Raw genomic sequence first — 115343 nt, 5'->3', positions numbered from 1 at the left:
GGAAGATTCGAACCATCAATTTCGAACTCATGAATAATGAGTGAGCGGGGTTCAAGCTTCACTTCCTTATTCTTTCTGGCTTTTTTATATGCCCTTTCCCCTCCTACTTTAATTGCAGAATGAGCTGGTGGAATTTGCTCGATAGGTCCGGTTAATTTTTTCCTGGCCCCTTCTAACATTTCTTGGTTTACAGAAGTCCAGTCTTTCTCACTATCGAACTCAGTTTCCAAATCATATGAAGGTGTTGTTTTACCTAATTCAATGATACCCTCATAGGTTTTATCTAACCCTTGAAGCTCATTTAGCTTCTTGGTAAACTTTCCTGTACCTATAATTAATAAGCCCGTGGCTAGTGGATCCAAGGTTCCTGCATGGCCAATCTTCTTTACTTTAAGTGCATATCGAAGCTTTTTAACCACATCGAAAGAAGACCAATCAACTGGTTTGTTGATTAATAGCAAACGGCCTTCTTCGTAGCTATTTTCCATATTATGCTGCTATGATCGCAATTAAACCCACAATAAAGCAATAGATGGCAAAGTAGGTAAGCTTACCCCTTCTTACAATCTTAATCATCCATTTGCATGCGATAAATCCTGATATAAAAGAAGCTAAAAAACCAATGATGAGGCTTAACGAGCTAATTGAGTGAGCAGACGAATTTTCCGCATAATCCAGTATTTCCAACAAGCTTGCACCAAGGATAGGTATCAAAACCATTAAAAATGAGAATCTTGCAGCTTTCGATCGTTCAACCCCTAAAAGAAGAGCTGTTGCTATGGTAGATCCTGATCTGGAAATACCCGGAAGTACTGCAAATGCTTGAGCAATACCAATGATTATGGCTCCTACAAAACCAACAGATTGAGTGCCATCCTTTTTGAAATGAGCAAAAAGTAATAATGCGCCAGTTATCAGAAGCATCGATCCAACCAACACTAAATTTCCAATGAACAATGCTTCAATTTGATCTTTGAAAAAGACAGCCACCACAAATACAGGTATCATTGATACCATAATTTTAGAGGCAAATCGTGTGGATTCGTTCCACTCGAATTTAAAAATATCCTTAAGTAGAATTAGAATATCATTTTTAAAAACAGCAATTGTGGCAAGTGCTGTAGCTAAGTGGACAGTGACTGCAAATAGCAAATTGTCTGAACTCTGAGCATCCAATAAGACAGAACCGATCTCAAGATGGCCACTACTACTGACTGGCAAAAATTCCGTAAGTCCCTGAATAATGCCCAGAATGAGGGCTTCAATCCAACTCATTCAGAATCAGAGTTTGTCTTTGGCTTATAAAATATTGCTACAAACTGGATAATAAAACCAAGCATAACAACAATGGGTCCTAGCGTTAGTCCAAGAAAACCAAACCCATAAGGTTCGGTATCCATTGTCATGATAATGAATCCCAATGCGAGGATTACAACTCCGATAATCATTATTACATAGTTAGCTTTAGCAAAAGCAAGTTTTCTTTTCTCTGACATTTTTAATAGAGTTCGTCTAATGACATTTTTAAATATTTCTTAATTGCTCTCAATGAGCTCAGATATCCTACGATAATTCCCATAGTAAGGATGAAAATAAATAGCATTAGGAAACCATTCACATCCTGCAGTTCCTCCAACCCTTCAATAATGCTATTCATATATTCTGTAAAACCATAGATTATTCCACAAGCTAAAACACCGGCAAAAAAACCATAAATCATGGATCTATATAAAAAAGGACGCTGAATGAAAGAGCTGGTGGCTCCTACAAGCTGCATACTTCTTATTAAAAAACGTTGTGAAAATAGTGCCAGTTTAATTGTATTGTTGATCAAGATTATTACAACGATCATTGCAAAAATGGCTACACCCAATAAAATAAATCCGATTTTAGTTAAATTCTGATTAATGCTCTCTATGAGACTCTCTTCATATTCCACCTCAAAAACTCCGCGCATTCTTTCTATCTCGGATTTAATGATGTTAAGACTATCCAGTGACTGATATTCACCTTTGATTTTCATTGTGAATAAATCTCTAAGAGGGTTGTCACCCAGGAATTCTTTAAAATCCTCACCTGTAGCTTCAACAAATTGTTGGGCTGCTTCCTCTTTCGTAATTAAAGTGATTTGAGCTCCATCTTTAACCAAAATATATGGTTTTGCAGCAATCGTAGTTCTAATCTTTGTTATATCAGATTGAGATATATTCTTATTTAGATAAACCTGTACCTCTATGTTTTCCTGAATACGAGTTCCAAGTCTGGTGCTATGCAGCAATAGCCAACCAAAAAGCCCTAAAACCAACAATGCCACTGTGATACTAAAGACCACACTGGCAAAGGGATAACTACCAAGTTTTCGTTTTTTTCTGGTTTTCTTATCTTCCATTAAGCCACGAATTTAGGCAAAATGGAGATGCTTTGGAACATTACTTGTTTTCTCTGATCAGCTTTAGTTCTTTAATGACATCCTGATCTTTTACAGCAGGCAATTCTATCAATTTATCAGTGGTTCCAACTTGATAATATGTTCCTAAGTAGTAGACATAAATTCTTCTACCAGATGCACTGTTGATCTCCAGTATTTCATAAGGTGCTTTATCAAAATCACCGTTCAAGAAAAGCTTACCATCAAAGTATTTGTATTTAATGATATTGCTTCTGCTATTTTGAGTTTCGACATCAATCGGCTCTTCCGATTCGGCCGTTTCAACAGTCTCTGGTAATTCATCAAGATTTGAAGCTTTGAATTTTGTTTCTTCTTCTATGTCATCAACCTGAGGTGCATCTACTGATGGCTTGAAGACATCACCATTTTCCTTGGCAACCTGAACTTCTTCCTGATCAGGACTTGAAACTTCAACTAATTGCGTATTATCTATATTTTTACTATCCGTTGTTTGAGGTTTCAGTTCAGGCTTTTCTAGTGAATTTTCAGCATTGACAGCCTCATCCTGTCCAAGTTCCCATACATATTCTTCAGATGCGGGTGTGGGTGCTGAAATCTCAATTGGGTTTGAATTGGTGATCGATTCATCTCGTTCGCCAAGAAAGTAAATACCTGTCCCAATTACTGAAGCTACGATGACACCCCCCATTGATTTCATCAATGCGGATTGACCAATAAATTCGACCCAGGTAGGCCCAACATTGATTGCATCCATTCTGGATTTAAGCTCAAGCTTTCGGTGCCCTTTCAGCCCATTTATAATATCAGCCTGGAGGTCACTTTCTGCCTTAAGGGAGGGATCAGAATTTAATTGCTTCTCAAAGCTTGCCAATTCGGACTCACTCATTTGTCCTAAATGGTACTTTTCTATTTGCTCTTGTAGGTTTGTCATGTCTAATCAAAAAAGTCTTCAGTGGTGTATTTGCTCTTTATTAAACTATCTAATTTCTTTTTACACTTATATTTCTTCGTTTTTGCCGTATCTGTATTGGCAAAACTCATTTTTTCTGCGATTTCTGGCATTCCCATCCCATCAAAATAGTGATAGGTTAACACTTTTTTACATACATCTCCTAACTGAGCGATGCACTCCATCACAATTTTTAGACGCTCTTTCTCGTCATGCGTTTGAAACTCCTCTCTATCAACTTCCTCAGAACTCAAACGGCTCTTTCTATCCAATTCCTTTCTCCACTGATTAAGACAAATGCTATACAGATAGGTGCTGATTTTGGATGTCAAAACCAACTTCCCACTGGCAGCTTTCTGCCAAAAAGCGAGTAAGGCCTCTTGGTATACGTCTTTCGCCTCATCCTCCGTCCCATTATTGCTAAGCACAATCTTGGTCATCATTCTATAATATTTCTTATAGAGATGATCAAGCATACGCTCATCACCGAGACTTATTTTTTCCAGTATCTCACTGTCCTTCATACACCAAGTCAGTTTTTAATACGATTTATTCTCATTAAGTAACCCCTCCATTAACATAAAGGGCTTTATATAGCTGTAAAATACGATAAAACTCACGTTAATTCAATTACCTGACCTTCTGCAATTCCATATACCTTGTCGGTCTTCTTTGGGCGTATTTTCTTAATGCCTGTAAATTGGCCAAAGGCAGGTAAAAAGGCATGATCATGCGTGAAACAAAAGCAGGGTAATGTGATACTTTGTCTTGCTCTCCCACGGATAGAAACTCCAGGATGAATGTGCCCTGAAAGGTTATAAAATTTGGTAGCATCTTTTATGTGAGTGAATGAAAATGGATCTAAATCCAATTGTCTTGTAATACCTAAAGAAGGCGGATATTCAGATAAGATATCATGGTTCCCTTCCACCAGTGTAAATTCAACAAAATCATAAACCCTTAAGAAGTTTAAAAAATCATTCCACTCATTATTCTCAAGACTGTGAAATAAATCACCCAGCAAAAGCACTTTCTTTGGTTGAAGACTCTTGATAAGTGATTCCAATATTTGTAAATCATTCAGGTGAACCTTTCTTGATACTGGTATTCCATGCTTACGAAAATGGCCAGCTTTGCCAAGGTGAAGATCAGAGAGAATTAACATTTCCTTTTTATGCCAGAAAATGGCTCTTTCTGGAAGTAGTGTAAGAATCTCACCTACTATTTCGATCTGCATATTAGTCTTCTGTATAAGGGAGCCAGGTTTGAGTTCGATAGAAAAACAACAAGTACCCTCTTACCTTAAGTGTCCCATCTTCTATCCATAGTTTGCAATCATAAATATTGCCATTCTCTGGATCAAGTATTTCTCCTTTACGGTATTCATTGTCACCCTTATCATATTTCATATCAGATATGATCTCCATACCAATGATTTTCTCTCCCTTTCTATCATCTTCACATTCTTCACAAATTGGATCAGGATCTTCTCCTGGATCTCTGAATAGCTGTATTATCTTGCCATAAAACCTTCCATTGTTCTCATAAATCTCAACTACAGATCTTGGTTTACCAGTTTCGTCATCGATGGTTTTCCACTTCCCTACTATTGAGGATTGAGCATCGACACAAAAGGCAATTAATATGAATACTATTGTTAGAATATTTTTCACGTTCTTCTTGATTTAATTATTAGTCGTTCGTAAAAGTAAAGCTAATTGAAGGCTCGCTCAAGCTCCATCTGCATTTTCAAAATTCGATCAGTTACTTCTTCGTTGCTCAACTTTTGCCTACGAATCAAACTTACCAAAATCGGAAAAGCGAAAGGAGTCGGTTTCTGAACATTTTTTAAAACAATTTTCTGCTTACTTATTCTTCTCATTGCTTCCATAAACCTCGATTGATCCAACTGAAGGTTCATAACTTCATCAATGGATTGTTTAATCAACAGATTATTTTCATCGTACGTGGCAAAAACTTTGTAAAGAATACCAGATGATGCTTGTAAATGTCTTGCCCTAATTGTTTTTCCCGGGTATCCCTGAAAAATCAAACCTGCTATGGTAGCAACATCTCTGAAAGTTCGCTGCGCCATTTCTGTCATATTGATGGAGTGATTCAAGTCCTCAAATAGATTCTCCTCAGAAAATAAATCCAACTCCAAGGCTTCTTCGATCGCTACTTCCTGATCTGAAAGAAGCTCGAATCCGTAATCATTCATCGAGATAGAAAAAGTGATTTTTTGATTTTTACTCAAACGGTAGGCAATCAATCCACCCAATACTTCATGAACAAACATTCCTTCGAAGGTGAAAAAGAATAAATGGTGCCCATATTCAGTCTCTACTCTTTCAATAAGCAGCGTATCAATTCCAGGAATAATTGACATTTTACTTTGTAAGTCAAGAATAGGTTTAATTTTCAACAACTCATCAGACTCATACTTATTCTCTATTGCAGCTTGTAGCTTGATCCTTATCTGATCAGATAACAATGAAGATAATGGCAACCTACCTCCACCCCAAGCAGGCGTCTTTCCAGACTTCTTTTTGGACTTTTTCACCAATACTGACATGTCCTTGATTCTTATGAATTCAAGATTCTGTCCGGCAAACCAGAAAGCATCTCCGGGATTTAATTTAGATGCAAAACTTTCCTCAACGGTACCGAGGTGTCCTCCGGTTAAAAACTTCACATTCATTGCAGGATCACCTACAATTGTTCCAATCGATAATTTATGTCGAAGAGCCGCTTTATTATTGATTATTCTAAATACACCATCATCATTATAGACTCGAGCAAACTCATCATATTCTCCAAGTGAACTACCACCGGTTGTTATGAATTCAATTGTCCAATTCCACTCATCACCAGATAGATGCCTGAAACAATAGGTTTGTTTTACTTCTTCAAGAATCTCCAATGATTTAAATCCACCGCCAACAGCTAGTGTAACCAGGTATTGAACCAATACATCCATGCACTTTTCAAGCGGCTTACGTTGTTCAAATTTTCCTTCTTTTACAGCGTCTCGAAGTGCCGCCCCTTCAATCAACTCTAATGAATGTGTAGGTACAAAATAGATTCTGCTGATCTCCCCTGGGCCATGCCCACTCCTACCTGCTCTTTGCTGAAACCTAGAAACTCCCTTGGGGCTGCCTATCTGTATTACTGTATCCACTGGACGAAAATCTACTCCAAGATCCAGGCTAGAAGTGCACACAACCAATTTTAACTTTCCCTCATGTAGCGCATCTTCAACCCATCCTCGAATGTTTAGATCCATCGATCCGTGATGCATTGCAATAATTCCTGCAAGATCAGGGGCTTCCTTCAAGATGGCTTGATACCACAACTCGGTTTGTGATCGAGTGTTGGTAAAAAGTAATGTGGTTTTGCTCTCACGAATGATAGGAATGACTTTATCAAGCAGCCTGGTTCCTAAATATCCGGACCAGGGAAATCTTTCAACCTCATCTGGTAGAATAGATTCAACAATGATTTCCTTCTCAATATCTGATTTAATGGTTACGGCCTCCCTCTTTAGATCTTCACCCAGCAAAACACGCTTTGCTTGTGGTAGATTGCCAATGGTGGCAGAAATTCCCCAAACCTTGAGTTGGTTAGCAGATATCTTTTTTAATCTGGAAATAGCCAGCTCTGTTGCTACACCCCGCTTTGTACCTATAAGTTCATGCCATTCATCTACGATTATGCTTCTTACATTTTTGAGATAATTTGGATAATCACTTTGCGACAATAAGACATGAAGACTTTCAGGAGTTATTACCAAAGCTTGTGGAGCTTTTTTCTTTTGCTTCTGCCTTTCAGATGTAGTGGTATCTCCTGTTCGTAAACCAACTGTCCAACGAATATCCAAATCATCACAAAAAGCTTGCATGGCATTTTGAATATCTTTTGCCAATGCCCGAAGAGGGGTAACCCAAAGCACCTGTAGCTCCGGGCGGACATCATGTTTTTCCTGATGTCTCAAGAACTCCAGGACACACGGTATCCATAGGGCATATGTTTTACCTGATCCTGTAGGTGCATTTAAAAGGCCGCTTTTGCCATCTAAAAATGCTTTCCATGCCTTTCGTTGAAATTCAAACGAATTCCATTCTTTGGACGAAAACCACTCCTCAGCAATTTGAAATAGCTCTTTATCTGACACAGTCCGAAGTTAAGTAAAGGCACAAAAAAACCCTGTCTTTATAAAGACAGGGTTCAAAATATTGTTTTGAAGTTTAGTTACTTCATTGCATCTATCTGCTCCATCACAGATGCTTTCGCACCTACTAGCGTGTCAACTTTTGTGATTACCTCACCGTTCTCGATAATTGTATAGTTAACAATTGCCTGCACCTGACCATCTTCCAAAGAGGTCATTTCAACTTTGAACTCTTTGCTTACATCAGCTGACATCTCCATATTGCCATTTTTCGTCTCAATTTCTTTAACGAATTGATTACCATCCTTATCAACCTTAACAATTACGTTCGCTTCTTCAGTATTGCCATGGCTTCCTGATCCATATACTTCACCTAAGATAGGAGCGATAACAAGACCAACAAGACATGTCAATTTGATCAAGATGTTCATGGACGGACCAGAAGTATCTTTGAATGGATCTCCTACTGTATCACCAGTAACTGCAGCTTTATGAGCTTCAGAGCCTTTATAGGTCATTTCACCATCTATCATTACACCTGCTTCAAATGATTTTTTCGCATTGTCCCATGCACCACCTGCATTGTTTTGGAAGATTGCCCAAAGCACACCTGATACTGCAACACCTGCCATGTAGCTACCCAGTGCCTCCGGTCCCATCAAGAAACCAATAAGGATTGGCGCAATAATCGTAATTGCACCCGGAAGCATCATTTCTCTCAAAGCCGCTTGGGTAGAAATATCTACACATTTGCCATACTCAGGCTTGCCAGTTCCTTCCATAATACCTGGAATTTCTTTGAACTGACGTCTTACTTCTTTCACCATTTCCATGGCTGCCTTACCTACCGATCTCATTGCAAGCGCGGAGAATACAACCGGAACCATACCTCCGATAAATAGAGCAGCAAGTACATCTGCTTTGAAGATGTTGATACCATCAATACCAGTGAAGGTTACATATGCAGCGAAAAGTGCCAAAGCGGTTAACGCAGCAGACGCAATCGCAAATCCTTTACCGATTGCAGCAGTAGTGTTACCTACTGAGTCAAGAATGTCAGTTTTTTCTCTTACATCATCAGGAAGCTCACTCATTTCAGCAATACCACCAGCATTGTCAGCAATTGGGCCAAAAGCGTCAATAGCTAATTGCATTGCTGTGGTAGCCATCATAGCGGACGCTGCAATTCCAACACCATAGAATCCAGCTAGCTCATACGCTCCCCAGATCGCTCCAGCAAAAAGAAGGATTGGAGCGAATGTTGAAATCATCCCAGTAGAAAGACCAGCAATGATATTAGTTGCCGCACCTGTAGCTGAGTTTTGTACGATATCCAAAACAGGTTTTTTACCAAGACCTGTATAATATTCTGTAAAATAAGAGATGAGACCTCCTACTGCTAAACCTACCAATACAGCACCAAAGACATTGTCTGATGTTACAGTCAGTTTACCTTCCCCGAAAAAAACCATGGTCATTTCTGCTGGAAGAATTAGATCAATCAAGAAATAACAAGCCACAGCGGTAAGAACGATAGATCCCCAATTTCCTTTATTCAGCGCTGCTTGAACCTGAGATTCTTTAGCGTCATTACTTGATACTTTGATAAGCATCATTCCAAAAATAGAAAATACAATTCCAAAACCTGCTATTACCAACGGAAGAAGGATTGGTCCGATACCACTAAACTCATCTGTGATAGAACCACCCATGTCACGAATGACATAGTTTCCAAGAACCATTGAAGCCAATACAGTTGCTACGTATGAACCGAAAAGATCGGCTCCCATTCCTGCTACATCACCTACATTATCTCCTACATTGTCAGCAATTGTAGCTGGATTTCTAGGGTCGTCTTCAGGGATACCTGCTTCAACTTTACCTACCAGATCAGCTCCAACGTCAGCAGCTTTCGTATAGATACCTCCTCCTACTCTTGCGAAAAGTGCAATTGACTCAGCACCAAGTGAGAAACCTGCCAGTGCTTCAAGCACAACGGTCATATCGTTTACTCCATTAGCAGTCCATTCACCACCCATGAAGAATTGAAATAAAAAGATGAAAAGAACACTTAGTCCAAATACTGCTAGACCTGCAACACCAAGACCCATTACTGTACCACCAGTAAATGAAACTTTCAATGCCTGTGGAAGGCTAGTCCTTGCAGCTTGAGTTGTTCTTACATTGGCAGCAGTTGCAATTCGCATACCTATATTACCTGCCCACGCTGAGAAGAACGCTCCTATTACAAATGCCACAATGATGAACCAGTGTGTGGTCTCAACCATCATTGAAATAACACCAAGAAGAATTCCCGCGATTACGACGAAAATGGCAAGTATTCTGTATTCAGCACTAAGAAATGCCAATGCCCCCTCTCTGATGTAGTTTGCAAGTGTTTGCATCTTCTCATCACCAGCATCCTGCTTGTATACCCAGCGGGATTTAATGATCATCACAAGAAGCCCCAGAAGCCCAAGGGCAGGCACTAAATAGATTAATTTATCCATGATTTTTTATATGGTTTTCAAAAACAGTGCGCAAAGATATGTCAACTAGTTTTTATACGAAACCATTCATGGAACTTTAGGGAGTAGAAAGGCTAGTCCTAATCTTTAGTATTGGAATTGACGTAATTCAAAAACTCTGTTTTGATATTCTGATCCTTGAATTTACCAGTGAAATAAGCCGTTCCAGTCTGACTGTTGGTATCGTTTACTCCTCTTGATGAAACACACATATGTGATGCGTCCATAACAACTGCGATATCTTCAGTGTGTAGGATTGATTTCATCTCATTACCAATCTGTACCGTAAGACGCTCTTGAACTTGTGGTCGTTTTGCATAATACTGTACTATCCGATTGATCTTGGAAAGACCAATAACTTTTCCGTTCGGAAAATAGGCCACATGAGCTTTTCCATAAATAGGAACAAAATGATGCTCACAATGAGAATAGAAAGTAATGTCTTTTTCAACCAACATTTGGTCGTACTTATATTTATTCTCAAAAAGACGAACTTTAGGTTTGTTTTTTGGATTCAGACCAGAAAATACCTCCTGTACATACATTTTCGCCACTCTTCTTGGAGTTCCAGAAAGACTATCGTCCTCCAAGTCCAATCCTAAGACATGCATGATCTCTTTAAAATGCTTGGATATAAGTTCAATCTTTAATTCATCGTCCTGTTCAAACGCATCTGGTCGTAGTGGAGTATCGTAAGATGTTCCTACATGTTGTTCCGCGATATCATCATGCTCTTCAGCCTGGGTATTCGACGTAGTTTCTTTCTGTTTCATAAAGGGTAATTTTCATCTCGTACTCATCTTCTATCTCAGGCCGAAGCAAGTCATAGATTACTTTGACGATGTTTTCTGCTGTTGGGTTCAATTGCTTGAATTCAGTTACATCCAAATTCAAGTTTTTATGATCAAATCGGTTAAGCACTTGCTTTTTAACAAGATTGCTCAACTTTTTCATATCATATACATATCCTGTCTCAGGGTCAGGCTCGCCGGTTAGGCTTACAATCACCTCATAATTATGGCCATGCCAATTGGGATTATTGCATTTCCCAAATATGTCCTCATTCTTATCATCAGACCATTCAGGATTATAAAGTCTGTGAGCAGCATTGAAATGTTCTTTTCTATTAACAGTTACTCTTGGCATGGTGCAAAATTACTGGAACTGACAACAACAGCTTTTACAAAGATGTTTCGTGATGTTTGAATTTATTTTTTAGTGGGTTTGTTTTGCCACAAATTCATTCTATGGAAATTCATCTTATTCGAGAAAAAATTGAGGGATATCTACAAGACGGGAAAAAGCTTTTCACAACGTCTTCCTTTCAAACTCACAGTATCCCAATGCTTCACATTATCAGTGAAATAGACCGCTCAATTCCTGTTTATTTCATTAATACAGGATATTTATTTCCGGAAACTATCTCTTTTCGTGATGAAGTTGCAGATCGATTAGGGCTAAAAATCGTAGATCTCAAACCAAATACGCCCAAGTATATGCAACGAGAGTCAAATGGTAAATTACTGTTTACTACTGATCCTGATCATTGCTGCTATTTAAATAAAACACAGCCCATGGAGTCTGTTTTGGCGAGTCATGATGTTTGGATTAATGGAGTGAGAGGTGATCAAAGCGCTATCAGACAAGCTATGAAGATCGAACAGCCAGCTCCATTTGATTCCATTCGATTTCACCCTATGTTGGATTGGGATAAGCGAAGAATATTTTCGTATATCAAGGAGCATGATCTTCCTAAACATCCACTAGATGCACAGGGATATATCAGTATCGGATGTGAGCCATGTACCCGCAAAATGGATTTGGAAATGCAGGAAAGAGAAGCCCGATGGTTTGGCTTAAATAAAGTAGAGTGTGGATTACACACAGATTTAGTAAAGTAAAATAGACAACAGTCGATAGCTAATAAGTCGACATTGGACTTTAATCAAATGAAAGTACTCATCACCGGAGGAGCCGGATACATTGGAACGAAGCTTGTAAAGCATCTTGTTTCTCTACCAGAAATTAAAAGCATTACGATCTACGATAACTTAAGTAAGGGTCATCACAACTTTTTTTTAGGTGAAGAATTTAGGAGTAAGGAGAAAATTCACTCGGTGCGTGGAGATATCCTTGATACTCGGCAGCTAAAAAAGCTAATGCAAGAAACTGATGTGGTTGTTCACTTGGCGGCTATTGTAACTACTCCCTTTGCAAATACAGACCCTCATTTCTACGAGCAAGTCAACCATTGGGGAACAGCTGAAGTGGTGTATTGCGCAGAAGAATCGCCTATTTCAAAGTTTATTTACCTAAGTAGTACGTCTGTTTACGGAGCAAGTGATCTTATTGCAGATGAAACAACAAATCCAGCTCCATCAACTTTTTATGGTATATCTAAGCTTCGAGGTGAAGAGCATGTCAACCGACTGGCTGAAAAGAAGAATGCAATAAATATAAGAGGTGGAAATGTCTATGGCTACAGCAAATCCATGCGTTTCGATGCGGTGATCAATCGATTCATGTTTGATGCAAACTTTACCAATCGCATTCAAATAAATGGCAATGGAAAACAATCCAGAGCCTTTATTCATGTAGATGCATTAGCTGATAGTCTTGCTCAAACTGTGATAAAAGAAGTAGCAAATGGCACTTATAACTTAGTGGATAAGAATCTCCAGATTTTGGATATCGTGGATGTTTTAAAAGAAATATATCCGTCACTTGAGTTTCTTTTCACCAATCAACACATGAATTTGAGGGAGTTGAAAATCAACCCACAAAGCAGGTTATTTGACTTCATCGATCGGTTTGAGACGAAGGATTTAAAAGAAGAATTAGTGGAGTTTAAAAGTAGATTTGCTTTTTGAAACTATTTAGGCAATTTTACGTTACATTAAATGTAATTTTACATTAATGAATAAAGAGTATAGAATAGAAGCGACTGATTCAGCCATAGTGAAAGAAGCTGCCGTTGATTATGGTTTTTCCAGAGATGAAATGGCAGGTATGCTGGGTGTTTCTGAAAAAACCTATTACAACATGATGCAAAAAAACCACCTCGATCCTGAAAGATCCGATCGTTTTCATTTTATACGGCAGATTCTGGTATCCGGAGAAGAAGCATTCGGCTCAAAAGCCAATCTTTTAAAATGGCTTAAAACATCTCAATCAACATTAGACGGATACACGCCTTTGAGTATGATGTCTACCATCACAGGTGCGAACCGTGTTTTACATGTACTTGGTAGAATCAAACACGGAATTACCAGTTGATTGTATTTAGGCTTACACTTCCTAAATATTCCAATGACCTAAGTGGTATGGGAGCAGCGCTCTATGGAGGCCGATGGAACTCGATCGGAAGTTTTGTTCTCTACACTTCACAAACGAGTTCATTAAGTATTTTGGAACACCTGGTACACATTACCGGAGCTGATTCTATAAAATATCTGCTCACTGAAATAGAAGTTACAGGTGGTACAAGTGAAATAAGGGTGGATGACTTACCTGACAAATGGCAAGAAAATGAAAAAATAACTAGCAGAATAGGCGATGAGTGGACAAAGAAGATGTCAATACCCTTACTGAAAGTACCATCGGTGATAAATCCATTAGAGTGCAACTACCTCATCAACCCCAATCACCCGAATTTGAAGATGGAAATCATGAACCAGGAGTGGTTCATTTACGATCGAAGGTTGGTTAAAAACTACTGATGTCAGACTTAAATGGAATTTCACTTAAAAACCTCCCCCTACCCCCTCCAAAGGGGGAATTGTCCCCTTGAGGGGACTATAGGGGTGTTTTTGAGAATTCTGAAAAGCCTATCGATACGTGATTTAAAAGCCTATTTTTCTCGGATTAAGAATTTAGTCAGATTACACTAGTTAAAAACAGCTAAACTTTTAAGTTTTTCAATAGGCGGACTATACTCTCCCAATTCGAGTGAAAATAGGAAAATCAACCTGAAGGATTGTTCCGTCCCATACTCCTTTCAAATCAGAATGAAGCATATCCATTGGTGAGTGACCATTCTTTTTGATGTAATGCTGAACAGCTGACCAGGTACTGATATACCCTATCAACTCATCTAACATCAATGCCTTATTCATCTTAAATGGAGGAGTGTCCTTGATTTCAATATAAGGAAATGGAATTGTCTGATAAGCAGCCTCGATATGGTCTCGTTCAGGATCCCAATAAGGGTGTGTTACGTTCCAGTAAAAGTCTCTGATGATCTCGCCAACTTGACCATCGATTTCAACTAACCCGTATCCAATCAAAGCGATAACTCCCCCAGGTTTGAGCAAACGTTTCACTTCTTGATTAAATCGAGCGTGATCAAACCAGTGAGCTGCCTGTGCCACCGTGATGAGATCAAAGTGGTGAGCAGGGAAATTGGTTTCTTCTGCAGGTTGTTTGGAATAAAAAACATTAGATCGCTGAGTAGCATTACTTAACTGCTTGTCGCTAATATCTGTAGCGTAGACTTTCGAAAAGTGCTCAGCTAGTTTTATAGCTAATTGACCATTCCCTGTCCCACAGTCCCAGCAATTTTTCAAATTCATCGTCATAGAAATGAGATAATCAATCAGCTCTTGAGGATAAACCGGACGAAACCTGGCATAGTCAGCGGATTGGGTGGAGAAGTTGTCTTTCATCTTTAGTCAAACAGTTAAGAATCGACAGTCGACTGATAGTCTGTTGACTAATCAACCCATCATCAAAACCTTCCAGGCTGTATCCACTTCTCCATCATTCAATAGGTCTGCGGCAAGTTTATGAAGCTCTAATTGGATATTTTCATCATCATCAAATGAATCCAGAATTGAGCGAACTTCGGGTTCATTTGCAAAGTCTTTTACTTCGTCTTCTGTTGGAAGTGATTCCACATTTCCAAGCATGCCTAAGTGATTTCCTGTAAGTACAGTACTGGTTCGTATTTGGTCAGGTATTTGGTCTACTCCTATGCCCATGGTTGTCAGAGGTTTGGCTACTTCAAATATAGCATCTCCGCTCGCTCTGGCATACCAATTACCACCCATTCTTGACACCAAATCAATTTTATTTGGGTGGATCTTGCCATTTTCATCCAAAATTTTGTCTGAGATATGCATCAATAAAACCTCACAGATCACAAGCTGCCCGGCTCCACCCTGCTCTCCCAGCGACTTTACTTCAGTCACTTTACATTCAAAAGAAACTGGAGATTCCATTACTCTCGGTGGTTTTACTCTTATAGATTTTACTTCTGTAAAACCCGCTTTTGTAAATTCATTTACACCCTTTTCATACTCAGTACTACTCAGCGACATCTGTTGCACCATATCGTAAGACACCACATTTATTACTACCTCCGTATGCTCTTTCACATTTTCCAATGTGTGTTTGGTTGTATTATCCCTACCCCTTCTTGCAGGTGAGAAAATCATTACCGGTGGATTGGCACTAAATACATTGAAAAAGCTAAATGGACTCAAGTTTACATGGCCATCTTTATCTACTGTGCTTGCAAATGCGATAGGACGAGGTGCTACAGCACTGAGCAAGTGTCCGTGAAGTTCAGGTACAGGTAATTCTTTAGGATCGATTGTCATAGTTTATTATTTAACTACTTCCTCCCCCTACCCCCTCCAAACGGGGATAGTTGAGATTTTTATTTAGCTGGCAAAACCTTTGTACTCACTTCACCAAATCCGATTCGCACACCACCTTTCTCAGCATGCCCCCGCATGATCACCGTGTCTCCATCTTGAATGAACTTTCGTTCTGATCCATCAGGCATTTTGACTGGCTTAGTGCCTTTCCAGGAAATTTCCAGCATCGAGCCATATTGATGATCTTCCGGTCCTGAAATGGTTCCACTACCATACATATCACCTGTTCGAATATTGCATCCATTTACCGTATGATGGGCAAGTTGCTGAGCCATATTCCAATACATGTATTTAAAATTAGATTTTCCTACCACCTTTTCTTCCCCTCCATCTGGCTGGATTGCAACTTCTAAATCAATATTGAAATGTTTATTTCCCTCATACTCAAGATATGGCAGTACGGGTGGATCTTGTGTTGGACCAGAAATTCTAAATGGCTCCAGTGCATCCAATGTCACGATCCATGGTGAAATAGAAGATGCAAAATTTTTGGCTAGGAACGGGCCTAGCGGAACATACTCCCATTTTTGAATATCACGTGCGGACCAGTCATTGAAAAGTACCACACCAAAAATGTAATCTTCTGCTTGATCGGTAGAAATGGATTCTCCAAGTTCATTGCCACCACAGGTGATAAATGCAGTTTCCAATTCAAAATCCAACAGCTTGCAAGGCCCGAAAACCGGTGGTTCATCATCATTAGGTTTTTGCTGACCTTTTGGACGATGGATAGGAACACCAGACTCGATAATGGAGGAAGCCCTACCGTGATATCCAACAGGAATGTGTTTCCAGTTTGGCATCAAAGCATTATCAGGGTCACGAAACATACAACCCACATTAAAAGCGTGTTGCTCGCTGGAGTAAAAATCGGTATAATCGCCAATCTGAACAGGTAAACACATCTTTACTTTGTCTTGATCCACAAGCATTGACCCAACACCATAGTGGCTTTTTAATTCTTCATTACCATCCTGAAGCAATTCAGAGATTCTATTTCTCACAATTCGACCGGTAGGTTTACCTAATAATAAAAAGTCATTCAAATAATCCTTATTAAAAATTCCATCAGGTAACCCAAGGCCATCAAATAATCCATGTGTCTGAACGCCAGCAAGATCGAGTACTTTGTCTCCTATTGCCACAGCGACACGTTTCATTCCCTCTCTTTTTATAATTCCAAAAGGTAAATTTTGAATAGGGAAATCAGAATTTTCTGGTACTTCTACCCACGATTTAAGACTTGGATTATTTGCTGCTATTTCCATTTTTAGATTTTTTATTCTTCTCTGCAAATATGCACGGCATAATTGCTTCTCACAAAGGCGCAAAGAAGAGATAGAGCTACTAACTTTGCGGCTTCAATTTTTTAATAAGACGAAAGCGCACCCAATGAGCATTTCTGCACAATATGACCCAACCAAGGTAGAGGATAAATGGTATCAGTATTGGATGGATCAAAAATTCTTCCATGCCACTCCTAAAACCGGAAAAGAGGCTTACACCATCGTGATTCCCCCTCCCAACGTCACAGGAGTTTTACATATGGGGCATATGCTCAATAACACCATTCAAGATGTTTTGATTCGAAAAGCACGAATGGAAGGAAAAGAAGCCTGTTGGGTACCAGGCACTGATCATGCTTCAATCGCAACCGAAGCTAAAGTGGTGAAGATGCTTCGTGAAAAAGGCATTAAAAAGTCAGACCTCTCCAGAGAGGATTTCCTCAAGCATGCCTACGAATGGAAAGAAAAGTATGGAGGCATCATCCTGGAACAGTTGAAAAAATTAGGTGCATCATGCGACTGGGATCGTACTGCTTTTACCATGGATAAAAATTATCATGACGCGGTTATCAAACAGTTCGTAGATCTTTTCAACAAAGGTTATATCTATCGTGGTTTGCGAATGGTCAATTGGGATACTGAAGCACAAACAACCATCTCCAATGAAGAAGTGATCTACAATGAAGATGGCGAGAAAGCGATTCTCTATCATGTCAATTATCAGATCAAAGATTCCGACGAATTTGTAACAATCGCAACACAAAGACCGGAAACCATAATGGGTGATACGGGCATTGCTGTTAATCCAAAGGATGCTCGTTTCAAACATTTAATTGGAAAAAAAGCGTTGGTTCCATTCATCAATCGTGAAATTCCAATCATTGGAGATGACTATGTGGAATTAGATTTTGGAACCGGATGTTTGAAAGTGACACCTGCCCATGATCCCAATGATTATGAAATTGGTCAGCGACATAACCTTGAAATTATAGATACTATCAACCTAGATGGTACGCTAAATGAAAAGTGTGAGATTGACAAATATGTTGGTCAGGATCGCTTCAAAGTGAGAAAGATGATCGTGAAAGACTTGAAAGAAGCGGGCATCTTAACCAAAGAAGAAGAGTTTGTAACTAAAATTGGTCGCTCCGAGCGAACTAATTCTGTTGTAGAGCCGAAGCTTTCACTTCAGTGGTTCATAAAGATGAAAGAAATCTCCAAACAAGCTCATAATGCTGTGATGGATGATGAAATTCAGCTTTTTCCTCCAAAATTTAAGAATACTTACAATCATTGGATGGAGAATGTACGCGACTGGTGTATTTCCCGTCAGCTGTGGTGGGGTCAGCGTATTCCAGCATATTATTATGGTGAAGGAGAAAATGATTTTGTGGTTGCGGAGACAATAGAGCAAGCGGTAGATGAAGCTAAAAAGACAACTGGCAATAACAGCCTCACGGCTGATGATTTAACTCAGGATGAGGATGTGTTGGATACCTGGGCATCATCTAACCTATGGCCAATCGCTGTATTTGATGGTTTCAATGACAAATGCTTTGATAAGGTTACCGGTAAAATCGACAAGAGCAAAAACGCAGAACTAAACTTCTTCTATCCGACCAATACATTGGTAACTGCTCCAGAAATTTTGTTTTTCTGGGTTGCTCGGATGGTCATTGCCGGGTATGAATACCTGGATGAAAAGCCGTTTGAAAATGTGTACCTAACAGGTATTGTACGTGACAAGCAGAGACGGAAGATGTCCAAGTCGTTGGGTAACTCCCCTGACCCTCTGGATCTGATAAAGCAGTTTGGTGCTGATGGTGTAAGAACCGGTATGTTATTTAGCTCACCAGCAGGCAATGACTTACTTTTTGATGAAAAGCTTTGTGAGCAAGGACGAAACTTCTCTAACAAGATTTGGAATGCATTCCGACTGGTAAGTGGATGGGAAACAACCGATGAAACTCAACCAGAAGTAAATAAGCAGGCCATTACCTGGTTTGAAAGTAAGCTCAACAAAGCGCTGACGGAGCTTGAAGATCATTTCTCTAAGTTTCGTATGTCAGATGCACTGATGACAGCCTACAAACTGGTATGGAACGACTTCTGCAGCTGGTATCTGGAATGGATCAAACCGGAATATGGCAAACCGATTGATGCAGCCACGAAAGCGGACACCATCGAGTTATTTGAGAAAGTGCTGAAGCTATTGCATCCATTTATGCCATTCATTACAGAAGAATTGTGGCATGAATTAAAAGTTCGAAAAAACGGTGAGGCAATCATTGTCTCCGAATGGCCAAAAGCTGCAGGTTTTGATGAGAATATCCTAAAAGAGGCTGATTTACTTTTTGAGATCACTTCGGCAGTTAGAAACATTCGTAGTTCGAAAGGCATTTCTCCAAAGGAAGCTTTTGAACTGACGACCAATGCTAAATCAGTTGGCTCTATTAGTAATGCACTGAAAAAGTTGGCAAACCTTTCAGAAATCAAATCAGGAGAAAAACCAGAAAACTCATTCAGTTTTGTTGTAGGATCAGATGAGTTTTTTGTTCCGGCTTCTGATAATATTGATATCGAAGCAGAGAAAAAGAAAATTGAGGAAGAGCTCAACTATACTAAAGGTTTCATGAAATCTGTAGAGAAGAAACTTTCTAATGAGCGTTTTGTAAACAATGCTCCTGATCAAGTAGTGGCAATGGAACGTAAGAAGTTAGCTGATGCGGAGGCAAAAGTGAAGACCTTGGAGGAGAGTTTAGCTTCTTTATAAACATATATCCCGGCCCTGTGCCGGGATCTTTCAGACATCCCTCCTCCCATTTCGCTCTACCTCCAAATGAGGAATACTACTCAACCTGCGACTGTGTTTTCACTGAAATTTGTAACGCTTTGAGTTTAGAGAATTACCTCTGTAGCATCGGGCACTCATTAAGCGCTTAAGAATCAGAAATCAAATCCTTTTTCAGTACGCCAGTAGAAACGATGGACTCTTTGCGCTTGATTTTAAATCTTCCGGTCTTATCCATCAGGTCATCGGCAATATTGGAAATCGTAATGGATAATGTATGATAATCATCCATGATATCTGATACATGTTTTGCTGAAGTTGCTGCCTGCTCTGCACCTGCTGCTGTTTCTTCAGAAATCACCACGATCTGCTCGATCAGCGAAACGATGTTACGAACATCTTCCGTCTGTTTTTGAGTTGAGTTTACAATGGTATTAGAAATATCAAAGGTTTGATTATAGCTATTCAGTATCTCATTGAATGAATCTTGTGCTTCTTTCACAGAAGTTTCTCCTTCTTTGACTACACCATCCATTTTATTAATAAAAGAGCTAGTCTCACTTGCTGAATGCTGAACATTTGCCACAAGATTTTCTATCTCTTTAACCGAATTCTGGGATTGCTCGGCAAGCTTTCTGATCTCTTGCGCAATTACAGAAAAACCTTTTCCGGCATCTCCGGCCTGTGCAGCTTCAATGGCTGCATTTAAAGCCAATAAGTTGGTCTGTGAGGCAATGCTTTGAATGATATTCAGTATGCCAGATATTTCGGATGAATATTTGGACAGATCATTGATGGATTGAGTGCTTCTCTCAAAGAACTCCAAAATATCATGGATGCTTTCTCCTACCTTGGTGATATCTTTTACCCCGTTTTTACTCTTTTCTACCCCAACAGAAGAAGCTGAATTGATCTCATTGGCTTGTACACTGATACCGCTCGATGCTTTCATAATATTTTCAACCAAAGACGAGGTTTCATTCACTTGCATTACCTGATTTCCGGCACCACTACTAATTTCTGAGATAGCCTGAGACATTTCATTTATCTGCAATTGTACTTTTTCACTATTCTCGTTACTGACATGGGCAATGCTTCGAATGCGTTCTGATTGATCAATTATGTCTGCGATTACCTCCGATACATTATCCAGTGCTATATTCAGATTGTTCGCCAACTCCATTACCTCACCTCTACCATCTTTATTGTATCGTTCTTTTAAATCTCCTTTAGATAGATGCCCCACAATGCGGTCTATCTCCGCAAATGGTACCAAAAGAGAATCAAACAAATCATTGATGGATTCTCCAAGTTTTTTCCATTCACCACTTTGAGAAGAAGTCTCCATTCGGATGCTATAATTCCCTGATTCCACCACATGGGTGATAACTTCCTGAGTTTCAGTAATCGCGTTGATCAAGTTCACCTGCTCCTGCTCCAACGCCTGTCGCTGGGCATCTGACTCTGCATTCTTTATTTCCAAAGCTTGTTTTTGATCAAGGATGTTGCGTTCAAATTTCAAATTGACCGAGACCAATAGATAGAGTTCAAAAATGATAATGAATGAAGTAGCAGTAGTGGCAATGTTATACTTCAATAAAGAGGGATCTTTAAATGGCAAATCTGATACGGGAAGTCCAAGTAGTGATTGGATTTGATCAAAAAACAAATAGCTCAAGAATAAACCAATCGCTGTAATATTGAAAAAAACTCGTTCGCGTTTAAAATCAAAAATGATTGCGGTTCCAATTATAACAGGCCACAAGTGGAGTTTTGTGGTGGGCAAACGCATCATCCCTGGGTCAATTCCTTTTGCAATGAACTGTAAGTTGAAGTAATAGAAAGACAAAATAAGATAGAGCGCAACACCGAAAAGTAGAAACAATCTTCCATACTGATGAAGACCATAACGGATGAGTAAAAAACTAATAACAAGGACTGGAATCAATGATAAAGTTTCAATCGAGGCTTCTGGAACACCCGAAAATATTTGCACCAAACTCAAAGCTGCCAATAAGGGAAACAGGAATATAATCAGGCAATTAGCATAGAAAATGCGGTTCCTAATAATGTCCTCCATTGCATCGTTAGTGCCAGCATAGAGAATTTCTCTTTTAAAAAAGTTCATAGCGTTGTTCTTAATGATAAGCTGTAAGGAGATAAAAAAAACGAAAGTTTAGTGATTCTCCTAAAATTCAATGGAAATTAAACCATTATTTAGAAAACTTTTTTAATTTTTAAATTCTGGCAGCCATAAACAGGCTAATATCCTTGAAAGCCAAATTGAATCTTTTGGCTAAAGCAAGATTTGTAAGGGTTCCTTTGTAAGAATACACTCCTTTTTGTAACCATGGATGCGTATAGATCATTTCATCAAAACCACCACAATCTCCCGCTTCTAATAGAATTGGAGTGAAGATATTGGAAATAGCCAAAGAGGCGGTCCTTGCAACTCTTGAAGCTATGTTTGGAACACAATAGTGAGTGACATCATGCTTTACATAGACTGGTTTCTTGTGATTTGTTAATTCTGAAGTTTCGATACATCCACCTTGATCAATGCTGACATCAATAATAACGGAACCTGGTTTCATACTCATCACCATATCTTCAGTTACCAGCATCTTGGTTCTTCCTTTCTCAAAACGAACAGCTCCAATTAAAACGTCTGCTTCTTTCACTTCCTTATCGAGTAGTGCCTCATCGTAGGTTGAGGTAAATATCTCCTGGCCTAATGAGTGCTTTAGTCGACGCATTTTATAGATCTGATTGTCAAATACGCGAACTTCAGCTCCATGTCCCAGAGCGGCGCGTGCTGCAAATTCTGCAACTGTACCGGCACCTATGATCACAACTCTTGTAGGTGGTACACCTGTAATTCCTCCTAGAATTATTCCACGACCATTATTTGAGCTACTTAAATATTCAGCTGCTATGATCATTACGTTACTGCCTGCTATTTCGCTCATTGCTCTTACCAGTGGCAATCCTCCCACTTTGTCCTGAATGAATTCATAGCCGATTGCAATGAGTTTTTTCTTATTGATGGCCTCTAAATAGGCAGAATTTTGTTTCCCTGCCTGAAATGCGGAAATAAGTGTACTTCCGGGCTTCATCAATTCAATCTCTTTTATAGTAGGCGGCTCTACTTTTAGAATGATGTGAGATTCAAAAACTTCTTTGGCGCTATATGCAATTTTTGCTCCTGCTTCGCTGTACTCTTGATCAGAGAAATTGGCTGATTCCCCTGCACCCGATTCTATTAAAACTTCATGACCATTAGCTACCAAAACCCCTACAGATGATGGTTTAATAGGCATTCGCTTTTCCTGATCTGCTATTTCTTGAGGTACACCAATCTGAAGTGTTTGATGCTTCTTTGAGATTTTGGCAGGTGCTTCCTGTGGATAGAGTGTCTGTTCCTGTGCCAACTTCGCAAATCCGGATTTAGAAGTTTCGTTCATTTAGGTTGTGCAATTAGTGATCGGGTGTTATCTCCTACTAATTTAATGCTTATTTGCAGGTATTCATCAGGTAAAAGTCGTTCAATGATAGCAGGCCACTCTAATAAGCATAGATTTCCTGAATACAAATAATCCTCAATTCCAATGTCAATTGCCTCCTCTTCGTCCTTTATACGATAAAAATCGAAGTGATAGATTTCCTCTTGTTTGCCTGATAAATATTCATTTACAATCGAAAATGTAGGTGAGCTCATTTCATCTTCCACTCCAAGTTCTCTACATATTTGTTTTATCAATGTGGTTTTACCTGCCCCCATTTCTGCCTCAAAACACCACACCTTAATATTTCCGAAATTACTGATCAGTTTGCGAGCCACCTCTTGCAGCTCCTCCTCATTATAGTTAGGTATGGTCATTTATTGGAAAGGGTAATAAAAGGAATCATTATTTCTTCCATAGAAATACCTCCATGTTGGAATGTGTCCTTATAATGCCTGGCGTAATGATTATAGTTATTTGGATAAGCAAAAAAATGATCTCCCATCGCAAAGGCATAACTTGAACTCACGTGCATTTTGGGTAATCCCAACTTCTCAGGCTCACGCGTAAAAAAGACGGAATCTTCATCAAAAGCCAAATTTTTTCCGACTTTGTATCGAAGATTTGTATTAGTTTTTCTATCCCCCACTATCTTTTGAGCCTTATTGACTCGAATGGTTCCATGATCAGTTGTTATAAAAACTTTCACCTTATGGTTAGCAAGCATCTTGAGCGTATCGTAAAGTGAGGAGTGCGTAAACCATGATTTGGTTAAAGACCGATAAGCCGATTCATCAGGGGCCAATTCTCTGATCATTTGCATGTCTGTTCGAGCATGTGAAAGCATATCCACAAAATTGAATACAATCGCATTTAATGCATTACTCATCAGGTTTGTAATACTTTCACTGAGTTGCTTACCTTCTTCTGCTCTCAATATTTTATGATAGCTGAACTTTTCCTGAATACGATTGCGAGCCATATTGGCTTCCAGTAATTCAGCTTCTCTGAGATTTTTGCCGTCATCCACTTCTTCATCAACCCATAAATCTGGAAATCGTCGAGAGATTTCTAATGGAGTCATGCCTCCAAATAATGCGTTTCTTGCATATGATGTAGTTGTAGGCAAAATGGAGTAATACATTTCTTCAGATTCTACACTGAACATCTCCGCAATGTCTGGTTCAATGATTTTCCATTGATCATACCTCAAATTATCTATTACGATTAGAAAAACCGGCACTTCTCCTATCTCTGGGAAGACCTTCTGCTTTAATAAATTATGTGACAGTAAGGGTCGGTCAATGTCAGGATCTGTGATCCACGACTCATAATTATTCGTTATGAATTCTGAAAAATTTCCATCAGCTTCTACTTTTTGAGCACTAAGCACCTCTACCATGCTTTTATCTTCCGTATCGTCAATTTCAAGCTCCCAGTAGACCAATTTCTTGTAGATCTCCATCCAATCATAATGATCATCAGCATCCATTACACTCATCGCGAGCTGCTGGAATTCCTTCTGATATCCAAGATTAGTCTTCTCAGAGATTATTCGTTTGTTGTCAAGGATTTTCTTGACTGAAAGTAAAATCTGATTTGGATTAAGAGGTTTTATAAGATAATCGGCAATTTTTGCCCCTATTGCTTCCTCCATAATTTCCTCAGCTTCATTTCGGGTAATCATTACTACTGGAGTATTCGGATGTGTTGATTTGATATAATTGAGTGTTTCCAAACCACTCATTCCCGGCATATTTTCATCGAGAAAAACTATGTCAAAATAATTATGATCAATTTGTTCAAGCGCATCCGCTCCACTATTGACTGGAGTAAGCTCATAGCCCTTCTGCTCTAAGAATAAAATGTGAGGCTTGAGCAACTCTATTTCATCGTCCGCCCATAAGATTTTAAATTGCTGCATTAATTCAGTTTTGGCATTCCTTTGCTAAGTAAATCACAAACGTTGGTGAACAAAAAGAAAATTCTAAATGATCCTGTTTACGGATTCATCAATATACCCAACGATCTCATTTTTGACATCATCGAGCATCGTTATTTTCAAAGGTTGAGACGAATAAAACAACTTGGTCTAACAGATCTGGTCTATCCTGGTGCATTACATACACGATTTCACCATGCACTTGGTGCAATGGATCTTATGCGTAGGGCTCTAAATTCCCTGCAGGATAAAGGAGTTGATATTTCTGATGAGGAGCGAAAAGCAAGCATGCTGGCAATTTTACTCCATGACGTTGGCCATGGACCATTTTCTCATACACTCGAGTTTTCATTATTTAAAGGTGTCCATCACGAGCTTGTTGGTAAATGGATGATGGATCGATTGAATAAAGAATTTGAAGGGCAGCTTGATTTGACATTGAAAATCTTCCAGGATCAGTATGAACGATCATTCTTCCACCAATTGGTCTCTAGCCAATTGGATATCGACAGGCTCGATTACTTAAAAAGAGACTCATTTTTTACCGGAGTATATGAAGGCGCCATTGGCTCTGAGCGAATCATTAAAATGTTGAATGTCTTTAACGAGCAATTAGTGGTTGAAGAAAAAGGTATTTACAGCATAGAAAACTTCCTTAGTGCAAGGAGACTGATGTACTGGCAAGTTTACCTCCACAAAACAGCCGTAAGTGCTGAGGTGATGCTTATTGAGTTAATCAAACGGGCAAAAAATCTTACTCAGATAGGTGAAAAGCTAACAGCAACGCCTGCTTTGAAAATATTCTTAGAAAGAAATATAACGATGACAGACTTTGAAGAAGACCCGGATATTTTAGAAATATATGCTTTACTGGATGATAGTGATATCTGGGGATCCATAAAGTTTTGGCGAGATCATTCAGATGTTATATTAAGAACATTGAGTGAAAAATTATTGGATCGAAAGCTGTTAGGTATTTCTTTTTCAAATGATCCAATTGGCAGGATTGTCACTGACGATCTTATTCATAAAGCCTCAAAGTTGTATAATGTTAACGAAGAAGATGCCGCATACCTTGTAAAAACCGGGTCTGTTAGTAATTCAGCCTATATCGCATCCGGACAATCCATTAAAATATTGAGAAAACATGGAGACGTAGTTGATGTAGCTGATGCATCTGACCTTCCTAACATCAAAGCAATGAGTAAAATTGTAACAAAACATTATTTATGTGCTCCAAAAGAACTTCTCCATACTTGATTTATGATTTTGAAAGGAGAAAATATCGGAAAGAAGTTTGGTAGAAATTGGATCTTTAGAGACCTCAATTTTCAGCTCAATGTGGGCGAAAGAATAGCTATTGTAGGAAAAAATGGAGCTGGTAAATCCACTCTTCTTCAGATAATGGCTGGATTTCTAACACCAAGCAAAGGAACGGTTCTGGTTGATGAACAATCAATAGACGATTCAGATATCCAAATTTCATTCATTGGTCCATATACAGAGATTATTGAAGAATTTACTCTTAATGAGTTTCTGACCTTTCACAATGGATTTAAAAAAAACATTGTTTCAATTGAAGAAATGGCAGATTCTGCATCGTTACCACTTGATAAGGCAATTAGTGAATTTTCAACAGGAATGAAACAACGTACTAAACTTCTGACGTGTTTCTATTTTAAAAATGACATCATTTTCATGGATGAACCAACCTCAAACCTAGATGAAGAAGGAGTAAGATGGTGGGAAAATGGCCTTTCAAGTCTGAAAAATCAATTAATAATCATTGCATCGAACGATTTGCATGAAATATCTATGTGTGATAAGAAGATTAATCTCTAAAAAAATTGTGCTCAGCGAATAATTTCAGTGGGATTTTAGAGTTTAGTAGGTATAAATAACAAAAAGTCCTACTTTTGAATGAATACTTATATCTAATCAGACAATACAATTTATGAAACGATTATCGAACTTACTAGCTGCCTTAGTTTTTGCTTCCTTAGTTATTTTTATGTCATGCGGTGGCGGTGGTGATGATCCTGCTCCAGATCCTTTAGAGGAGATTGCAGCTGATTTGACTATTTCCGGATGGGCTCAGCCTTCAACAGTGCAAACTGATGGTGGCGTAGCTGATGGAGATTGGTCTGGCTTTACGATTACCTTCTCTGGAACAAAAGATGGAGGTACTTATACCGTAGCTGGAGTTCCTGATGGATTCAGTGATGTTTGGGCAAATGGTACATGGGATTTTGGGAATAGCTCAGGATCTGTTATTAACAAAACTCAAAATGGTGTTACTACACCTATGACTGCTTCTATTTCAGAAAACAGTCTTTCTCTTGAGTTTGATGTAACTGAATCTACCGCTAGAACTAATGGTATTACTGGCGAATGGACATTCGTTTTTAATTAATCTGTTAAGAATTTTAAAAATTGAAGGGTAACTTTGTGTTACCCTTTTTTTATGCTCATAGAAGAAAAATATTTCGCTCAGGACAAAAATTATCTACTTAAGTCCGTGCAGGCATTCTCGAAAGAAGTCCTACTTAAAGAATGGCTCCAGCAAATTTTGACTTCTTATAACTTACTGCATAACCCCATGGGGTTGGAGGATGATTTCATCATTGAGCTTAAACAAAAGATTCATTTTGCAAAAGAGCTATTGGAAGATAATTATGACATCTTATCAGCGATCTACAGGCACAATCATGCTGACAATCAATTGGAGATCATGTGGGATGGCAGATCGCACATGGAGGCATACGATGCTGACTGGAAAGAGATGTATGCTGTCTGGATATCTCAGCTCTCTTTTATAAAGGAGGTCCAGAGACCCATTATCAAATTTGCAGTGTCTGAAGGTGGCATCAATCATACATTTTTAAAACAATCCATTAGAAGAGCAATACTTAGTCATTTTGGATTGAGAATGCGATCACAAACACTCTATCGAGTGAGCGCATAGCTTAATTTCCTAAAAGTTGATGAAGATTTCTTCTTTCGTCGATATGATACTAAAGATTAAGTCTAATGCTTAATCCGACAGACCTTGCAGAATTTCTGCTTTCCAGGTGGGCGTTTTTTGGGAGGTCTTTTATGGCCATGAAATTTCTTTCCTTTTTTCGCCTCTCTCCTATTATTTTTCCACACCTTGCGTTCCACCTTCTCATTTTCCGCATAAGCCTTACTTACTCTGCTGCGAAAAGCAACTAACTCTTCTTGATTGGTCTTGCTTTCGGCTTTCTTATCCTTCTTTAGGAAATTAAAAAGACCTTTCTTTTCTTTCTTAGCTGCCTGATATTGCGGTTTAGGAGGTTTTCGTATTTCAGCACTTCGTGTATTCTGTGCAAATGACATTGAAGCAAAAAAACCAACAAATAGAATCAAAACAATTTTTCGCATAACACCTTTCTTATCCTCTCAACGATTTTGATTGAAATTATTGCCAAAACTGTAGAAAGATTTGCTGCTATCATAAAATTGGTTAATCTTTTGCTTAGATATGAGATATGACGGCAAACCATTTTAATTTTCCGGTCGTTATCAAAGCTTCATGAGGCAACTAATCTTTTCTTTCTTACTAATCATTTCAGTCATAGCATCCGGGCAAGAGGTAAGAGAGTCTGTACTCATTGGTAAAATGGAGCAAGGAGCTCAGCTAATGGCATTAGGTAAATATGATAGTGCCCAAATTCTTTTTCAATATGTCCTACAAAATATGGAAAAGTTGCCCTCTGAGATGGCTTATTTCTTTGGGCGAAATAGTTACCATCTAGGTAAATACAAGCAGAGCATCAACTGGCTAAACAAATACATTCAGCTAAAAGGAACAAAAGGACGTTACTACGAACCTGCCATACAATTTCTGCAATTTGCAGAAGATGAATACCTACGGATTCAACGAACTCAATCAGAGCAATTTGCTGTTGATCTTGAATCAGCTGAATATGATTGTGGGGGACTTGAAAAAATGCTTTGCCCGGTTTGCCACGGATCCGGTGTGGTTGTTCATCAGGGTTTGTTTGATGAGGTTTATAAAACCTGCCCATATTCATTGGGTGAAGGATACCTATCGTGTGAAGAATACAATCTTTTTATGCGTGGTGATTTAGATCCAAAACTTAAGGATTAAGTTTAGTCAGTCCGATCTACGAGAAAATTTATGAAAGACGATTTTTGAAATCCTCGTAACCAAATTCACGAAGCAATTCAAAATCTCCGTTAGTTTTAAGTATTCCTATGGAAGGATGCTTGACTCCATTAAAAGTGCTTGTTTTCACCATTGTATAATGGATCATATCCTTGAATACAATCGAATCACCAATCTGAAGTGGTTTCTCAAACCAATATTCATCTAAGAAATCACCAGCAAGACAACTAATTCCTCCCAATCGATAAGGGTGCCAGTCATCAATAAAGACATTAGAACCTTTTTCAAGTTTTGGTCGATAAGGCATCTCCAGACAATCCGGCATATGACAGGTAAATGAACCATCGAAAATGGCCGTCTTTTTTCCACCATTATCGACAATGTCCAGGATAGATGAGTGTAGATCTCCAGTCTGCCAGGCAAATGCACTACCTGGTTCAAGGATGATATCAACCTTATGCTTTTCTTTAAACGCTCTCAAAAGATTAATGAGATGATCCGTATCATATCCTTGGCTGGTCATCAAGTGACCACCACCCATGTTTACCCACTTTATTTTAGGCAATAGATGACCAAATCTATTTTCTAATGACTCTAAAACTTTCTCAAGTGCATAAGAATCCGACTCACACAACACGTGAAAGTGAAGCCCATCTACACGTTCAGGTAGTTCTATCAATTCTTTACTTGAAATTCCTAATCTGGAAACCGGACTTGATGGATTATACAGATCAGTCTCTACATCTGACCATTCGGGGTTGATCCTTAATCCTACGCTTACCTCAACTGGAACACGACTTATAAATTTGTTGTATTGACCAATGGAGTTAAAAGTGAGATGAGATGAAGCGGAAACAATTTGATCAAATTCCTCATCAGTATACGCAACACAATAGGTATGTGACTTTACACCCATTTCTTCATTACATAGCTTTACCTCATTCAGAGAACTTGCTGTAGCGCCTCTCACATATTTTTTAACAATAGAAAATGCTCCCCACATGGCAAATCCTTTAAACGCCAGAATGATTTCAATTCCTGCTTTTTTTTGGACGCTGTTTATCAGTTTTAAATTTTGAATGAGCTTACTTTCATCCAAAACAAAGCAAGGAGATGGAATCTTCATTTAGAATATCGCTCTTTTATAATATTCATGTGATGAACAAGATGGCCTGAAATAATGTATCCTATTGCTTCAACACTGATTTTAGTCCCGTTAGCTATACCCTCTTTTTGTCTTTGCTCACTACTCAAAGAAGCAAACAAATCCACAGATGCTGCTCTTACATTGGTAAACTCTGTGAGTAAGCTGTGAATGGATCGAGCGTCCGCATTTGCCTCTGGCACATAATCATTCTGTTCAAATCCAGTAAGCTCAGTGGCATCTCCTCTTCCAAATCTTAAAGCTCGGTAAGCAAAAATTCGTTCAGAATCTGTCGCATGAAGGATAATATCCTTAATGCTCCATTTGCCTTCAGCATAGCGATAGAGTCCTTGCTGCTCAGTGAGTTCCCTACAAAAAGTAATGAAATCATCACCGGTTTTTAGTAATAAAGGGACAAGCTCACCTTCTCCAAGCGCTTGAACATAAACTCTATAAAACTCCGGTACTTTTTGAATATCAATCATAATTAATCCATTCCCAGGTCAAGGTCATGTTTTTCATACCATGGTAAACCTGATGCCGATAATTTTACAAGGAAGGGATCTGAGTCAAATTCTTCCACGTTAAAGACACCTGCTCCCGTCCACTTGTCAGTCAGCATCATGTACGCTCCAATCATGGCCGGCACGCCTGTTGTATAGGAAACCCCCTGTGCACCTGTTTCATCATACGCTGCTTTGTGACTACAATTATTCCAGATGTAGTAGGTTTTTTCTTTACCATCTTTGATACCTTTTATTCGACAACCAATAGATGTTTCTCCTTCGTAATTCTCTCCTAAATCTCCAGGATTTGGAAGAACCGCTTTTAAGAATTGCAATGGTACGATCTCTTTACCTTCATAATTCACAGGCTCAATAGAAGCCATTCCAATGTTTTGAATCACACGAAGGTGAGTTAGATATTCATCCCCAAACGTCATCCAGAATCTAGCGCGTTTGATTGAGGGATAATTTTTAACAAGCGATTCTAACTCTTCATGATAGAGAAGGTATGAAGGTCTCTTTCCAATATTTGGATAGTCAAGCTCCTTCCTGAATTCAAATGGGTTGGTTTCTACCCACTCACCATCTTCCCAGTACTTGCCCTTTTGGGTGATTTCCCTGATATTAATTTCAGGGTTGAAATTTGTCGCGAAGGCTTTTCCATGATCTCCTGCATTGCAGTCCACAATGTCCAGGTAGTGAATTTCATCGAAGAAATGTTTTGCTGCTCTGGATGTAAAAATTCCAGTCACTCCTGGATCAAATCCACAACCAAGCACTGCGGTGAGTCCAGCTTCTTTGAACTTATCCTGGTATGCCCACTGCCATTTGTATTCAAACTTAGCTTCCTCTGGTGGCTCGTAATTTGCGGTATCCAAATAATGCACACCTGCTTCGAGACAAGCATCCATGATGGTTAAATCCTGATAAGGTAACGCCACATTAATGACCAATCTGGGGTTGTGCTTTTTAAAAAGCGTAACAATTTGATCAACATGATCAGCATCCACCTGGTCAGTCTCTATGCTTACACCGTGTCTATTTTTAATATCGGCTGCTATCTCGTCACATTTTGATTTAGTGCGCGAAGCAAGGACAATTTCTTTGAAAACATCTGAATTTTGGGCACACTTAAAGGCTGTCACACGGCCAACACCTCCTGCACCAATAATCACTACTTTGGACATATTCGGGTTTTAAGATTTTACCCAAATTTAGTAGGAACTACTTCAAAGAATAAATCGATAGGTGTATTTAATTAGGAAAGTATTATTTCCTGAAAGTCCTGAAAGTTGCGATGCAAGATCACTAAAGCTATTGTCTCTTGATTGATCAAAGTATGACCCATTCTTAGACCAAACCAGAAACAAAGTAGAGCCTGGTATATACTCCCATCTCATTACAAAATTTGATCGGATCTGTACTATGTTAAAGTTTGGATCACTGAATGTATAATCTGCTTCGGAGTTACCACTCTCATACACCTCATAAATACCATCTTCTGAGTTGAAGATGATTTCAGATTCATCAAATGTGTAAAATCTATTGTTATAGTTCTCAGCGTTGGGTAAATGCGCCCTTTTAAACTGCGAATACTCACCTGCCGCAATAAATGGTTGCCCCCAGAACTCTAATGTGAGATTTGGTGTAATGTTGTAATTAGCTCTAATAGACATGCTGTATGTTTTCTGTTCCACACGCCCCAGAACATATCTCATCTCAGCATTCTGTTCTTGCTGGGAGATATATTGCAGGTCATTCCTGCTTAAATTAATATCAGGAGAGAGGGATATTTGAAGAGCATCCGTTGGTCGAATATTAATATTAATAGACATCCCCATACTTTTCCTAAAATCATTTTGTCCCCAATTGAACCAGTTGTTAAAAGATACCCTAACATTTTTTCTGCTGTTTGATCCAATCCAATACCAATAATTGATATTTCCAGGATACTTAATCGAAGGACCTCCTCTTAGGTCAGCATTTGAAACTCGATCGCCACCTATCCACATTCCCTGACCAAACCCCCAATAATTTTTGAATTCCCAATTCATATTAAGATTCATTCCTCGATTGGTAATAGCTCCGCCAAAATCACTGTTGTATTCAGCGTAAAAGTTATAGTTCTGTGAACGGAACATATTGGTGACTTTATTCACTCGATACTGCGTCCAGAACCAATTATTAAAATCATCGGTTTGACGAAGGAATCCGGCATCATTAAGTGCCAGCTCAGGGGATCTATAGTTTGAGCCAACCGACCAACGCCAATTGCCGCTTCTTTTGCCAAAAGAGAGAGTGGCAGCCGTTCCAGTCAGTGAAGTACGTGTGGTGTCGACATCTTTATGATTGTTATCTGGTCGTTGGAAATATCGTTCCGATGATGTTTGAGTGTTGTAGATAGCTCCTTGAGTTCCTTCAACCTGACTGAACATAGCTTTAAATTCCAAACCATATTTCCTGTCCTTAAAGTTATGGTCAAGATCAATTCCAGCACTTGTAGCATTGTCATGAAGGTACTCTAACCCATTGCCTCGATTATCAAACCTCTTAACATTGGTAGCGAGAGCACCCACTACCGTTTTGCCCCCGTCAATGTCTTGTTGCACACGACCAACTAAAAAATTAGTAAAAGGCTCAACAATTTCTTCTCCACCTGACCCATCTTCATAAATAACATCAGCACGCTCTTTATTTGTTAACGATTCTAGCACTCCCCAAGAAAATCCTTTAGCATTTTTACCCGTAATTTTTGCGGCTCCAATGATTCTTGTATTGTTAGGGTAATCCATGTATTGAACATTTTCAGGACTTCCATGTGGCCTTCCTCCTATTCTTCTTGAATAAAACAGGTTATTAGGTCCTCCACTTGTTCTAAATGAAAGCAGGTTACTACCCTCCAAAAAGAATGGTCTTCTTTCTCTGAAAAAAAGCTGAAATGCAGAAAGATTCACAGCAGATGGATCAGCATCTACCTGACCAAAATCCGGATTAAATGTAAGGTCCAGAGTGATGTCAGATGTAATTCCCACTTTCGCATCTAATCCAACATTGGTATTAAATTCCTTTCCTTCATCCCTAAAAGGATTTTCTTCTTCTTTCTGGTATTTCTCTAAAGAAGTCAAGACATACGGCTGTATTTCTAACTGTTTCTGAGGCTTAATGCCTTTGATCCCATTTAATTCTCCAAACAGGTGAACCCATCCTGGTGCATTAGGATCAACAGATTGCCATGTAGATCGTTCTTCTTCTCTGAATATTCTTCTGGTAAATTGAATTCCCCAAGTATGGTTTTCCTTATTGGCAAATCGTAACTGTGAGAGAGGTATTTTAAATTCTGCAATCCATCCCTTATCGTCTATGCTAGTTCTAAGATACCAGATTGGATCCCATGTCGAATCCCAGTCATCTCCATTATTCGAAACGTATTCATCGCCTTTTACTCCCGAAACTGAGGCGGTAAAAGAAAAAGCGGTTCGTTTATCAAAATAGCTATCAATATTGATCTCTACAAAGTCTCCATCAAATCCATCTCGTCGAGACATCCTCTCCACAATCTTCTCTGGCTCTGTGTCATGCGCTCTAATTCCTACATAAAGGAATTTCGCGTCATATAGAATTTTAAATTGTGTTTGCTGCTTAGGTGCAACATTATACTCAGGCCTATGTCCGATAAAATCACCACCCCATTCCACCTGACTCCATGCCTCATCATCCAGTTTTCCATCCAATGTTATTGGGGTTTCTGCCCATGCCGTAGTATAGGATTTTTTCGGGGGTAGTTCTTCTTGAGCTTTACCCTTGAGGCAAAAAATTGACAAAAGAGCATAGAATAGTAGTCCTGTAGAGCGCATGGTTTTGAGTTAGTTGACCATTAAAAGACACAAAGTGAATGCGCACGTTGCATCATGCTTTAGATACTCTACTTGTGATGAGAGGTTACATCTTTTATGCGAAATAGGAATATTTAGGGATAGAAGGCTAGTTCAGAGTGTATCTAAAGCCCGTTTGCACCAAGAATCTTGAAGGCGAATTAACTGAATTACTGATAGGAGTTATAGAATGCCTGTAATTAGGCTCAATAGTCAAATCAAAACTATTTGATAACGAATAACCTACTTCAAAGCCTCCTATTCCATCAAAAGACCAATCGTTATATAGGTTTAGCTCATCACTATTCAATATTTGTTTTGTTGGGTCCGACAAGTTGCTTCCTACTAAGTAGTTAGCTGAAAGGCCGGCATTTAATCTTAAGCTTAATTTTTTGTCAAGTACAAAAAAACCTGCTTTTAAGGGAATTGAAGCAAACTGAACATTATTATTCAAGGCAATCTCATGATCATAATTTTCTTCAATCTCAATAGTTGCTTCACGAGAATTAATGCCTTGCTGACTTCCATCATCTATGCCGCCATTGTCGTTGATAAGGTCACTATTATCAATGGTGTAAACATCCAAGACATTTATCGAAGCTGAACCTCTATTGCTCATATTTGTATAGGCAACACCACTTTCAAGTGTCCATCTTTTTCCTAATGACATACCAAAATCAACGGCTATCGATGTAGCAATGCCTTCTTCCATGTCTTGTTGGATATTGGTCGTTGGATTAACAAAGTTTCCAGAACCGATGGCAGAGGCCAGGCCACTAGGCTTCAACGAATTGGATAATACTCCAGATCCTGAAAAATCAGAATTGAAATTACCTGCTCCGGCTTCTATTCCAGCCCATAGTTTAGAATCATTATTAGCCGATCCATTTCTTTTTGAATACCCTACCCCAGCAAAGTAATACGGATAGATTTCACTTTCAACCTTAGCTTGCTCGAGGTTGGACTTTTTGTAATCAAGCACTAGTACATCCTTAAAATCAAGTGTTTTAATTGGTGCTTCTTTTTGCTCTCCTACAATATCGGATGGATTTCCAACTGGGGTGAATGTAAAAGTAATTAGCTCATGACTGACAAAGGGTTGATAGAAATTACCATAGTCCCAGTCATCAGCCAGCAATGCATTATATGTTTGTAATTCTTCAGTGCTACTAGCTTTTTTTGTATTAAAAGGAGATACCAATACTCCAAGAAGTAGAACTGCAATGAAGACAGCAGCAACAGACATCCACTTATACATTGAATGCTGGGATGCATAAGCAGCTACAAAGTCAGCGTTTAAAGAATTTTCAATATTCTCCCAAACGCCTTTTGGTGCTTTTAATGTTTGATTTTCAAACTTCTTTTGGATGCTATTTTCAAAGCTCTCCGGACCCATATCTTATCTTATCTCTCTGCAAAACCTTTTCCGCAAGCAATGATTTAGCTCTTGAATACTGAGATTTGGAGGTTCCCTCACTAATCTTCAGCTTCTTAGCTATCTCATGGTGCTTATATCCTTCAATAGCGAATAAATTGAAAATCACCTGACATCCGGTTGGTAAATCTCTAACGAGTTTCAACAATTCGTCATAACTCATTTCAGCTATTACCGACTCTTTTTCACTCCAACTATCCAAGTCATTTACATCAACCATCGGGTAGAGATAGAGCTTGCTTCTCTGGTGATTCAGGGCTGTATTAACAACAATCCGCTTTATCCAGTATGCCAATGAAGAATCCTTTCTAAACTTCTTAATATTCTTAAAGACTTTAATGAAAGCTTCTTGAAGAATGTCCTCTGCTTCTTGCTGTGCCTTAGAATATCTAAGTGCTACAAGGTACATTCCATCACAATACTTATCGTAAAGTGCTTCTTGATACTCTCTTTTGCCTTTTTGGCAGCCTTTAATCAATTTTTCTTCAGAAACCGACATTCATATTGGCATTTAAATAGACCCGATGCTGATTATTATAGTTGCAATCTCTAATTTGGGTTTTCTATCTCTAAAGTTATGAAGAACCTGGCGATAATTACAATTTGTTTTCTATTAGTACAATGCGAACCTGTTGTACCCCAACAATCCCTTCAGGAAAAAAAAATTATTTTCGATAATCATGAATATGAAAACCTGGTTGGATTCGCTAAAATTCTTCCTTTTGAAAATGGTCAGATACAGGAATTAGAGAATCCGGTGGTGTCTCTTAACAATTCTGAGCAACTCATTCTAAGTTTCGACCTCCTAACTGATCAATTTGAAAACTTAAGTGCTAAAATTTTCCATTGTAATCGAGATTGGAGGCGTTCTCGATTACGAGATATGGAATTTATGAATGAAATAAACAATTTCAGAATCACTGAATTTGACTATTCGGTTAATACCATTCAACCTTATATTAATTACAGATTTGAAATTCCCAAACCATATCTGTCTGGTAATTATGTATTGGCTGTATTTAGAAGAGCAAATCCTAATGATTTAATTTTGACCAGAAAGTTTTTAGTAGTCGATTCTAGAACTTCGATAGATCACACAGTGCGAATAAGTACGACAATTGACAAGAGAGAAGAAAATCAACAGTTGGAGTACAGTATTTCTTATGGTAATCTGCAGGTCAACTCCCCTATTCAGGATATTCAAACGGTAATTCTACAAAATCATAATTGGAATAGTTCTATTGAAGGAATTGAGCCAACCCTAATCAGACCTAATGATGGTTATATGGAGTTCCGCCATTTGGATTTAAGTACCAACTTTTCAGGCTGGAATGAGTTCAGATTTGCAGATTTAAGAACACTCAATGTTGCAGGACGAAACGTTGGACGTATTACCAATACTGGATCTAAAATTATGGCTCCATTGAAACTCGATGGAACTAGGGGAAATATTACTTATACTCAAAATTTTCAGGATATTAACGGGAACTACATTATTCAAAACAATGATCCCGGTGAGGGCCAGCTTAGTGCTGATTATGCATTAGTGACTTTCGCCCTTAAATCCAATCCTATAGATGGCGAGGTTTATGTAACAGGCAGATTTAATAACTGGAGACTTAATAATGAAAACAAAATGACTTATACAAGTCAAAACGGATTGGGAAAATACCAAACGTCAATTTTTTTGAAGCAGGGGTATTATGAATACCAATATTTGGTTCAAAGTTCTACTTTAGATCCATATCACTTTGAAGGCAGCCATTTCCAGGCAGAGAATGAATATGAAATATTGGTTTATTATCGAAAACCAGGAAACATCAACGATGAGCTAATTGGATACAAGAGGTTTAGGTCAATTGAGCGGTAATCAGACATTAAATCTGAAATGCATTACATCACCATCTTTGACGACATACTCTTTACCTTCAATGGCTAATTTACCAGCCTCTCTGCAGCCAGCTTCAGTTTTAAACTGCTGATAGTCAGGTATTTTGATAACCTCGGCTTTGATAAATCCTTTTTCAAAATCCGTGTGTATCACACCCGCAGCTTGAGGTGCTTTCCAGCCTTTCTTGATCGTCCATGCACGAACTTCGGTTTCACCAGCGGTGAAATAGGTGATCAAATCCAATAATGAATATGAAGCTTTGATTAATCGATTAAGCCCGGATTCAGTCAATCCATACTCTTCAAGAAACATTTGTTTCTCTTCAGGATCCTCAAACTCAGCAATTTGAGCTTCAAGTCCTGCAGAAACCAGTATCAATTGGGCATCTTCATTCTTGATATTGTCTGCAAGCTTATTACTCCATTCATTCCCGGAATTGATAGACTCCTCATCTACGTTGGCCACATATATAATAGGCTTATCAGTAAGGAGTTGAAGTGGTTTGATCCATGCTCGCGGTTCTTTATCCATCTCAAGTGATCGTGCATTCTGACCACTTTCAAGATGAGCTTTAAATTTTAACAATACGTCATGCTCTGCTTTAGCTTCTTTGTCACCAGACTTTGCAATCTTTTGTACTCTTTCGATTCGTTTATCTACAGACTCTAAATCTTTCAGTTGAAGCTCTGTATCAATTACTTCTTTATCTTCAATTGGATCAACTTTTCCAGAGACATGCACAATATTATCATTGTCAAAGCATCGAATGACATGTATGATAGCATCAACCTCACGGATATTTGCTAGAAATTGGTTCCCCAGCCCTTCTCCTTTGCTAGCTCCTTTGACTAATCCAGCTATATCTACGAACTCTATTACAGTAGGAAGAACTTTCTTAGGATTGACTAAATCTGACAGAATCTGTAATCTCTCGTCTGGAATAGTTATAACACCAACGTTTGGTTCAATAGTACAAAACGGAAAATTTGCTGCTTCTGCTTTCGCATTGGATAATGCATTAAACAAAGTGGATTTACCAACATTTGGTAGTCCAACGATCCCACACTGTAATCCCATAGAAATTAATTATTGAATGAATTTATTTTCGGAGCGCAAAATTACTCCATAAAATAAAAAAGCCTCCCGAAAATAATTCAGGAAGCCTCTCTCTTCATACTTATAAAAAAAATTAACTTACTAATCCCACTTAAGATCCGAATCTGAATCTGATACGTCAGCATTCGCTACAGCAGGTTCTTCATGATTATCTCTATCAAACTGTGTAAAATCAACCTCCGGCATCAACTCTTCCTTCACATGATTTACTGTTGAATTAAGTGCGTTAACAAACTTGTTGAAATCCTCTTTGTACAGAAAAATCTTATGCTTCTCATAGAAAAACCCATCATCTTTAGGTTTTCGCTTACTTTCCGTAATGGTTAAGTAATAGTCATTCGACCTTGTCGCTTTCACATCAAAAAAGTAAGTACGCTTTCCCGCCTTTACTCTCTCAGAATAGATTTCGTCTCTTCCTTTTTCGTTATTGTCTTCCACTTGCAAAAAATTTGTGTTAGGTGTTAGTTTGTTACCAAAATCGGGGCTAAATATACTGCTTTATATTTTTTATATGCAAAACAAATGTTGGATTCCCCGTTGAATAGTACCTTATGACTACAAACATTTCAGAAATTAATCAATATGACAACCTTGGTTTGATTGCTAAACAGCTAGTCGACGGCTTCATAACAGGTCTTCATAAATCTCCATATCATGGATTCTCTGTTGAATTTGCGGAGCATAAACTATATAACTATGGAGAGAGTACGCGTCACATAGATTGGAAAGTATACTCAAGAACGGATCGATTATATACCAAGCAATATGAAGAGGAGACCAATCTTAGATGCCGCATTTTGATAGATAATTCTGCATCTATGCACTATCCAAAACCAGGAAAGGACAAACTTAAATTCTCCATTTTTGCTGCATCTGCACTTTCATATTTGCTGGCTAAGCAAAGAGATGTTGTTGGTCTTTCTGTGTTTTCTGACAGAATTGAAGAAGAAACAGATTTAAGAAGCACAAAGTCTCACCTCAACTCAATACTTACAAAACTTTCTGAATTAGAGAACACCACTCCTGAATCACAGACTAACATTTCTAAGGTGTTGCATGAAATAGCGGATAAAATCCATAAACGATCACTCGTAGTTATTTTTTCCGATATGTTTCAAAATAGCAATGAGGATGAATTATTAAGCGCTTTGCAGCATTTAAAACATAATAAGCACGAAGTGATTTTGTTCCATGTTTCTGATTATGCTACGGAATTGAATTTTGAGTTTGAAGACAGGCCCTACCGCTTTATAGATTTGGAAACAAAAGAATCCATCAAGATCAATCCTCATGACATCAAAGATGAGTACCGCTCTGAAACTGCAAAGTTTTACCAGGAACTTAAGATTAAGTGTGGTATGATGAAGGTAGATTTTGTCCCTGTCAACACCAATGACTCGTTTGATAAGGTACTAGGGGCTTATTTAATCAAACGTAAAAAGATGCGTTGATTACAAATGTAACCACTCTTTTTTAGCGGTTAACTCCTCTTCAGTTTCAACATAATCGGGATCCGGAACACAACAATCAACCGGACAAACAGCTGCACATTGAGGCTCCTCATGAAAACCAGTACATTCTGTGCATTTTCCTGGAACGATATAATAAAACTCATCTGAAACCGGCTCCTGGACTTCTTTTGCGTCTACCTTGGACCCATCTTCCATCTCAATGTCGCTGAGATCTGTGCCATCGGCCCATTTCCATTCTACTCCACCTTCATATATGGCTGTATTTGGGCATTCGGGTTCACATGCACCACAGTTGATGCATTCGTCGGTAATCATTATTGCCATAAAAAAGCTTTTTTATTGTGTTCTAAATGAGGGAACAAAATTAATCGCAATAAGTTTGCAGCCCAACAAGAACTTACATTCAATTTTTATGCAATTAGAAGATCGCATCAGTGCCTTTGCCAAACTTGGAGAAAAAATTGCAAGCCTTTCATCATCTGAGTTAGATCAACTGGGTGCAATTGCCAAAAGCAAAAATGGGTGGTTTACACCTAAAAGTGTATCTCAAGCGCTGAAAGGGATACAATTTATGCTAGATAATAATAAAATACAGGAATGGACATCACGGTATAACCTTAATGAGGTGACACCTAAGATTGTAGGAATCGTAATGGCTGGCAATATTCCGCTGGTTGGATTCCATGATCTACTTTCTGTCTTGATTAGCGGTCATTTTGCTGCTATAAAACCAAGCAGCAATGATGAATTTTTAATCCGTACGATGATCGATTGGATTGTTGAAATAGAGCCCAGATTTAAGAAAAACATAGAGATCAGAGAAAAGCTCACAAGTATTGATGCTGTTATCGCTACGGGCAGTGATAACACCGCTCGATACTTTGAATACTATTTTAAGGACATACCAAACGTAATTCGGAAGAACAGAACTTCAGTAGCAATTTTATCTGGTAAAGAATCAGATTCCGAACTTCAATCTTTAGGGAGCGACATTTTTTCATATTATGGATTAGGATGTAGAAATGTTTCAAAGGTATTTACACCGAAAGGATATGACTTTAGAGATTCATTTCCGCATTTTGAAGCCTTCAGTGATATATCAAACCATAATAAATATCGAAACAATTACGACTACTATAAATCCATTTTTCTTGTAAATAAGACACCACATCTTGACACTGGATTTTTGCTAATTAACACTACTGATGATCTTGTTTCGCCAATAAGTGTTCTTTATCACCAGGTGTATGAACCTCTAGATAGCCTTTATGGCATTCTGGAAGGTCAAAAAGAAAAAATTCAATGCATTGTTAGTAAAAAACATATTGCCTTTGGTAAGGCACAAAGTCCGGATTTGTGGGACTATGCTGATAATGTGGACACATTACAATTCCTTACAGATTTAAAGTGATTTCCGCTTCTGTTTTTGTTTTTGTGGAGACGTCCAATCAAAAAACCAAATCAATTATCTTTGCAAACTTTTGAATTGCAGGCCCTTTTTAAAAAAATCTTAGAATGAAGATATACAACGATTACATCAACGAAATCGAAGAGAGAAAAGCTCAAGGATTACAGCCTAAGCCAATCGATGGCGATGAATTACTAAGCGAAATCATCAAGATAATCAAAGATGCTGGTAATGAGCATCGAGCAAATGCTCTCCAGTTCTTTATTTATAATACGCTACCTGGGACTACACCAGCCGCTGTTGTAAAAGCTAAGTTCTTAAAGGAAATTATTCTTGGTGAATCAGTTATTGAAGAAATCAGTCCTTCATTCGCATTTGAGTTACTATCTCACATGAAAGGCGGTCCTTCTATTGAAGTATTGCTTGACCTGGCCTTAGGAAATGATGCGGGAATAGCTAAAGAGGCTGCAAAAGTGCTTAAGACACAAGTGTTTTTGTATGATGCGGATTATGATCGCTTAAAGAAAGCTTTTGAAAACGGGCACGAAATCGCGAAAGAGTTATTAGAAAGCTATGCAAAAGCGGAATTCTTCACAAAACTCCCTGAGGTTGAAGAAGAAATTGAAATCGTAACATTTATTGCCGGAGAGGGAGATATTTCTACAGATTTACTTTCTCCTGGTGCAGATGCACACTCCAGATCAGATAGAGAGCTACATGGACAATGTATTTTCGAGCACAACAAGGAAATGCAAAAGGAGCTTTCAACTTTAAAAGAAAAGCATCCTGATAAGCGAGTGATGTTGATCGCTGAAAAAGGGACAATGGGTGTAGGTTCATCCAGAATGTCAGGAGTGAACAACGTGGCATTGTGGACGGGTATTCAATCCAGCCCATATGTTCCGTTCGTCAATATTGCTCCTATCATTGCAGGAACAAACGGCATTTCACCAATATTCTTAACTACAGTAGGTGTTACTGGAGGTATTGGTATTGACCTTAAAAATTGGAGAAAAAAAACCGATGCAGATGGTAAAGTCATTGTAGATGAGAATGGTGAGCCAGTGTTAGAAGAAGTTTATTCTGTAGCAACAGGAACTGTTCTCACAATAAATACTCAAAAGAAAAAGCTTTATAAAGGAGATCAAGAGCTGATTGATATCTCTTCTTCATTAACCCCTCAAAAGCTCGAATTTATAAGGGCAGGTGGTTCTTATGCTGTCGTTTTTGGCAAGAAATTACAGACGTTCGCTGCAAAAACGCTAGGCACTGAAGCTCCGACCGTATTCGCTCCATCAAAAGAAATTTCGAACGATGGACAAGGACTTACGGCAGTTGAGAAAATATTCAACAAAAATGCTGTTGGAATCACTTCGGGTAAGACATTGCATGCCGGCTCGGATGTTCGTGCGGAAGTAAACATTGTGGGATCTCAGGATACTACAGGTCTGATGACTGCTCAGGAATTAGAATCAATGGCAGCAACCATTATATCACCGATAGTAGATGCTGGTTACCAGTCTGGATGTCACACTGCTTCTGTTTGGGATAGTAAAGCGCAAGCCAACATTCCGAAACTTATGAAATTCATGAACGACTTTGGTCTAATTACCGGGCGTGATCCAAAAGGCGTTTATCCTGCAATGACAGATGTGATCCACAAAGTACTCAACGATATCACTGTGGATGATTGGGATATCATTATTGGAGGAGATTCTCACACAAGAATGTCTAAAGGTGTTGCATTTGGAGCGGATTCAGGGACTGTTGCCCTTGCCCTTGCCACAGGAGAAGCATCTATGCCAATTCCACAATCTGTGAAGGTGACTTTCAAAGGAGAAATGAAGCCTTACATGGACTTCCGGGATGTGGTTCATGCAACACAGCAACAAATGTTGAAACAATTCGGTGGTGAAAATGTATTCCAGGGTCGGGTTATTGAGGTACACCTTGGAACCTTGACTGCCGATCAGGCATTCACATTCACTGATTGGACAGCTGAGATGAAAGCCAAGGCATCCATCTGTATTTCAGAAAATGAGACATTGATCGAGTCACTGGAAATTGCCAAAGGCAGAATCCAAATCATGATAGAGAAGGGCATGGATAATGATCTCAATGTTCTTCAGGGATTGGTTGACAAGGCAAATAGACGAATTGCAGCAATCAGATCCGGTGAAAAACCGGCATTAACTCCGGATTCTAATGCAAAATATCATGCAGAAGTAATTGTTGATCTTGACGTCATAGGCGAGCCAATGATTGCAGATCCGGACGTAAATAACGCTGACGTTTCAAAACGATACACACACGATACCATCAGACCGCTTTCATTCTATGGTGGCACAAAGAAAGTTGATCTAGGATTTGTCGGGTCGTGTATGGTTCACAAGGGTGATATGAAGATTTTGGCGCAAATGCTCAAGAACATTGAGCAGCAACATGGAAAAGTGGAATTTAAGGCTCCACTTGTTGTAGCCCCTCCTACTTACAACATCGTTGATGAGTTGAAAGCGGAAGGCGACTGGGAAGTGCTTCAGAAATACTCAGGATATGAATTTGATGATAACAATCCAAAAGCTGCGGCGCGAACGAAATATGAAAACATGTTGTACCTGGAGCGTCCAGGTTGTAACCTGTGCATGGGTAACCAGGAGAAAGCTGAGCCAGGGGACACGGTAATGGCCACTTCTACACGTCTCTTTCAAGGAAGAGTGGTTAAAGACTCTGGTGAGAAAAAAGGAGAATCATTGCTTTCATCTACACCAGTTGTTGTATTATCAACGATCCTTGGTCGCACGCCTACAATGGCAGAATACGAAGCAGCCGTACAAGGCATTGACTTGACTAAGTTTAAGCCATCGAGCAAGAAGCTTGTAGCAGCATAGTTTAGCTGACCTTTAAAACGGAAGCCCGAGTCGTTGATTCGGGCTTTTTTTTTGTTTATACCACCCGTATTCCCATACAAGACTGGGATTCCCATGACTCGGAAGCTATCGCTTTTCCTCCCAAGGGAATAGGGGTAGTTATTAAACAGATGATTTTGAGTCGAAATTAAGACTTGGTTTATTCCGTATTCCCTTGAGAGACCGAAATGAAATGAGGTCGAGACATGGGAATCTCCCAAAAGCTATGAAGATGTTATTACATGAGATTCCCAAGTCTCACTCCTACGTCATTCGCAAGGGAATAAAGGCTTTTAAATACTTTACCGTATTCCCTTGTCATTCAAGTCATGGGTATCCCTAACCACCACAAGCACAAGGAAATTGTCTCAGAAACTAAACAAACACATTTCCTGTTTATCTTTAGAATCGTAAACCTTTAAACACAATTATTTATGCCTCAGGATTTTCTAGGAATCGAACAACAATTACGCAGTCAATTAGGTGAACATAAATACTTCAGCCTCTTTGAATTAGCCAAGAAGAAGCCAGTTGTAAAAAAACTCCCTTATTCCATTCGAATCCTTTTAGAAAACGTCATCCGAAATTATGATGGATTTGCTGTCACTGAGGATCATATTGAAACTGTTTTAAACTGGAAGGAAACCGCAGGCAAAAAAGACATTCCTTACAGCCCGGCCAGGGTATTGATGCAGGATTTTACTGGCGTACCCGCAGTTGTTGATATTGCGTCGATCCGGGCAGAAGTGGCTCGAAAAGGAAAAGACACCAGCAAAACGAACCCGGTAGTTCCAGCAGATATGGTCATTGACCACTCAGTAGTTGTTGATTTTTTCGGTGCAGCTGATTCGTATCAGAAAAATGTGGATCTGGAATATCAAAGAAACGATGAACGATATAAGCTTTTAAAGTGGGGACAACAGGCTTTTACAAACTTCTCAGTAGTACCTCCGGGCATGGGTATTTGTCATCAGGTGAATCTTGAGTATTTGGCAAAAGGAGTGATTGAACGAGATGGTTATTTATTCCCCGATACACTTGTAGGTACAGACTCTCACACACCAATGGTCAATGGTATTGGCGTTCTTGGTTGGGGTGTTGGAGGTATTGAAGCAGAGGCAGCCATGCTTGGTCAACCAATCTATATGATTCTTCCCCAAGTAATCGGTCTTAGAATTACAGGTAAGATGAAAGAAGGGACAACCTCCACTGACTTGGTATTAACGATTACCAAGTTGCTGAGGGATTATGGTGTTGTTGGAAAAATCGTTGAGGTTTTTGGTCCAGGACTTGAAAACCTGGCGGTAACTGACAGAGCTACCATCTCCAACATGTCTCCTGAATTTGGTTGCACTGACACTCACTGGCCAATTGATCAGCGTACACTCGATTACATGCGGAATACAAGCCGAACAGAAGATCATATCGACATGGTGGAAGCGTATGCGAAAACAAATATGCTTTGGAGAGATGATAATGCCGAAATTGAATATACTGATGTTGTAGAGTTGGATTTAGGGACAGTAGAACCCACAATCTCTGGACCTAAGCGACCACAAGATAAAATCTTTTTGAGAGAGGCTAAGAGCAAAATGGTTGAGCTCCTTAAGCAACAGGGAAGAGAATACATAGCCATAAATGAACGAGTGGCAGACTGGGCCAATGAAGGTGGTCAGCCTGCACCTACGGTCAGCAATAAAAATGGAATAAGAAGTGTAGATGTTGAAATTGATGGTCAAACGCACTGCATATCCGATGCATCTGTTGTGGTGGCAGCCATTACCTCATGTACCAATACTTCTAATCCGAGCGTAATGATTGGGGCTGGTTTAGTAGCCAAAAAAGCATCTGAGCTAGGGCTGAAAGTTAAGCCTTGGGTTAAGACCTCTTTAGCTCCAGGATCACGGGTTGTTACCGAATACCTTGAGAAATCTAAGTTGATGCCATTCCTTGAGGATCTTAAGTTTTACACTGTAGGATATGGATGTACAACTTGTATCGGCAACTCCGGTGACATGATTCCTTCAGTGCAAAAGGCAGTGATTGAAAATGATTTGGTTGTAAGTTCTGTGCTCTCTGGGAACAGAAACTTTGAAGCTCGTATACACCCGAATATCAAAATGAACTTTCTGGCGTCACCAATGCTAGTAGTTGCCTATGCAATCGCTGGACATACGGATTTTGATATGAACAATGAGCCGTTAGGGCAAAACAAAGATGGCAAGGACGTTTACCTGAAAGATATCTGGCCAACATCAAAGGAAATCGATGCAGTAATGACCAGCGTTCTGAGTCCTGATGATTATAAATCAAACTATGAGACCATTTTTGATGGAGACGATACCTGGAGAAACCTGGCTGCTCCTAAAGGACAGACGTATGATTGGGATAGCAATTCAACGTACATCCAGGAAGCACCATTCTTTAAGAACATTTCTGAAGATGTACCTGAACCTCAGGATATCAAAGGTGCCAAAGTGCTATTGCAACTGGGTGATATGGTTACAACCGATCATATTTCACCTGCCGGAAAGTTTTTGCCCGAGCACCCTGCAGGACAATACCTGGTAGAAAACAATGTTGAAAAGAGAGATTTCAACTCGTACGGTTCACGCAGGGGAAATCATGAAGTGATGATGCGAGGAACCTTTGCGAATGTTCGGATCAAAAATAAGCTAGCTAGTAGAGAGGGTGGTTGGACTACTTATATCCCAACAGGTGAGGAAATGACTGTCTTTGATGCATCCATGAAGTATCAGGAAGAAGGAACTCCTTTAGTTGTGATTGGTGGAAAAGAATACGGTTCCGGATCATCCAGGGATTGGGCAGCAAAAGGAACAACGCTTCTTGGTGTAAAAGCAGTTATAACTGAAAGCTATGAACGTATTCACCGTTCCAACCTTGTAGGTATGGGTGTACTCCCACTGCAGTTTCAGGAAGGTGAAACACAGGACACGTTAGGATTGACAGGTGAAGAAACCTACGACATCTCAGGTATCTCTGATGATCTAACTCCAGGAAAGTTGGTGGATGTAACTGCCACGAAGAAAGATGGTTCCGAAGTAGCATTTAAAGCCCTTGTTAGATTAGATTCCGGAGTGGATGTAGAATACTACAAGCACGGTGGAATTTTGAATTATGTATTAAGAAACTTCTTAAAGGATTGATTAATATCGGCACGATATCACAGAGGCTCAATCGTTCGATTGAGCCTCTTTTTGTTTGACTCAATTTTGATTAATTCAAACTTTTTCGAACAAAATCCCCCACTAAACATGTTATCTTAACACTAATAAGAACCTAATAATCAGAAAAATGAAAATTAATTATCTAAAACAAATAGCCTTACACTCATTTGGAATTGCTTTCTTGATGGCTAGCTGTACTGCTCCACAAAAGAAAGAAGAAGCAAGCGAAGAGCCATCAGCACCCGAAATTACGCTAACCAAGGCTCCACCTTCACCGGAATTTCCGGCAGCAAACCTTATCAAAAGAGGTGATGCAGCAGTCACTCCAACTGATAGTACATATGTTGTAAACTATACCTTTGATGTTCAAAACTATGAGCTTGGTATGCCAACTGATGATTATGAAACAAGAGGTATTGCCAATTCAGGCAAGGGGCAGCATATACATTTTATTGTTAATAATGGACCATATGCAGCTCACTATATGCCAGGTGTAAATGATAACCTTGATGCAGGCAACTATGTTGTCCTGGCATTTCTTTCCAGATCTTATCATGAAAGTGTCAAAGGATCAGACGCCTTTCATATTGAAAACCTTGTGGTAGGTGATGCAGAACCAGACTCAGCTGATTTAACAGCTCCACATCTATTCTACAGTAGACCAAAGGGCACTTACAAAGGAGCAGATGCTGAAAAGGTTATGCTAGATTTTTATCTACTAAATACGGAATTGTCTGCCGATGGAAATAAAGTCAAAGCCACCATCAATGGAAATGAATTTATAATAGATGAGTGGGCTCCATTTTATATCGAAGGGCTTCCAATGGGTAGAAATGAGATCAAACTTGAGCTAATAGATGCGACAGGAAACCTCGTTCCTGGACCATTCAATTCGGTTGAAAGAGCAATTACACTAGAGGAATAGTAAATGAAAAAAGATAACTTCACTTTAATCAAAAAAGCCCCAAATGGGGCTTTTTTGATTGTATATTTTTGATCTAATTCTTACTAAAGTTTGCGTTAAAGAACGGTAGCCATCTGAGCCCTTTCGGATTATTTGGATTATGGTTTAACAGGCCAATCTGAAACCCTTTGCCACCTTCTGACATATTAAGTATTCCGATGGATATGCCATTATTTTTGCCTCTTATTTGATTGAAAGCAGATATAGACGCTCCTTTAAGTTGTGCCTCACTGTCTGAATCTTTATCTCCAATTTTGACCCATGCTGGAGCCAATGCAATACCTGTTACTTCATTCCCTCCAACTACTGCGGCCATACTAATTCCCTTCACTTTAGGAGATCCTACACCGATTAATGCAACATTCAAGCCTACAAGCGATTCTCCTGCACCAACTCCAATACCACCTATGTTAATTCCTTTTGCGTTACCACCGGCACCCATTCCTATACCGCCAATGCTAATGCCAGAAATATCATCACCAGACCCAACACCTATTCCTCCAATATTGAGCCCTTTTACATCTCCACCTGAACCTACACCAATACCCGCTAGATTGATTCCCTTCAATTCATCACCAGCTCCGACACCAATTCCTCCAAAGTTTAAGCCTGAAACAGTTTCTCCAGATCCTATACCTATTCCAGCAAGATTGATACCACTGACTTTTTCTCCAGCTCCTATCCCAATGCCTGCTAAGTTGATGCCAGTCATGCTTTCACCAGCACCTGCTCCAAACCCACCAATGGTTAAACCATTGAGTTGATCATTTGCACTGATACCAGCTAGCCCCAGATTTATTCCGTTCCTCTTAGCCGCTCCTCCGGAAAGAGGCACACCCACGCTAATTCCATTTACAACACCATCTCCATCATCACTATTTGGATGCCAGATAGTAAAGGAAACACCATTAATTTTTTCAACATTTTGATCTTTGAAGTTGAACCTCAAACCAGTAAAAATGGGCGAGTTTCCGAATCCCAGAAACCATTTCTTTGTTGGTATCCCAAATCCAGGATCGTTTGCAAATGTCAATACAGGAAATAATAGCACGATTGCTAGTAGCTTTTTCATAGTCTTTTAGATTTTGAGTTTGAGTTTAAATAATAGATTCCTATGGTATAGGAATGGTTGCATGACAAATGAAATAAGATGATCACATGTCAGGATCAAGCAAAATCCAAAAACGGGATTAAGAGCATTCCTACCCTACGAGTTGCCATGAAGGAAATTTGGTACTCGATAAATTGTTTTTGATTAAGGTGTCAATCCACCCACTCAGCTACGAAGAGATTTGTATCTCTTGTACCCCCATTGTTTCTATTAGAAGCCCAAACCAGATATTTTCCATCCGGGCTAAACATCGGGAATGAATCAAAAGTATCATCAAACGTAACTTGCTCCAATCCTGTGCCGTCCAAATTGATCATGAAGAGGTTGAAAGGAAATCCTCGTTGAGAGGCGTGATTGGATGAGAAAAGTATTTTTTGTCCATCAGGGGTAAAGAAAGGTGCCCAGTTGGCATTTCCTAAGCTCGTGATCTTTCTAGCCTCTGATCCATCAGCATTTGCAACATATAACTCCATTTTGGTAGGTTGAACCAAGCCTTGAGCTAGTAATCCTTTATATTCTACAATTTCTTCTTCACTCTGTGGTCTTGATGCTCTCCATACAATCTTGCTACCATCTGGAGAAAAGAACGCACCACCATCATAACCAAGTTCATCGGTAATTTGTACCACATCAGAACCGTCTAAATTCATTGTGTAAAGCTCCAAATCTCCTGAACGAGTAGACGTAAAAATGATTCGATCACCATTTGGAGAAACAGTAGCTTCTGCATCGTATCCTTCTTCAGAGGTCAATTGATTGACAATCTTACCATCCAGGTCTGCAACAAAAATGTCATATCCTGCATAAATTGGCCAGACGTATTTTCCACTGTTACGATCTGGTGTAGCAGGACAAAGGCTATCTGCTAAATGTGTAGAACCATATACGATCAATGAATCTCCAGGTAAGAAATAGGCACAGGTAGTTCTTCCAAGACCGGTGCTTACCATGTTTGGCATTTCACCTTTTTTAGGATTGCTTGCATCAAGAGTAAATATCTGATCACATTCTACACCCCAATCTGAATAGTCTGATTGAAAGACAAGACTTTCTCCATCAAAGCTCCAGTATGCTTCTGCATTATTACCACCCCATGTAAGTTGTTTTACATTTTTGAGATGCACTTCCTTATCATATTTAAGGGTATCTGATACTGTTTGACTATCTGATTCGTTTGTTGATTTTGCATTTTGCTGGCAGGCAATTACTGAGAGTGTAAGAAATAAAATCGTAAAGTTCTTCATCATTGGTATATTCGAATTGCGAATCTAACTCACAAAATGATCTGTATGAAAAAGCATTTGTCACCACTCCTACTGATTTTCATTTTTTTCTTTTGTCAACAGCAAAAGGAATACAATCCAATTGAAGCAATTTCAAAGGATATCTTAATCTTAGCAAGCGATTCACTTTCTGGACGAGAGGTAGGTAGTGAAGGGGAAAAAATGGCTGCTGATTATATAGTTTCAGAACTTAAATTGGCGGGTACTTCACCCAAAGGAACTGAAGATTATTATCAATCCTTTTTTGTGAAGGATGCAGATAATCCACACGCACAACCATCTGAAGATACAGGTGAGGATGGAATTACTGGATATAATGTGATTGGAATGATAGATAATCCATCTGATGAGTTGGTGATTGTAGGGGCTCACTATGACCATTTAGGAATGGGAGGTTTTTCTTCACTTCATCGTGGTGAAGAAGCCGTTCATAATGGGGCCGATGATAATGCTAGTGGTATTGCTGCAATGCTTCATTTGGCCCGAGTACTTGTAAATAGAGAGCTTGAAAGAGATGTATTATTTATCGGGTTTTCAGGTGAAGAAAAAGGACTGTGGGGATCAAATTATTTCACTAAGAATCCTACAATTGAACTCAGTAAAGTCAATTTCATGATCAACATGGACATGGTGGGTCGTTTGGATAAATCTAAAGGGCTGGCTGTAAATGGTACGGGTACTTCTCCCATTTGGAATTGGTTACTTGATGAAGTGAATGAAGACAGTTTGAAGTTGATCAAAAGCGAATCCGGCGTTGGTCCATCAGATCACACTTCATTCTACTTGCAGGATATTCCAGTTCTACACTTTTTCACCGGTCAACATGAGGATTACCATAAGCCGGGGGATGATCCTGAGAAGATCAATGAAGATGGAATATTACAGATCGCATCTATGATTGAAAAAATGATTGTGCTGATGGATGATGATGAAAAGATTGCATTTACAAAAACCAAAGATCAATCTGATAACCCACGATTTACAGTAACCCTTGGAGTGGTGCCTGACTATATGTTTGACGGAGAAGGCATGCGTATTGATGGTGTTAGTGAAGATAAACCGGCAATCAAAGCGGGGATAATAAAAGGTGATATTGTTATTCAATTAGGTGACAGTACTGTCAATGATATGATGAGCTACATGCGGGCACTTTCTACCTTTGAAAAAGGAGACAAAACCACTGTATTCATTGATCGTAAAGGTGAAAAGCTAGAATTTGAGATTGAGTTTTAGGGCGTGATAAACGCTCCAGCCTCAATCCCGACACACGCCCCCGAAACGTCGGACCGCCTTCAAAGTGGGATTTATTTCTAACATAGATTTCTGGAAAGAAATACAAAAACCTTAACTGTTCCGTATTCCCTTGGGAGACCGAATGAAATGAGGTCGAGTCATGGGAATCTCATAATCCGGAAGTAAATCCCATGTCTCACTCCTGCGTCGTTCGCAAGCCTGCCTGCGGTAGGCAAGGGAATAGGGAAGGAGTGAATAAACATTCCACAGCTAGCCCTCAGACCACCTCAACCCCCTTCAAAGGGGGAATAATCCTCAAAAACGATTTAATTATGCTTTAACAGATGTGCCAACAGATTCATACAACGGCAACCATAGTATAAATGTGGTGCCTCTTCCTTCCTCACTATCTACTTCTATTTTGCCATTGTTCATTTCCATAAACTCATGTACAAGTTGAAGACCAAGGCCTAATCCTTTCTCTCCGGAAGTCCCATACGTACTTTTCTTATCTTGAAGTTGGAATAGCTTTTTCAATTTGTCTTTAGGCATACCCACACCTGTATCATAAACTTCGACCTTTGCCATTCCATTCACCTCTGAAGCTCTGATACCAACATCTCCTCCTTCTGGTGTGAATTTCAAGGCATTATTTACAAGATTTCTAAGGATGGTCATCGTAGTATTTTTATCTGACCATAATTTTAGATCTTCTGGAACGTCCGATTGTAGTTGAATGGACTTCCCTTGCGCCATGTTTGATAATGTCTTCAAAAGATCATCAGACATCTCTTTTAAGCCTAATTTCTCTGGTACATTTGGAATATGGCCCTGCTGCTGCATGGCCCAATTTAGCAGATTATCCAATAACTTAGAAAGTTGATCGACAGACTCATCAATGTACTCTGTCATTTCCAAAAGCTGATCACTTTGCTTGTTTTGCACCATCATTTTGATCATCTGACTAATGCCGTTGAATCCGGCAACAGGACTTCTTAGGTCATGTGAAATTATGGAGAAGAATTTGTCTTTGGTGTTATTCAATCGTTCAAGCTCTGCTTTCTGATCAGCTAAAATTCGGTTGATTTTCGCCTTTGAGCGATAATATTTATAAATAATTGCAGCTAAGACAATAAGTAAAAAAGCAAAAACTCCAATCGCATAAGTTACAATTCGCTGAGTTCTTTTTTCGGCAGTAAGTAAGTCAACCTCAGCCTGCTTTTGTCCCACTTCGAATTCCGTTCTGAGATCCGCCATTTGCTGAACTGTTTCAATGTCTGTTAGGCTGTCTTTATAAATCAAGTAAGTCTCGTGGAATTTCAATGCTTCATTGGAATCACCAATCATCTTATACAACTCGTATAGCTTATAATTCGCATCTCGAATTTGTTCCTTAAGACGATGCTCTTTCGCCATTTCTAAACTTTCCTGAGCATACTCGATAGCCCTTCTGAAATCATTTTTCACCGCATATATATCTGCCATGTAAGTGTAAAAAATGGAGATGGAGTAATAATCTTGATATCGACTAAGTATTTCAACAGACTCTTTAATGGCTTTTTCGGCAACAAAATGATCTCCTTTTTCAGCGTAGACTAGCCCGGTGTTACCAATGCTATAAGCCTTGCCCATTTCATGATTAATTGCGTCAAAAATCGCACTTGCATTTGCGAAATAGAGCATCGCACTGTCAAGCTTCTTTACTTCAAAATATCCATCTCCAGCATTTAAGTATGCAATAGCTAAGGTCGTAGAGTCTTCTAAAGTAACGTCATCTAATTCATTAAGAAGTTTGATTGCTTTGTTGTAATTAAAGAATGCGTTATTGTAATCACCAGCCTCTTGGTATAAATCAGCTATTGAGGTATAAACCTCACACCTATCTCGTACACTTTTGGCATATTCAATAGCCTTGAAGAAAGTAAAAAGAGCTGCACTTAAATTGCCTAATTTTTTTTGGGCATATGCTTTAAAATAATGAGCATTATAATAAAAATCAGTCTGATTTGTTTCTGTTGCAAATGCAAGAAGCTTCTCTGTATATTCAATGGTTTTTGCAGGATCTCTTTCGAAATATGCCAGACGACTTAGAACAATGCATTTCAATGAATCAGTTAATTGATCTTTTTCCAGAATGTTGAGTAAACTATCCACCTTCTCATTACTCTGAGAGAAGGTGGTAGTAGAACATAAAATAATTAAAGCTATAACTTGGCAGAACTTCATTAATCAAGGGTTTCCTCCTCCGTTCAATTTTGGATCAACTGTAATTGGCTGTCCTCCGCCATCAGGCTTTACTTTGATACTATAAGAATCAACTTCAGTTGTGCTAGTGGTATCTTTTATTGTAACAACAACTGAATTAGTATCCTCTCCTTTTTTTGATTTAATCAAGTTTGGTTGAGGAGCTTTATCATCAATTTTTTGTATTTTCTGTATGCCATCGCCACCATGAAAGGTCACAGTATCTGTTCCATTAACAGTTGTGGATGGACTTGTAGGAGTAACTGCAGTGTAGGTACCTCCATCTGTATCCGACCATTCCAAAGTTGTTCCATTTAGTCTAAGATAGATATCGTGATTCATTGTTAAATTGGTTATTAGTGATAAATGATTTAAGTCCTCAATATATCAAATGATAATTTGAATCTAACAGTCATGAATTAAATCAATCCATTTTTACAATTAGTTAATGGTTGTTACTCGTTAATCTGTTTTGTCATTGCTAATAAATCAAATATGAAAAATATTATATATATACTCATAATACTTTCTCCATTTATGGGTTCGTCACAAAGTCTACGTGAACTCTATCAAGAGGGAGCTGCTGCATATGAAACAAAAGATTTTGAGCTTTTCAAAAAACGAATGTATTCCATTGATTCAATGCGACCTAACTATCCGGCAGTCGTATATAATTTAGCTGCAGGATATGCACTAACCGGGGAAAAAGAAAAATCCATTGATGTACTCAGTAAGTACATATTGATGGATGCAACCCAGGATTTTGGAAACGATGAGGATTTTAAATCACTACTGAACGACCCTGATTTTATCAGAATTGTCGGTCAACAAGTAGAACTAACTAGAGATCTGGAAATATCTCAAAAAATTTCCTTCCCAATATTAAGTTCTCACCCAGAGTCTATTACCTATTCTGAAGACTCAAAAACTTACTATTTAGGTGGAGTAAGAGATGGTGGTATCTTCAAAATAAAAAACAATAAAGTTGAGCTGTTTGCAGAATCGGCAAAAAACTCGTGGTGTGTGATGGGATTAGAAATTGCACCAAATGACAAAGTATTGTGGGTGTGTACTGCTTCAATGAATAACTATCAGAACTACAATCAAAAAGAAGAGGGATACTCAAGTGTACTCAAGTATGATTTAAAGGCAGGAGAATTACTTGAGACGTATGCCCTTCCAGGAGGACATGTTTTTGGTGATTTAATTACTGATAAAAAAGGAAACGTTTATATATCTGATGGAACATCAAATAAACTTTATTGGATAAGTAAAGAAAAAAATGAACTTGAGGAATTTGTTGACCTATCTGGAAGGGTATTCAACCTTCAGGGTCTTTCGTTTGATGACGATCAAAAGAATATTTACTTAAGCGATTACATTGAAGGCATTTACAAGCTTAATATGGAAAGTAAGAAAGTAATAAAACTTGAAATTGAGGTAGAAGATGTTCTAATAAAGGGAATTGACGGATTGTATTTCATTGACAATTCATTGATTGGACTACACAATGGAACTAATCCAAATCGTGTGATAAAGTATACTCTTTCATCAGATCAACGTGCAATTATTGGAAAAAATATTTTAGCACAAGGAGGAAGTTTAGGGGAGCCTACTCAGGGTGTTTGGATTGATGGTCAATTGCATTTCATAGCCAACAGTCCCTGGGGTGCCTATGATCAAGATGGGAATTTCAATCCTGAAGGTGAAACGGTTGTTATTGGTATTATTAAATAATTGGAAAGCATACTGAATAAAAAGCAAAAGCACCCTCTAGATCATAAAGATTTCCATGTCTCGGGCACCTTCGGTTGCCCTCCCAAGGGAATACGGAAGCCCCTTGCGAGTGACACAGGAGCGAGACTTGGGGATCTGCTAGATGCACAATCGAGCATTAGATTCCCATGACTCAAATAGCTAACGCTATCTTCCTATGGGAATAGTGTGATAAAAAAGGAGCACACAGACAGAAATCTCAAGCTTTGCTAAATCTTGAAGCGCCAAAACATTCTCATCCCCTATTCGTATGTACTTGGTATTAACAAGTACTAATCAATACAAATAAAAGAAACCATTGGTGCAACCTTTTGTCTTTAAGTGGCATCAAACCCATTAGAAACCTAAACTCAAATGACTATGACAGGACTAACAAAGCATTTAAAGCTAATTTCAGCAGCTTTATCAATATTTATCATTACATCTGCCTCAGCACAAAATGAAGGATTTATTTATGGTAAGGTGACCACAGAAGATGGAGATGTATATGAAGGCCCACTTAGATGGGGCAAAGAAGAAGTGTATTGGACGGACATGTTCAACGCTTCAAAAAGAGAAAACAAAAATCTTGATTATCTCACTAGCAGAGAACTAGATGATCTAGAAGACAGGTATCGTGATAATGATGACAATCTTATATCAAGGTTCGTCAGCATCACATGGGATGATGACTATGATGGAAAATTTATCCATGAATTCTCAACTGAATTCGGCAACATTAAATCATTGAAAATAAGATCCAATAGCCGTGTAGAAGTAGAATTAAAAAATGGCGAGTACATAGAGGTAAATGGAAGTGGGTATAATGACATAGGCGCTAAAATTAGTGTTCTTGATAGAGAGCTTGGATTAATAAAACTATCATGGAATAATCTTGAAGAAATTGAATTTCTACCCTCCCCTCCAAGTTTGAGTGAAAGTTTTGGTGAGCCTCTTTACGGAACCGTATTTTGTGAGCTTGGTGAGTTTACCGGATACGTTCAATGGGATCATGATGAAAGAGTAAGCACCGATGTACTTGATGGAGAGGAAGATGGTGATGATTATGAAATTGCATTTGGTAAGATAGAATCTATCGAAAGAGATGGCTACAGCAGTAGCATTGTGAAACTAAAATCCGGGCGTGAACTTGACTTAAGAGGCACAAATGATGTCGATGATGACAACAAAGGCATTATTGTGACTGTCAAAGGATTAGGTAGAGTAGATATTGAATGGGATGACTTTGATCGAGTTGTGTTCAAAAGTGCTCCTAGCAGTGCAGCTGATTATAGTTCTTTCTCTTCACCAAAGAAAATTAAAGGCACTGTTACTGTTGACAATGGAGACAAGCATTCTGGTGAAATTATCTATGATTTGGATGAAGAATACACTTTCGAATTGCTAAATGGTGAAAAGGATGATACTAAATTCATTATTCCATTTAGCAAAATTTCATCAATCGTTCCCAGAAGATCAGATGAAGCTGCCATTACTTTAAAAAGTGGTGATGAATTGATTCTCGAAGATAGCCAGGATGTAAGTGATAAAAATCTTGGAGTATTAATAAAAACAGGATCTGACAGGGTTTATGTACCCTGGGATCGAATTGAAAAAATCACTCTGGACTAAGTGATCAGGACTAAAATAGACTAACTCAAAGGACAAAAACCTAAACATCATGCTCAAGAATTATTTAAATGTTGCCTTACGCAACCTATTCAAGCATAAGTTTTATTCACTCATCAACATCTTGGGCTTATCCATAGGGTTGACATGCTTTTTAATGATCTCGCTCTATGTGGTGGATGAATTAAGCTACGACACGTTTCATTCAGATATAGAGAAGACCTATAGAATGGATTTTAGCGGGATGATTAATGGGTCTGAATTCATAACGGCTTTATCATCTGCACCGGCTGCCAAAACAATGGTGGCCGAATATCCAGAAGTAACTGATGCTGTAAGGATTCGTGAAAGCGGAAACTGGTTGATAAAACGTAAGGATACTGAAAACAACTATTACCAAAATGAGGTAGCATTTGTTGATCCTAACTTTTTCACCTTTTTCGATTTCAAACTAATCAAAGGTGACGTTGAGGAATGTTTAAAAAGACCTAAGACACTGGTTTTAAGTGAAACTGAAGCTGAAAAGATTTTCGGTGAAGAAGATCCAATCGGTCAAATTGTGGTAATAGATAACGATGAAAATTGGGAGGTAACTGGTGTATTTGAAGATATGCCTTCAAACTCTCACATGAATTTTACCATGATGTTTACGATGGAAAGCAGAGAAGAGGCGCAATCTCAATTTTGGATGAGCTTCAACTTTGTAACATACCTTAAACTTCAAGATGGTTTTAACCCGGCAGTATTAGAGGCAAAGTTTCCAGCACTTATAGAAAAGTACATAGGTCCAGAAGTAGAGAAATACATTGGGGTTTCTTTGCAGGAGTTTTACGATGCAGGAAATGCTGCAGGCTTTAGCCTTTTTCCTGCAAAAGACATTCATCTTTACTCAGATAAAGACGGAGAAATCATGGCTAATGGAGACATCAAATACATATACGTCTTTACTGCTGTTGCGCTCTTCATTTTGATTCTTGCCTGCATCAATTTTATGAATCTTTCTACAGCCAGATCAGCTGGAAGGGCGAAAGAAGTTGGTGTCCGAAAAGTGATGGGTGCATATAGGCATCAACTAATTCGACAGTTTTTGTCTGAGGCATTTATCATCACATTCATTTCTATAGTGATAGCCTATGTGCTCTCTTTCTTATTACTCGGTCAATTCAATGAACTGGCAGCTAAAGAAATGAGAATTGATCAGCTATTCTCCACAGGCTTTATCGCTATCATTCTCTCAGTACTATTGCTTGTCGGGCTTTTGGCAGGCAGCTATCCGGCATTTTTTCTTTCGAAGTTTCGCCCCGTTGAGGTTTTAAAAGGAAAATTGAACCTGGGATTGAAAAGTGGTGGATTGAGAAGCATATTGGTCATTGTTCAATTTTGCGTAAGCATCATTATGATTATTGGGACTGCTATTGTGTTCCAGCAACTATCCTATATTCAAAACAAAAAACTTGGATTCTCAAAAGATCAAGTGGTGATGGTTCATGATCCCTGGATCATGGGAGACAAGGCATCTTCCTATAAAAATGAAGTACTACAGAGCTCACTAATCAAAAGTGGTACACTTTCCAGTTTCCTTCCCGTTGATACTCAGAGTAACAATAACCTCTGGTTTCCTGGAGCTACTCCGACGAAGGATGAGAGTTATGTGTTTTATCAGGCAAGAGTCGATCATGAGTACCTAGAGACATTGGGAATGGAAATGGTGGAAGGAAGATTCTTCTCAAAGGACTTTCCTAGTGATAGTATGGCCATTGTTGTTAATGAATCACTTGTCCGCCACATGGGTTGGGATACAGGACTTAATAAAAAGCTTTCAACGTATGGAGGTTCACAGGAGGATCCAACAGTGGAAGTTTATAATGTGGTGGGGATAATCAAAGACTTCCATTATACCTCTTTAAAAAATAACATTGAACCATTACTGTTTACCCTTGGGAATAGTCGTGGATATGTTTCTTTCAAAATTGATGGCGAAAATGTGCGAGAATCACTGGACTTCATAGAAGCAAAATGGGACGAGTTTGCTCCCGGGCAACCTTTCCAGTATAGCTTTCTTGATGATCGATTCACTGATTTGTATCAGTCTGAACAAAAGTTAGGACAGATTTTTAGCGTGTTTGCGTTCCTTGCCATTTTCATTGCCTGTTTAGGGTTATATGGTTTGGCTGCCTTCACTGCGGAACAACGAACAAAAGAAATTGGGGTGAGAAAAGTTCTCGGTGCATCTATAATGAGTATCATTACTTTACTCTCTAAGGAGTTTTTGAAGCTTGTTGCGATTGCCTTTATCATCGCGGCACCTCTATCCTACTACTTCATGAATCAGTGGCTTCAGGATTTTGAAAACAGAACGAATATGAATGTAATGATCTTCATATCGGCTGGAATTATCGCTCTGGTGATTGCATGGGTCACCATGAGCTTCCAGTCATGGAATGCCGCTCGGATCAATCCGGCAAGATCATTGAAAGATGAGTAATTTCACCTACTACTATACTGAAGCCTGCGCAGCAGCGCAGGCTTTTTTATTTATGCTAAATTGAACTAATTAACCTCCACCAGTTTGAATAGCTGACAATCTGCTCCTGCTACTTTATCATAAAGCTGCAGAACAGTACCATTATTATTCTCACAACCACTTAAATCAAAATTTCGCATACCCGTCCATTTTCCATTTACCTCCTTGCCAAATCGGCTTTGTATATAGAAATAGTTATCATCAAACTTCTCCAACCGGAACATTGTCGCCCAGTCATTAAAATGAGAATCTCCTGCTAAAATTCTTGTTCCATTAGTAACTCCATAGCCTGCTGGGATTAAATATTTATTACCATCTCTAACGATTAGGTAATACCACTCATTACCATTTTCATCAACCTCTGCCAGCTGGAATAGAAACTTCTGATTGAAACCTCCATGTTTTTCCCATAAATGAATTGCTGGACCGTAATATGAATCCTGCGTCATATCTAATACCTTGTTGCTCATTTTGGTTTCAATAAAAAAAGTTCGTCCTGATAGTGTTTTTGGTACCAAGCGAAACATTTGACAATCTGCACCAGGTACTTCTTCCCATTGTTGAATATTAGTCCCTTTGGCTCTTTGACATCCACTTACATCAATTACTTTACCACTATATTTTGATCTAATTAAATAGTATCCTCCACCCGCATCCTCAAAATAAAATTTCTGATTATCCATTTGGTGATTTTGCCATTGGCCAAGGTTTGCACCATTATCATTTGATGGTCCAAATACATCTAAACGAAGACCACTCCATTTGCTAATTATAAAATAAGATCCATCTCCATCTCCTGTTGACCTTAATTGAAAATGATGACTTCCATGACTCGGATTGTTCCACTGTATGATGCTTCCACCATTCACCTTAGAATCATTGTTTACCGCAAAATATAATCCACTATGCTTCGCTTGAATGGCGAATGTATGACCGTCATAATAATCAGCTACATCTGTAAAAGTGATAGTTGATCTTATATCCATTCCGGAATTATTCAAATTATTATCAATGATAGCTTTAACACTTATTGGCCTGTCTACAATAGCGGTTTTGCCCTTAGGGATATAAGCCACCTGATACGGTAATGGCACCATTTGCTTTGACCAGTTCCTTGCATCCACCCATAAACCATTGCCAGTTGCATTAACAAAAATATTCTCAGCCCCACCAACATCGTAAAGAGGATTCGCGGAAGGAATATTATTTTGAGCTTTACTCTCAGGAAAAAAGGATGATACTCTATTTAATTGATCGTTCCAGCCACTTACTGTTTCCATGTTTTCATACCCTTTAATCATCTTAAGAAGAGCTGCGTACCTTTTCTGAGCTTTCTGTCGTTCAGCCTTACTCTTAACTGCACCAAGCATACTATCAAATGCCTGATCTGCTAATGCTTCACAGTTTGGATCTGAAAAAATCAATTCTACAAGCTGTTGCTCTGTAATACTTAACTGAGACACATCAATCGAGTTTCTAAATTCATTTAGTAGATTGAAATAATAAGTAAATTCATCAATGAAGTCATCAGTGGTCGATACCGCGATAGCAGCTATAGGTTTACCTGGATCAGGTACCTTCGTTACTCTTGGGTCATCCATCATGCTATTCATTTTATCCATGAAAGCCATGTTACCCTGAATCGTTTCAGGAAGTCTACAAATAAATTGAAGAGTCGCTGTTTTAATACACCTCTTACATATTGCATTCGATGGCTTTGACAATCCAGAACTCCCTAGGTTTTTGACTTCAGATTCAACCGAGGATTCAACTGAACTATAAACATCTGCAGAAACCCTATTACAGTCATCTCCAATTGTATTCATACTTTTAGTAAAGTCAATTGTAAAATTTTCTACTTCATTCACAAACTGTTGAGTTGAAGCTTGGACTTGTTTATTGACCAGATTATAAGAGTCTTCAACTTCCTTTGTTGCAAGAGAAACATCTTTGACCGCTTGATCAAACCAGGCAGTAACACTGGCCCATTGAGAAAAAGATGAAAAGCTTAAGCACAATAAAAGCGAAATGACAAAGAATTTCTTCATGATTAAATGGTTGATTAGGTACCGAATAAAGATACAGCTATTTTGCACTTATGAATTTTGATTTTTTAAGTTACTTCAATGAGCGTATTTATTAAAGCGCTTCAAATCCACAACTTTTCCACAGAATAGATTCTTATTAAGTATTTATTCGTATTCATACACCGGGTTTGTGTTAATTTGAAATTGAATATAAGCCCCCTCTATGTACCTGATTTTTGACACTGAAACCACTGGTTTACCTCACAATAAAACAGCACCAGTTGAGCAACTTGATAATTGGCCCAGGCTGGTTCAAATTGCATGGCAGCTTCACGATCATAAGGGGAAATTACTTTCTACAGGTAATCACATAGTAAAGCCTGAGGGTTTTACAATTCCATTCAACGCGGAAAAGGTTCATGGTATTTCTACGAAAAGGGCTTTAGAGGTTGGAGAAAATCTTTCGGAAGTTCTCGATAAGTTCTCCGAAGATGTTCAACGTGCTGAAGTGCTTGTAGGACATAACATAGAATTTGACAATAAAATCATTGGTGCCGAGTATCTGAGAACAGAAAAGGAAAATCTGCTCGTCGATGCAAAAAATATTGATACTGCTGAGGACACTAAGGAGTTTTGTCAACTGCAAGGAGGTATTGGTGGACGTTTGAAGTCTCCGAAGCTCATCGAACTCTATGAAAAACTTTTTGGAGAACCCTTCGCTGATGCTCATGATGCAGCATATGATGTAGACGCAACAGCTAAAGCATTTTTTGAATGTCTGAAACGTTCCATCATACCAACGATAGATGACACCAATCCCAAAGAAATTACATATGAAGCTCCAGATTTAGATGCTGCAAACTTTGCCAACAAGCGTGAGAAGTCCTCAGGTAAAATTGGAACCGAGGAGGTAAAAGCAGAGGACATAAAGGGTGCTTTTTGTCACCTACATGGACATTCACAATTTTCAGTGCTTCAGGCCACTCCCGATGTTGGAGCAATTGTAGCAAAAGCCAAATCCTATGATATGCCTGCTGTCGCAATGACAGATCTCGGCAATATGTTTGGTGCATTTAAGTTTGTGAAAGCAGCCAAAGGGGCTGGCATCAAGCCTATTTTAGGATGTGAATTTTATGTTGCAGAGGAACGTCTCAAGTTGCAGTTTACAAAGGACAATCCTGATAAACGATTCAAACAAGTGCTTCTGGCTAAATCTAAGAAAGGCTATGAAAATCTTATCAAACTGAGTTCAATCGCCTATAAAGAGGGTAATTATGGACTTTTCCCGAGAATTGACAGAGCACTTATCGAAGAATACAAAGAAGATATCATTGCTTTAAGCGGCAGCCTCGGCGGTGAAATTCCGCATCTAATATTGAACGTAGGAGAAACACAAGCTGAAGAAGCAGTTCTGTATTGGAAAAACCTATTTGGAGATGACTTCTACCTGGAATTGAACCGGCATGGACTTGAAGAAGAAGATCGTCTCAACGAAATTTTAGCTGAGTTTGCTAAGAAGCATGACATCAAACTCATTGCAGCGAACGAATATTTCTACCTCGATAAAGAAGATGCAAAAGCACACGATGTATTGATTTGCATCAAAGAAAACGAAAAGCAGAGTACGCCTATTGGTCGTGGAAGAGGATTTAGACCTGGCTTGCCTAATGACAACTACTATTTTAAAACACAACAGGAAATGAAAGAAGCCTTTGGGGATGTCCCGGAGGCAATCGAAAACATTTCGGAGATAGTAGATAAAATAGAAGAGTATTCTCTAGAAAGGGAGGTTCTTCTACCTGCATTTGATATTCCTGATGAATTTATAGACCAGGAAGATGGAAAAGACGGAGGAAAACGTGGAGAAAACGCTTATCTAAGACATTTGACTTATGAGGGTGCAAAGCTAAGGTATGATGAGATCACTGATGAGATTAAGGAACGACTGGATTTTGAACTTGAAACAATTGCTAATACTGGATATCCAGGATACTTTCTCATTGTTCAGGATTTTACAGCGAAAGCCCGAGAGATGGGTGTTGCTGTTGGACCAGGGCGTGGTTCAGCGGCTGGTTCAGCGGTAGCCTATTGCATAGGGATTACAAACGTGGACCCGATTGCTTATGATCTCCTTTTTGAGCGTTTCCTAAACCCTGACAGGGTATCTCTACCTGATATTGATATTGATTTTGATAATGAAGGTCGAGAGAAAGTGATCAAATATGTCATTGATAAATACGGATTTGATCAGGTAGCTCAAATCATTACTTATGGTACTATGGCGCCAAAATCTGCCATTCGGGATGCAGGTCGAGTGATGGAACTTCCACTTCCTGAGACCGATGCGATCGCAAAGCTGGTGCCTGAGAGACCAGGAACAAAGTTCGCCAAGGTGTTTGAGGAAGTTAAAGAGTTGGAAGACCTAAAAAAAGGCAAAGATCTCCCCTCTCAAGTACTGAATCAGGCTGTAGTCCTGGAAGGATCGCTTAGAAACACTGGTATTCATGCATGTGGTGTGATCATCACCCCTGATGACATGAGCAATTTTGTACCGCTTGCAAAATCCAAGGACTCAGACCTTCTGGTTACACAATTCGACAACAGCGTTGTGGAATCTGCTGGCATGTTAAAGATGGACTTCTTAGGGTTAAGGACACTTTCCATCATTAAAACTGCGGTTGAGAATGTAGAGAAGCGGCACGGAATTAAAATAGATATTGATAAGATCCCACTGGATGATCAGAAGACTTATGAACTGTATCAGCGTGGAGAGACTAATGGCACGTTTCAGTTTGAGTCTCCCGGTATGCAAAAGCATCTTCGCGCATTAAAGCCCGATAAGTTTGAGGATCTGATAGCCATGAACGCCCTGTATCGTCCGGGTCCAATGGAGTACATTCCAAACTTTATTGCCAGAAAGCATGGCAAAGAAAAGATCACCTACGACATCCCAGAGATGGAAGAATACCTGGCAGAGACCTACGGTATCACCGTCTACCAAGAGCAGGTAATGCTTCTTTCTCAGTCACTTGCAGGTTTCACCAAAGGTGAAGCCGATGTTTTGAGGAAGGCAATGGGTAAGAAAAAGCGAGATGTACTTGATGAGATGAAACCTAAGTTCATCGAACAGGCAAAAGCAAAAGGACATCCAGAAGATAATCTTGAAAAAGTATGGACAGATTGGGAAGCATTTGCTGCTTATGCATTTAATAAATCACACAGTACATGTTATTCTGTTGTTGCGTATCACACCGGGTACCTGAAAGCCAATTACCCTGCAGAATACATGGCTTCAGTCCTCACTCATAATCAAAGCAGCATTGACAAAGTCAGCTTTTTTATGGAGGAGTGTAAAAATCGGGGCATCAAAGTACTGGGACCTCATGTAAATGAATCTCAAAAAGACTTTGCTGTAAATGCTGAGGGTGAAATTCGATTCGGTATGGGCGCCATTAAAGGAACTGGAGAATCCGCAGTAATGGCCATTATTGAGGAGCGAGATGAAAGTGGTCCATTTAGTGATGTGTTTGATTTTGCAAAAAGAGTAAATCTTCGAACTGTCAACAAAAAATCATTTGAAAGCCTGGCAAAAGCAGGAGGATTTGATTGCTTTGATGAATTTCATAGACGTCAATACGTTGAAGTCGACGAAGAAGGATCTTCGCTGATTGAGAAAGCCATTCGATACGCAAACCGAATGCAAGAAGAAGAGGCCAGCAATCAATCTTCTTTATTTGGTGGAGCTTCGGGCACTGACATTGCCAAACCCAAGGTTGGAAGGATAGAACCATACGGTGACATAGAGAAATTAAATATTGAAAAAGAGATGGTTGGACTGTATATCTCAGGTCATCCGCTAAATCAGTTCAAATTCGAAATGAACCATCTAACCAACGCCGGTATTCATCAACTGACTGAACCCGAAAAGCTTCAGGGAAGGGAAATTAGAATAGGAGGAGTGGTAAGTGATGTCCAGCACCGTACTTCAAAAAAAGGAAATCCATTTGGTCAATTTACTTTAGAAGATTTCAATGATAACTATACATTCTATCTCTTCTCACAAGATTATCTGAAATTCAAGCCAATGCTTGAAAAAGGATGGTTTTTATACCTGACGGGTAATATTCAAAATCGATGGAATAGCGAAGAATTAGAATTCAAGATTCAAAACATCGAGCACCTCAGTGAGATCAGGGATAAGATGACCAAAGGGCTGGAGCTTAAAATGAGGCTTGAGGATGTAAATGCAGTGATTGTGGATGAAGTGGAGCGGATTGCAGAACAATATCCTGGTAAATCTTTACTTAAAATGTCACTGGTAGGTGTTTATGAAAATAGGGCAATAAATCTCGAGATGCTAAGTCGGAAGTTTACTATTGATCCGACTGATGAGCTTATTAAAGAGCTTGAAGGGATCGAGGAGTTGAGGTACCGAGTGCTTCTGCAAAAAAACTAAAAACTTTTAACCACAGAGAGAACTAAGAAAACCTCGGAGAGGACTGAGATAGTTATAAAAAAAATAATACTGTGCAGTCCTCTAATTTCTCTGCGACTATCCTCTAGCTAAGGTATTGCGCTACTTCAGAAAAATTAATCTTTAACCACTAGGACACGGAGAAGTCAAGGAGATCTTAGAGTTAGATTAGATCCAAACCACACTGCATTCTCTGCGTTTATCTTTGTTTTCTTTGTGGTTAAGTTAGAGCATTGAGGAGTTGAGGTATCGAGTGTTACATCAGTAAAACTAAACTTCTTTTAACCACAGAGGACACGGAGAATTCCACAAAGAGCACAGAGGTAGTCCACAAAAAAAATATCCTACATACTCCTCAGGTTTCTCTGTGATTGATCTCAGTTATCTCGGCGGTTAAGAGCTAAACTAAATGTCAAGTTGGCAACAAACTCTCCTTTTATCAAAAGAGAATAAACTATTCAATTTACTTTTGTGTTGGAAACACAAATAGACAAAATATCAACATAATAATACGATGGCAAAAGCAGTAGAAATTACAGATAACAACTTTGAAGAAATTTTAAATTCAGATCAACCAGTCTTGGTTGACTTCTGGGCAGAGTGGTGTGGTCCTTGTAAAATGATTGGTCCAGTAGTAGAAGAACTTGCTGGCGATTTCGAAGGAAAAGCTGTAGTAGGAAAAGTAGATGTAGATGCAAATCCTGAAGTATCTGCTAAATTCGGTATCAGATCTATCCCTACCCTTCTGGTTTTCAAAAACGGTGAGGTTGTAGACAAACAAATTGGAGCTGTACCTAAAAATGTACTTAGCGATAAGCTTACTGCACAAATGGCTTAAGCCAAATAGAAAATCATAAATAGCCCTATTCGACAATTTCGAATAGGGTTTTTTTATGATATTTAGAGGATGAAACTTTTCTCACACTCCTCAATCATCCTGCCTGTACCCAATGTGAAAGAAGCTTCTGAATATTATCGTGATGTTTTGGGTTTCTCCATTTCATTTCTGTGGCAAGACCCTCCTACTTATGGAGTAGTAAATCGAGAGGATTCCGTAGGATTGCATTTTTCCGAAAGCTCGGCTCCACTATATACCGATCATGCGAAACTCTACATATTCGTAAATAATCCGGATACCGTATTTGAAGAGTATGAAAAATCTGGTGCAACAATTATAGAACCCATAAATGATAGTGACTATAAAATGAGAGAGTTTGTCATTGAAGATCTGAATGGATACAAAATCGTCATTGGAAAAGGTATTCAATATGATCATTAACCTTATCTCCGGTCCCAGAAATATTTCAACCGCTCTGATGTATTCGTTTGCTCAGCATTCAAAAATAAAAGTAGTAGACGAGCCTTTCTATGCTCACTATTTGATTAAAACCAGACTCGATCATCCTGGACGCGAGGAAACATTATTAAGTATGTCATCCGATCAAAAAGTCGTGATCAATCAGATCAAAGATCTTGAAGGTAAACACGGTATCGTGTTTCTCAAAAATATGGCGCATCATCATGAAGGTTTAGGTTGGAATTATTTACTCCCTATGAAAAATGTCTTACTCATTCGAGACCCCAAGCAATTAATTGCATCTTTCGCGCAGGTAATTCCAGAGCCAACATTACAAGATATTGGGTTAAAGTATGAAGCCGACATTCTTGATTATTTGATTGAAAACGGTCTAGAACCAGCAGTTATTGATTCTAATGACATCTTAGCAAATCCAAAAAGAGGCTTGAGTCAACTTTGCGCAGCTATAGGTATTGAATTTGAAGAAGGAATGCTTTCATGGAGTAGGGGTCCTATTCCTGAGGACGGAGTTTGGGCTAAGTATTGGTATAAAAATGTGCATAGATCTTCCGGTTTCGCAAAACAGAAAACGAGTGAAAGACCTTTACCTAATCATTGTAAAACACTATATGAAGAGGCATTACCATTTTATACTAAGCTGAAAGCTTGTACTTAAGGTTCCTTCCCTCTTTTCGTTTATTATGCTTTCACAAGGAATTGTTTCCTTAAATTAACGTCAAACTAGAAGATCGATGCAACAGCAATTCAATTCAAAAAATAAGAACATCAAAATTTGGGTAGGTGATAAACTTTATCCTCGAGACGAAGCTAAAGTCTCTGTTTTTGATTCCTCGGTTCAAGGAGGTGACGCAGTTTGGGAAGGTTTAAGATTATACAAAGAAGGCATACTCCATTTAGAACTGCACCTTGACAGACTTTATGATTCAGCAAAAGCTTTGGCCTTTGATGATGTGCCTTCTAGAAAATTCGTAAAAGAGGCGATCAAAAAAACCATTGATGCAAATAAAATGGATGAGGATGTTCATATTCGGCTGACACTTACAAGAGGTGAGAAAGTAACATCTGGCATGGATCCTCGCTTAAATCAAAAAGGAAGCTGTCTGATTGTATTGGCAGAATGGAAACCCCTGGTATATGACAATGAATCAGGTATAAGAGTGATCACCTCAACACAAAGAAGAAACGGGCCTCAATTTCTAGATTCAAAGATTCATCATACCAACTTGCTTAATAATATTCTAGCCAAAGTCCAGGCGAACTTTGCAGGTGTTGATGCGGCAATAATGCTAGATGATAGAGGATTTATTGCAGAGTTAAATGATACCAATTTATTCCTGGTAAAAGATGGCATCCTTTATACACCTTATGCCAATGCATGTTTACCAGGTATCACACGAAATTTTGTTATTGAATTAGCACTTAATCACGGCATTCCTTGCCATGAACGAGACCTCAGTTTGGTAGAATTTTATAATGCTGATGAAGTTTTCGCGACTGGAACGATGGGCGAGTTGACACCTGTTGTAGAAATTGATGGAAGAAAAATTGAAAACTTAATCGGCTCAGATGTCAGAAACCAACTTTCCATTTTTATGTTCGAACATCTGGTAGAAAGGTGTGAGAAACTTTAAGACTAAGACATAAAAAAAGCGAATTCATAAGAATTCGCTTTTTTCTATTTAGAAATCTCAGATACTAATACGTATCATTATCATTTCTATTTAAGAGATATCTAATTTCCAAGTCTCCTGCATTGGATCCAGTAATATTCTGAACCAATTGCATTTTAGAATAAGACTGGAAAACAATTGCAAAATTGAAGACCGTACCATCTGAAGCATTCATTGTAAGTTGTGCATCAGTGGCTGTCCAAGTACCTGCAAAGAAAATTCCGTTGATATCTTCTAAAACAAATGATCCATCACGTTCAATTATAAATCGTTCAAATAAATCTACTGAACCTTGTGTTTGACCATTAACGTAAACTTCTCGAACATCCCAATCTCCAGGCATCATCTGAGTTGGTGTTGGAGCGGATGTTTGTGAGCAAGAGTATGATAGTAACACTACTCCCGCTATCATTAAAATATTATGTAATTTTTTCATTTTATTGATGTTTTAAGGGAAGTAGTAGGGATTGCTCCCTACTACTCTACTCTTTTTTATTGTTTAACAATTCTAAAGCTCTGAACTTTACTACCCTTTCTTATAATCAAGGTATAAATACCTTTTTCAATAGATCGGATATCTACAGTCATCGAATCTTCTTCTTCAGTCTTATTGAATTCTTCTGAAAGCATTACCTGACCTGAAAGGTTAGCTACTTTCACATCATAAGAACCAAGGTCACCACCTTTCATATCCACATTGATGAAATCAGATGATGGATTCGGGTAGGTAGAAGCTTCAAGTTCGCCAAAGAACGTCTGAATTCTTGCTCCTTCAACTGCAATAGTATTTGTTGTGATTACACATTCGCCGTTATTGAATGTGACTTCAGCACTATACTCTGCTGCATCAGTTACGAAAATCTGGCTATCTCCGCTTCTTTGCTGCAACCTAACGCCATTTCTAAACCATTCTATATCCGTCCAGAAAATGCCGCCTGATGCTTCAGCTCTTATAGTATTACCATCAAGTTCCAGTTCAACATTGTAAAGTGATACAGTAAAGAAATTACCTGAAGATGCTTCCAATTCAGGACAACCTTCGCCATCTGAATAGCTTACTAACACATAGAAGCTAGTCTGCTCTGTTATATCAAGATCAACAAATATCGAATTACCAGGTGAACCGATAAATGGTGCACCAACCGCTGTATTTGTAACTTGATCGTAAATTTGATATGACCATTGATCATCAGATCCCGTAATCTCAATACTCGCTGTACCAGGACCACACAATGTTCCTTGTGGATCAAAATTCACATCATCTCCTGCAATTTGACGAACATTAACTTCTATGGTATTAGACTCTCCACTGAAGCATGCTGTGCCAGCTGCTTGGTTCGAAACCTCTACGGTGTACTCACCTGCATCAGTAACAGTTAGCGTATTGCTAGCATTACCAAAACCATCTGAGTTATTTCCAATCACAGAACCAAAGTTTCTCCATCTGTACTGTGCAAAACCTGCAGGTGCAGTCAATGTTACAGAACCACCACCTTCACAGAAGGCCAATGCATCAGTAGTTGATATTACAACTGGATCAGGAATGTCTGAGATATTCAGTGTAAATGATACCGAAGAAGCTGTACAGGCTGTGCCCAATGGTACATTGTGATTGATCCAATTAAAGCTATATACTCCAGATCCCAATGGTGCTAAATCATAATTATTAGATGTCGTGAATCCTTCGCTCACTCCATCTTTGATTATTTCAATTGTTCCATTGTTTGCTGTCTGGGTGTTGTTAAATCCATCGTAGAAATAGACTACAAAGCTATCACCACATCCTTCAAACACATCACCATCAACAATTGCCGATGCATCTGATTGCAAGTTGCCTGTAGTTCCAATTAAGAATTCTGACAGATTGTAACGCTCTAAATATACCGGATCAGAAGTGCTACTCTCACAACCAGAAGTGGTACCATTAAAAGGAAAGTTGGATACATCTATAGTGTAAGTACCTTGATCTTCAGCTTCGATTACTCGAGTCGTGAAGGTTTGAGGTGAACCAGAAGTTGGTGTAAATGACCATTGATAGAATGCAAACCCAGTCGGTCCTTCCATTACAACCGGATCATCTCCTTCACAACCGGTAAGGTTACCGCTAGTAACTGTTATTACAGGCTTATCAGGAGATACCACAATATTAACGCTGATAGCTTCAGTTAAATACTGACACTCACCGTCCGTAATTCTGGCAAAATAATCGCCGGACTTATTATTGATATCATCCTCATCAATAGAATTGCCTGTAGCAATTGGTGTGTTGATATCATCTCTGAACCATTCCACCAAAGTTGCAGTAAATCCGCCAGCATCAGCTTCATCAGCATCTCTCGCTACTTCTAAATCGATCGACGCGCCTTCACAAAGATCAACTGTTTGACCAGTTGAAACAACCTCGTACAGATCTAAATTATCATTATAAAGGAATGATAGTCCATTTTCAACTAATTCTACTTCCAGTTCGAATGTAGAAGTAAGTGTTCTACATGCAGTACCAGAAGAAGTATTGGAAGTGATTTGCAATCCAAGCACCACATCTGCTGTAATCGGACCTAAATCGACTTCTGTATCTCCCATTTCAGGATCATAGGTTAATGTACCAAGTACACTATCATCAGAAGTATCGATGATCTCATAGGTAAAGTAATTCTGAACATCATCAACATTTACGATCAGGCTCTCACCCTCACATGCTTTATCTCCAGAAGAAACAGAAATTTCAGCATCTAAGTCAATTTTGGCAACTACTTCAACACTGTTCTCACTCAATGGCTGACCAGAATCATCATAATCCTCATCGATATCCATGTACGTATCATCATCATAATTCAATCTGAATCTGAAGTTCTTGTTGTTATCACCGGTACCGAAAACAGTACTTGGTAGCGTAAATCCATCAAGTGTTCCTGTTCCAGAAACAATACCATCAAATTCTTGAGTTAATGTACCATCTGCTGCTCCATTAATCTGATCATAAGAAACAGTTACAATGTTGTCTGCTCCAAATGACCCTCTTACCTCGTAACCCAGAACGATTTCATCTACCAAACACGATTGTTCAGCTCCAATAGAGGTTACGAGCAATGCTTGATTTGCAACCATTCTTGAATCTGATTGATAGTCGAACGGCAACACTTCTGCTGGGTAGAAAGAGAAATTTCTGATTGATACAAAAATGTTATTTCGTTCTTCCTGACGGAATCGGAATTTCACATTGTCGATATCTACATCCATGAAGTCAGTCAAGGTATAAATAAACAATTCATCATCTAATGTATTGTCTTCTTCATCAACTTCCGGGAATGTTTCAAGTTCAGAATAAGTAGCTCCACCATCCGTTGAGTATTCAAAGATCAAAAATTGATTAGATGCGATCTCTTCTGCAAGTTTTTCGAATGTAAGATTAAATTCTAACCGCGCAGACGATGAAAGCTCACCTGCTTCAACTTCTCTTGATGTTATTAGTCCTCTACCAAAATCATTTTCGAAAATCATTACGCCATCATCAACTGAAAGCTCAGAATCGTCTACAGTAACATCTCTCCAGTAAACATTGGAAACATTAACAAAAGCCCCCGGTTGAGTTGCTCCCTCAATAATCCATCGGATCTGAATTTGATCATTTCCAGAGAAATCTCGCAATGCTGCATCAACAGTCCATCCGGTTGAGAATGAATTAATACCACTATAAGTGGCAATTGTAGACCAACCACCACCATTGATATTCTGTTGCAGTCTTACTACGCCATCTTTAGTATCATAATCCCATGTAAAGAAAATCGCTTCATTGGAATTATATCCAAGTTCTGATTCAGTGTAAACTCTCGTGCTTATTTCTAGAGGCAATAATTCATCACTTACAAAGCTGTCGTCCTCTAATTCAAGACTCAATAACTCCTCACTTCCAATAATGTCACCAGGTTCTCCAAGTACAGCATTCTCAGTTAATCTTACTTCAAAATTGAAAGATTGACCTCTTAAGTATGGAGGAAGATCTACGGTCATGTCAGCAATACCTTGCTGATTCGCCAATACTAAGTCTCCATCTGTGCTATAGCCAACTACTAAGAGTGTTGCAAAAAGATCTGTAGTATTATCTGACTCAGAGTTTTCCAGTTCAATAGCGAATGTTGCCTGGCTTCCTGCATATAACACGTCATTTTCATCAAATGTTAAGGTAGTTCGAAGAACTCTCAAGAAAACCTCAATCGTACCTAAATCCTCGGCAGTGGTCTCACTTCCGAAATAGTAGTAAGGTTCCTCCGCTCCATCTTTTTCTGAAACGAGTGACACAGTATATGTTCCATTTTCTACAAAGAATGGAATAGAAGCTGTGAAATCACCTGGTGCAGTGGCAGTTCCAAGAACAATCGCATCCCCGTTAGAAGGATCTACTACAAAATCACCCATATCATCTTTCAGATAATACGTGAAAGTTGCTGCAGCTGGAAATTCATCGCTTGTTTCAAATACCGGAGCAAATGATAATTGAACATCTTCTCCATTGAAAACAGCAGCTGATGGATCTACTTGACCGAATGAGTATTGACCACCTGCTATATTAGGATGACTAACAGATATCGCTTGATCATCATTTACGATCTTGTAATCCGAATCAATTTCGTTTCCATTTACTAATTCAACGGAAATTCCATTAACTGTCCAGGTATCTGTTCCAGCTCCTAAATTCAGATTTTGTACCCATCTAAAATGGGTAGCAGCTGTTACTGCTGCTGTAGGTATTTCCACCGCATACGTGTTGGTCCCTACAATATATCCGCCTTCAAGTCCACTTTCTTCTACTTCAATGTTTACAAAAGTTGCACCAGCATCTATTGAATATTGGAGTACGGGAATTGTTGATAGCTGATCATCCTCATCAATTGTGGAAGTATAATTGAAATTCAAGATCACCGATTGTGCTCCTGATAAATCAAAGGCATCCGTTAAAAGATCCCTGTTTCCAGCAAGATCAAATGTATAATTGCCACTATCGTCATCTGTTCCTTCAATGACAAGGAATTGATCGTCTTCATTGACAGTAATGGTTTCATTAGGAAGGAAATCTGCTCCACCAGTCGCATCATACGCAACAACTGTCATTGTGGAATACAAAGTGAATATAGCATCCGTTCCATCAAATTCGTAAGCCATATCTGGCACGTTGAATGTAAATGAACCAGAACCCTCATCTGTACTGGTTGCCAAAACAGTAAAGAAATCTTCACCTGAGTTAGCATCACCAGTCGTTCCTGGATCACCATCGCCATCAAGGTTACCTTCAAAAAGAAGTGCAAAACCTGTATTCGCAGGGAAAGGACCTTCAGTTGTGTATTCTACCGTTACTTCTTCTCCTACAACAAAACTTGTTTCACTTAGTACCTCAAGCGAAACAGTGTATCTTCTTAGTTGACCACTGATATCAAACTCATCAGAGTTAGCAGATACAGATTCATTCGCTACAACATATAAATAATCCAGTTCGATCTCATTCTCAAATTCACCAGCTGAACCAGCTTCATTGTAAATGACCCGGAATCTTACCTCATCACCCCAAGAACTCTCTGGAACATATAAGAAAAATTCACTATCAAATGTACCAGTACCTGTATACTCTAAAGTTTCTAAAGTTTCCCAGGTTGTACCATCATTTGATACTTGAATAAGTACATCCTGATCAAAATCGTGGCTTATACCATCAAGTTGTACATAAAAACCACCACCAAATGGCATTTCAAATGGAATGGTTGTAGCAGATCTTTCGCCAGAACCAATAAACGCATCGATATCTGTAGGATCATTGCCTTCAATTAACTCCTCGTCAATTGCGTTAAAAATGTATCCAAAACCTGGCGATGTGCTAACGAAATAGGCAACATTATCACCATTCAAATCCTGAAGGAATACGGATGAAGAATTTGCAAGAGAACCATTTCCAATTCGAATTCTTACTTTAGCATTGGAAGGATCATCAAAGTTAATTCCGGTAGGTAACGTTCCAGTAATAGTGCCATCAATATCTGCACCAGTTGCTGAAGTTAAAACCACCCACTCATCATCGTCAGTCGTGGAGTTATCACCCTGATCCCAAACTTCGAAGAAAAGCTCTGCGCCAGTTCCGACAGAACCAGTGATCTCATAAGTTGCTGTGATGTTATCACCTGGATAGAATACATCTGTAGCTCCATCAAAAATTCCATTGTCAGAAGACACTCCAGTGATTTCTAATTCAGTATTAAATATTGGAATAGTAACAGAATTTGATTCAGGATTCGTTTCCAATTTCACTGAATAATCTCCTCCGATAATCGGTGGAATTGTTACTGTAATCGTATGATCCTGATCATCACCAGGAGTAATTAAGCTTGATGTTCCTATCGCATAATCGAAGGTTCCACCTTCCAACATTGCTGTGAAAGTCGTTCCTGCAGGGAATTCACCAAGAGTTATATTATAAGTTAGATCTACTTCATCTCCAGGATAAATAAACTCAGCTGGTACATCTACAGGATCTAAAACAATCACAGGTGGATTAATTGTAACACCTACTACTGATCCATATGAGATGGTGCTGTTATCTTCAAGGAGTGAGCCTTCAGTAGATAAACTTAATTGACCAATCCCCCATGTATCTAGATTCAATCCGCTATTGCTAAGCTGACGAACTCTAAATTGAGTGGTGGTTGAAATTAGTCCAGTTTCTGAAGAGATGTCATACGTAAATGGATCAAATCCTCCGTCAATTGTATCATTCAAGCTAATTGCCGCTGCTGTTCTACCATCCGCAATTAGTTCCGTAAAGTCTGTACCATTCGTGGTGTATTCTAAAACTACTTCAGTACCACTAGGATAAAGTTGAGCTAAATTTTTATTTAAATCTAGTGTAATTGAAGCTCCAGTAACTGTTTGAACATCTAATTCATCGGATAGATAGAAACGATCATCATCGGCATTGAAATTAGTCACATTGGTACCACCAACTACTGTTCCGGCGGCCAATAGATTTTCAGAGTTTCCTACTGTTGCTGTCGCACCAGTAAACGCTTCAACTGAAACGTCCCAATCGTCATAAGATGTATTGTCAGAATAATCTATGTCAGTTGGGATGACTCCATCTATTTCAAAGTCATATACAAATTCACTTGGGTTGTTTTCAGTCTCACCAAATGTCATGTCAGTATTAACAACCGAGAATGTTTGACCTGTTGTTGTATTTCTAAAGATGGCTACATAACTAAAGTCTGACACCTGATCTTCGTATCCGGTGAATGTAGCATCAATCTCAAATCCGCCACCACCGTAGTAGTTTTGATTTCCCGTGGTATCTGTTAAAGTAATTCCTGTGAAAGGTCTAATTATAGAATAATTGACAACAAATTCGTCATGAATTGCGTCTTGATTTCCAACAACGACCTGAAAGTTATCAGGATCAATGTACCATGCCGCTTCCCCTTCTGTATAATCACTTCGTTGAGCACTAGCAGAGGTTGGACCTTGTCTGAATCTAAATCTTGTATTTGGATCCTTTGCCATATTAGGCAATTCGTAAGAAACACTTATTAATCTATTGGATGTTTCTCCCGGATCATCGTATCCATTATTTAGAGAATCGATTAATGTAATCCAAGTCGATCCATCTAATGAATATTCCAGAACAACTGAGTCATCTGAATTTTCAGGAATATCAGTAAGGTAGAAATCAAAGTTAAGGCTTGCTGTAACTGAATTATCTACATCTAATTCTGGGATAACTCCAGTTTCTAAACCCCTGAATCCTACGTTATCAAATGCATAGTAATCATCTGTCGCAAACGGGAATGTAAGGCTACCATAAGCCACACCATTGGTCCTTGTTTCAGCATCATTTGAAGGGACTCCAGTGATCGTTACATCCGTAATATCTGTTGTTTCATTAGTGCCAAAACCAGTGATAGCTGCTACTCGATAGTTGGCAGCAGTAAGGCCTGACTCATCCCAAACATAAGTTAAGGTTGTATCACCAATCGAGCTACTTGTATCAAGTATATCGTCTCCATCTGTGTATGTCGTACTGAAATCATTATCTCGATAAAGATAATAACGTGTATCTGTGGAGAAAAAGGTAGCTGAGGTATCGATCAAGACCGTATCCCTTTCACCTAAATAAGTAGAATTAAACGTTTGTGCAACGGTAAAATCCTGTGCATTCGCACTAAAAACAAAAAGACCAGCCATAAAGACCAGCATCAATGCTCTTAGGTATAAAATATTGTTATATAATTTTTTCATTATTCTAGACGTTAGTTAAAGAAGTTTGAATCCAATTCTGAATGAGTTGCTGGTTTTTACACCAGATTCGAAGAATTTGATACCGCTTTGATAAAGGGTACCATCAATCTCCACATCAGAACTTTTACCGGTTACGAAATAGAACCCTATTTCCGCTCCCATGTAAAATCTGGATGAGAAATGATAATCGGCTCCTACGGCTCCCATAGCACCAATACCAAAAAATCCTCTGTTGTCAAAACTGAAGGATCTATTTGGTTGTGTTATTATAGAAGACACGTCAGATGAACCAGGAAGAGCTCCTGATATATCAGAGTCCGTTTCACTTAGTTGCTCCACAGATCGTCCCGAGATAACAATATCCAGTGCTGCGTATGAAGTGAATCCATTTTCATTTATGAAATGGTATTCTACACCGGGTGTAAACATGAATTGGGAAATTGTCTGTGTAACGTCTGGTGTTGACATTCCATCTCTGTTATCGTCAATGGAAAACCAAATACCCAAACGTGGTACCAAAGTCTCAGTCAGGAAATATCTTGCCCTGAACTGTCCAAAATTTAGCAAGGTAGTACTACTGCTCGAAGAGAAGTTATTTACGTCCCGGCCAAAAGGTGAAGAGGTGATTTCTATTAATAATTCCCCTGACGTAGGACTTGTCCCGCCGGAATCGTCCTGCGCGTATACTGCGCTAGTCAAGAAAATCATTAGAGAAACCAGAAGTAGTTTCTGCATAATGATTGTTTTATGGTTTAGTAAACAAATTAAAAGGCTATAGCAATCTAAAGAGACTTTTAAAAGATTGCAAGGAGACTATCGGTCAATACGATTTATTGAAGTACGCGTAATTATGGCTTAATAACCCCATAATATTTTGCAACCGTATGAATTATAGTCATTTACCGCAATCGATTGCAGTCATAAAGAGACAATGCGAATCGATAAACAGGCTAGATTCTTAGACGAATAAAATCGTTGAGAAAGCAATAAAAAATGAATCACTCGTTTTTATAAGTTTCTCCACCTGAAAAAAATATTGAGATTAGTCAACATACCAATTCTTGAGACGAACTTCTGTTGAAACACTAGCTTCTAAGATTAAATCTTTAAAGGCTTCAACATCGCTTAATCCATCTTTGCCTCGATAATGGTATGGGTAAACTACAGAAGGTTGAAATTCAATCACTGCGCTAGCCGCCTGATCGACCGTCATTGTGTATGGTAGGTTCATACAAACAAAGGCTACATCTATATTTCTTAGATTTCGCATTTCAGGTATATCTTCAGTATCACCCGAAACATAAATTCTCTTTCCTCCTATTTTTAAAACATAGCCATTTCCCCTACCCTTTGGGTGTCTTGACTCGGGAGATTCCGGCAGGTTATACATTGGTATTGCCAAAATTTCAATGTCTTCAAATACAATAGTTTGTCCATTGTCGATTGATGTAGTCTTTGATTGGAGGTCTTTTGGAAGCTTCTCCTTAACAGCTGCTGGTCCAATTAAAGTTGTGTTAGATGTATTCAAGGCATCTAGTGTTTTTTGGTTTAAATGATCCCCATGGATATCTGTGATGATTATTAATGTCGGATCTTTCAGTCCGCTGTACCTCTCTACTCCTCCATAAGGATCGATGTATATGGTTTGATCTTTCCAGGAAAGCACCAACGACCCATGGACAATTGGCTGAATGGTGACTACTCCATCATTCGTTTGAAATTGATCAGCATTGTCTCTCCGTTGACCAAATAATAACGTGGTTAATAAGAAGGTAAATAGCGATAAAATAATCTTCATACTAGTAATTCTTTTCAAGGTCAACTTCCTGAACTTAGAGTTGTTAGTCTTTAAAACATAAAAAGCCTGCATTTTGCAGGCCATTGAGTTAATCATTTATTACTACCTTCTCCATTACATCATCTTCCTTTATTTGATCGATCACATCAAGTCCGTCAACCACTTTACCAAAAACTGTATGATTGCGATCAAGGTGTGAAGTATTATCTCGACTGTGGCATATAAAGAATTGCGACCCTCCTGTATTTCTTCCAGCGTGCGCCATCGAAAGAACGCCTCGATCATGGTATTGATTATCACCATCTAACTCGCAATCGATTTGGTAACCTGGCCCTCCGGTACCATCGCCTTTAGGACAACCACCCTGAATTACAAAGTTTGGAATTACACGATGAAATGTTAAACCGTCATAGTAACCATCAGTAGCCAGGTCTACAAAATTCTTAACTGTATTAGGAGCATCTTCCTCGAAGAATTCAATTTTCATTACTCCTTTTTTTGTATGTATTTCTGCTGTTTTCATATTGATCGCAAAGTTAACTCATCTGTTAAAAAACCTTAATTGTGATGGGTGAATGAAACTATTGTTATCACGCTGAGTATCTCTTTAAGTCACAAACTCAAAACCTATGATCAAAAATTATTTTTTGGTGGCCATCCGTCACCTAAAGCGCCAACCTGGATATGCACTACTTAATATCCTTGGGTTAACTATTGGTATAGCGTCGGCAATGCTTATTGTTCTTTATCTCAATCAAGAGACAAACTTTGATAAGCATCACCCGAATGCCAATAATATTTATAGAATTTCAGCAGACATTAAAGAACCGGATAATGCATTTAAATGGGCGGTTTCCCAACCGCCATTAGGTAAAACTGTAAAAGAGGAATTTAAGGAAGTATCACAGTTTACACGCTTTGCCGGAGGAGGCAATACTCGGTTTAGATACGAAGACCGCAATTATGAAGCGGAAAACTGGTACCTGGCAGACTCTTCGGTTTTTGAAGTATTTGCTGTGGACTTCATTCAAGGAAATCCTGAAACTGCATTGAACGCTCCTAATAGTGTAGTCATTAGTAAGACCCTGGCCGACAAAATTTTTAAAGGTGAGAACCCAATGGGAAAGATCCTTGAAACGGAACGATTCTCATACAAAGTCAATGGTGTTTACAATGACATACCTGTGACATCTCATATAAGACCGGATGCAATAGCTTCATTTAGTACAAATGAACAATATGCAAATTCTCAAAGTTGGGGTGGATTTGGACTGTATACGTATGTCGTGTTAAATGATGGAGTCGATCCGCAGCATGTTGAGAACCGACTCAATGATGAAATTATACCCAAATATGTAGCCACTATTTTTGATGATTTTGATATTAAAGTCAAGTATGAGTTGATCAATATACAAGACATTCATTTGTATTCAGACTTTCAAAATGAACCTTCCGCTCTTGGTAATATTGATTACATCTACATTTTCCTGGTAGTAGCAATATTTCTAGTACTAATCGCATGTATTAACTACATGAACCTGGCAACCGCAAGATCTATGCGTCGTGCATTGGAAGTTGGCATCAGAAAAGTAATGGGTGCTGTTCGAGGTGCGCTGATCAGGCAGTTCATGATAGAGTCAGTTCTCATAGCATTGGTTTCAATGTTTATAAGTATCCTACTTTTGTTGATACTAGTCCCTGCAATCAATTCACAGCTTGGTACAGCTTTGGAAATCAGAGATTTAGCTTCTCAAAATATTATTCTAACGCTGTTAGGAATTTTAATTTTTACAGGCATTGTCAGTGGGTCATATCCTGCTTTCTACCTTTCTCGATTCAGCCCAATCCGGGCAATAAAGGGTGGCTCTGGGAGTAAACGAACCGGGAATGTTTGGTTAAGAAGAGTATTGGTGGGAATACAGTTTTCCATTTCCATTTTCATGTTGATAGGTACACTTGTCATCTATCAGCAGATGCAATACGTAAGAAATGCTGATCATGGCTTTAACAAAGATCAGGTAGTCAATTTCAGTCTGAATAGAAGCACCAGTGAAAAATGGGAGACCCTGAGAACCGAACTTCTCACAAATCCTAACATAGCCAATGCGTCCACATCTATGGCGGTTCCAGGTAATGGATTTGGAAAAAATGTAATGTCAGTGGAAACGGATGAAGGAGTGATGGAGATTTACGGTGTAGACTTCTTTGGTGTCGATTATGATTATGTAGATGTTTTAGACATTGAAATTGTTGAAGGAAGGAATTTTTCACGAGAGTTCCCAAGTGACACGGCATCTGGTGTATTGGTGAATGAATCCATGGTAGAAAGATTTGGATGGGATAACCCGATTGGAAAAAGATTTCAATTTGATCAGGACAGTACAGTATTTCACAAAGTAATTGGTGTAATTAAAGACTTTCATCATAGATCACTCTATAATCCTATAGAGTCGTTCATGATATTTCCTAGGATGAACAATCGACAGGCAATGGTTAGGATTTCAGGTGATATAGAAGCTGGACTTGACCATATTGAAGTAACGTGGAATGAACTTTTTCCTAATGTGCCTTATGAATATCAGTTCCTTGATCAAAACTTCATGCGCGATTACGAAAGCGATCAGTTAAGAGGACAGTTATTTTTAGGCTTTGCGATTATGATGATTATCATTTCAGGCTTAGGACTTTTAGGCTTGGCATCTTTTACAGCCGAACAAAGAACGAAGGAGCTAAGTGTGCGAAAAGTATTAGGAGCTGATGTTAAAGGGCTAGTACTTTTGTTAGTCAAAGACTTTATTTGGTTAGTTGTAGTGGGTGCGATTCCAGCATTTATTATTGGCTATAAAATTATGAATGGTTGGTTGAATGATTTTGAATACCACACAGAGATTAGTTTCGTGATCTTCTTTGTTGTATTGATCATTGTGGCTTTGTTTGTCATGCTGACCACTGGCTTTCAAGCTTATAAAGCTGCGACAGCTAATCCATCAGAAAATCTTAAATATGAATAAAAACAAAAAGCCCCATTTCGCATAAGCGAATGAGGCTTTAACTTTTAATTTATCAACTACCTTAAAAACAACATTTCTCGATATTTTGGCAATGGCCAGTCCTCATCGTCAACAAGCAACTCCAACTTATCAACCGCATATCTTAAAGGCTCAAAGTATTTGTTTTTAACATTATCGCAATACTCGATGGCCTTTTCTCTAGGCTCTTCAATCTTGTTAATTCGCTTTCGCTCCTCGGTCATTTCATGTGACAATCTTCTTACATTATTGATATGAGTAGATACTTCTTCAATCGTCTTTTTAATCTCAGTTGCATCTAATCCCAAATCCATTAATCCTTTTGCATTCTTGATCAATTGTGATTGATACTTTGTAGCGGTAGGGATGATCATATTACTGGCAATGTCACCCATCATTCTAGACTCAATTTGAACCTTCATTATGTAGTTTTCTAATCGAATATCATGACGAGCCTCTATCTCTACCTTGTTCATCACCTTATGCTTTTCATAAAGTTTAATTGCCTTCTCGGAAATTGATGCATCCAATGCTCTTGGGGTGTCCTTGATGTTGCTTAGTTTTCTTTTCTCGGCCTCTTTCACCCATTCATCAGAGTAACCATCACCTTCAAATCTAACTGGCTTGGATTCTTTAATGTAATCCCTAAGAACATCTATTATTGCTAATCTTTTTTCTCTACCCCCATCAATTAATTTATTCACTTTCTTATAGAAATCTGATAACTGCTCCGCCATGATCGTATTCAGCACCATCATTGGATCAGATACATTAGCATCCGATCCTACAGCCCTAAATTCAAATTTATTCCCTGTAAATGCGAAAGGAGAGGTTCGGTTTCTATCTGTGTTATCAAGAATTATTGATGGAATTTGATCAATCCCTAATTTCATGTACAGGTTTTCTCCCTTTTCTACCATTATATCACCTGACTTTTCAAGCTTGTCAAGGACTTTTGTCAGTGTAGAACCAATAAACACTGAAATAATAGCCGGAGGTGCTTCATTAGCGCCTAACCTAAAATCATTTCCTGCTGATGCAATACTTGATCTAAGCTGATCAGCATATTCATGAACCGCCTTAATGGTCGTTATGAAAAATGTTAGGAATAGTAAATTTTCTTTAGGACTACTGCTTGGTTGATATAAATTAACTCCTGTATCTGTAACCAATGACCAGTTGTTATGCTTGCCACTACCATTTAATCCAGCAAATGGTTTTTCATGGAAAAGGACCCTAAGACCATGTTTATTAGCCACTTTTTCCATTACATCTTTAAGCAATTGGTTATGATCAGTAGCTTCATTTACCGGACCATACATTGGAGCAGCCTCATACTGACCTGGCGCCACTTCGTTGTGACGAGTCATCAATGGAATTCCAAGTCTATGAGATTCTATCTCATATTCTTTCATGAAATCGTATATTCTTGACGGAATAGTCCCAAAGTAATGATCATCTAATTGCTGACCTCTAGCAGGATTATGCCCATAAACTGTCCTCCCTCCCATAACCAGGTCTGGTCTTGCATTATATAATGCTTTATCAACTAGAAAATATTCTTGTTCCCATCCTAGTGATGCATTCACTTTTGATACATTCCTATCGAACAGACGGCACACTTTAACAGCAGCTTTATCTACTGCTTCAAGTGCTTTTAAAAGTGGTGCTTTATGATCTAATGCTTCTCCGGTGTACGCAACAAAGATGGTGGGAATACAAAGAGTCTTACCATAAATAAAAATTGGTGAGGAAGGGTCCCATGCGGTATACCCGCGAGCCTCAAAAGTACTTCGAATCCCACCATTTGGAAATGATGAGGCATCAGGTTCCTGCTGAACGAGTTCCGATGCTTTGAAATTTTCAATTCCCTTGCTTGGATCGAAAAAAGAATCATGTTTTTCAGCAGTGGCACCAGTTAATGGCTGAAACCAGTGGGTGTAGTGTGTTACACCTCTTTCCATGGCCCAATTTTTCACAGCTGCTGCGACAGCATCAGCAGTTTCAATATCAATTTTCTTTCTATTCTCAATTGAATCAGTCACACGCTTATATACCTCGGGTGAGAGTGTATCCTGCATTTGGCCCTTTGTGAAGGCCATTTCACCGAAATAATCAGAGATGCGTTTAGAAGGTGCCTTTACATCGACCTTCTTCCTGTTTTGAACTAAATTAAGAGCTTGGTGTCTTAAGTGTGCCATGGTTTATATTATTCAAGTGTATTTTTGATGCTCAAAAGTACTTATTTTTTGCAATTCAATAATTAACAGGTTTCTTTTTAATCCTTATTTCAATTGATTTACATCAAATAATGGATTTCAGAGCTGAATTTTTATCCTGATGACTATTTTTTATCAAAATTCTATCCAAGGTGATAAAGGAACTCTCTCTGAAGAGGAGTCAAAACATTGTACTCAGGTATTGAGACACCAAACAGGAGATAAAATTTTAGTTTATGATGGTTTAGGAGGAAAATACAAAGCTATTCTGACAGAAGTTTCTAGAAAATCGTGTGCATTTGAAGTATTAGAATCATCTGTATCACAGAAGAAGAATTTTAGCATTCACTTAGTCATAGCCCCTACTAAAAATATGGATAGAATGGAATGGCTTATTGAAAAGTTGAGTGAAATCGGAGTAGATGTCGTCACATTCATTCAAACAAAACAAAGTGAACGTAGAAAAATACGAATGGATCGGTTGGAGAAAAAGGCTATATCTGCAATGAAGCAATCTGGGAATCCATTTCTGCTTCAGTTGAACAGTCTAGTTTCACTTGATTCAATTTTTGATTTGATCGATACTGAGGTCAAGCTCATTGCTCATGTAGACCAATCACATAAGCATTTAGGTGAGTTCGTTAAAGCAAATAAATCCACCACAATCCTGATTGGGCCGGAGGGAGATTTTAGTCTAGATGAAGTAGAGCGCGCAAAAAATGCCGGATTTCAAACGGTCTCTCTTGGCGAGAATACCTTAAGAACAGAAACAGCAGGCTTAATGGCCTGCTGTGCTGTAAATTTTATTAATAAATATTGATTATTTGATCATAATCTTATGTTTATAAACATTTCCTGATTGTTCAACTGTGATGAAATAAATGCCAGCATCCATGTTATTTAGAGGCTTAATTTTCTTGTCAATAATGGAAGACCCTGGAATGGATTCCTTATGAAAAATCCGGCCTGAAATGTCTGTCATTTTTATATGAACTAGTGCGTGAATATCGCTGCTTGATATTCTTAGATTCAGGTTATGTTGATCAGTAGGATTTGGATACGTAGCAACATGAAGATCACTATCATACTCTTCATGGTTTACTTGTATTATTTGGTGTACTTCAAACTGACCGTCATAATCAACTTGTCTTAATCTGTAATAATTAACTCCAGCAATTGGCTTACTGTCTCTATAATCGTAATCAATCAATTCATTGCTATTTCCAAACCCTTCTACTTGACCGATCGCCTCAAAAGAAAGTCCATCAGAAGATCTCTGAATCTCAAAATATGCGTTATTGGTTTCACTGGCTGTAGACCAATAAAGGTAAGTGTATGAGTCTTCGGCTTTTCCTTTGAAATAAACCAACTCCACTGGCAGTGGATTGGTGGAGGAATTATATAGGTAGTCAGGAACTGTATTCACTTCCTGCCCTTGTGTGAAATCGTCAGACCAGTCTCCATTAGTATTATTGTCTTCTGCACTGGTTAAAGTTCCATCATTGTCATCATCGGTATCCTGCCAGTTTCTTTGATCTCCTCCATCTGAGTTAACCACAGCAGCATTCGATCCTGTTGCGTTGTTAGCATTACCAGAAGTGACTGTATCAAATCGATCATCAAGCCCATCCTGATCAAGATCGGAACCTATGGCTGTTCGATCAGCCACACCATCCTGATTTAGGTCATGACCCTCGATGGAGTCAGGCACACCATCACCATCCGCATCGGTATCCAAATAGTCTGGTGAGCCTGCCGTATCTGTATTAACTATCGTAATTGCAGTCCCTCCATTGTCAGTATCATACCTGTTGTCTAAACCATCGTTATCACTATCCATTTGATTAGGAGCTCTGTACGATGAGGAAGCCTGACTTTCTCTGTTATCAGTAATTCCATCCCCATCACTATCAATATCCTTATAGTTTACCAATCCATCTCCATCGGTATCTGTAGTTCCCTCTGTTGCATCTGGCAAGCCATCACCATCACTATCTAAATCCAGGTAGTCAGCCAATCCATCACCATCAAAATCATCTGGCAAGCTTGCGAATCCTCCTTCATTTGGATCAACGGCATCCAACACACCATCCCCATCAGCATCGGTAGAGCCATCAACTACTCCATCGTCATTCGCATCTATATCTGATGGTGCACGCTGTTCCTCTTCTAAATCAAATATGGTATCACCATCACTGTCCAAATCAATGTAGTTTTCGTTTCCATCTCCATCCTTATCATCAGGAGTAAGTTGACTTCCAGGATTCTCGGAAAAATCGACTATGTCGGCCAATCCATCAGAATCCGAATCAGTCAGTGTGTCAACCACCCCATCGCCATTAGAGTCTGTGCCTCCGGCTTCTATAAGATCAGGGATACCATCATTATCTGCATCTCTATCTATTCGATCCGCTAAACCATCACTATCCGTATCTGGATCTGCCAATGGCGTTCCATCAACATCATTAACAATTCCATCATTATCTGAATCATTAGCTAAAGCATATGACATAATGAATCGGCCCTCTGGTGTCATATTAGCCGGAAGGGTTCCTCCATTCGCTTCTATTGCATCCGGAATACCGTCATTATCTGAATCTAAATCCAAATCATCTGTAATACCATCTCCATCAGAATCACCTGTGCCTTCGGTTGCATCAGGAATACCATCATTGTCATCATCTCCATCAGAAGCATCTACAATTCCATCACCGTCAGTATCGCCAACTACAGGAGTATCCGCTTCCAGGTAGTCATCCGTACCATTGGTGTCTCCATCAGTTGTTTCATTGATGGTGTCTATAGTATCATTATCATCATCTGCATCACGATAATCTTGTTCATCAATTGTATCAGTGTTTTGTAAACCTGGTGCAGATCCACCATTGTCAGGATCAAATGCATCCAAAACTCCATCATTATCGGTATCGGTATTACCTTCAGATACATCAAATACATCGTCAGCGTTTGCATCCCAATCGGCTGTACCGTCACTGTTGGTATCGCTTCCTTCTATTACATCCGGTACTGAATCTCCATCACTATCAGTATCCTGAAAATCCGGTGAACCATCTCCGTCGGTATCAACCACGCTAATGGGAGTTCCTCCAGAGTCAGAATCATAATTATCATCAATACCATCCCTGTCTGCATCTGCACCAGCTGGGGCTGTATACCCGGCGGTCGTTTGTGCTTCCACCCCATCACTTATTCCATCGTTATCACTGTCAGCTTCCAGGTAATCATCGAAACCATCACCATCGGTATCTGCCACAATCACAGCAGAGCCTCCCGAATCTGTGTTATACCGATCATCGAAACCATCGCCATCCGTATCAGTAAACCCATCTAATCGACCGTTACCATCAATGTCAGCCAATCCGTTTTCTATAGCATCCACCACACCATCACCATCTGCATCCACATCAAAAACATCAGTCAGTCCATCACCATCTGTATCAGGTAAGGCCAATGGTGAACCGTCGAATAAATCCACAATTCCATCACCATCTGTATCAGTAAGGTCATCGGCAATACCATTATTGTCAGCATCTGTACCTCCCGCTTCCAGGAGATCAGACATTCCATCATTGTCTGAATCCCGATCTTTTTGATTTGGCACACCATCAAGGTCGGTATCGAAAATATCATTAATACCATCGCCATTACTATCAACAAAGGCTCCCAATGTGCCGTGTACAAAATCGGTATCGAGGTAATTCGGAATTCCATCAGAATCTGCATCTGCACTTGGGTCTTCACCAAAGCCTTCATCGCTATCGGGCACACCATCATTATCAGAATCCGGATCATTGCTATCTAAAACTCCATCATTATCAAAATCTGTATCTACGTGCAAGTAGTCTGGACTGGCACCTCCTTGTGTAAAGTCATCACTCCAGTTTCCATTGGAATTATTATCTTCATTATTAGTAGGAATCGCGTCCCCATCGTCATCAGGATCTCTCCAGTCCAGTATGGCATCCGTATCTGAATTTTGTGTAGATGCCTGACTCCCCGTAGCATTTCCGGCAGCAGGTCCGCTTACGGTATCGAATCTGTTAGAAAGCCCATCATTGTCGCTATCCGCTTGAGATCCGGTGTTGTCGTTAGCTCCATCTTGATTAGAATCAGAACCTTCTATTAAGTCATAAACCCCATCGTTATCTGAATCTAAGTCGCGGTAATCATTAACTCCATCACCATCACTATCCTGAAGTGAAATGGCCGTTCCGGAATTATCCGAATCATACCGATCATCAATGCCATCCTGATCGGTATCTACATCTAGTGGTGCATTATACCCAGTTGTCGGCTGACCTTCTATGTTGTCTACGATACCGTCATTATCAGCGTCGATATCAAGGTGATCAGGAAAAGCATCAAAATCTGTGTAAACAAGCGTTATTGCAGATCCGGAAGCATTAATGTCCACGGCATCATTCAACCCATTGGCATTGGTATCGGTAAAGCTATCGAGTGCTCCATCTCCATCGGCATCAGTTCCATTGGCTTCAATGGCATCTGTTAGTCCATCGTCATCTGAATCCCTGTCAAAAGCGTCGATCAGACCATCTTCGTCGGTTGATCTAGGAGTAATTGCTGAACCTCCGTTATCCGGATCCACATCATTGGCAATGCCATCATTATCTGTATCGTTTGCAGCTACATAGGCTGATGAAAATTGCCCATTAGCATTCATATTAGCCGGTAAAGTTCCTCCTCCATTTTCCAATGCATCGGGGAGACCGTCATTGTCAGAATCCAAATCGCTGCTGTTAGGTACCCCATCACCATCTGAATCAGTGTTTGATAATGCAGTCCCTCCGTTGTTGGCGTCATATGTGTCATGCAGCCCATCATTGTCCGTATCATTCGCACTTACAGTAGCTGCAGGATATTGTCCATCGGCATTCATTCCGGTAGGAAGCACACCTCCATTTGCTTCTACGGCATCCGGTACTCCATCATTATCTGAATCCAAATCGAAATGATTAAGCACACCGTCCTGATCACGATCGAAGTTGTCGTTGATGCCATCTCCATTTCCATCTATGTATCCAGCAATATCACTGTCCGCATAATTTGGAATTCCATCAGAATCAGCATCTGCACTAGGATCTATTCCTCCGCCTTCATTGATATCTGTGATGCCGTCATTGTCTTTATCCTGATCCAGATCATTGTTGGTTCCATCACCATCTGTATCGGACAGGTAGATATAATCCGGAACAGGCGATCCTCCCTGGGTAAAGTCATCAGAGAAGTTAGCATTCCCATTGAAATCTTCATTGGTGGTTAAAATACCATCAGCATCATCGTCTGCATCTCTGTGATCTGCTTGTGAATCACCATCCGTATTTTGACGAGCTACGTTTGAGCCTGCTTCATTTCCAACAGCCGGACCCGAAACATTATCAAAATTGTCGTCCAAACCATCATTGTCCGTATCAGTCCCAGATACTGTGGCATCAGCCACTCCATCCGCACTCGCGTCATTTCCTTCAATTAAATCACTGATTCCGTCATTATCAGAATCAGTATCAAGGTAGTCAGGTGTACCGTCTGAGTCGATATCGAATGTACCGCTTGCTGTTCCTGAATTATCGGTATCATAGTTATTATCCAGGCCGTCTCCATCAGTGTCTACATTGGCAGAAGCTGTATATCCTGCAGAAGTTTGACCCTCGCGGTGATCGGTAATGCCGTCATTGTCACTGTCGATATCCAGGTAGTTTGGAAATGAATCAGCATCCGAAGATGTTATACCTAAGGCTGTCCCATCTTCACTGGAGTCATATATATCAAGCAAACCATCACCGTCGACATCTGTAGCACTGTCAGATCTTCCATCTCCGTTGGTATCCGTACCTCCTGCTTCTACGACATCCGGTATCCCATCCCCATCTGCATCTACATCAATTCTGTCATCACGCCCGTCTCCATCCGTGTCAGGATTCGCTAATGGAGTACCATCTACATCATTAATGATACCATCTCCGTCTGTATCATTAGCCTGAGCATAAGGAATATTAAACTGACCATCGGCCGTCATATTCGCGGGAAGTGTTCCTCCATTTGCTTCTACAGCATCCGGAATACCATCATTGTCTGAATCAAGATCCAGATCATCGGTAATACCATCACCATCTGTATCTCCTGTTCCTTCGGTAGCATCCGGAATTCCGTCATTATCCGAATCTCCATCCGCAGAGTCGAGCACCCCATCCAAATCAGTATCAGGAGCGCAATCGTTAAAACTGTAGCTAACTGCATCAATTCGGAGCGTTTCTCCTCCATCCAGAATCTCAGTCAGTTTGATATATCGTGCCCCCGGTGAAACATTCACTGTAAACGTATAGTCAGTGTAAGTTTGATTATTGTCGAAATTTAAGTCTATAGGGGCTCCATATAGCGAGTTGTCAGCCGAAAACTCAACTCTGATATCTGTACTCCCAGTTCCAGAACTTCTTAACCGTACAGTTACATCTTCACCCTGCCGAACTTCATCGGTCATATCCAGAATCAGAATAGCGTCGGATTCATTACCCATGCGCGCACCTACACCATCTGACACTCCAAGCGCATTCGTGCCAGGCTCACCTGCTGTGACACCAAACGAGTAGATAACGGCATCTGCATTGCCAGAAATAAGTGGTCCGGTAGCTGTACAAGAGGTATTCACTACCAAATAGTTTGGAGCTGTCGGCTCAATGGAGGTTAGGATTCCATCATTATCATCGTCATTATCTCTGAAATCCGGAGAAAGATCTGAATCGGTATCCTGAAGAGCTACGTTGGTTCCACAACCATAAGACTGACCTCCTCGGTAGGTTATTACTAAAACAGGATTGTTTTCTGCAATACGGGTATTGGTAGAAGCGTCACCTGAGTTTCTACTAAATCGGAAGACCATACTATTCCCTGAAGTCCAGCCTCCCTGACCGATAATTTCATTAATAATCGAGGTGATATCCACTGTTCGTTGATCTTGTCCCTGTTCACCAATAGCTGTCCATTGATTGGTGATTGTCCATTGCTCATTTTGCACAGTAGGAGTTCTTCCACTGACATCCCCGTTAGTAGCTGAAAAGTCAGCAGGAGCAGTGGATAGCTCTCCATAAATATCTACAATTACCGTTCCTGTTGGCGCTGTTTCATCTGTTTCAAACTGAATATATGCGCTCAAAATGGTATTTGTGTTATCTACAGCAACAGACCCAAACTTCACTCCAACAATCTGCTCATCATTAGCACCCACATCATAGGTTAGTTCAAGATCACTACTCCCTATGTCCATAATACCGGTTCCTGTCTCCTCTTCTGCATAATCAGAAGCAATTGGATTTATCGTTGTGATTGAAGAACAATCATTATCAAACGCATCATCAATACCATTTCCGTTTGTATCCGTTCCTGTTAAGGCTGCATCCGCAGTTCCATCAGCATTTGCATCGTTTGCCTCTATAAAGTCTGAGATGGAGTCATTGTCAGAGTCGGTATCGTAGTAATCCGGAGTACCATCCTGATCGTGATCGTTTGGATCAATTGGGGTTCCACCAAAGGTAATGTCCCAGTAGTCAATAATTCCATCGTTATCACTATCAACAATAAGCTCAGGTCTTTCTGTCTCACTCGTAGTGTACCCTTCATTGGTATCATCAATTCCGTCGTTATCACTATCTAAATCCAGGTAGTTTGGTAGCTCAGTTAACCCATTTGCGCTTTCATACGCTTGATCAGTATTGGTAATGGTCAAAGGGGAAGAGAGCAATGCATCTGATATTCCATCTTGATTGGTATCCGTAAATCCATCAATAATGCCATCGTTGTTAGCGTCCGTGCCGCCTACTTCTATTACATCCAATATACCGTCATTGTCAGCGTCCGGATCCCAATAATCTGTTATTCCATCACCATCCTGATCACCATTGGCTAGTACGGAAACGCCCGATTCAGCAGATGTTTCAGCCAGGTCCGGCATTCCATTCGCTCCAACAGCGCCACCTATAGTTGCCGTAGAGCTGTTGTAACCGGTTGGTTCTGCTCCGCCATTTGCTTCAATTGCATCCGGTATACCATCATTGTCACTGTCCAAATCCAAATACCTTGGAATGCCGTCATAGTCTAAATCTTCTGTTCCTTCTACTGCATCCGTCAATCCATCATTATCACTATCCAAGTCGTCGCGATCAAGCACACCATCCCCATCACTATCACCCGTTCCTTCGGTAAAGTCCATGATTCCATCTCCATCAGTATCAGTTGATGCTCCTGCCCCAAATTCATTTCCGGAATCTGTTTCAGCAAAGTTGACATTATCAGTAAATGTTGCGGTTTGAAGATTCGTTGTGGTTAATGTATAGTTAGTCGGGAGGGTGCTTGCATCTACATTGATTAACAATTCTGCGGTTGTGGCAATATAAAATGAGAATTGGCCTAGACTGTTTGTTGTAACTGCTTGTAACAGATTATCGCCACCATCGAGCGCACCACTGCTATTGTTATCCAAATAAAGGTTTATGGTCACTCCAGCAAGTCCTGGTTCTCCATCACGTGTACCATTGAGGTTGTTATCGTTAAATAGTGTCCCTGAAACAGTATTAGCATCGGTAACTAATGCGGATAAGGCCTCAGTATCTGGTCCCGTTCCTGTATTATTATCTCCGAGAGTGACACCACTTGTCATTACCGCTGTGGCCGGATTAATTTCATAAAAGTTAGGGTCACTGGTGCCTCCAAGAGATCCATAAAGTGTTCCGTTATTGGCAAATGCCATACCTTCCACATCCTGAAAGGTCAAATCGCCAATTACCGTAATAGCACCGGTGTATTTATTGATGTTAATAAGTTGATCTACATTCCCGTTATTAGAAACGGCAAACATTAACCCGGTAGTTGGGCTGATAGCTATATCATCTACATCATCATAAATCCCTGCACCATCTATTACTATATAATCCACACCCGGACCAAACGCATCTTCAATAAACTGCCCAGTGCTAGCATCTATCTGAAAGATGAGATCATATTGTCCATTGGTGCCTCTCCGCTCTGATGCCCATAAAACCCCTGAAAATGGATCAAAAGAGAGTCCGTCTACATCAGAAATAGTAATAGCCCCTATACCTCCATTCAAAGCTCCCGCTGCATCAATCTGTGAAATAAAAGTATATGCTCCAGTGCTTAGGTTAAGAGTACCCAAATCATTGCCATTTGCAGCATAGAGGACATTATTTCCTGGAATGGGCCAGAACGCTATTGCTTCAATGACTCCAACACCAGTACCACCTATTTGTGTACTTACACCTGTATCAACATTCAGCTGCCAAAGGGTGTTGTCGTCATCATTGACGTAGTAGAAAATGTTGGATGGACCTGCGAATACACAAAGTGATGCTATTAAAACAAATGCGCTTAAAAGTAACCTTTTCATTATTTAGTGTGATTGTAAGCTTAGAATGTCTAAATCTAAGTGTGTTGAGTTGGGTGATTTGACCTGAAATTTATCTTTTGATAACTGATATAGTTCATTTGCATCATCAAAAAATAGTAGCATTTTGAACTCAATTGCTTGAATCTAATAAGCTTAAAGTTATAAAACATGCAAGCCTAAGATTGAAATTATCGATAAAGGTCGATTTAATACCGATAGAAGTATTCATATCCTCTTTGGGGAGAAGAGACTAATATAATCTCTCTATGCTAGCTTACAATTATCTTATGATAATCTTTTGGCGTTTGATATTTCCACCTTGTTTTACCACAACAAAGTAAATTCCTGAGGTCATTTTACGTGAAACATTGAGTTTTTCATCCATTACAATAGCTGCTTCAAATTGATTTTCGAAGTATGATTTACCTGCCATATCGACAATTTTGACATTCACAGGGGTATGATCATCTCCGGTTTCAATGAATATGTTAATATTATTGGCAATGGTCGGATTTGGATAGGTTGAAATTGCAATGTCTTTCATTACAAAATCATTGCTGACCTGAATGATCTGCAAAAGATCTTCAGAGCCATCAAAATCAACTTGTTTCAGCCTGTAATAATTAAGTCCTAAGTATGGCTTTTTGTCTAAATGGGTATAATCTATCTTCTGATTACTGTTTCCTGATCCTTGAACCACCCCTATTGCTTCAAAATAGGTTCCGTCTGCAGACCTTTGAACTTCAAAAAAGTCATTGTTTTGTTCGGTGGCAGTAGTCCAATACAGTTTGACAGCACCATTTTCAACTTTTCCATAGAAATCCACTAATTCTACAGGTAATGGGTTTTGAGTATCATTGGTAGTTGCCAATGTAATCGGTGAAAATGAACTTAGATTATTGCTTGAGGTCACAGTACCCGCAGTAGGAGTACCCGTAGTGCTTACATTGCCTTCATCATCCCATGAAGCTCCATTATAGTGTGCGACAGTAAGCGAAGAAAGCTGTGTAACTTCACTAGTGGCATCCCAATAAAGTGTGACTAATGGTTCACCACTGTGAGCATTCAAATTAGTTAAATCCCAATATTCAAGTCCACTTACTCTTACTATACTTCCATTCTTAGGATCACCAGAGTTAGGTTGATTAGCAAAGAAATATTCTGCACTATATCTATCAGTAGCAGACGAAGTGTTTATTGAAGATATTCCAATTCTTGCATGTCTTGATCCTTCTCCGATTGGGAATACGAAATTATCATCGCCTACTTTTACAACAGGCCCCACTGCATAACTATTTCCATCAGATGCAATTCCTGTGGGAGCACTCTCTGCAATTCCATCATAGGATACCGTAGAATTATCCACAAATGTTAGTGGATTAGAGCCACTAGATTGTACTACTCCAGTAGCAAAATCTGCATTTACGCCAACATTAACATCTAAATTTAATTGAACATCATTATTACCTGCAGCAGTATTACTGATTACTATATTATCAAAATCAAGTGTGCCAGCATTTCCAGTTAAAACTTGTATTTGGCTTCCATCAAAAGTAATGGTACTTGTTCCTCCAGTGGTCAAAGCTCCGTCCACATCCAAACTGCTTCCTGCGAAAGAGATGGTTTCATTAACAAATGCCATAGTGGTCCCAGTACCAACGGAAAGATCACCATTAATGTCTAGTTGTTCTCGCACAGTCTTAGTTCCAGATCCTGCCAGTGTTAGATTGTTAAAAGAAATGGTTGTTCCACCATTGTTACCAATATCCTGAGCTGTGCCATCTAATGTAACAGTAGAAACATTATCTATAAATGATCCATTGGTAGCATCTACAACGAAATTTCCTCCAATAGTTAAAGTATGTGATGCATCAGTAATTTGATAAACACCATCCGTAATTGTGAAATTATTATCTACATCAAGAGATGCTGAACTGGAAAATACAATTCCGGCACCAGTGCCGGCACCATCTATTGTTAAATTGTAAAAACTAGCCCCGCCTGTAACAGTTACATTTGCTCCAGATGAAAGGGTTACTGCAGAGCTTCCAGGTACAAAAGTTCCATTGTTAGTCCAACTGTCGCCAATGTCAAGTGTTTCCGTACCAACCACTGTTAATGTTCCTGAATTTGAAAGCTCGTTATCGACAGTTAACGTTTGGCTTCCAGTCAAGGTCAATGATGCGTTTGCGAAAATTGTTAAGCTAGCAGCACTTGCTACAGCAGTACTAATAATTGGATATCTATTAGACCCTCCACTTACATCCGGAATTTGCACAGTGTTTGCATTGGAAGGAATTCCATTATCCCAATTACCTGCATTATGCCAATCAGTACTTGTACCGCCGGTCCATACTGTGAGCGGATTTGTATACGACCATTGAACCTCACCAGTAGTTGCAACTCCATCATCTAATTCGAAAGTAGGTCCCGCAAATGCACCGCTCGCGTCACTGAAGATAATATTAAACCCTCCTATCTCATTTCTTCTGACATTATTAGTAGGACCGGTATTAAATGTAATGTCAGTTGCAGTGAGATCTGATCCCAGATTATTGCTTAACCTTAGATAATATGAAGCGTTGCTTCCATTCTGGAAGGTTCCGTCATCCAAGCTAACGAGAGTAGATCCATTTTGTAGCCAGATTCCTTCATCTTCCATGTGCTCGATCAGAAAATTACTCGCCTCAAAGGTGCCTCCTGATTCGACGGTAAAATCATAAGAACCCGTAGATCTTCTTGTAAGAGTAGCTACATTACTTGGGTTCGTTCCGTTAAACCTTAAATCTCCTCCATTGGATACCACCAATACGGCATCACCCCCAAGTTCCATACTTTCGTTTGCCTCAACGAGAATTGTTCCACCAATGGTTATATTGTCTTGAGTACCATTACTATTTCCAAGTAATAAATCATTCCCATTAGGATCTACGGTTCCAAGCACCAAGTCAAAGTGCCTATCAACCATCAGATCGTTAAGCAAGTCATACTCAACATTATTTCCTGCTAACTGACCAATTGTGATTGAGTTATAAGTAGAGGTGCCAGGATCAAAGGTTTTAGGTGTTACAGCAGTAGATGGAATTAATAATATTGTTTGGGTACCTGATGCAACCGTTCCAGAATTTGAAAAATTGCCTCCTACTGTGAGGTCAGAGGTTCCGAGATCGAATGTTCCTCCGGAAATGGTAAAATCATTGCTGACATTTAAATCCGTGGAGAGCGTTGATGTTCCTGCGACATTGATGATAAGATCATAAAATCCATCGGTATTGCTAATTGTTTCGGTTCCAGAAGTTGAATTAAAGGTCACTTCACTGGTACCCTTGGTAAATAGTGCTGAAGAAAGCCTTAACCAGCTCCCTCCTATTTCAATATCATCATCAGTTCCGGTACTCTCAAGTCTGCTACTTGCTTCAAAAGTAAAATCCCCACCGATCTGGAGATCCACTGCATCTACATCATCAGTATCAACGATAAGTGCTGCATTTACTTCAAGGGTTAGATTATCTGCGACCGCAACGCTTACATTATCCGAAATAATTGGCTCATTCAATGTTTGAGGAATAATTACATTTTGAGTGGCTAGTGGAACCGTTCCAGAATCCCAATTTCCAGTAGTAAACCAGTCATTACTCACTGCACCAGTCCATGTAACTGTTGGTGGATCCAACCAAGTAATTAGATCATTTGGATCTTCATCAAAATCATCGCCTGAAAAAGATCCTGAATAATTAAATATTTCTATATCTCCTGTTGATGAAGTTGCCTTAAAAATGTTAGTAGCTCCTCCTCCCGGATTATCGTCAAAAACAATATCCTCAATTCTATTTGAACCAGTTAAGTCCTGGTCATTTTCAATTCGAAGGTATTTTCCACCTGCAAACCCATTTTGAAAAGTTCCTTCGCTAAAGTTATTCGTTGCATCAATTACAGTATTTGCATTTACATAGATACCATCAGCTCCAACATATTCAATGAGATAATTTCTTGCTGCAATGTTTCCTGGATTTCCTCCAGTACCAGTTACGGAGAAAATATAGTCTGTTGTACCTGTACTTGTAACCGTAGCGGGTGCTCCACTTGTACCAACAATACTGATTGTACCGCCTGGATTTACAACCAATTGAACATCATTACCCATTGCTAGTGTACCACCTGGTTTGCTTGTTGTACTCACATTCAGGGTACCAAAAATATCCACTACATCCTCTGCATCCCCAATCGATAATGTCTGTCCATTAACATCGAGAGTTCCTGCAGTCAAAGTAAAATTCCCAAGTGTTATGAAATCATCAACCAATTCATAAATCCTACCGGAAGCATCTATCTCAACATTGCCTGCTATCGAAGATCCATTCGTACCGATTGTTGGAGTTCCAGAACTAGCATTTAAATAATACAATCCTGTTCCTGTATTGGCATATTGACCTGTTCCGGAGGCATTCATATTACCACCAATGGTAACGATTAACCCATTGCCATCGAAAGTTCCATTGAAAACATTAATGTCTCCAAGAATTGTCATGTTACTAGTAGCTACTTCAACGTTTCCACCTGATTTGTTAACTAAAATATCGTTGAAGCTCTGTGTTCCAATTTCTCCAATATCGAGCGTTTGATCTGCACCTCCATCAAAGGTGACTGTACCTGCTCTTGCATTGAATGATCCATCATCATTACCGTTATTTGTATCCCATCTTCCAGCCAGGTTTATAGAATAATTACTGGTTGAAACATCTAGGATTGAATTTCTAAAAAGTAAATCCCCATCTATATCAATATTTCCACCTAAGGTCTTGGTAGTTGCATTATTCATATAGAAGTTTCCGTAGGTAACTCCTCCTCGTACGGTCTGATCAACAGTGCCATAATAGTACGTAAAGCTTCCATCAGCTAAGTCATATGTTGCAAAGTTTGATGGGAAATTATTTGCTCCTTCAACTCGAATAATTTCTGCGTCTGCAAGTGTGAATGTACCAGTCCCTGACGTATTGTCAATTAGGTAACCATTAACATCGAGTGTATTAATGGTATTATTAACTGTCAAATCACCAGTGAGGTCAACATTTCCATCGTCTTGATCCCCACCAATTAATCGTCCTAATTGAATCTGAGCATTTCCACTTAGTGTTAAGTTGTGGAACTCCACTGGATTGTCACCCACTGTAATTTGTCTGATATACTGCGTACCTGTTGGTCGAGTAAATATTACTTTTCCATCTCCTGTGTAGCTATTTGCAACCGCATTCCAATCATCACCGGTAAACGTGTAACTCTGACTTGCAACTCCATTAAATGTTCCATTGACATATACATCTCCATTAATAGTAATGGCTCCACCACCAGAGAGAGTAGTACCGGATTCTATGATTAGGTCATCGTTTATGACCGTTGTTCCACTCGTTGTTTTTGTACCCGAACCTGATACTGTTAATTCATCAAATGACATGTTCGTGATGGTCTGAGCAGCGCCATTCAATATTACTTCTCCATCTACAGTTGTATCAAATTCTCCACCCGTAGCTGTAATGTTACCAGCCACACTAAATATGTATCCAGTGGTTGATGGTATCAGTTTAGCGGAATTCTCAATCACTAGATTGCCATCAAAATCAAATGTTGCAGCAACCAAATTAAAATCTCCGGCACTGGTAGCATTTGAAAAAGTTACATTGTTGAAACTTTGATTTCCAGGAGAAATTGATACTGAAGCGCCAGCATCTGCATCAAAAGTCACTGTTCCATCCCCATTGTCAAATATTGCATTTGCTGAAGTAGTCCAGGATCCTTCCACATTAACAGTGGCCGTATTATCCATAATTAAGGCGCCTCCTGTTCCATCACCAAGAGTCAAATCACCATCCAAATCAAGCGTTCCTGTGCTGATGACCTTTAATATTCCATCATTGATTACCAAAGCACTGATATTAACAGTACCGTCTCCCGTCTCAATGGTTGGATTAAATGGAGATCCAAGATTTATAATTGCTTCTCTATCATTTCCAGGAATTGATGGTACTCCGTTATCCCAATTTCCAGCTGTGCTCCAATCTGTGCTTAACGCTCCCGTCCATTGAGTATCGAGTGGAAGATCCCATGTAAGCTGACCCGTAGATTCCGGTGGGCTTCCACCTGCACCATCTTCCTCATAATCAAACCCGGTGCGCCCCAATGGGCCGGATGTATTGTTCCAATCGATGACTACATTACCAATTGCGTTAGATCTTGTAACATTATAATGTTGTCCGATGGTTGGACTTCCATCAAAGTTGAAAACTACATTATTTATTGTGAGCCCTGCATCAGACTCTATTGTTAAATATCTATTTCCAGCGATAGGATTATCATCGCCACCTGTACCATCACCGGCATCTGTTTCCAGACTTGAAAATGTTCCATTGCTGAAATTATTGGTCGCATCTATTGTTGCTCCATCTTCTACTTCTAATCCTTCATCGGTTAGGTATTGAATGTTGTAATACTGAGCATGTATTTCTCCACCGCTTTCAATGTTGATGTCCACTCTGTTTCCTCCAGCTGAACGTGTAACATTTGCTACATCAGTGGTATTGCCAACTATGCTTAAAATTCCTCCACTTTGAACATCAAGATTGCCTCCAATTTCCGTATCAGCAACATCTCCACCGTCATCAAATGTATCAAATTGAAGAGTAGCACCTGCATCTACTTGAAGGGTTCCATCAGCACCAATAATGTTTAACTCAGCATCCGGATCCCCTGTGTCATTATCACCAAGAGTCAGTGTGAAACCGTTTAAATCTAATGTTGCAGCAGCGAGTGTTAAACCTGCACCTGTGTCATCTCCTTCCACCTGCATGTTGCCTAAAAGAGTATAGACACGCTCCGGAGAAGTGGCAGTTCCTTGAAAAGTGACCGCAGCGAAATCTTCTCCATTTGGATTAATATTTTTAGCATTTGTGTCATCCGAATTAAAAACGACCGTTCCTTCTCTTTCAAAGAAATCTCCACCATTGTTGGTCCAACTACCATTCACAGTTATTTGGTAATTGTTTGCAGCAGTCACATCCAGATCGGTGTTTGATCCAATTGTCACATCATCAACAACGATTGCACCTGTTAAGATCTTATTTCCTGCTGTACTGGTAATGATGGATGGAATACCTGTAATATTTGCATTTGCTTGATCAATAACCGGAAGATTCTGACCACCATTTTGATCAAAATCTAATGTAGCTCCAGTCAATGTCCATAAGCCTGTAGCGTTGATAATTACATTTTCAGAAGCAAGATTATGTGTCAGATTACTAAAATCAATAGCCGCATCAGCACTAATATTAAAATCGCCGGTCCCCAGATCGAAACCGTTATTTTGAACCGTTACAGTGGTACCTACTGAATTTGAAACTGTTAACGCAGCTATATCATTTGTTCCCGGATCTATCGTTGCATTTCCTCCATCAAAAACAAATGGTCTCGCATTTATCGTCAAATTAAAGGTTCCATTATTCGTCCAGGTGCTTCCACTAAACTCAACGCCTCTTGCTGTGGTTACTGTAACTCCGGAATTGATTGTAACAGTACCTGAAATATCTGATACTTCGTCCGCTGCATTTGGCTGTAATGTTTTTGTTCCGGTCCCTCCAAAAACAACATTTTCTAGAACAAGATCTTGTCCTGATCCATCATTATCAAAAATTGTTTGATCTCCAGCTCTGCTGAAAGTTACGGTTGTAGCAGCTGTAGGTGTATAATCCTGGATATCAATAGTAGCTCCGTTTAGTGTTAAATCAAACCCTGCGTCTTGGAGGGTAGGGTTTCCATTCATATCAAAGTCCCCTTGAACAATGAGATTACCATCCAGAGTTGCGGATCCTGTTGTAAACACTCTCAATTCACCATATTCAAGTGTACCTGAGTTGGTGAAAACTGTTTGGTTTCCTGTGGCTTGAATATCTACACGACTTGTTGCGTTAAGGCTATAACTAGCAAAACCAGTTGGGAATGCAACACCTACTACTCTGTTGTCGAGAATTGAGTTTTGTTCCATGGTAAATGCGTCACCACCGTCATTTGTTATGGTTCGCGTGAGTTGTTCTAATTCAACACCATCGCCCACTGTCAGATTACCATTAACCGCAATATCTGAATTTGGTCTTTTCCTATCTGTTCCATTTAGTGTAAGATTTTCGAATGGTCTAGTTGTCGTATTGAAATCGGCATCCATACTCCAAAATCCACCTGTGTGAATCAAGGTACCGCCATTCCAGGTAAGTACTTCGTCAGACTCAACTGTCATAAGGTCAGCGAGTGTTATTGTAAAACCAGCAACATCCAGGGTTACCGCTCCATCATCAAGAACTAAATCATCATTTACTGTAATATCTCCTAAAAGTGTAGCTGTAGTACTACCACCACCATTATCACGAATTTCAATGTCATTGAATGTTACATCTGCTGGGAGCGTTTGAGCTCCATTATTCCTAAATTCTACTTCCCCTCCTGTTAAGCTATAGCCACCGGTTGCAGAAGGGAAATTGCTATCAAATATGCGCATTTCACCTCCAGTTTGTGATAGTGTACCACCAATAGTTACGATAACTCCACTTTCAAAATCAACAAAAGTATTTTCAGAAATCACAGAAAAATTGCCGTTTACCGTAATATCTGTTCCAGCAGATGCAGCTCCATTTTCCAAGTCTTTCACACCTGAATTCTGAAAGATGACATTATTAAATGTTAGTGTTTGGTTAGCATCTGCTTCTATGTTTTGAGTTGCAGTACCATTAAAAATGACTGTGCCTGTTCCTGGAACAAATCCTCCAGGTTCATCCAAATCCCAATCACCTCCAACAAATATGGTCCGATCATTTCCGGATACTAAACCACTACCTGCAGCTATGATTAAATCGTCTCCCACGGAAATGTTCCCATCTATGCTCTTTGCAGCGGCACCTTCAAATCGTGCATCCCAAATCGTGCCTCCAGAAATATTCTGCGTCCCTGTAGTACCATTAAATCTTACTCTTCCTTGACCTGGAGAGAAGGTTCCTCCATTAACCGTCCAATGATTATTTATGAAAATATCGAACCCACTGGATCCATCAAAAGTACCGTCTGATAGTGTAAATGCATTTGATACTGTTAATATCGATCCTAAGGTATATGTTGCTCCATTTCCATTGATGGTTAGGTTATAAAATGGATCGCCATTTCCAAGAGTAGTAATTGAGTGAGTCCCTGAAGTGCCGACGAAAGATACTGTAGCAGTTCCTTCATTAAACGTTCCTGCATTGGCCCATGCACCTCCAATATTTAATGTAGATGTTGCACTAGCAGACATATCAACCGTGGTACCTGAAAATACAGTGAAATTTCCATTAACTGTCAATGAACCATCACCGGTAAACATCAAAACGCCGCTATTTCTAACAGTCACACGTTCAACCGTAAAGCTTTCACCTGCTCCTATAATAGGGTCAAAAGTAGCTCCAGCCTCTATGTAAATAATATCATCAGCATCAGGTATACCATCAGCATCACCACTAGTATCATTCCAATTAGAAGCTGTATTCCAGGATGTGCTTGTTCCTCCTGTCCATGTAAAACCCGGATCTTCATTCCATCTAATAAATCCGGTCGTAGCTCCACCATCGGGGTTATCCTCTTCATCCTGCGCACCAGCTAAGGTTCCGCCAGCGATGACGAATTCAATGGTTGGTTCCACCGTGTGAGCTGTTCCTAAGTTTGTTAGAGAAACGTTATGCGTAGGGCCTTCATTGAATACAACATTACTTGCAGAAGTATTATTTAGGATTCCAGTTGCAAGTGTTAAGTATGCATTGCCCGCACCACTGGTAAAGGTTCCATTGCTAAAGTCATTCCCAGTAGCTCCTGTGTCTAGCGTTCCACCTTCAATTCTAATACCATCTCCTGTTGTATTGGCTATGGTATAATACTGTGCTTGAAAATCTCCAAGAGTTTGAGTAAACGTGAAACCATCATCATCTACCGAACTTAAAGTAGCAGGACTCCCATCGATACCTACAATTTGAAGAGTACCTCCTGTTTTATTGAAGTCTGGATCAACAGCAATGTCATTTAGTAATAAGGAAGCTCCCTCATCAACAATCAAAGTACCTCCGGACATATCCAGTCCACCTCTATTGACAGTCATGATATTGCCATTGAGGTCAAGAGTGCCCGCTGTAAGTTCAAATGCGTTATCCGTATCGTCACGCATAAGAAAATCACCAGTTAGTTGATAAGTAGCTCCAGAAGCATTGATTTCAAAATCTCTCACCTGGTCTCCCCCCAAGTTGATGTCATGAGTTCCAGATGTTCCATTCATAGTAATTCTTGCATTCTCCTGACGAAACTCAAATCCATTACCCCAGTTAACCAAACTACCTCCTACATTAAGGAGTGCCGGGCCCGGATCTGCCCCCCCATCATCTTCAACTAGCCTAAAAATACCTGTGGTGATTGTTAAATCATTTAAAACATCGATTTGGTCATTAAAAACAACTCCTTCCTGCTCTACATCAAAGCGAGAATCAGGATCAGTATTGATCGTCAAATTATAGAAGGCTTTATCGGCCTGTACTCCACTGTTTGCATCTACTAGATTAAAGCTTCTAAAATCAGATTCTCCACCAGTGAATGTAACTGTCCCGTTTCTGGCATTGAAAAACCCATAGTTGTTCCAATCTTCTTCAACAGTTATGGAGTAATTACTTGCAGAAACATCTAAAGTCCCATTCGCGAAAATGTCTATTTGTCCACTTAATGTGATATTACCACCTAGTGTGACTGTTGTGGTGACTGATCCATCGTTTGTTCCGATCTCTACATCATGAAATGAAGAAGTACTCACGGTTGTTGAGCCGCCACTATTTAGGAAATTAACACTGTTATTGTGCTGGAAATTTCCATTATTGGTCCAATTTGAACCTTCAAAGTTTATCTCAAATCCATTTCCTTGAAAAGTGGATTCATTCGCAATGGTTAAGTCTCCTTCAATAGTTAGAATGTTATTCACCAACTCCTTATTACCAACTCCTTCAAATTGAAGTGTTGGAAAATTTTGAGCAGCGTTGATATTTCTTAAATCTTGTTCACTGCTTCCATCCATAATAATGATACTCGTAGATGGTGTAGTGTATGTGATGGTAGCGGTGCTATTTACTCTAATATCACGACTTACACGAATTGTTTCTCCTTCAATGTTTATATCTGACCCATCAGCGATATCTAAATCCCTACCAACTTGAACCGTTGAATTGATATCAACGATGGTATTATTGGTAATGTCTAAGTCATTAAATGTAGATCCTGTATTCTGTACAATTGTTTGAGTGGCCCCTCCATTGAAATCTGTTGTTGATCCAGTTTGTGTAAATGTACCCGTGCCGTTCTCTGTCCAGTTTCCTGCTATATCTATGGCCTCTGAACCAGCATTTACAGTCACACCATCGTTTATGGTTAAATCTCCATCTACAAGAAGGGTACCTGTAATCGTCTTAGTATCAGATCCGCCAAATACGACATCATTAAAATCTGAGGAACTTATATTCTGATCCGTGCCATTAAATGTGATGGTACCCGTCTCACTGTCTCCAGTGTATGCAGTAGCCATATTCCAGTCACCAGTTACCGTATGACTGGTCGCCACTGGTACCTCAAATCCAATAAAAATTGTACCTGGTCTGAAGACCGGAGTTCCCGCTATCCTTGTTACATCACCACTAATATTAAGGTTATTGCTGATGTATTTATTACCACTGCCAGCGAACTGAATGGTTCCAAAAGCACCACCATTGAAATTTGGAATACTTTGATTTCCAGCTCTATCAAACCTTACAATACTTGCTGCATCAATATTTATAACATCTCCGCCATCATCAAAGGCTTCTGCAAATCCATCAGTGTCATCAGTACTTGTATAGATGATGCAGTTAGCACCTAAAGTAAAGGTTTCACCATCACCAGGTTCTGCAAAGATCTGATTGTCATCTAAATCAACAATCAGTGTATTAGCGGCTGATCCATTAGGGTTTTGAATCGTTATTGCAACATCTATTGCAATGTTATCATCTACGAACACTGTTCGTGTGGTTGTAGGTGTAGCAGTATTTGTAATGATCCAACTATCTACCTCATAATTACCCGAAACCGGACCATCAACAACCTGATTGGTGTTAGCATCCATAGTAATTGTAGAATTAGCCGCGCTGAATACCGGCGAGCCAGCGGTAGTTCCATCATCCGCTCGGATGTCTTCTCCAAATTCCAGGTTTGCAGTATGGGTAACTAAAAATTGGACCCCATTAACCATATCAAATTGACCATTTACCTGTAAGTCATCATCTCCTGCAAATAGTTGTCGAATTCTTTGAACAGCAGCGTCATCCTGACTTAAATAAAGCCTTCCAAAAGGTATGGTTGTATTCGCACTGTTTTCACCAACAATTATTTGGTCAAAATCTGCATCATATCTTACCAAACTTGTAAGGTCAAGTGAATAGGTAGTAAAACCTGTTGGAAAATTGTCATATCCTCTAATGTAGAGGTCTGCGCCAGCACCCATCGTTAATGTTCTTGAACCAACAACATTTAACTCTGAATCACTTTCGCCGGCTGGAATTGAAGCGTCAGTTCCATTAATAACCAAGTACCCTGCAGCAGTAATTTCCACATCTCCTTCTACTGTTAATTGGTCATCTCGTTCAATGCTACAGTTGCCATCGAAAGTTATTGTTGGACCTGTTGTGCCTATTGGATCCGACATGTCTATCGTACCATCAGTAGCTGCATTATCTCCAAACCTTATCTCACCGCCAGTAAATGTTACGGATCCACCAGTAAGTGCAACTCCGGCAGCATTTTTCACTTCAAATATGGCTATTTGATGTGTACCACCATTATTAGTCCAAATGGCATCAGCAGTGATTTCAAATGTACCATCAGAAATAATATTACCAGTTACTGTCTTATTACTATTGTCGAAGGTCAGGTTATTGAAACTCGCTACTCCTCCAGAAATCGCCAATGCTTGTGCTCCAGCTCCATCGAAAAACTGTGTACTGTTTGTCGCAGTGAATGTTGCGCTATTGGTCAGTGTGAAATTTCCACCAAAGTTATGATTTGATGATGTTGAAATATCAGTACCACTGGCATCTGCCACAAAATTTCCATTGACATCAATGGAAGCGATAAGTATTACACCCGCTCCGCCATTTATTGTGAGATCATTAAAAGTCATCGCACTTCCTGAAAGAACCGAAGTTGAGGTATTCGGTAGGGTTACATTGGCAAGACCGGTTCCATTATCCAGATCAAAAGTGCCTCCATTGTTTATAATATCACTCGCAATGCTAACAGTGTGAGTATTGCCATCGTTGTTATTGGTTTGAAATGTAGAGGTAGACTGAATAACTAGTGAGCCGTTCAAGGTTAATGATGATGCTGAGCTGGCATTTCCAATTGTAAGCGTTCCGATTCCTCCTCCTTGTCCAACCTCTATTGCTTCTATGGTAATAGTGGAACCGCCATCAATCGTTATAACATCGCCATCAGCGATGATAAATGTATTGAGGCCATCAGTAAAGTCAGTGGCTACTGGTGATGGGGACCAAACTGCAGCACCAGTTGTTGTAAAACTACCTGACGCAACACTTGTAAAAGTCGTTTGAGCATAACTGGCTGTCAAAAAGGTCAGGCAGATCAGTAATAATAGTATTCTCATGAGATAAAATCGGTCTAAGGCACTTCAAAGTAATAAGAATTCATGTATCTAAATGCCATTTTTTGACGGTTCTGAACAAATACTTAGGTGTAATCACAAGAATATTCGACAAAATAATTTCCTTGGAAAGACTCTTAATGCTGATTGACAGTTTTCTCACTTTCTAAAAATGAATAAATAATGGATAAGATTAATTAGAAATGTATTTAATGCGTTGTTCACCAATATTCACTGTGAGGATATCTGATGTTATTTCATCAATGATCCAATAATTGCCATTTGAAAAGACAATTGAGTCATCAAACAAAATGCTACCTTCTCTTTGAGAAGCATTTGCTCTACCTAGAAATGCTGTGTCCAGAAAATCACAAGCTAGTGTAGGTGAAATATTGAAAATATCTAATGAGTCATTCTGAGACTCAATAAGCATTTTGATTGAATCAGAGCATTCCTGAGAATTTATTACCTGAATCCATAATTTGGAACTGTCGTTAGTCAGCAATCGCTCGACTTGATAATCATAAAGGCCCGGTGGTAAGTTCTCATCTGAACAAGAGCTAACTAATAGAAAAATAAAAATTACAAGAAAATTATCTCGCATTACCTGTTCTATCAATCACCACATATCCAAGCTCATCAGAATCTAATGGTAACTCTTCTTCGGGGTATAGTAAGATTGTAAGCTCTTGTGTTAGGTCATCAAACTTAAAATCGACTGGTTTTTTAGAAATGGTCACTACTGTTCCCCAATTCAACTGACCGTCTGGAGTGTAGCTCACCACAACGAAATTATTTTCTTCTACAGAAGTGTTATAAATGTAGAAACTCTCAGATCCCTTTATCGTCGGGATTGAGTCACTTTCATATTGAATCGTTTCAGCTCCAGGTAAATCAAATTCCAATTTCCATTTTGCCACTCGATCAGGACCAAAAGAAGCTACATATCCTTTTTTATCATTCAAATTAGCACCATAAATCACAATTTCATTCGGCGTTTTTACTGGTACTCCCAGGGTCATAAATCCAGCTTCCGGATTGTCTTGAACATAAAGCGGAAATCTTATTTCTCCATCTTCGGAATCAACTCCCCATCTGTTTCTTTCAGTCCAATATTCAACTGATTTTCCCAACCAGCCTTTCGTTCTTCGCGACCATGTTTGCATGTCAGTGACATACTTTGACGCGGTTACGTATTTCTGAAAAAAACTTTCTATGTAATTCTCATATTTTTTCTTGGCTATTTCTAAGTCATCACTCGTGATAGATTCAACAAGTAAATTCATTGCTTGAACATCTTCTAATGCTGATTCATAAATGGCTAACTGAGAGCCAATCAATGACGAATCCATTAAATCAGGGTTTAGTTGCAGATCGACCTTCTTAGCGATTTTAGCTTCATACATTTCCACTCTCAAGAGTTTTTCCGCTGTTGATCCAGGGTCATACTTTTCAAACTGAGAAACTAAATTTTCCGGGAAATCGCCAATTTCTGCATACTGACTGTTTTGAACTTTAGCCTTTTTCTCTCGAATCTCATCAGCATAATTCTTTACCATGGTTTTAAACAGGGCAACTCCCCCTCTGATCTCAGACTGTGTGTTTCTGGCCCACTCTTCAAAATCCCATAGCTCTAATGAACCAGATTTAAGGTCCATCGCATTCAATCCATCAACACCAAATTCGTCAATTGATTTTAAAACAGGGTCTTGACTAAATTTATCTGAACCCAGTTTAAATGCCAGATCTTGAACATCTTTTGCAAGATCTTTTGTATTGCGTCCATTCGATTCAATTAGAGATAATTTATCAATAATGTCTTGATCAGCTCCTATTAGCATATTATTATACCTACTGTATTCTTTAGTCAGATCTGTATAATCACTAATTGCAGCTTTTTGGTTTTTCTCTAATTTTATAACAAGTCTGTGTAATGTTTTAACATTTTCAATCCTTCCTTCAATGGCCTCTATCTTCTTTTCTATATCAAGATGTACGTCGGAAACTTTTATCCCAAACTCTCCTGTTCGAAGGTCTCTTCGATAGAAATCCTGATAATATTGATCCCGTTTCTTTAATTCTTTCTCATCAATAAAATTCTTGGCAGTCTCCAGATAAAAAATTGCTGAATCACCTACTTCATATAAGGCTGTAGAATCATCAACCACATCGTAGGTATTGAATCTATATTCAAGCCAAAATCCCATCTGAAGATTTGGGTTGGCCTCTTCTCTGTTTTTCTCATCAGTGAGGTATTGTTTAAGCTGAGGGATACCTTCTTGATAATTTTTAGCGGCAAGCACTGGATATAAATCCTTGTACTTTATCTTTTGAGCCTGTGAAACAAACAAGCTGAGAGAGAATAACAATATTGCCGCTGACTTAATATTTATGCGCATGGTGAGATTTTTATACCGCTAATTTATAAAAATACTAAGTGTAATTATAAAAATAACCAGATCATAACTTGACGATTGCAATTGAATCATTTGATGTGAAAAGTTGTACTTAATGTCCAAAAAAGATGAAATCTAAAGTTAAAAGAGAATTTATTGAGTGGGTTCTAATAATCTGTGTTATTGGGGTTATTTACCTTGGAGGTTGGCATACAGTCATTATTGGAAAAATTCAGCAGGTAGTATTATCCACTGGCATTATATCACCAAATGTCGTAGAAGACGAAAAGCAAGCTTCTTATAATTTTGTGCTCGAAGATATTAACGGCGAGCGAGTAGACTTTAACTCATTTAAAAACCGAGTTGTCTTTATAAATTTTTGGGCAACCTGGTGTCCTCCTTGCATCGCTGAAATGCCCGACATCCATCAGTTGTATCAAGCTCAGAAAGATCAAGTAGCATTTATTATGATATCACTCGATAAGGATGAGATCAAAGCAAAAAAATATGTAGCAGATAAGGAGTTTAAATTTCCGGTTTATTTTTTAAGATCTTCATTGCCTGAAGGCTATAATATTCAATCTATCCCAACAACATATGTAATAGATAAAGGTGGATTAATCAGAGTAGAAAACCATGGCATGGCCAAATACAATACAAAAGATTTCAAAGCACTCTTGATGGATTTAAACAGGGATGAGCTTATTGATTGACTTTAGTTCATCTTTTCTTTAACCTCATCCACCATATTCTCAATGTTTAGGTGAACATCAGATACTTTTATCAAGAACTTACCACTTCTGAGATCTCTTCTCAGAAACTCTTGATAATACTTATCATTTCTTTTCAATTCTTTTTCATCAATTAGCCCTTTTGCTTTATTAAGAAAAAATAAGGCTGAATCACCAACTTGGGAGATTTTTGTATTATTGGCGTTCTCTAGATTCATTAAACGTGAATGCAACCATATTCCCATTTGTAAATTTGGATTGGCCTCTTTTTTATGATCTCCATCATTTAGATACTGTTTTAATTTTGGTATTCCCTCATCATAATTTTTTGCTTCCAGTATAGGATATAAATCCTTGTATTTGATTTTTTGTGCAAAAGTTTCAAAACTAAACACTGATAAGACTATTGATAATATTATTACTCTTAAGACCATTTTTTAAAAAATTGTAAGAAGCTAATTTATCTTATTTGAATTTTAATAATCCTGAAGACACCCCTGTTAACGAAGCAAGACGATAAATAATGCGTGCGGCTACATTTGCATCCCATGCACCATTTCCAGTTTCACACACATCAAACCCAACAATTGTTCTGCCTGAACGAACAATCTGCTCCATTAAATAAACAGCTTCATTAAACTGCAGACCTCCAGGAACAGGAGTACCTGTATTGGGGCATAGTGATTGATCTAATCCATCCATATCAAAGCTTATATAAACTTTATCGGGAAGTGTTCGAATAATTTCATCAGCTATTGTAGCCAATGTAACGCCTTCCATTCTTTTGTTAAACAATTGTTCATCATAAAACACATGAATAGATTTTTCTGACTCGGAAACAAATAACTCTTCTTCTTCACAGAAATCTCTTATACCAACTTGTGTCAATGATTTAACATTTTCTTCTCGAAGTGCATTATACATGATGCTTGCATGAGAATAATCAAATCCTTGATATGCTTTTCTTAAATCCATGTGTGCATCAATTTGAAAGATTCCGAATTCTTCTTTTGTAGCTAATGCTCTAATTAATCCGAGCGGAGAAGAATGATCTCCACCCACTACCCCGACCTTCTTACCAAGATCTAAAAATGATCCTGATATTTCCTCCACTGATCTATGAATCTCTTTGCAATATTCATTTATAAAATTCAATTGGTCTTGTTCAGGCTCCCTGCCGGCTTCTAGTGCAGTAATCACATTTCGTGCTCTTCCTCTATGGATTTCATTTTGGCTTGATTGAACGACTTTGTCATACATCACTGTTTTTAATTCCCAAGGATTACTAATGTTCAGCAACGATAAGTCCAACTGTGAGGACTCTTCCAAAATCAGATCTGGTGCTTTTGACGTGCCTAGACCATATGAAACAGTCACATCTAAGTGGACTGGAATCAAAATAATTTCAGATTGCTCTAGATTATAGGGCAACCCAAAAATGCTGCCTTTTTTACCTACTTCGCTTGGATTATACATTAGTGGTTGGGATGAAAATAACTTTTAAACTGACCTGTACCCTGAGAAACTTCTTCCCATTTCAACTTCTCCAGCTGGATAGTTACAATTCCCGCTGGCTGCATATTGCCAATAACTGCATCGGATAAATACTCTCCGAAAAAAGTTATGGTGGGGTTGTGTCCAATAATAGCAACCTCTTTGTTGTTCTCTGCAACTTCGTTGAGAACCGATAATAATTCTCTAACCGAAGCATTGTAAATCACATCTTTGTATTCGATTATGTGTTCGCTTATTTCCAATTCCTCCACAAGGTTGACTGCTGTTTGCTTGGTTCTAACGGCTGTACTACATAGAATTATATCTGGATTGAAGTTTTGATTTATGAGATGTCTTCCTAGTGCCCTAACCGTGCTTTGACCTTCATGTGTGAGTTGTCTTTCTATATCCCTCTTCCCATTTGGTTCTTCTGCATAAGAATGTCTGATCAAGTGAAGTATTCTATTCATCGATTAGGTTGGATTTGAGTTAAAGATAACCATTGATCAAACAGACATGAAAACATTTAAAATATGTTTTTTCATTTCTGATATTGAACAGGATTTAAATAGTCGTGTTATGTTTACGCGCTAATTGAGTCTCTGAAAGACAATAAAAATTTATTTATGGGTAAAAATCTTGTAATCGTAGAGTCGCCTGCCAAGGCTAAAACAATTGAAGGGTATTTGGGGAAAGATTTTGAGGTCAAGTCTTCCTATGGCCATGTCAGGGATCTTCCAAAAGATGATTCTGCCATTGATATTGAAAACGATTTCAAACCCACTTATGAGATTTCTAAAGACAAAAAAGATATTGTTAAGGAACTAAAAAAGCTGGCTAAGGCTGCTGAAACTATCTATCTCGCATCAGATGATGACCGTGAAGGTGAAGCAATATCTTGGCACTTATCAGAGGCCCTTGATTTAGATGATAAGAAAACAAGACGAATCGTATTTAGAGAAATCACCAAAACCGCGATTCAAAATGCTATTAAAAATCCAAGAGGGATTGATATTGATTTAGTTAATGCTCAACAGGCAAGAAGAATTCTTGACCGTCTGGTTGGTTTTGAACTTTCTCCTGTCCTTTGGAAAAAGATAAAAGGGGGTCTTTCTGCAGGACGAGTGCAATCAGTTGCTGTTCGCTTAGTCGTTGAAAGAGAGCGAGAGATTTCCAATTTCAAACCAGAATCTTCATTCAGGATTACAGCAGAATTCAACCTTGAAGGTGGAAAAATTTTAAAGGCGGAACTACCTAAAAAATTCAAAACTGAAGAAGAAGCAACAGATTTTCTAAATAAATGCAATGGAGCAGATTTCAATATCGAAAATCTTGAAACTAAGCCTGCTAAAAAATCACCAGCTCCTCCATTTACTACATCCACCTTACAACAAGAGGCAAGTAGAAAGTTGGGCTTTTCGGTAGCCAGAACAATGTCCGTGGCTCAAAAACTTTATGAAGCTGGAAAGATTTCATACATGAGAACTGACTCATTGAATTTATCAGATGAGGCACTAGGTGGAGCGGCATCAGCCATTAATTCCAATTTTGGAGAAAAGTATGCTCACAGACGAGTATTTAAAACAAAAAAAGCAGGAGCTCAAGAAGCTCACGAAGCAATAAGACCAACAAATTTCGGTGTTCAGGTAACCGGAAAAGATGATGCAGAGAAACGCCTAT

The 115343-nt window shown here is 39.1% G+C and carries 76 protein-coding genes (2 of these 76 cut by a window edge); 29 read left to right on the top strand and 47 right to left on the bottom strand.

Annotated features, from left to right (window positions below; translation table 11 throughout):
* The 12 genes from truB to ACOMC3_RS04820 form a co-directional block, all read right to left on the bottom strand.
* Positions 1-488, bottom strand: the 5' portion of a protein-coding gene (gene truB / locus ACOMC3_RS04875; protein ID WP_420318410.1) for a tRNA pseudouridine(55) synthase TruB. The gene continues 187 nt to the left of window position 1, outside the view; 488 of the gene's 675 nt are visible here — the first part of the coding sequence; its start codon is at positions 486-488; its stop codon lies beyond the left edge, outside the window.
* Between the two features lies 1 nt (position 489).
* Positions 490-1275, bottom strand: coding sequence for an undecaprenyl-diphosphate phosphatase (locus ACOMC3_RS04870; RefSeq protein ID WP_420318409.1), 786 nt, complete (start codon positions 1273-1275; stop codon positions 490-492).
* Positions 1272-1496, bottom strand: coding sequence for a DUF3098 domain-containing protein (locus ACOMC3_RS04865; protein WP_420318408.1), 225 nt, complete (start codon positions 1494-1496; stop codon positions 1272-1274). The genes ACOMC3_RS04870 and ACOMC3_RS04865 overlap by 4 nt, the downstream gene beginning before the upstream one ends.
* 2 nt (positions 1497-1498) lie before the next feature.
* The gene (locus ACOMC3_RS04860) at positions 1499-2389 is read right to left on the bottom strand and encodes a cell division protein FtsX (protein ID WP_420318407.1); all 891 of its coding nucleotides are present in this window, start codon (positions 2387-2389) and stop codon (positions 1499-1501) included.
* A gap of 40 nt (positions 2390-2429) precedes the next feature.
* Positions 2430-3341 (bottom strand): hypothetical protein, encoded by a 912-nt coding sequence (locus tag ACOMC3_RS04855; RefSeq protein ID WP_420318406.1) that lies wholly within the window; start codon positions 3339-3341, stop codon positions 2430-2432.
* A 2-nt stretch (positions 3342-3343) separates the two neighbouring features.
* A complete protein-coding gene (locus ACOMC3_RS04850; RefSeq protein WP_420318405.1) occupies positions 3344-3883 on the bottom strand; it encodes an RNA polymerase sigma factor in 540 nt (179 codons plus the stop codon).
* A 92-nt stretch (positions 3884-3975) separates the two neighbouring features.
* The gene (gene pdeM / locus ACOMC3_RS04845) at positions 3976-4596 is read right to left on the bottom strand and encodes a ligase-associated DNA damage response endonuclease PdeM (RefSeq protein WP_420318404.1); all 621 of its coding nucleotides are present in this window, start codon (positions 4594-4596) and stop codon (positions 3976-3978) included.
* Position 4597: 1 nt separating this feature from the next.
* Positions 4598-5032, bottom strand: coding sequence for a DUF2147 domain-containing protein (locus ACOMC3_RS04840; RefSeq protein ID WP_420318403.1), 435 nt, complete (start codon positions 5030-5032; stop codon positions 4598-4600).
* 41 nt (positions 5033-5073) lie between these two features.
* Entirely contained in the window at positions 5074-7533 is a 2460-nt protein-coding gene (locus ACOMC3_RS04835) for a ligase-associated DNA damage response DEXH box helicase (RefSeq protein ID WP_420318402.1), read from the bottom strand.
* Between the two features lie 77 nt (positions 7534-7610).
* Positions 7611-10040, bottom strand: a complete 2430-nt coding sequence (locus tag ACOMC3_RS04830; RefSeq protein WP_420318401.1) for a sodium-translocating pyrophosphatase — start codon at positions 10038-10040, stop codon at positions 7611-7613.
* A gap of 98 nt (positions 10041-10138) precedes the next feature.
* Entirely contained in the window at positions 10139-10831 is a 693-nt protein-coding gene (folE, locus tag ACOMC3_RS04825) for a GTP cyclohydrolase I FolE (RefSeq protein WP_420318400.1), read from the bottom strand.
* Positions 10794-11204 (bottom strand): 6-pyruvoyl trahydropterin synthase family protein, encoded by a 411-nt coding sequence (locus tag ACOMC3_RS04820; protein ID WP_420318399.1) that lies wholly within the window; start codon positions 11202-11204, stop codon positions 10794-10796. The genes folE and ACOMC3_RS04820 overlap by 38 nt, the downstream gene beginning before the upstream one ends.
* Before the next feature lie 101 nt (positions 11205-11305).
* Between ACOMC3_RS04820 and ACOMC3_RS04815 the strand changes: the two genes are divergently transcribed.
* The 4 genes from ACOMC3_RS04815 to ACOMC3_RS04800 are packed head-to-tail and all read left to right on the top strand — an operon-like array spanning position 11306 to position 13777.
* Positions 11306-11959 (top strand): phosphoadenylyl-sulfate reductase, encoded by a 654-nt coding sequence (locus ACOMC3_RS04815; protein WP_420318398.1) that lies wholly within the window; start codon positions 11306-11308, stop codon positions 11957-11959.
* 48 nt (positions 11960-12007) lie between these two features.
* Positions 12008-12928 carry an NAD-dependent epimerase/dehydratase family protein gene (locus ACOMC3_RS04810; RefSeq protein WP_420318397.1) on the top strand — a complete coding sequence of 307 codons (921 nt, stop codon included), beginning with the start codon at positions 12008-12010 and terminating at the stop codon, positions 12926-12928.
* 46 nt (positions 12929-12974) lie between these two features.
* Positions 12975-13334 (top strand): antitoxin Xre/MbcA/ParS toxin-binding domain-containing protein, encoded by a 360-nt coding sequence (locus tag ACOMC3_RS04805; protein WP_420318396.1) that lies wholly within the window; start codon positions 12975-12977, stop codon positions 13332-13334.
* On the top strand, positions 13331-13777 hold the full coding sequence (locus ACOMC3_RS04800) for an RES family NAD+ phosphorylase (RefSeq protein WP_420318395.1): 447 nt from the start codon (positions 13331-13333) through the stop codon (positions 13775-13777). The genes ACOMC3_RS04805 and ACOMC3_RS04800 overlap by 4 nt, the downstream gene beginning before the upstream one ends.
* A 210-nt stretch (positions 13778-13987) precedes the next feature.
* Here the strand turns inward: ACOMC3_RS04800 and ACOMC3_RS04795 are convergent, their stop codons facing one another.
* The 3 genes from ACOMC3_RS04795 to fahA are packed head-to-tail and all read right to left on the bottom strand — an operon-like array spanning position 13988 to position 16986.
* Positions 13988-14722 carry a class I SAM-dependent methyltransferase gene (locus ACOMC3_RS04795; protein WP_420318394.1) on the bottom strand — a complete coding sequence of 245 codons (735 nt, stop codon included), beginning with the start codon at positions 14720-14722 and terminating at the stop codon, positions 13988-13990.
* A 51-nt stretch (positions 14723-14773) separates the two neighbouring features.
* On the bottom strand, positions 14774-15658 hold the full coding sequence (locus ACOMC3_RS04790; RefSeq protein WP_420318393.1) for a flavin reductase family protein: 885 nt from the start codon (positions 15656-15658) through the stop codon (positions 14774-14776).
* A 59-nt stretch (positions 15659-15717) separates the two neighbouring features.
* Positions 15718-16986 (bottom strand): fumarylacetoacetase, encoded by a 1269-nt coding sequence (gene fahA / locus ACOMC3_RS04785; protein ID WP_420318392.1) that lies wholly within the window; start codon positions 16984-16986, stop codon positions 15718-15720.
* A gap of 124 nt (positions 16987-17110) precedes the next feature.
* Here fahA and ACOMC3_RS04780 point away from each other — a divergent pair, with 124 nt between their 5' ends.
* The gene (locus tag ACOMC3_RS04780) at positions 17111-19777 is read left to right on the top strand and encodes a valine--tRNA ligase (protein WP_420318391.1); all 2667 of its coding nucleotides are present in this window, start codon (positions 17111-17113) and stop codon (positions 19775-19777) included.
* A gap of 166 nt (positions 19778-19943) precedes the next feature.
* Here ACOMC3_RS04780 and ACOMC3_RS04775 read toward each other — a convergent pair whose 3' ends face one another.
* From ACOMC3_RS04775 to ACOMC3_RS04760, 4 genes are all read right to left on the bottom strand, one after another.
* Positions 19944-21923, bottom strand: coding sequence for a methyl-accepting chemotaxis protein (locus tag ACOMC3_RS04775; RefSeq protein WP_420318390.1), 1980 nt, complete (start codon positions 21921-21923; stop codon positions 19944-19946).
* 109 nt (positions 21924-22032) lie between these two features.
* Positions 22033-23259, bottom strand: a complete 1227-nt coding sequence (locus ACOMC3_RS04770) for an alanine dehydrogenase (protein WP_420318389.1) — start codon at positions 23257-23259, stop codon at positions 22033-22035.
* Positions 23256-23675, bottom strand: coding sequence for a tRNA (adenosine(37)-N6)-threonylcarbamoyltransferase complex ATPase subunit type 1 TsaE (gene tsaE / locus ACOMC3_RS04765; RefSeq protein ID WP_420318388.1), 420 nt, complete (start codon positions 23673-23675; stop codon positions 23256-23258). The genes ACOMC3_RS04770 and tsaE overlap by 4 nt, the downstream gene beginning before the upstream one ends.
* Positions 23672-25222, bottom strand: a complete 1551-nt coding sequence (locus tag ACOMC3_RS04760) for a PglZ domain-containing protein (RefSeq protein WP_420318387.1) — start codon at positions 25220-25222, stop codon at positions 23672-23674. The genes tsaE and ACOMC3_RS04760 overlap by 4 nt, the downstream gene beginning before the upstream one ends.
* A gap of 45 nt (positions 25223-25267) precedes the next feature.
* Here ACOMC3_RS04760 and ACOMC3_RS04755 point away from each other — a divergent pair, with 45 nt between their 5' ends.
* From ACOMC3_RS04755 to ACOMC3_RS04740, 4 genes are all read left to right on the top strand, one after another.
* The gene (locus ACOMC3_RS04755; RefSeq protein WP_420318386.1) at positions 25268-26500 is read left to right on the top strand and encodes an HD domain-containing protein; all 1233 of its coding nucleotides are present in this window, start codon (positions 25268-25270) and stop codon (positions 26498-26500) included.
* A 3-nt stretch (positions 26501-26503) separates the two neighbouring features.
* Positions 26504-27082, top strand: a complete 579-nt coding sequence (locus ACOMC3_RS04750; protein ID WP_420318385.1) for an ABC transporter ATP-binding protein — start codon at positions 26504-26506, stop codon at positions 27080-27082.
* 112 nt (positions 27083-27194) lie between these two features.
* Positions 27195-27653 (top strand): hypothetical protein, encoded by a 459-nt coding sequence (locus ACOMC3_RS04745; RefSeq protein WP_420318384.1) that lies wholly within the window; start codon positions 27195-27197, stop codon positions 27651-27653.
* Positions 27654-27704: 51 nt separating this feature from the next.
* A complete protein-coding gene (locus tag ACOMC3_RS04740; RefSeq protein ID WP_420318383.1) occupies positions 27705-28205 on the top strand; it encodes a hypothetical protein in 501 nt (166 codons plus the stop codon).
* 62 nt (positions 28206-28267) lie between these two features.
* Here ACOMC3_RS04740 and ACOMC3_RS04735 read toward each other — a convergent pair whose 3' ends face one another.
* Positions 28268-28642, bottom strand: coding sequence for a hypothetical protein (locus tag ACOMC3_RS04735; RefSeq protein WP_420318382.1), 375 nt, complete (start codon positions 28640-28642; stop codon positions 28268-28270).
* A 151-nt stretch (positions 28643-28793) separates the two neighbouring features.
* Here ACOMC3_RS04735 and ACOMC3_RS04730 point away from each other — a divergent pair, with 151 nt between their 5' ends.
* The gene (locus ACOMC3_RS04730; RefSeq protein WP_420318381.1) at positions 28794-29372 is read left to right on the top strand and encodes a hypothetical protein; all 579 of its coding nucleotides are present in this window, start codon (positions 28794-28796) and stop codon (positions 29370-29372) included.
* A 28-nt stretch (positions 29373-29400) separates the two neighbouring features.
* Here the strand turns inward: ACOMC3_RS04730 and nspC are convergent, their stop codons facing one another.
* The 6 genes from nspC to ACOMC3_RS04700 form a co-directional block, all read right to left on the bottom strand.
* Positions 29401-30516, bottom strand: a complete 1116-nt coding sequence (nspC, locus tag ACOMC3_RS04725; protein ID WP_420318380.1) for a carboxynorspermidine decarboxylase — start codon at positions 30514-30516, stop codon at positions 29401-29403.
* Positions 30513-31019, bottom strand: a complete 507-nt coding sequence (locus ACOMC3_RS04720; protein ID WP_420318379.1) for a DinB family protein — start codon at positions 31017-31019, stop codon at positions 30513-30515. The genes nspC and ACOMC3_RS04720 overlap by 4 nt, the downstream gene beginning before the upstream one ends.
* A 2-nt stretch (positions 31020-31021) precedes the next feature.
* Positions 31022-32227, bottom strand: a complete 1206-nt coding sequence (locus tag ACOMC3_RS04715; RefSeq protein WP_420318378.1) for a saccharopine dehydrogenase C-terminal domain-containing protein — start codon at positions 32225-32227, stop codon at positions 31022-31024.
* A 42-nt stretch (positions 32228-32269) separates the two neighbouring features.
* Positions 32270-34894, bottom strand: a complete 2625-nt coding sequence (locus tag ACOMC3_RS04710; protein WP_420318377.1) for a DUF5916 domain-containing protein — start codon at positions 34892-34894, stop codon at positions 32270-32272.
* A 127-nt stretch (positions 34895-35021) separates the two neighbouring features.
* Positions 35022-36308: a hypothetical protein gene (locus tag ACOMC3_RS04705; protein ID WP_420318376.1), complete on the bottom strand. Its 1287-nt coding sequence runs from the start codon at positions 36306-36308 to the stop codon at positions 35022-35024.
* Entirely contained in the window at positions 36289-36846 is a 558-nt protein-coding gene (locus ACOMC3_RS04700; RefSeq protein WP_420318375.1) for an RNA polymerase sigma factor, read from the bottom strand. The genes ACOMC3_RS04705 and ACOMC3_RS04700 overlap by 20 nt, the downstream gene beginning before the upstream one ends.
* 78 nt (positions 36847-36924) lie before the next feature.
* Here ACOMC3_RS04700 and ACOMC3_RS04695 point away from each other — a divergent pair, with 78 nt between their 5' ends.
* Positions 36925-38217 carry a type IX secretion system plug protein domain-containing protein gene (locus tag ACOMC3_RS04695; protein ID WP_420318374.1) on the top strand — a complete coding sequence of 431 codons (1293 nt, stop codon included), beginning with the start codon at positions 36925-36927 and terminating at the stop codon, positions 38215-38217.
* Here ACOMC3_RS04695 and ychF read toward each other — a convergent pair whose 3' ends face one another.
* Together ychF and ACOMC3_RS04685 are read right to left on the bottom strand one after the other, a co-directional pair.
* On the bottom strand, positions 38218-39315 hold the full coding sequence (ychF, locus tag ACOMC3_RS04690) for a redox-regulated ATPase YchF (protein WP_420318373.1): 1098 nt from the start codon (positions 39313-39315) through the stop codon (positions 38218-38220). It lies immediately after the preceding gene.
* A 120-nt stretch (positions 39316-39435) separates the two neighbouring features.
* Complete coding sequence (locus ACOMC3_RS04685) at positions 39436-39792, bottom strand: DUF3276 family protein (RefSeq protein ID WP_420318372.1); 357 nt, start codon at positions 39790-39792, stop codon at positions 39436-39438.
* Positions 39793-39905: 113 nt separating this feature from the next.
* Here ACOMC3_RS04685 and ACOMC3_RS04680 point away from each other — a divergent pair, with 113 nt between their 5' ends.
* A complete protein-coding gene (locus ACOMC3_RS04680; RefSeq protein WP_420318371.1) occupies positions 39906-40805 on the top strand; it encodes a DUF58 domain-containing protein in 900 nt (299 codons plus the stop codon).
* Here the strand turns inward: ACOMC3_RS04680 and ACOMC3_RS04675 are convergent, their stop codons facing one another.
* Positions 40806-41150: a 4Fe-4S binding protein gene (locus tag ACOMC3_RS04675; RefSeq protein WP_420318370.1), complete on the bottom strand. Its 345-nt coding sequence runs from the start codon at positions 41148-41150 to the stop codon at positions 40806-40808.
* 88 nt (positions 41151-41238) lie between these two features.
* Between ACOMC3_RS04675 and ACOMC3_RS04670 the strand changes: the two genes are divergently transcribed.
* From ACOMC3_RS04670 to ACOMC3_RS04655, 4 genes are all read left to right on the top strand, one after another.
* Complete coding sequence (locus ACOMC3_RS04670) at positions 41239-42237, top strand: acyl-CoA reductase (protein WP_420318369.1); 999 nt, start codon at positions 41239-41241, stop codon at positions 42235-42237.
* Between the two features lie 104 nt (positions 42238-42341).
* Complete coding sequence (locus tag ACOMC3_RS04665) at positions 42342-45122, top strand: bifunctional aconitate hydratase 2/2-methylisocitrate dehydratase (protein ID WP_420318368.1); 2781 nt, start codon at positions 42342-42344, stop codon at positions 45120-45122.
* Between the two features lie 452 nt (positions 45123-45574).
* Positions 45575-48307, top strand: coding sequence for an aconitate hydratase AcnA (gene acnA / locus ACOMC3_RS04660; protein ID WP_420318367.1), 2733 nt, complete (start codon positions 45575-45577; stop codon positions 48305-48307).
* A 148-nt stretch (positions 48308-48455) separates the two neighbouring features.
* Entirely contained in the window at positions 48456-49253 is a 798-nt protein-coding gene (locus ACOMC3_RS04655; protein WP_420318366.1) for a phosphopeptide-binding protein, read from the top strand.
* Positions 49254-49326: 73 nt separating this feature from the next.
* On the opposite strand, the gene ACOMC3_RS04650 is transcribed toward ACOMC3_RS04655, so the two are convergent.
* Positions 49327-50364, bottom strand: a complete 1038-nt coding sequence (locus ACOMC3_RS04650; RefSeq protein WP_420318365.1) for a hypothetical protein — start codon at positions 50362-50364, stop codon at positions 49327-49329.
* 191 nt (positions 50365-50555) lie between these two features.
* Entirely contained in the window at positions 50556-51650 is a 1095-nt protein-coding gene (locus ACOMC3_RS04645; RefSeq protein WP_420318364.1) for a TolB family protein, read from the bottom strand.
* A 42-nt stretch (positions 51651-51692) separates the two neighbouring features.
* Here ACOMC3_RS04645 and ACOMC3_RS04640 point away from each other — a divergent pair, with 42 nt between their 5' ends.
* A complete protein-coding gene (locus tag ACOMC3_RS04640; protein WP_420318363.1) occupies positions 51693-52919 on the top strand; it encodes a M28 family peptidase in 1227 nt (408 codons plus the stop codon).
* Between the two features lie 330 nt (positions 52920-53249).
* On the opposite strand, the gene ACOMC3_RS04635 is transcribed toward ACOMC3_RS04640, so the two are convergent.
* Positions 53250-55145 (bottom strand): tetratricopeptide repeat-containing sensor histidine kinase, encoded by a 1896-nt coding sequence (locus tag ACOMC3_RS04635; protein WP_420318362.1) that lies wholly within the window; start codon positions 55143-55145, stop codon positions 53250-53252.
* Between the two features lie 3 nt (positions 55146-55148).
* Positions 55149-55505: a hypothetical protein gene (locus tag ACOMC3_RS04630; protein WP_420318361.1), complete on the bottom strand. Its 357-nt coding sequence runs from the start codon at positions 55503-55505 to the stop codon at positions 55149-55151.
* A 153-nt stretch (positions 55506-55658) separates the two neighbouring features.
* Here ACOMC3_RS04630 and ACOMC3_RS04625 point away from each other — a divergent pair, with 153 nt between their 5' ends.
* From ACOMC3_RS04625 to ACOMC3_RS04615, 3 genes are all read left to right on the top strand, one after another.
* Positions 55659-56900: a TPR end-of-group domain-containing protein gene (locus ACOMC3_RS04625; protein WP_420318360.1), complete on the top strand. Its 1242-nt coding sequence runs from the start codon at positions 55659-55661 to the stop codon at positions 56898-56900.
* Positions 56901-57299: 399 nt separating this feature from the next.
* Positions 57300-58550, top strand: coding sequence for a hypothetical protein (locus tag ACOMC3_RS04620; RefSeq protein WP_420318359.1), 1251 nt, complete (start codon positions 57300-57302; stop codon positions 58548-58550).
* 49 nt (positions 58551-58599) lie between these two features.
* Positions 58600-61032, top strand: a complete 2433-nt coding sequence (locus ACOMC3_RS04615) for an ABC transporter permease (protein WP_420318358.1) — start codon at positions 58600-58602, stop codon at positions 61030-61032.
* Positions 61033-61097: 65 nt separating this feature from the next.
* On the opposite strand, the gene ACOMC3_RS04610 is transcribed toward ACOMC3_RS04615, so the two are convergent.
* On the bottom strand, positions 61098-63119 hold the full coding sequence (locus tag ACOMC3_RS04610; RefSeq protein ID WP_420318357.1) for an RICIN domain-containing protein: 2022 nt from the start codon (positions 63117-63119) through the stop codon (positions 61098-61100).
* Positions 63120-63321: 202 nt separating this feature from the next.
* Between ACOMC3_RS04610 and dnaE the strand changes: the two genes are divergently transcribed.
* The 5 genes from dnaE (at position 63322) to ACOMC3_RS04585 (ending at position 70521) form a co-directional block, all read left to right on the top strand.
* Positions 63322-67554 carry a DNA polymerase III subunit alpha gene (gene dnaE, locus ACOMC3_RS04605; protein WP_420318356.1) on the top strand — a complete coding sequence of 1411 codons (4233 nt, stop codon included), beginning with the start codon at positions 63322-63324 and terminating at the stop codon, positions 67552-67554.
* Between the two features lie 532 nt (positions 67555-68086).
* Complete coding sequence (trxA, locus tag ACOMC3_RS04600) at positions 68087-68410, top strand: thioredoxin (protein ID WP_420318355.1); 324 nt, start codon at positions 68087-68089, stop codon at positions 68408-68410.
* A 69-nt stretch (positions 68411-68479) separates the two neighbouring features.
* On the top strand, positions 68480-68851 hold the full coding sequence (locus ACOMC3_RS04595) for a VOC family protein (protein WP_420318354.1): 372 nt from the start codon (positions 68480-68482) through the stop codon (positions 68849-68851).
* Positions 68841-69545: a sulfotransferase family protein gene (locus ACOMC3_RS04590; RefSeq protein ID WP_420318353.1), complete on the top strand. Its 705-nt coding sequence runs from the start codon at positions 68841-68843 to the stop codon at positions 69543-69545. The genes ACOMC3_RS04595 and ACOMC3_RS04590 overlap by 11 nt, the downstream gene beginning before the upstream one ends.
* A gap of 76 nt (positions 69546-69621) precedes the next feature.
* Positions 69622-70521 carry an aminotransferase class IV gene (locus tag ACOMC3_RS04585; protein WP_420318352.1) on the top strand — a complete coding sequence of 300 codons (900 nt, stop codon included), beginning with the start codon at positions 69622-69624 and terminating at the stop codon, positions 70519-70521.
* Positions 70522-70585: 64 nt separating this feature from the next.
* Here the strand turns inward: ACOMC3_RS04585 and ACOMC3_RS04580 are convergent, their stop codons facing one another.
* The 5 genes from ACOMC3_RS04580 to ACOMC3_RS04560 all read right to left on the bottom strand — a co-directional run bounded on the left by ACOMC3_RS04580 (position 70586) and on the right by ACOMC3_RS04560 (position 81155).
* Complete coding sequence (locus tag ACOMC3_RS04580; RefSeq protein ID WP_420318351.1) at positions 70586-70996, bottom strand: hypothetical protein; 411 nt, start codon at positions 70994-70996, stop codon at positions 70586-70588.
* A 56-nt stretch (positions 70997-71052) separates the two neighbouring features.
* A complete protein-coding gene (locus tag ACOMC3_RS04575) occupies positions 71053-78834 on the bottom strand; it encodes a T9SS type A sorting domain-containing protein (RefSeq protein WP_420318350.1) in 7782 nt (2593 codons plus the stop codon).
* 15 nt (positions 78835-78849) lie between these two features.
* Positions 78850-79569 (bottom strand): hypothetical protein, encoded by a 720-nt coding sequence (locus ACOMC3_RS04570; protein WP_420318349.1) that lies wholly within the window; start codon positions 79567-79569, stop codon positions 78850-78852.
* A 307-nt stretch (positions 79570-79876) separates the two neighbouring features.
* Positions 79877-80632: an MBL fold metallo-hydrolase gene (locus tag ACOMC3_RS04565; protein ID WP_420318348.1), complete on the bottom strand. Its 756-nt coding sequence runs from the start codon at positions 80630-80632 to the stop codon at positions 79877-79879.
* Positions 80633-80720: 88 nt separating this feature from the next.
* A complete protein-coding gene (locus tag ACOMC3_RS04560) occupies positions 80721-81155 on the bottom strand; it encodes a peptidylprolyl isomerase (protein ID WP_420318347.1) in 435 nt (144 codons plus the stop codon).
* A gap of 106 nt (positions 81156-81261) precedes the next feature.
* On the opposite strand from ACOMC3_RS04560, the gene ACOMC3_RS04555 reads away from it, so the two are divergent.
* Positions 81262-83643, top strand: coding sequence for an ABC transporter permease (locus tag ACOMC3_RS04555; protein WP_420318346.1), 2382 nt, complete (start codon positions 81262-81264; stop codon positions 83641-83643).
* A 56-nt stretch (positions 83644-83699) separates the two neighbouring features.
* On the opposite strand, the gene ACOMC3_RS04550 is transcribed toward ACOMC3_RS04555, so the two are convergent.
* Positions 83700-85862, bottom strand: a complete 2163-nt coding sequence (locus tag ACOMC3_RS04550) for a glutamine synthetase III (protein ID WP_420318345.1) — start codon at positions 85860-85862, stop codon at positions 83700-83702.
* A 139-nt stretch (positions 85863-86001) separates the two neighbouring features.
* Between ACOMC3_RS04550 and ACOMC3_RS04545 the strand changes: the two genes are divergently transcribed.
* On the top strand, positions 86002-86700 hold the full coding sequence (locus tag ACOMC3_RS04545; protein ID WP_420318344.1) for an RsmE family RNA methyltransferase: 699 nt from the start codon (positions 86002-86004) through the stop codon (positions 86698-86700).
* Here ACOMC3_RS04545 and ACOMC3_RS04540 read toward each other — a convergent pair whose 3' ends face one another.
* The 4 genes from ACOMC3_RS04540 to ACOMC3_RS04525 form a co-directional block, all read right to left on the bottom strand.
* Positions 86701-95316 carry a T9SS type A sorting domain-containing protein gene (locus ACOMC3_RS04540; protein WP_420318343.1) on the bottom strand — a complete coding sequence of 2872 codons (8616 nt, stop codon included), beginning with the start codon at positions 95314-95316 and terminating at the stop codon, positions 86701-86703. It abuts the gene before it with no gap.
* Positions 95317-95596: 280 nt separating this feature from the next.
* On the bottom strand, positions 95597-109045 hold the full coding sequence (locus ACOMC3_RS04535) for a T9SS type A sorting domain-containing protein (protein WP_420318342.1): 13449 nt from the start codon (positions 109043-109045) through the stop codon (positions 95597-95599).
* A gap of 190 nt (positions 109046-109235) precedes the next feature.
* Positions 109236-109646 (bottom strand): hypothetical protein, encoded by a 411-nt coding sequence (locus ACOMC3_RS04530; RefSeq protein WP_420318341.1) that lies wholly within the window; start codon positions 109644-109646, stop codon positions 109236-109238.
* The gene (locus tag ACOMC3_RS04525; RefSeq protein WP_420318340.1) at positions 109636-111441 is read right to left on the bottom strand and encodes a hypothetical protein; all 1806 of its coding nucleotides are present in this window, start codon (positions 111439-111441) and stop codon (positions 109636-109638) included. Before ACOMC3_RS04525 ends, ACOMC3_RS04530 begins: the two co-directional genes overlap by 11 nt.
* Positions 111442-111566: 125 nt before the next feature.
* Between ACOMC3_RS04525 and ACOMC3_RS04520 the strand changes: the two genes are divergently transcribed.
* Positions 111567-112151 (top strand): TlpA family protein disulfide reductase, encoded by a 585-nt coding sequence (locus ACOMC3_RS04520; protein ID WP_420318339.1) that lies wholly within the window; start codon positions 111567-111569, stop codon positions 112149-112151.
* A gap of 2 nt (positions 112152-112153) precedes the next feature.
* On the opposite strand, the gene ACOMC3_RS04515 is transcribed toward ACOMC3_RS04520, so the two are convergent.
* From ACOMC3_RS04515 to ACOMC3_RS04505, 3 genes are read right to left on the bottom strand one after another with little or no spacing between them, the layout of a single operon-like run.
* The gene (locus ACOMC3_RS04515; RefSeq protein WP_420318338.1) at positions 112154-112603 is read right to left on the bottom strand and encodes a hypothetical protein; all 450 of its coding nucleotides are present in this window, start codon (positions 112601-112603) and stop codon (positions 112154-112156) included.
* Between the two features lie 31 nt (positions 112604-112634).
* Complete coding sequence (locus tag ACOMC3_RS04510; protein WP_420318337.1) at positions 112635-113645, bottom strand: agmatinase family protein; 1011 nt, start codon at positions 113643-113645, stop codon at positions 112635-112637.
* Complete coding sequence (locus tag ACOMC3_RS04505; protein WP_420318336.1) at positions 113645-114133, bottom strand: SixA phosphatase family protein; 489 nt, start codon at positions 114131-114133, stop codon at positions 113645-113647. The genes ACOMC3_RS04510 and ACOMC3_RS04505 overlap by 1 nt, the downstream gene beginning before the upstream one ends.
* 156 nt (positions 114134-114289) lie before the next feature.
* Between ACOMC3_RS04505 and topA the strand changes: the two genes are divergently transcribed.
* A protein-coding gene (topA, locus tag ACOMC3_RS04500; RefSeq protein ID WP_420318335.1) for a type I DNA topoisomerase crosses the window boundary here: on the top strand, positions 114290-115343 show its 5' end (the start). It continues 1277 nt past the right edge of the window; only the first 1054 of its 2331 coding nucleotides appear in the window; it begins with the start codon at positions 114290-114292; the stop codon falls past the right edge of the window.

The sequence above is a fragment of the Ekhidna sp. genome, from assembly GCF_965212185.1.
GTDB lineage: Bacteria > Bacteroidota > Bacteroidia > Cytophagales > Cyclobacteriaceae > Ekhidna.
This window is presented reverse-complemented; position numbering and strand designations above follow the sequence as displayed.

What these genes read in the sequence shown, in the direction of transcription:
- ACOMC3_RS04870 (WP_420318409.1), bottom strand. Translation starts at nt 1,275, where the DNA reads ATGAGTTGGATTGAAGCCCTCATTCTGGGCATTATTCAGGGACTTACG.
- ACOMC3_RS04865 (WP_420318408.1), bottom strand. Translation starts at nt 1,496, where the DNA reads ATGTCAGAGAAAAGAAAACTTGCTTTTGCTAAAGCTAACTATGTAATA.
- ACOMC3_RS04860 (WP_420318407.1), bottom strand. Translation starts at nt 2,389, where the DNA reads ATGGAAGATAAGAAAACCAGAAAAAAACGAAAACTTGGTAGTTATCCC.
- ACOMC3_RS04855 (WP_420318406.1), bottom strand. Translation starts at nt 3,341, where the DNA reads ATGACAAACCTACAAGAGCAAATAGAAAAGTACCATTTAGGACAAATG.
- ACOMC3_RS04850 (WP_420318405.1), bottom strand. Translation starts at nt 3,883, where the DNA reads ATGAAGGACAGTGAGATACTGGAAAAAATAAGTCTCGGTGATGAGCGT.
- pdeM (WP_420318404.1), bottom strand. Translation starts at nt 4,596, where the DNA reads ATGCAGATCGAAATAGTAGGTGAGATTCTTACACTACTTCCAGAAAGA.
- ACOMC3_RS04830 (WP_420318401.1), bottom strand. Translation starts at nt 10,040, where the DNA reads ATGGATAAATTAATCTATTTAGTGCCTGCCCTTGGGCTTCTGGGGCTT.
- folE (WP_420318400.1), bottom strand. Translation starts at nt 10,831, where the DNA reads ATGAAACAGAAAGAAACTACGTCGAATACCCAGGCTGAAGAGCATGAT.
- ACOMC3_RS04820 (WP_420318399.1), bottom strand. Translation starts at nt 11,204, where the DNA reads ATGCCAAGAGTAACTGTTAATAGAAAAGAACATTTCAATGCTGCTCAC.
- ACOMC3_RS04815 (WP_420318398.1), top strand. Translation starts at nt 11,306, where the DNA reads ATGGAAATTCATCTTATTCGAGAAAAAATTGAGGGATATCTACAAGAC.
- ACOMC3_RS04810 (WP_420318397.1), top strand. Translation starts at nt 12,008, where the DNA reads ATGAAAGTACTCATCACCGGAGGAGCCGGATACATTGGAACGAAGCTT.
- ACOMC3_RS04805 (WP_420318396.1), top strand. Translation starts at nt 12,975, where the DNA reads ATGAATAAAGAGTATAGAATAGAAGCGACTGATTCAGCCATAGTGAAA.
- ACOMC3_RS04795 (WP_420318394.1), bottom strand. Translation starts at nt 14,722, where the DNA reads ATGAAAGACAACTTCTCCACCCAATCCGCTGACTATGCCAGGTTTCGT.
- ACOMC3_RS04790 (WP_420318393.1), bottom strand. Translation starts at nt 15,658, where the DNA reads ATGACAATCGATCCTAAAGAATTACCTGTACCTGAACTTCACGGACAC.
- fahA (WP_420318392.1), bottom strand. Translation starts at nt 16,986, where the DNA reads ATGGAAATAGCAGCAAATAATCCAAGTCTTAAATCGTGGGTAGAAGTA.
- ACOMC3_RS04780 (WP_420318391.1), top strand. Translation starts at nt 17,111, where the DNA reads ATGAGCATTTCTGCACAATATGACCCAACCAAGGTAGAGGATAAATGG.
- ACOMC3_RS04775 (WP_420318390.1), bottom strand. Translation starts at nt 21,923, where the DNA reads ATGAACTTTTTTAAAAGAGAAATTCTCTATGCTGGCACTAACGATGCA.
- ACOMC3_RS04770 (WP_420318389.1), bottom strand. Translation starts at nt 23,259, where the DNA reads ATGAACGAAACTTCTAAATCCGGATTTGCGAAGTTGGCACAGGAACAG.
- tsaE (WP_420318388.1), bottom strand. Translation starts at nt 23,675, where the DNA reads ATGACCATACCTAACTATAATGAGGAGGAGCTGCAAGAGGTGGCTCGC.
- ACOMC3_RS04760 (WP_420318387.1), bottom strand. Translation starts at nt 25,222, where the DNA reads ATGCAGCAATTTAAAATCTTATGGGCGGACGATGAAATAGAGTTGCTC.
- ACOMC3_RS04750 (WP_420318385.1), top strand. Translation starts at nt 26,504, where the DNA reads ATGATTTTGAAAGGAGAAAATATCGGAAAGAAGTTTGGTAGAAATTGG.
- ACOMC3_RS04745 (WP_420318384.1), top strand. Translation starts at nt 27,195, where the DNA reads ATGAAACGATTATCGAACTTACTAGCTGCCTTAGTTTTTGCTTCCTTA.
- ACOMC3_RS04740 (WP_420318383.1), top strand. Translation starts at nt 27,705, where the DNA reads ATGCTCATAGAAGAAAAATATTTCGCTCAGGACAAAAATTATCTACTT.
- ACOMC3_RS04735 (WP_420318382.1), bottom strand. Translation starts at nt 28,642, where the DNA reads ATGCGAAAAATTGTTTTGATTCTATTTGTTGGTTTTTTTGCTTCAATG.
- ACOMC3_RS04730 (WP_420318381.1), top strand. Translation starts at nt 28,794, where the DNA reads ATGAGGCAACTAATCTTTTCTTTCTTACTAATCATTTCAGTCATAGCA.
- nspC (WP_420318380.1), bottom strand. Translation starts at nt 30,516, where the DNA reads ATGAAGATTCCATCTCCTTGCTTTGTTTTGGATGAAAGTAAGCTCATT.
- ACOMC3_RS04720 (WP_420318379.1), bottom strand. Translation starts at nt 31,019, where the DNA reads ATGATTGATATTCAAAAAGTACCGGAGTTTTATAGAGTTTATGTTCAA.
- ACOMC3_RS04715 (WP_420318378.1), bottom strand. Translation starts at nt 32,227, where the DNA reads ATGTCCAAAGTAGTGATTATTGGTGCAGGAGGTGTTGGCCGTGTGACA.
- ACOMC3_RS04710 (WP_420318377.1), bottom strand. Translation starts at nt 34,894, where the DNA reads ATGCGCTCTACAGGACTACTATTCTATGCTCTTTTGTCAATTTTTTGC.
- ACOMC3_RS04705 (WP_420318376.1), bottom strand. Translation starts at nt 36,308, where the DNA reads ATGGGTCCGGAGAGCTTTGAAAATAGCATCCAAAAGAAGTTTGAAAAT.
- ACOMC3_RS04700 (WP_420318375.1), bottom strand. Translation starts at nt 36,846, where the DNA reads ATGTCGGTTTCTGAAGAAAAATTGATTAAAGGCTGCCAAAAAGGCAAA.
- ACOMC3_RS04695 (WP_420318374.1), top strand. Translation starts at nt 36,925, where the DNA reads ATGAAGAACCTGGCGATAATTACAATTTGTTTTCTATTAGTACAATGC.
- ychF (WP_420318373.1), bottom strand. Translation starts at nt 39,315, where the DNA reads ATGGGATTACAGTGTGGGATCGTTGGACTACCAAATGTTGGTAAATCC.
- ACOMC3_RS04680 (WP_420318371.1), top strand. Translation starts at nt 39,906, where the DNA reads ATGACTACAAACATTTCAGAAATTAATCAATATGACAACCTTGGTTTG.
- ACOMC3_RS04675 (WP_420318370.1), bottom strand. Translation starts at nt 41,150, where the DNA reads ATGGCAATAATGATTACCGACGAATGCATCAACTGTGGTGCATGTGAA.
- ACOMC3_RS04670 (WP_420318369.1), top strand. Translation starts at nt 41,239, where the DNA reads ATGCAATTAGAAGATCGCATCAGTGCCTTTGCCAAACTTGGAGAAAAA.
- ACOMC3_RS04665 (WP_420318368.1), top strand. Translation starts at nt 42,342, where the DNA reads ATGAAGATATACAACGATTACATCAACGAAATCGAAGAGAGAAAAGCT.
- acnA (WP_420318367.1), top strand. Translation starts at nt 45,575, where the DNA reads ATGCCTCAGGATTTTCTAGGAATCGAACAACAATTACGCAGTCAATTA.
- ACOMC3_RS04655 (WP_420318366.1), top strand. Translation starts at nt 48,456, where the DNA reads ATGAAAATTAATTATCTAAAACAAATAGCCTTACACTCATTTGGAATT.
- ACOMC3_RS04650 (WP_420318365.1), bottom strand. Translation starts at nt 50,364, where the DNA reads ATGAAAAAGCTACTAGCAATCGTGCTATTATTTCCTGTATTGACATTT.
- ACOMC3_RS04645 (WP_420318364.1), bottom strand. Translation starts at nt 51,650, where the DNA reads ATGATGAAGAACTTTACGATTTTATTTCTTACACTCTCAGTAATTGCC.
- ACOMC3_RS04640 (WP_420318363.1), top strand. Translation starts at nt 51,693, where the DNA reads ATGAAAAAGCATTTGTCACCACTCCTACTGATTTTCATTTTTTTCTTT.
- ACOMC3_RS04635 (WP_420318362.1), bottom strand. Translation starts at nt 55,145, where the DNA reads ATGAAGTTCTGCCAAGTTATAGCTTTAATTATTTTATGTTCTACTACC.
- ACOMC3_RS04630 (WP_420318361.1), bottom strand. Translation starts at nt 55,505, where the DNA reads ATGAATCACGATATCTATCTTAGACTAAATGGAACAACTTTGGAATGG.
- ACOMC3_RS04625 (WP_420318360.1), top strand. Translation starts at nt 55,659, where the DNA reads ATGAAAAATATTATATATATACTCATAATACTTTCTCCATTTATGGGT.
- ACOMC3_RS04620 (WP_420318359.1), top strand. Translation starts at nt 57,300, where the DNA reads ATGACAGGACTAACAAAGCATTTAAAGCTAATTTCAGCAGCTTTATCA.
- ACOMC3_RS04615 (WP_420318358.1), top strand. Translation starts at nt 58,600, where the DNA reads ATGCTCAAGAATTATTTAAATGTTGCCTTACGCAACCTATTCAAGCAT.
- ACOMC3_RS04610 (WP_420318357.1), bottom strand. Translation starts at nt 63,119, where the DNA reads ATGAAGAAATTCTTTGTCATTTCGCTTTTATTGTGCTTAAGCTTTTCA.
- dnaE (WP_420318356.1), top strand. Translation starts at nt 63,322, where the DNA reads ATGTACCTGATTTTTGACACTGAAACCACTGGTTTACCTCACAATAAA.
- trxA (WP_420318355.1), top strand. Translation starts at nt 68,087, where the DNA reads ATGGCAAAAGCAGTAGAAATTACAGATAACAACTTTGAAGAAATTTTA.
- ACOMC3_RS04595 (WP_420318354.1), top strand. Translation starts at nt 68,480, where the DNA reads ATGAAACTTTTCTCACACTCCTCAATCATCCTGCCTGTACCCAATGTG.
- ACOMC3_RS04590 (WP_420318353.1), top strand. Translation starts at nt 68,841, where the DNA reads ATGATCATTAACCTTATCTCCGGTCCCAGAAATATTTCAACCGCTCTG.
- ACOMC3_RS04585 (WP_420318352.1), top strand. Translation starts at nt 69,622, where the DNA reads ATGCAACAGCAATTCAATTCAAAAAATAAGAACATCAAAATTTGGGTA.
- ACOMC3_RS04580 (WP_420318351.1), bottom strand. Translation starts at nt 70,996, where the DNA reads ATGAAAAAATTACATAATATTTTAATGATAGCGGGAGTAGTGTTACTA.
- ACOMC3_RS04575 (WP_420318350.1), bottom strand. Translation starts at nt 78,834, where the DNA reads ATGAAAAAATTATATAACAATATTTTATACCTAAGAGCATTGATGCTG.
- ACOMC3_RS04570 (WP_420318349.1), bottom strand. Translation starts at nt 79,569, where the DNA reads ATGCAGAAACTACTTCTGGTTTCTCTAATGATTTTCTTGACTAGCGCA.
- ACOMC3_RS04565 (WP_420318348.1), bottom strand. Translation starts at nt 80,632, where the DNA reads ATGAAGATTATTTTATCGCTATTTACCTTCTTATTAACCACGTTATTA.
- ACOMC3_RS04560 (WP_420318347.1), bottom strand. Translation starts at nt 81,155, where the DNA reads ATGAAAACAGCAGAAATACATACAAAAAAAGGAGTAATGAAAATTGAA.
- ACOMC3_RS04555 (WP_420318346.1), top strand. Translation starts at nt 81,262, where the DNA reads ATGATCAAAAATTATTTTTTGGTGGCCATCCGTCACCTAAAGCGCCAA.
- ACOMC3_RS04550 (WP_420318345.1), bottom strand. Translation starts at nt 85,862, where the DNA reads ATGGCACACTTAAGACACCAAGCTCTTAATTTAGTTCAAAACAGGAAG.
- ACOMC3_RS04545 (WP_420318344.1), top strand. Translation starts at nt 86,002, where the DNA reads ATGACTATTTTTTATCAAAATTCTATCCAAGGTGATAAAGGAACTCTC.
- ACOMC3_RS04540 (WP_420318343.1), bottom strand. Translation starts at nt 95,316, where the DNA reads ATGAAAAGGTTACTTTTAAGCGCATTTGTTTTAATAGCATCACTTTGT.
- ACOMC3_RS04535 (WP_420318342.1), bottom strand. Translation starts at nt 109,045, where the DNA reads ATGAGAATACTATTATTACTGATCTGCCTGACCTTTTTGACAGCCAGT.
- ACOMC3_RS04530 (WP_420318341.1), bottom strand. Translation starts at nt 109,646, where the DNA reads ATGCGAGATAATTTTCTTGTAATTTTTATTTTTCTATTAGTTAGCTCT.
- ACOMC3_RS04525 (WP_420318340.1), bottom strand. Translation starts at nt 111,441, where the DNA reads ATGCGCATAAATATTAAGTCAGCGGCAATATTGTTATTCTCTCTCAGC.
- ACOMC3_RS04520 (WP_420318339.1), top strand. Translation starts at nt 111,567, where the DNA reads ATGAAATCTAAAGTTAAAAGAGAATTTATTGAGTGGGTTCTAATAATC.
- ACOMC3_RS04515 (WP_420318338.1), bottom strand. Translation starts at nt 112,603, where the DNA reads ATGGTCTTAAGAGTAATAATATTATCAATAGTCTTATCAGTGTTTAGT.
- ACOMC3_RS04510 (WP_420318337.1), bottom strand. Translation starts at nt 113,645, where the DNA reads ATGTATAATCCAAGCGAAGTAGGTAAAAAAGGCAGCATTTTTGGGTTG.
- ACOMC3_RS04505 (WP_420318336.1), bottom strand. Translation starts at nt 114,133, where the DNA reads ATGAATAGAATACTTCACTTGATCAGACATTCTTATGCAGAAGAACCA.